The organism is Streptococcus oralis subsp. tigurinus (genome assembly GCF_002096275.1).
In the GTDB taxonomy this organism is placed as follows: Bacteria; Bacillota; Bacilli; order Lactobacillales; family Streptococcaceae; genus Streptococcus; species Streptococcus oralis_CN.
In genome coordinates this window covers 115,343-209,459 of sequence record NZ_NCUG01000016.1, presented here as the reverse complement: position 1 = coordinate 209,459, position 94,117 = coordinate 115,343, and the positions used below count along the sequence as shown (strand labels likewise).

Here is a 94,117-nt window from a genome sequence, read left to right as displayed (position 1 = left end):
AAGGTCGAAACATTGCAGGATACATAGACCATTTTTTCTGGAACATAGGTCAGAATGGTATCCAACAACTTATCATCTAAGCCTGTACGAGGAGGATCGACTATCAAGGCATCTGCTCGGTAACCATCTTGATACCAGCGTGGAATAATCTCTTCTGCTGTTCCCGCTTCGTAATGGGTATTGTCAAATCCCATTTTTTTAGCATTTCGCTTAGCATCTTCAATGGCTTCTGGAATAATATCCATTCCTCTGAGACTCTTGACCTTATTTGCGAAGGCAAATCCAATCGTACCAACACCACAATACGCATCAATCAGATGGTCTTCTTTACTGACATCCAGAGCCTTGACTGCTTCTCCATAGAGAATTTCTGTCTGCTCAGGATTAAGCTGATAAAAAGCTCGAGGGGAGAGTGAAAACTCATAGTCGAGTACTCCTTCCCGAATACTCTCTTGGCCCCAGATAATTTCCGTCTTTTCACCATAGATTTCACTTGTTTTTGCTGTATTTGTATTGACAGCAACCGTGACAACTTCTGGAAAATCATTAACTAGGTCTTTGACTAGTTGATTCAAATTAAGCTGGCGATTCGTGACAATAATAATCTGGACTTGCCCCGTTTTTCTCGCTCTGCGTACCATAATGGTGCGAACACCGAGCGTTTTTCTCTCATCTGTAATTGGAATTTGGTGGTAAGTAAGAAGTTCAGCTAGGCGATTCGCAATTGTCTGGGTTTCCTTATCTTGCACCAAGCAGTCCTTCAACTCTACGAGATAATGAGAGTTTTGCGCATACAAACCTGCTTTGACCTGATTTTTAAATTTCCGAGTCTGGAATTGAAGCTTAGCACGGTAGTACTTTGGTTCCTGCATTCCAATAGTTGGACGAATTTCATAGTTTTCATATCCTGCAGGGGCAAATTTTTTTAGAGCTTGGTAGAGCAGATTCGTTTTGAACTCTAGCTGCTTATCATAGTGGAGGTGCATGATTTGGCAACCACCACATTCATTATAAATCGTACAAGCTGGTACGACTCGAAATTTAGACTTCTTATTAACCTTTAGCAATTTGGCTTCGACAAAGTTACGTTTAATAGAAGTAATCTGACAATAGATGTCTTCTCCTTTGAGGGCGCCTGGCACAAAAACGAGGGTTTTCTGGTAGAAACCGATTCCCTCACCATTGATGCCCATCCGCTTGATTTTTAAAGGTATTTTTTGTTTGACTTTCAGATTCATATCCCTATCTTATCACATTTTGGGGTATAATAGAACTATGAAAATCACAAAACTTGAAAAGAAAAAGCGCCTCTACTTGATGGAGCTAGATCATCAGCAAACCTCTTATATCACGGAAGATACCATTGTCCGTTTTATGCTATCTCGAGATAGGGTCATTAGTAAAGAGGAACTTACCGAGATTCAGGACTTTGCTCAGTTTTCTTATGGTAAGAATCTCGCTCTCTACCATTTATCCTTCAAGGCCCGTACTGAAAAGGAAGTGCGAGAGTATCTGAAAAAGTATGATATTGATGAAAAAATAACTAGTCAAGTTATCGCTAACCTTAAAGAAGACAACTGGATTAATGATTGTCAGTATGCCTACTCTATTATCAATGCCAATCAACTTTCTGGAGATAAGGGACCTTATGTGCTAGCTCAAAAACTATCTCAAAAAGGGATTGCCAAATCAACTATTGAAGAGGTGTTAAAGGATTTTGATTTTTCAGAGGTTGCTCAACGTATTGCTGAGAAACTACTTAAAAAATACATCGGAAAGCTTCCTGCGCGCGCTTTGCAAGAAAAGATTATCCAAAACTTGACCAACAAAGGCTTCTCTTACTCTGATGCTAAAGTTGCCTTTGACGACTTGGATAGTCAAGCTGACCAAGAAACGACTCAAGAACTCATCTTCAAGGAACTTGATAAGCAATATGCTAAGTATGCTCGAAAGTATGAAGGATACGAACTTAAACAACGTTTAACCCAAGTTTTAGCTCGAAAAGGCTATGATTTTTCGGATATAGCCAGCGCTCTCAGAGAATATCTTTAATATTTTCGTGTAAAATTCAAAAAAATTAGACTAATTTATGATATAATAGTAGACGATAAACTTATAAATTGTAGAAAGTTGGTTAGTTATGAAACTTCCAAAAGAAGGCGACTTTATTACAATTCAAAGTTATAAGCATGATGGGAGTCTTCACCGTACTTGGCGGGACACCATGGTACTAAAAACAACAGAGAACGCTATTATCGGCGTCAACGACCACACACTTGTTACCGAAAGTGACGGTCGTCGTTGGGTGACTCGAGAACCGGCTATTGTTTACTTTCACAAAAAATATTGGTTTAATATCATTGCCATGATTCGTGATAATGGGATTTCCTACTATTGCAATATGGCCAGCCCCTACTATCTAGATGAGGAAGCCCTGAAATACATTGATTATGATTTGGATGTCAAGGTCTTCACTGATGGTGAAAAGCGTCTCTTGGACGTTGAAGAGTATGAGCGCCATAAACGCAAAATGAAGTATTCTGATGATTTAGACTATATTTTGAAAGAACATGTTAAAATCCTTGTTGATTGGATTAACAATGGACGCGGTCCTTTCTCAGAGGCTTATGTCAACATTTGGTACAAACGCTACATAGAACTAAAGAATCGGTAAAGTTGTCAAACCGGGGTGATAGCCCTGGTTTTTTTATTTGAAAAACCCAGCTTTTCAGCTGGGTTGATTTCTATATATCTAATTTAGTCACAGTAAACTTGATGTGGGAATAGTCTTTTTCAACATCCTTATCTAACAAGAAAGCCGTGGCATCCTTCTTAACTTGAACAAGATCAATATTCTGAGCTTGAGCTGCATAGACGCATCCACAATAACATTGACGATAGATATCATACTCCTCGCACATCTCCACTGAACGCTTGTAGCCTTGATTTTTCTTGAAATCACTTGGAAGATAGTGGGTGGTATAAATCTTTTGCACATCAATTCCGATGCTGTTGATGGTTTGAGAATTCTTATGGGGACTGATAGTCAAAGCTGAACCAAAGTAATCAAATCCCAAGTCCATAGCTACCTGTGCTGTTTTATCCAAACGGTAGTCAAAACAAACCTTGCAACGGTCACCACCTTCAGGTTCTTCTTCCAGTCCTCTGACTAACTTCCGGTATTCATTTGGTTCATAAGGCGCTTCTATATACTGGACCGTATTTCCTGTTCGCTCATTGAAATCACTGACAAATTTCTTGGTGACGTAAGCTCGCTTGTGGTATTCTGCCTTGGGATGGATATTGGAATTGGCAAAATAGATGGTCACATCAGCGTATTTGGTCAGGTACTCTAAGGTGTAGGTACTACAAGGAGCACAGCAAACATGCATGAGAATAGTCGGACGTTGCTCATTTTTTTCCCAAACCTGAACCATTTTCTGCATGACACGGTCATAATTAATCTTCTGATTGGGATTCATCTTGCTCAGAATTTCTTCTACATCGATCATGTTCTTCTCCTTTTTCTAGTCTTATTTTATCATATAAGTTAGGAGAGCTCAAATCTATTTAGAAGAGAAAACCTTAAAAGGAGGGATGTATGTTCCCTCCTTTTGTGTTTTTTATAAGTTGCTTTTACATCATCCCGCCCATCATGCTTGGATCCATGGCTGGAGCTGGGGCTGCTGGTTCTGGTTTATTAGCTACGACTGCTTCTGTTGTTAAAATCAAGCTAGCTACAGAGGCTGCATTTTGTAGGGCTGAACGGCTCACTTTAACTGGGTCGATGATTCCTTGATCAATCATGTTGACCCACTCGCCAGTTGCTGCGTTGAAGCCTGTACCAACTTCAGCATTCTTCAAGCGGTCAATAACAATAGACCCTTCGAATCCCGCATTGTGGGCGATTTGACGAACAGGTTCTTCCAAGGCACGGAGAACAATATTGCGTCCTGTGGCTTCGTCTCCTGTCAATTCCAAATCAGCTACGGCAGGGATAACATTTACAAGGGCTGTTCCACCACCTGCAACGATTCCTTCTTCAACAGCTGCACGAGTAGCGTTGAGGGCATCTTCAATGCGGAGTTTCATTTCTTTCAACTCAGTTTCAGTTGCAGCTCCGACCTTGATGACTGCAACACCACCTGACAATTTTGCCAAGCGTTCTTGGAGTTTTTCACGGTCGAATTCAGAAGTTGTGGTTTCGATTTGAGACTTGATAACTGCAACACGGTGAGAAATCGCTTCAGGATTTCCAGCACCTTCTACGATAACAGTGCTATCTTTGTCCACAGTCACTCTAGCAGCTTGACCAAGCGCCTCAATCGTCGCATCTTTCAACTCAAGACCAAGGTCTTCTGTGATAACTGTTCCGCCTGTCAAGATGGCAATGTCTTCAAGCATGGCTTTGCGACGGTCACCAAAACCAGGTGCCTTAACTGCTACTACGTTGAAGGTTCCACGAATCTTGTTCAAAACAAGGGTTGGAAGAGCTTCGCCGTCCACATCATCCGCAATAATCAAGAGCGGACGATTGCTTTGGAGAATACTTTCTAGAAGCGGCAAGATTTCTTGGATATTTGAAATTTTCTTGTCAGTAATCAAAATGTATGGATTTTCAAGGTCAGCCACCATTTTTTCGCTATCTGTCACCATATACTGTGATAGATAACCACGGTCAAACTGCATTCCTTCCACGACTTCAAGCTCTGTCTCCATACCACGTGACTCTTCAATGGTGATGACTCCATCTTTGCCAACTTTTTCCATAGCTTCAGAGATGTATTCGCCAACTTTATCAGAACGAGAAGATACGGCAGCAACCTGAGCGATGGCTTCTTTATTGGCAACAGGGATGGCATTGTTTTTCAAGGTTTCTACAGCTGCGGCAACCGCTGCTTCAATCCCCCGACGGATACCGATTGGGTTGGCACCTGCTGTGACGTTCTTGATTCCTTCACGGACGATAGCTTGAGTCAAAACAGTTGCAGTTGTCGTTCCGTCACCTGCGATATCGTTGGTCTTTGAAGCGACTTCTGATACCAATTTAGCACCCATATTTTCAAAATGGTCTTCTAGTTCAATTTCTTTGGCAATAGTAACACCGTCATTGGTAATCAAGGGTGAGCCAAATGATTTTTCCAACACAACATTACGACCTTTTGGTCCTAAGGTTACTTTAACTGTGTCTGCTAGGATATCAACACCACGAACCATAGCTGAACGAGCATCAGATGAAAATTTAATTTCTTTTGACATACTTACTTTCTCCTTCTATTCTTCAATGATTGCCAAGATGTTAGCTTCGCCAACGATGATGTACTTTTCATCGCCATCTTTTACATCAAGACCTGCATGTGCTTCAACTAAGACACGGTCTCCAGGCTTAACGCTTGGAGCTACCAAGTCACCGTTCAAGGTACGAACACCTTGTCCAGTAGCTACAACTTGGGCTGTTTTTGTTTTTTCTTGGGCTGAGCCTGCAAGGACAAAGCCTCCAACAGTTTGTTCTTTTTCTTCGACTTTCAAGACCACACGGTCTCCTAATGGTTTCAACATCTGTTTTCCTCCATGATGAGATACATATTATTAGCACTCTTTGTATATGAGTGCTAATTCATAATTCTATTGTATCACTTGGTCAGAAATAGTCAAGAAAAAAGTCTGACTTTCTCAAGATAAAAAGCCTGAGACCAACTCAGACTTTTTAATGTTTATACTCAATGAAAATCAAAGTGTAAACTAGGAAGCTAGACGCAGGTTGCTCAAAGCACTGCTTTGAGGTTGTAGATAGAACTGACGAAGGCAGCTAAAAATACAGTTTTTAGGTTGTAGATAGGACTGACGAAGTCAGTTACCTATACCTACGGCAAGGTGAAGCTGACGTGGTTTGAAGAGATTTTCGAAGAGTATTAAAATGGCAATTCCTCCTCTTCCAAAACCAAATCTGCCAAATCCTGTCCGGCATTATTTTCACGCATGGCTCGTTGGGCACGACTTTCCAAAAGTTGGAATCCTGTCACAAGAACTTCAGTCACATAGTTCATCTGGCCATTTTTCTCAAAGCGACGGGTACGAAGTTCTCCATCCACAGAGATAAGACTACCTTTAGTTGCGTAGCTTGCCAAGGTTTCAGCCAATTTTCCCCAAAGAACAAGATTGACAAAATCAGCTTCGCGTTCCCCATTCTGGTCTTTGTAACGACGGTTCACAGCGATCGTTGCGCGCGCTACTGATTTGTCATTGTTGGTTTTGTGCAATTCTGGTGTAGACGTTAAACGTCCAATCATGATAACTTTATTATACATATTTTCTTCCTCCTACTTATCTATTCGCAAGGAATCAAAAAAAGTTACAGAAATTTGTAACTTTTCGAAGAAATTTTTTATTTTTTATGCACCATGAAACCTGTCGCCTGTTGATTGGCCATAATGGTCATATCTGTAATCTGCACACGACGGGGTTGACTGGTCACATAGACAACAGTGTCTGCGATGTCTTGTGCCTGCAAGGCTTCGATTCCCTGATAAACCGTCGCAGCCCTCTCTTTGTCACCATGAAAACGTACGGTTGAGAAATCTGTTTCGACAATCCCCGGTTGAATGGTGGTCACCTTGATGTCCGTTGCGATCGTATCAATTCGAAGCCCATCTGAAAAAGTTTTTACTGCAGCCTTGGTGGCTGAATAAACCGCTGCACCAGCATAGGCGTAGATTCCTGCAGTTGACCCCATATTGATGATATGACCTTGATTTGCTGTAACCATGGAAGGCAAGAAAGAGCGAGTGACTGCCATCAAACCTTTGACATTGGTATCTAGCATGGTCAATATATCCAACTCTTCATAGTCTTGATAGGGAGCTAAGCCAAGAGCTAGTCCAGCGTTATTGACCAAGATATCAATCTGATCTATCGTTTCCAAAATATCGGAGCAGACAGTCTTGACCATGGTCATATCCGTTACATCCAGAGGAAAAGTCCAAACTGTTTGATTTGGAAACGTTTCTGCAAACTCTGACTTGAGGGCTTCTAGTCTGTCTGTCCGTCGCCCAGTTAGGACGACATTCTCACCCTGATCCAGATAAGCACGAGCAATCGCTTCACCGATTCCTGAAGTCGCTCCTGTAATCACTACATTTTTTGCCATCTTATTTCCTTATATACTAGCGAGACAGATACTGACAACTTCCTAGGCAGTCCAATGTTTTGCTGGGTCAAATGGAGTTCCAACAACTTGGTCTTCTGATAATTCAATAACCCCACGTTTTTGCGGAGCATTTGGCAGATGCAATTCACGAGGGCTGCACATCATGCCAAAACTCTTTTCGCCACGAAGTTCGCCTGGGAAAATGAGATTTCCTTTTGGCATCATAGCTCCAGGAAGAGCTACAATGGTTTTCAACCCAACACGCGCATTGGGAGCCCCTGCAACGATTTGCACTGTCTTGTCACTTGCGACTGCAACTTGGCAGATGTTGAGGTGGTCACTATCAGGATGGGCTACCATCTCGACAATCTCACCAACAACAAACTTAGCTTCCTTGTCATTGACAATTTCTTCTGTAAAGCCTTCCGTCTGCAATTCTTGGTTTAAACGAGCTACTTGCTCATCTGTCAAAAAGACTTGACCACGCTCTGCAATTTCAAACAAACTTGAAACTTCGAAAATATTCCAAGCTACCGTTTCACCATTTTCTTCGATGAAAACACGGGCTACCTTGCCTTTACGCTCCACGTCCAGTTTGGCAACTCCGCTGTTTTTCACGATGATCATAAGGACATCGCCGACATGCTCTTTATTATATGTAAAAATCATTGTTTCCTTTTTCTCCTATCTCAGTCCTGCTAAAAAGTCGTTAATTTGTTGCTTGCTTTTACGGTCACGATTGACAAATCGGCCGATTTCCTTGTCCTTTTCTAGAACAACAAGGCTAGGAATCCCGTAAACATCCCAGAGTTTGGCCAGATCCAGATACTGGTCCCGGTCCACTCGAATAAAGGTGAACTCTGGATTGGTCTCCTCAATCTCTGGCAAGGCAGGATAGATATAACGACAATCGCCACACCAGTCTGCCACAAAAAGGAAGACTTTCTTGCCATCTTTTTCTACTAAAGATGCCAATTCTTCTAAACTTGCAGGTTGTATCATAAGACTTCCTCCTCATAGACCAGATCTTCATTTTCATAGACAAAGGTGTAATGACGACCATCCTCGAAAATGACTCCTCCGACCAGTCGCTCTAGGCTACTTTCGTAGACTTGAACATAGAGAGTCGCAATCTCACCCATATCTGAGAAAAGTTCGCGCACGATAGCGGTCAACTCTTCCTGAGTCTTCATGAGCTTGTGATTATCTGCTGCTTTTTTAGCCCCCAAAGCAAGGGCACTTAGACCAGCCACAGTCAAGCCAGTCATCCATAATTTCTTAGCTTTCATACCATTCATTGTAACACAAAAAGGGCTTTAGGACAAATAGGGAAGCCGTATAGGAGCAAGGAAAATCTCTTCCCTCAGTGAGTCTAATTCTTATTGCCAAGCGCCTGAGTTAACAAGAATTTCCTGAATGGATTAAAAAAATCTCTGAGATTGCTCTCAGAGATTAGAAGATAACTAGTTACTGTTCTCAACTGCTGCAGTAACAAAGGCAGTGTAGAGTTCTTCTGGACGGTTTGGACGGCTTGAAAGTTCAGGGTGATACTGACACGCTACAAAGAATTTATTTTCAGGAATCTCAACGATTTCTACCAAACGATTGTCTGGAGAAACTCCTGAAAAGACAAAACCTGCTGCCTCAAACTGTTCACGAAAGGCGTTGTTAAACTCATAACGGTGACGGTGACGGCGTTGCACCACTTCTTGATTGTGATAAGCAGCCGCTGCCTTAGAACCTCGTTTCAACTTAGATGGATAAAGTCCCAAACGAAGGGTTCCACCCATATCCTCAACATCAACCTGGTCACGCATGATATCGATGATAGGGTATTTTGTATCTGGTGCAAGTTCTGCAGAATTGGCACCTTCAAGACCTAAAACGTGACGAGCAAACTCGATACAAGTCAACTGCATTCCCAAGCAAACACCCAACATGGGAACATCATTTTCACGCGCATAGCGGATGGCTTGGATTTTTCCTTCAGTACCACGCTGGCCAAAACCACCTGGTACGATGATTCCGTCCGCATCTGATAAGAGTTCTGCTACATTCTCTGCTGTCACATCATTTGCATTGACCCAATTAATCTTCACTTCTGCGTCGTTGGCATAGCCAGAGTGTTTCAAGGCTTCAACCACTGAGATGTAGGCATCTTGCAACTCAACATACTTACCGACGAGAGAAATTTTGACCTGTTTCTTGAGATTCATGACCTTATCCACCATAGCTGACCACTCTGTCATATCCGCTGCTGGTGCGTCTAATTTCAAATGATCACAGACAATTTGGTCCATACCTTGTGCCTGTAAGTTTAATGGAATTTGGTAAAGGTGTTCAACATCCAACGATTCGATAACAGCCTCTGGTGCCACGTCACAGAACTGGGCCAGTTTGTTTTTAATTCCTTGACCAGCTGGTTTTTCTGTACGAATGACCAACATATTTGGCTGGATTCCCAAACCACGCAATTCTTTTACTGAATGCTGAGTCGGCTTGGTCTTCATCTCACCAGCAGCCTTGAGGTATGGAAGCAGGGTTGTATGGATATACATGACATTATCTGCACCCACATCTGCTTTCATCTGACGAAGTGCCTCTAGAAATGGCAAGGATTCAATATCCCCAACGGTTCCACCAACCTCTGTGATAATGACATCAGAGTCTGTCGTTAGAGCGGCACGCTTGATTTTTTCTTTCAAAGCATCTGTGATATGAGGAATGACTTGAACAGTTGCGCCAAGGTACTCGCCACGGCGCTCTTTACGAAGAACTTCACTGTAAATTTTACCAGTTGTCACGTTGGAATATTTGTTAAGATTGATATCGATGAAACGTTCATAGTGGCCCAAGTCCAAATCGGTCTCAGCCCCATCATCTGTCACAAAGACTTCCCCGTGCTGGTAAGGGCTCATGGTTCCCGGATCGATATTGATATAAGGGTCAAACTTCTGAATAGTCACTTTTAGACCACGATTTTTCAAAAGTCGCCCCAGACTTGCTGCGACAATTCCTTTCCCAATAGACGATACCACACCACCAGTTACAAAAATATATTTCGTAGACATAGATTCCTCTTTCTAAAATACTCAAGGTCTTGTTAACTACGAGGGGACATAGAAAACAAGACCCTTATGAATAACGACTTTTCAAGAAAACTTCCTGAAAAACAAAAATAGCTCCCTAGTAACTAGGGAGCCCCGACCTCTAAAAGAGGTGCCCGAACAATATGATACCTTAAAGCAGAACATTTGTCAACCCGAATTGGTAAAACATGAAAAAGAAGATTGCTTTCAGAAAACAAACTAAAGATCCACATCCAAACGGATGACCTGCTCAAGCAACAAAAAAGGAGATCCAGCGATCTCCTTTTAAAGGCATTTTACTCTTCTTCACTCGTTTCAGCGTCATCGTCTGAAAACTCGTCGTCTTCTTCGTTGAGATCCACGTCTTCACCCAAGTCATCAGGGGCGATTTCGTTGATTTCCGCATCATAAGCTTCCACTTCATTTTTCTCATCATCTGGATTTTCATCATCGTATGAAAGAGCTGGATCTGCTTCGTATACATCTTCGTCTTCTGGATCATCTGCATTGTAGTCAATCGCATCTGAATCTCCATCCATGAAGGCATTGACACGCTGCTTCTTAGCTTTTGGTGCCACTTCATCGTCGTCACTTTCTTCAAGAGCGATGATTTCTTCGTCGATTTCGTCCACACCATACCATGAACGAAGACCCCATTTATTGTCTCCAAGAGAGATGAAGCTACCGTCAAAGTTCAACTCTGTGTAGAACAAAGGCAAAGCTTCGCGGATATCGCTGTTTGATGTTCCAAGGTAGTTTTGAATTTCGTTTACAAGATCGCTAAAATGCATCTCATGATCGCGACCACGAAGTTCCAAGATAGCACGTGCCACCTCAATCATAGATAGTTCACTTTTTTCTTGCCCAGCAAATACTTCTAATTCCAAAGCGTTTCTCCTCATTTTTACTACTATCGCCAGAGTTAACAGACTCTGACCTCATTTTATCATGTACTCTTTATTGTACGATAATTTTGCGGAATAGTCAAAGGTTAAATGGGAGAAAGTGACAGGACTTTTTATTTCTTTGCTACGTCGTGAGGTGGGGTTGTACTGGCATGAATTGACTGAGTTTACTGTGTAGTAAGCTGATTTCTAAAATATTTACATAAAGCTTAATATAAAAATACTGTCTAAAAAATTTATTCTAATGATGAAGTAACTATTCAGTATTAGTAATAGAACATATAAGGAATTGAAATATCAGCAAAAAACACATCTATCGACATATAAATATTAGAAAATAATTTAATTATAAAAAATAAGAAATACTTATTGGTAATATAAAATATATTAAATTCCTCATAGGAAAGATCTGTATTTTAATCTATTAAGCAAATATAGGATATCTGTAAGTAAAGAAATATACTAGATAGCATTTATTATCTACAGTTTACTTTTCCAGAGTGCAAGATTATTAAAAATTATTTTTTGATAAATCGAATAAAATGCATTAGACAAAGTTTTACCGTCAACGTAGTTATGGATATATGTTTCAACATCTAAAAGTTCTTGTTCGTTATTCGCGTTATGAAAAAACATATAAATAAAACCATACTCGACTAACCTGTTATCTTCTTGTAAATGTTTTGCATATCTATCAAGTTGTTCAATTCCTAGTAGACATTTATCTTGTAATTTATAATGACTTTTTCCTTCATAAATAGACCTTAAAAATGAAAATTTCACTTCTATAATTGCTTGTTCCTGGCCATCATTTAAATATATATCCACGGATTCCTCATCTCTTATAATCGATGTGCAGTATTCGATAGAAACTTCCCCCTTCATTTTATTTCTTAAAAATTCTAATAAAATATTACGTAATTCCTGCTCTTTTATCTCAGCTTTAATTCTACCTTTGGAATTGAAACATTTGCTATAATAGTACTCTTTATATTGACACTCTACATTAAAGGTTTCAAACACTTCTTTTAATTCTGAAATTGGCCTTAGTAAATTTAATTGATCTTGCATTGTTTTAGTTTTTGCTAAGCATGCCTCTACCTCTGTGTTTATCACACCATTTTGAGCAATTAGTTTTATCCCTTCATTAACAGCATAGACAATGCAATTCTTTTTTCTAGAAATATCTAAAACCATATTAATAAACTCAGAATCAGAAATTTTACGTGAGCTTATTTCCTCAGAAGTGAATTCAGATTCATTTATATCGATACAATGTATCTTAGCAATAGGTAAGACCAGTATTTCTGACAATAACTCATCCAATTTTTCTGTAATACTTAGATTCGATTGTGTACAGATAACGACAACTTTATTATGCTCGGCAAAGATATCTAATAATTTAGTCTCACTAATTACACTTTCTGTCTTTGAAGCTCTTTCTAAAAATTTTTCAGCATCAAGCATTTATCTCTTTTCCTTTCAGATATTCTTCGAAAATATAGTCTAACCAAGCAATAAATACATCGTATTTGTCTAGATCAACATTAGATGATTTTGCTCTATTCTGAAAGTTTTCCAATAATTTATAAAGTTGGTTATTACTCAATGAAATCTTAGTTTTATTTCTACTCAAGGCATCTTCAATATTTGGTTCATTAAAAAAAATAGACAAAACAATCTCATCACTATATGATGAAATCATATTTACAAAGTAAGCAACTGATTTTAAGTCATCCTTAAATTTTTTAGATCTTTCCTGATTTTTACTACACTCTGTTAGCAATTTATCACAAATGTTGATTTTAAAACTATTGAGGGAAATATAGTCTTGAGAGCTTAGAAGTTTCAATGTGGCTTCCATTTGAAATGTATTAACTGTTCCAACTTTAGGATCAATTATCAATTCATCTAGAATTTCACTTTCATCATCATTCAAGAATGAATTTGAAACCATGAATATATAAATATAACGAAAAAGTGAATTTTTTGTTATATTGTTTTTAAGTCTAAGCGAATATAAAAAAAGCAACATATAATAATACAGTTTTTTATTCATACTATCTCCTTAGCAATTTGTAAATATCCAATTCTTCTATCTCTTTATACTGTTTATTTGCATGCCTTGAAATATCTAATAAATTAATAATTTTAATTGAACTATTTTTCTTTATGAGCGAGCTTACCAATGAACTATTACGAGCATTGGCAGAAAGAAATAAAGTATTCCCTGATTCTAAGTAACTATTAAAAGTATCGACCGCATTTTCTTCAAATAAATAATCTAGAGTACTATCAGGTGTTTCACTCATAAAATAAGTATCTTTATGAAAAAACTCTAGTGTAGCTAACCTGAAAGCCATATCAATGAAAATTCTTTGTGACTCTGACAGTGATTCTTCGCTTTCTCGTGCTGAATTATTTAAAAAGAATTTAAAAAGCGTGTTCTCTCCACTACCAACTAATTCTAATCTAATATTTGAATCATTTCCTAAAAAAGAATAGGCGTACTTGTAAAATATTTTACTAAAATTTAAAAATACACTTTTTATGCTTTGATCGATATCATCTGCTAATTGATTTTCTTTTTTCTTAGTTTCCTCTAATTTATTTAAAAATAGCTCTTTTTCACGATTCAATTGGTTATATTTCTCAAGATTATCATTAGGCACACTATCCATTTTTCTTTTAATTTTTAATTTTTCTTTAGTTACTTCAAAAAGTTCACTTTCTCCATCTTTTACTGAGTTGTTAATAACCTCAATTTCTTTGTTCAACTCCTCATACCTTAAATCTAACGTTTTCTTTTTAATTTGTAGATTCTTTTGCTTTATCTCTATTTCTGTTAAATCTACATCTGTATTAATATTTATCCTACTCTTACAAAAAAAACACTCTAAAATATCAATGTGAAAATCAATATGTTCAGTTCCACAGAATGGACATACTCCCGAACTTAAAATTGGAGTAAATTTATCATAAAAGTCTTGATAGTCATTAGGAAAAATATTCCTATACCATTTGTTTTCAAGAACTGCAAGTTCTGCTCTAAGTCTATCTATTTCTGCTCTATTCTGGAGTCTTTCTTGAGTTCTTTTGTTTAAGAGTTCTCTATATTCATGAATTTTTGTATTGATCGTCTTAATTTTAAATTCCACATCTTCCAAATCTTTAAGGGAGTATACGTTGTAGTCAGATTTATTTAAGTCCTCTCCTAAAAATTCTTTTACCATTGACATTTTATATGATCTCAACCTAGCCTGGCTATCATATTTTTTTATCAATTTCTGAGTCTCACTATATTCAAAATACTTCTCTTTTGGCATAAACTTACTCAAAACCAATTTACTAAGATTTTCATCCCAAAACACAAAATTTCTTGATTCCGAGAAAAACATTATCTCAGTTAACATCAAAATAAATGAGTTTATATCTGGAAAACCTGAAGATTTAATTAACTCTTTATGATACTTATTAATTAAAGATTCGCTTAGTTGTTTATCATTGATTGAAGAAAAGTATTTTCTTTCATACTTCTCATAATCCAGTTCTTTCTCTCTTTCTTCCTCTTTTTTTCCATTAACGCTAAAACTAATTAGCCTATGTGAATATAAACTATGCTTGGTTACAAATGTATCATTCGCAATAGAAAATTCAACTTCAACTTCTGCCTCATTTAAAGGAACTTGCATTCGATTTTTAAAATAATCTCTATCAAACATAGGACGTCTGGATTTTTGCTGATCTTTATAATTTCTAACTCTTTCTCTTCCTTTGTAGGGACCTATTACCGAGTATCTTATTATGTTTAGCAACGTTGTTTTTCCCAAACCGTTAGTTCCAAATATAATATTTAATTTATCTGATAAGTCTATTTCAAGAGGACATTTATACAAATCAAAATTATCAATTTTTAGCCGTTTAATCTTTGGTAAGTAGTAGTTAAATTCCATCGTATTATTTCTCCAATACTATTACACCTTCAAGTAATTTGCCAATCTTATCCTTCTGCTGAGGACTTGGATTTAAGTAACGTGCTTTTCTTATTTCAACAACTTCAAATCCTATATTTTCAGCAATTTCAGAGCAAATCTCTAAAGTATTAATTAACACTCCAAAATAAGCAGAATTCGAAACATTAAAATAGACCCGCCGCCCCTTTTTTAGCTTTTGATACATTCCACCAAAAATGGTCTCCATATCTTCAAAATAAGCAATAATCATATTTGGAATTTCCGTATTCCATACTGTTGAATTTCCGCTTAGGGATTCTATTTTAGTTATTGTAGCTTTAAGAATGCTACTTTGTATCCCTTTTAAATTGCGTATTTTTAATTGAACATGTGAACGTATAGTCTGTTCTCGTAAATTTTTTATTTCATTATAGTTTGTTAAAAAATTTAGTGCTTTCAATTCCAGCATATAGGAATCTGTATAATCTCTTGAATTTAGATAAGGAGGGGAAGTAATAATTAAATCTATAGAGTTATCATCCACATTATCAAAAATTAATTTCCTAGCATCACCTAAAAACAATAAATTATGGTTAGAGAAATTGTTTGTTTCAAGCTTCTTAAGATCCTCAATAATTACATTATTAATAAAATTAAAAAAACTAGTTATTACTTGTTCTTGTGAATATAGATTATCTTTCCAACCTTTTTTGTAAGACAAACATTTTCCATTTCGATATAAATTACTATATTCTAACAATATATTTGCTAAACAAACAATGTAAATTTCCTTATATAAAGTTGTCGACAAATTATCAATAGCACTCTTTATTTTTTCAATTGCAATAAAAACTTCACGATCTATATTCCATTTCTTCTTTTCTTTTCCCTCAATTAAAGTAGAAAATCCACTATATAGATTAATCTTATCATCATCTAAATAAACTATGTACTTTTTCATTTTTAAAATATGCGACTTGATAGTACTGTGTTTATATAAAGAAACTTTTAGTTTAGCTTTGGATAAGGTAAACATAAAAGGATTTACCTCAAATGATATACAATTTATTCCTTTTGTAGATAACTCTAAAGCAGTTGTACCACTTCCAGAAAACGGTTCCAAACATAAATCCACCTTCTGGTTTTGCTCGTTTACTATTGACTCAATAAATTCTTTGGAGTACCCCTCAACAAAAGGATACCATCTATGTATACAAAGTTCCTTATTCTTATTGAATTGCATAATCCTTCCATATTCATTAATATAATCCGCATATCTGTACATCCCAGTTCTCACTTTATTCAATTCATTTTCTTTAAATTATACTCATTACCATTATACCAAAAAACACGGCATTCCACCGTGTTTCTGTGTTTATTTCACCAACTTCTTCATCTCATCAATACGTGCTACGGTAGCGTCGTATTTAGCTTGATAGTCGGCTTGTTTGTCGCGTTCTTTTTGGACGACTTCTGGTTTGGCATTGGCTACGAAGCGTTCGTTAGAGAGCTTCTTGCCGGCCATATCCAGTTCTTTTTGCCATTTAGCGAGTTCTTTGTCGAGACGAGCCAATTCTTCTTCGACATTGAGGAGGTCAGCGAGTGGCAAGTAGATTTCTGCTCCTGTGATGACGCTTGACATTGCGAGTTCAGGTGCAGGGATGTTTGATGCGATTTCCAAGTGTTCTGGATTTGTGAAGCGTTTGATGTAGTTGACATTGCTATTAAAGAAGGCTTCCAAGTCGCTATCACTTGTCTTCACAAGGATGGTGATAGGCTTGCTTGGTGCTACGTTTACTTCCGCACGCGCATTCCGAACGGCACGGATCAAGTCTTTGAGGCTTTCAACACCAGTGTGGGCAGCAAGATCTTCAAAGGCTGGGTTGACAGTTGGGTATGCTGCTGTAACGATAGAACCTTCTGAGATTTGCCCAAAGATTTCCTCTGTCACGAATGGCATGATTGGGTGAAGGAGACGAAGGATCTTGTCCAAGGTGTAAAGGAGAACAGAACGTGTGATGACTTTCTCTTCTGCATTTTCGCTATAAAGGACTTCCTTGGTCAACTCAACGTACCAGTCCGCGAACTCATCCCAGATGAAGTTGTAGAGGATGTGTCCAGCTACACCAAACTCAAACTTATCAAAGTTTTCAGTGACTTTGCCGATAGTTTCGTTGAGGTTGTGGAGAATCCAGCGGTCTGTGACATTTCCAGCTTCCTTATTGACAACCTTTGCGACATTGGCAGTTGCTTGGTCAAGAGTCAAGCCTTCATTGTTCATGAGGATGTAGCGAGAGATGTTCCAGATCTTGTTAATGAAGTTCCATGAGGCATCCATTTTCTCGTAAGAGAAGCGGACGTCTTGACCTGGTGCAGAACCGTTTGAAAGGAACCAACGCAGGCTATCTGTTCCGTACTTATCAATAACATCCATCGGATCAATCCCATTGCCCAGTGATTTAGACATCTTACGGCCTTCCTCGTCACGAATCAGACCATGAATCAATGCATTTTTGAATGGCGATTTGCCAGTAAATTCCAAACCTTGGAAAATCATTCGAGATACCCAGAACGGGATAATATCATAACCAGTCACCAAAGTTGATGTTGGATAATAACGTTTGAAGTCTTCTGAGTCGACATCCGGCCAGCCCATGGTAGAGAATGGCCAAAGAGCCGAACTGAACCACGTATCCAAGACATCTTCGTCCTGAGTCCAACCTTCACCTTCTGGAGCTTCTTCGCCGACATATATTTCACCCTCAGCATTGTACCAAGCAGGGATTTGGTGACCCCACCAGAGCTGACGAGAGATTACCCAGTCGTGAACATTTTCCATCCATTGAAGGAAGGTATCGTTGAAACGAGGTGGGTAGAATTCTACCTTGTCCTCTGTATCTTGGTTGGCAATAGCATTCTTAGCCAATTGGTCCATCTTAACGAACCATTGAGTAGACAAGCGTGGTTCAACCACAACACCTGTACGCTCTGAGTGACCAACACTGTGGACACGTTTTTCGATTTTAACGAAGGCACCAATTTCTTCCAACTTGGCAACGACTGCCTTACGAGCTTCAAAACGGTCCATACCTGCAAACTCGAAGGCAAGCTCATTCATAGTTCCGTCGTCGTTCATGACGTTGACTTGCGGCAAGTTGTGACGTTGACCAACCAAGAAGTCGTTTGGATCGTGGGCAGGCGTGATTTTCACGACACCAGTACCAAATTCAGGATCTGCGTGTTCGTCTCCAACGATTGGGATCAATTTATTAGCGATTGGAAGGATGACGTTTTTTCCAATCAAGTCCTTGTAGCGTGGGTCTTCTGGATTGACTGCAACCGCAACATCCCCAAACATAGTCTCAGGACGAGTTGTCGCAACTTCAAGGGCGCGTGAGCCGTCTTCTAGCATGTAATTCATGTGGTAGAATGCACCTTCCACATCCTTGTGAATCACCTCGATATCAGAAAGAGCTGTGCGAGCTGCTGGGTCCCAGTTGATGATAAACTCACCACGGTAGATCCAGCCTTTCTTGTAAAGTTCGACAAAGACCTTGCGAACGGCTTTTGACAGACCTTCATCAAGAGTGAAACGCTCGCGAGAGTAGTCTACAGAGAGCCCCATCTTGCCCCATTGTTCCTTGATAGTAGTGGCATATTCGTCTTTCCATTCCCAGACCTTGTCGAGGAATTTTTCACGACCAAGGTCATAACGGCTAATGCCCTCACCGCGCAAGCGCTCCTCAACCTTAGCCTGAGTGGCAATACCGGCGTGGTCCATCCCTGGAAGCCAAAGTGTATCGAAACCTTGCATGCGTTTTTGACGGATGATGATATCTTGCAAAGTTGTATCCCAAGCGTGACCAAGGTGAAGTTTACCAGTTACGTTTGGTGGTGGAATGACGATTGAATAAGGCTTGGCCTTTTGATCGCCTGAAGGCTTGAAAACATCGGCATCAAGCCATTTTTGGTAACGACCAGCCTCAACCTCGGCTGGATTGTATTTAGGTGAAAGTTCTTTAGACATGTGTGTTCTCCTTAATTGTTTTTATTTACAATATTTACCAAACCAATTTTTGATAATTCAATATAAATCTCATCAATTTCTGCAAATGCTGCAAGTGGTGACAGTGTATAGTTTTCAGGATTATATTTAAGATCGTATTTGCTTATCTTTGAAATATAATATCTTATATGTTTCAATTTTAATGATTCCAACTTTGACTTAATATCGACTAATGTATTATGGTTTAACTTTAAAAATAATTCGTTATAATTACCATAGAGCTCTGTGAGAGAATTAAAGTATTCTTTAACTAGAGTTATAGCATCAATCTTAGATGTTTTTCTGTTTAGTTCTATCAATTCCATTTTCAATTTTTTCCATTTAAAGTTGGAATTTAAAAGATAATCTAAATCAATATAGAAATCGACTAAAATGGTTTCATCATCTGGACTAACAGCTTTTACTTCATTTATTGGTAAGTCAATATGTTGGGAATAGTTCCTCAAAGAATGACAAAATCGATAAGCAAAGTTCGTATCATACTGATAGCTTGCAAACCTATGTATACAATCAAATTCCTCACTATCCTCGGAATATTTCTGTTTGATTTGGTTTTCATTAAAATCAACGAATAATTTTCCACTGGATAATAAATGAATCATGAAACGATTCACGTCTGCCTCTTCAATTTTCAATTCCTTTGACTCAAGTTTATTCTTAATACTTAAAAAATCCGAGACATCTGTAATAAACAATTCGAACATATTCTTGATTTTTTGAAAATCTTTTTGAATCTCAAAAATTTGGTTTGAAACTGACATTATCTCTTTGGTTGGTTTAATATCAGAGATGACAATACGTTTTTCATTGTTGTTAATTTCTAAATAAGCTAATCGCTCGATAATATCACTATCATTTAATTCAGCGTACTCCACATCGATTTGACGTAAGTGTTCCTCAGATAAAGAGCTTACTTCCTTTTTTACATCGCTCATCTTATTCCTCCCACTCACTCTTCAGCAAGCCGTATCTCAAATCATCACAGCGATTGCCTTGAGCATCTTTGCGGTCTCGGATACGAGCTTCAAGGGTAAAGCCAAGTTTCTCCGCAACTCGTTGACTTTGAAGGTTATAACCAAAGCAAGTCAGTTCAATCTTGTGAAGATCAAGTTCTTTAAACGCTAGGTCAATCAAGGCACGTGCCGCCTCTGGAACATAACCTAGACCCCAATAGTCTGGATGTAAGATATAGCCAATTTCCAGCACATCGTCTTCGTGTCGATGATTGAAATCGACAGAACCAATGACCTTATCGGTTCCTTTAACGACAATTCCATAGCCCGCTGGGAGATTGTTCTTTTCATTACGCTCAGGCAGAATATGCTCCAGATAATAAATCTCATCTTCCAAGGTCTTGACGGGCGGAAAGCCTGCTGGATAGGCGACCTCTGGGAGACTAGCATAGGCATGGATATCCACTGCATCATCCACTGTTCGGACTCGTAAAAGAAGACGTTCTGTTTCGATTCGTTCTGGCAACTCTGCTCTTGTCATCCTTCTCCCTCGCTTTCTACAAAAAATCGCCCCTGCCATATTCATGACAGGGACGAATGTGTTTATCCGCGGTACCACCCAATTTCGGGCAAGGCCCGCATCTTTGTTTATTTCATTTTTATCCATCAGCAACCAGTTTTGACACATTTGTGGACTTCTCAGCACCGCCACTTTCTGTAAAATGTGGGATCCAAAACACCTCTAATGGCTTTATTTTAACAAGTTTTTGACGGAAATGCAAGGGGCAAGAAAAATTACTTGAACTTGATGCCGTTTTCTTTTAATTTCTTGATGGTAGCTGGACCGATTCCTTTCAAAGCAAGGAGTTCTTTTTCAGTCCGGTTTTTAAAATCAGCAGCCGACTTAATGCCTTCATCATAGAAAGTCTTAGCACGATCTACTGAGAGGCCACCCAAAGTCGCTGCAAAATCTTCTACTGAATTCGCCACTTTTTGAGCTTGTTCCTTGGTCGCTTCTACTGCTTGTTCCACTTTTTTAGAGACAACTTTTCCCGCTTCACTAGCAGATTTTTCTGCATGCTTCACAACTTTTTTTGTTTCTTCGACAACCTTGGTCACTGTAGTTGAAAATGCACCTGAACGGCGAAGGCTGTTTCTTAATTGTTTTTTACGTTGGAGTTTCTTTGACATGATAAAATCCTTTCAATAAAAAATCCCTGTTTTGACAAGGATTTAATAAAGATATTCTATCAAGATTTTGGAAAAAAATCAAGAAAGGAAACGAGATTGTTCTTAAAAATCTAGCCGTTTTTTCTTTCAATCTAATTCGACAATGATTCAACTTCTCGATAAAATATGCAGTAATGTGCAAGATTAATTCACATAAAAAGCTGATAAGGAGAACAATATGAATAATGAAAGTTACTTTGATGGTGGTCTTTTGAGCTAGGTTAGATATGCTATCCTAGCCATGATTATCATAGGCTTTACTATTGGAATCGCTACGCCTTGGGCAGTTTGTATGATGCAAAACTGGAAAGTTAAGCGCACTGTCATCGATGGACGTCGCCTCTATTTTGACGGAACAGGTTCTCAATTATTCGGGAACTGGATCAAGTGGTTCTTGCTCACCATCATCACTTTGGGCATCTATTCATTCTGATTGCATATCAAAATGGAACAATGGATTACCAAACACACACATCACGTATAAACAGAAAAAGTGCGTTCATACGCACTTTTTGATTTGCAACGATTAATAGTTTCTCTCGCCAAACAAGCCCTCTGGCAAATCATGAAATCCCTTACCTGCCTTGAAATTTTCAAACTTACCAAGCAAGAACTGATAAGCATCCAAGCGGCTTTCGTAGCGAATCATGGCATCTTTGGCACGCTCGTCTTGGTCTTCTTCGTAAACCTTCTGACTTTCCTTGTGCGCCATGTCGTTGATCATGATCTGGGTATTGACCCAAGCTTCAAATTCCTTCATAAATTCCTGTTCGTAACTCATTGATTCTCCTTATTCTAATCCACGGAAGTAGTCCGTATCAATCTCACGATAGGGCTGGATGTCCTGAACATATTCTAGCACGCCTTGGAATTCCCCGTTTTCATTGTGCACTGCGGCATAGGTGATGTGGACAAACTTGTCTCGCGACTCTGACTTGAACCACATTTCATACTTGTCCTTGACCCCTTCACGAAGACCTTTCATAACAGACTTCACCTTGTCTAAGTACTTGGGCGGATGGCAGAGTTCTACATTACGCCCGACTTGGGACGGCGTCCGTTTGAAAATCATCTCATCAGCTGGTGCATTGTCATTGTAATACTGGAAAATGTCGTCTTTATTGACAAAGGTGATCTCCATGGGGAGGTGATTGAGGATGAGGTTGGCCTGCTCAACTGAGAGATAGCCATTGCCAAAAGCCTGTTGACTATGACGATCCAGCACTGCTTCCTTTTCCTTAGGAGTAAAGGTAATGGTAAACTGGCCTTCTGGTGTATCGATAACTTGCTGAACTTGACCTTCTGCCGTGTCTAGTTGTACTGGCTCCTCTGCACTCTTTTCCTCAACAAAGCTCTGTCGTTCTGGCACCCATTTCTCTGACGGACGGATGATGGCATAGCCGTAGGCATCGCTCTCCTCCGCAATCTGAATCCAGTCATCCTGGGTGAAAGACTCAAGGAGAATCATGAGAAGGATGGACTCTTCCTTGAAAATCATACTTTCAAACTCTGTCGCAAAAGCTTCGAAAGTTTCCTTTACAGTGGAAATCGACACTTCTGGTAGTGACTTGGTTGTCGTTAGAGCTGTTTGAAAGAGTTCCCTAATCTGGTCATCCATTCCCCACATAACTTTTGGAGGTGAATCGTGTCCATAGCGCTCCATGATGGGGAAAAAGAGCTCTTCCTTGCGCTGGTAATGGACATCAAATTGTCCCAAAAGCCCCATTTGACGAACCAAACCCTTGCGCATCTTCGCAAGCATTTCCTCGTCTTCCATAGACTCATAGGTATCTAACAATCTCCGAATGCGAATTAAGGCAGCACGGAGAGCCAGATTTTCATCCTTGAAGACGCGAACGGGGTGACCAGGATGCTCGGTATCCTCCACTTCGACGCCCTTAATAGCGTTTTTAAAAAGATTGGCATGGACATCACAGAGCTCCATAACATCTTCAAAGGTGACACCTGAGTCTGAGTTCATCAGCTCGTGTTCCATGAGGGAAATCTCAATAGCTGAGACACCCGTAAAGGTCGCATCAAAACGCTCCTGAACTGACTCAGGAGAGGCACCATTATGCAATTCTAACAAAATATCCCGTAAGATATGAATCCGTTCATCTGCCATTAATCTAATCCAATCACTTCGTAACCATTCGCTTCCAGTGTGCGGACAATCTTGTCCATAGGAGTTCCTTCGAGCTTCGAACCCTGTTTAAGCGATACCTTGCGACCGACGGTATTGCGCATCAAGGGATTGGCAAGTGGTTTAAAACCTAGCTCCACTAGAATTTCCAAGACTTCTGGATGCTTGTCCACTACTTCTGCAACGGGAATTGACACATCGATGATATTATCCATGACGACCTCCATGTATGTTCTAATACTCTTCGAAAATCTCTTCAAACCACATCAGCGTTGCCTTAACGTAGGTATGGTTACTGACTTCGTCAGTTCTATCCACAACTTCAAAACACTGTTTTGAGCAACCTGCGACTAGATTCATAGTTTGCTCTTTGATTTTCATTGAGTATAAAATGATTTTACTGCTTATATTATACCATATGGGAAGAGATTAAAAAACTAGCAGCGGAGTTCCTGCTAGTTTCTTTCATTTCAAGTTATTCCTTATCATCTGGTTTTGCGAGCCACTGGGCTACATCCATCAGCTTGTCAGCAAGCAGTACTTTCCCAAAACCTACTAAAGCATTGTCATCTTTTTTCATGTTTTTCAGAACTTTGACGCTTTGCATCACAAAAAAGTAATTCCCATAAGTCTTGGCTAGCATTTTAATGAATCCCATATTATCTTTCCTTTTCTAACTGCAGTTTCTAGCCGATTGCTATACCAGACTAGCTAGTTATTGATAAAAAATCATTTCATATTACTCTTTCCAATTTCTATACTATCATACAAGCTGAGTTTTATAAAGCTTTTTAACAATTTTTTACTCTAGAGAGATTCTCCAGTATTTTTTATTGCCATTTCTCCACCAAAAAAGAGGGTATCCCCTCTTTCTTAGTTCTTATCCAGATTGCGTAGCATCTCGTCAATTTTGTTTCCATATTCAATGGACTCATCCTTGACGAAGGTTAAATCTGGGATTTTATACAATTTCAAATTGCGACCAAGTTCACGTTTGATAGTACCAGTTGCTTTTTCAAGCCCAATTTGAGCTTTTTGGTTATCCGAAGCAAGGTTACTCAAAATGGTGTAGTAAACCTTGGCAACAGACAAATCACCCAGCATCTGAACATCTGTAATAGTCACACCTTGGACACGCGGATCACGGACTTTCTTTTGCAAAATCTCATTGACTTCACGCTTGATTTCCATGCCCACACGATCCGTACGAAAATGATTTGCCATGATATTCCTTTCTCTACTTTGAACCAAAAGCTAGGCCAGCAGACCTAGCTATTTTTAAATTTCTTGATTTTTAATTCAAATTGAAACGACGTTCAATTTGAAATCACCTGCTTCCTTCACTGTGGTGAAAGTGATGGAACTGATTTATCAGTCCCATCACAGGGGATTTTTGAGACCTTAGGCTCAAAAATAAGCAATGAAACCATCGGTTTGCTTGCGTCCCTCACCACCTAAGAAAGGAGCAAAAATCTTAACGTTTGATTTCTTCCATGACATAGGCCTCAATCACATCATCAGTCTTGATATCATTGTAGCCATCAATCATCAATCCACCTTCACGACCGTTTGTAACTTCTTTAACGTCGTCTTTGTAGTGTTTCAAGCTTGCAAGTTCACCATCATAGATAACGACACCGTCACGGATAACACGGACTTTAGAGTCACGGGTAACTTTACCACTCGTAACCATGAATCCACCGATGGTTCCCACTTTAGATACCTTGAAGGTTTCACGGATGATTGCTTCACCGATAACTTTTTCTTCGAATTCTGGATCAAGCATTCCTTTCATGGCTTCTTCCATCTCTTCGATAACCTTGTAGATAATACTGTGGAGACGGATTTCTACATCATCTTCTTCTGCTTGTTGACGAGCTTGTGGTGTAGGGCGTACGTTGAAACCGATGATAAAGGCATTTGAAGCTTCCGCAAGAGTCACATCAGATTCATTAATGGCACCGACCGCTGAGTGAACGATGGTAACTTTGACACCTTCTACATCGATCTTTTGAAGCGAGGCAGAAAGGGCTTCAACTGAACCTTGTACGTCGGCCTTGATGATGACGTTAACAGACTTGAGCTCGCCTGCTTTAAGCGTATCAAAGAGGTTTTCAAGGCTGACACGTTGAGTTACTTGACGTTGCTTCATAAGAGCACGTTTCGCACGTTCTTCACCTGCTGCACGCGCAGATTTTTCATCTTCGTAAACAGCAAAATGGTCACCCGCCATTGGCGCTTCGTTTAGACCTGTGATAGAAACTGGTGTTGATGGACCTGCAACCTTAACACGGCGACCAAGGTCATTAGTCATGGCACGGACACGACCGAAGGTATTTCCGACAACGATAGGGTCTTGTACATTCAGAGTACCTTGTTGCACAAGAAGGGTTGCGACCGCACCTTTTCCTTTATCCAAGCGAGCTTCGATAACGGTACCGATCGCACGCACTGTTGGGTCGGCCTTGAGTTCTTGGATTTCAGCTACAAGTAGGACCGTTTCCAAGAGTTCATCGATGTTTTGGTTGAATTTAGCTGAGATTTCGACAAACTCAGAATCTCCACCCCAGGCAGTTGACATGACACCGTGTTCAGCCAATTCACCGATAACACGTTCTGGGTTGGCACCTGGTTTATCAATCTTGTTGATGGCTACGATGATTGGAACGTTCGCTGCTTTTGAGTGGTTGATGGCTTCGATAGTTTGAGGCATAACCCCGTCATCTGCCGCTACAACCAAGATGGTAATGTCGGTAACAGAGGCACCACGCGCACGCATAGATGTAAAGGCCGCGTGTCCAGGTGTATCAAGGAAGGTAATCTTCTTGCCATTTTCCACAATTTGGTAGGCACCGATATGCTGAGTGATACCACCCGCTTCACCCGTCGCAACACGAGAATTACGAAGGGTATCCAAAAGGGTTGTCTTACCATGGTCAACGTGTCCCATGATGGTTACAACTGGTGGACGCTCAACCAATTCATCTTCATTGAGGTAACCATCTTCGACAAAGAAACGTTCGATGTCGGCATTATCCACTTCAACCTTTTGTTTTGCTTCGATACCGTAATCCACCATGAGGAGTTCGATGGTTTCCCCATCTAAGGATTGGTTTTGTGTGGCCATCACACCCATCATAAAGAGTTTCTTAACGATTTCAGCTGGTTCACGTTTGATACGTTTTGCGATTTCCGCAACAGTCATACCATCTGTATACTCAAATTCTGTTGGCAATTCGTGGAACTTACGCTCTGTAACAGGTTTTGGAGTTTGGTTACGGTTGTTTTGCTTGTTCCCTTTTTTATTTTTCTTGTTGTTATTCCAGTTACTATTTCTTTGATTTCTCACTTGATTCTGACTACTTCGATTCTTTTGTTGTTTTCTAGGACCATCTTCTTCGTGATCATAATCGTCACGTTCTTTGTCTGGTCGAGCTTGTTTTTTACGACGTGTATCCACTGGCGCTTCTTTAGCTACAGGAGCTACTGCTACGGCTGACTGAGTTTGTTCAGCTAACTTAGCAGCTTCCTCAAAAATTTCTTCAGGCTCCTTGCGTTTATTAGCTTGAGCCAAGGCTTCTTTGACAGCTTGCGATTGCTTGAAGCGCTCCTCGCTTGAGCGTGCGTACTCTGCATTTTGCTCTGCTTTTAGGGCTGCCGCACGGGCTTTAAAGTCAACACGTGGTCCAGCTGGTTTTGGCTGGAAGTCTTGTTGCTGACGGCGATCATTGCCACGATTTCCTTGACCTTGTGGTTTCTTCCCTTGGTCGTTAAAACGGCGATTGTCGCGGTTTCCTTGACCAGGTTTGCCACCATTACGGCCGTCGTTTTTCGGACGGTTGCCGTTTTGTTGTTGGTCACGGTTGTTGCCCTTATTTTGTTTGCGTCGCTCTGCTTGCTCTTTGGCACGTGCCTCACGCTCCGCCTTGAAGTTTCGACTCTGTGGTCTTGCAGCCACCACTTTTTCTTCCTTAGGAGCTACAGGTGTAGCTGGTTTGCTTTCTTCCTTCGTGACAACTGATTTAGCTGACGCTGGTTTTTCCGCTTTCTTTTCTACACTTGCTTTTGCTGCTGCAGGTTTTGCTTCTGCCTTAGGAGCGGATGCAGACTTAAAGCTGGCAGCAATTTGCTCAGCAGCAGCGGTTTCCACGCTCGATGAGTGGCTTTTTACATCCAAGCCCAACTCTTTTGCACGCGCTACAACTTCTTTACTTTCTTTTCCAAGTTCTTTTGCGATTTCGTACAATCTTTTCTTAGACAAATCATGTCCTCCTCTTCTATTCCATAAGAGACCTCATTTTCTTTGTAAATCCAGCATCGGTCACAGCCAAAACCTTTCTCGGTTTCCCGACTGCTATGCTTAATTCCAGTGTTGAAAACACGGTTATAACTTCTACTTGATAATAGTCACTTTTATCTTGAATCTTCTTGGTTAGATTGGGGCCAGCATCATGGGCTAGAAAGACTAGCTTGGCTTTCTGGTCTTGAATGGCCTTGACCACCAATTCCTCACCTGATATGATTCGACCTGCTCGTTGAGCAAGTCCCAAGAGATTGCTTATCTTTTGCTTATTCAAGTCCTAACTCTCTTCTTTTTACTTTGTGATCCACATAGGCGATCAACTCGTCATAAAAGCTTTCTTCCACTTCCATGTTAAAGCTACGGTTAAAGACTTTCTTCTTTTTTGCCTCTAGGGCTTCTGCATTGTCTAGCTTGATATAAGCGCCACGGCCATTGGCCTTGCCTGTCGGATCGATAAAGATCTCTCCTTCTTTGTTCTTGACAATGCGGAGCAAATCACGCTTATCAATCACCTCGTTAGATACAACAGACTTGCGCAAAGGGATTTTTCTTGTTTTCATCTTTCCCTCCTCTAGCAGCTTTTATTCTTCGATCAATTCATCCGCAACTGCGTAATCGACTTGACCTGCTTCTTCCATAGCTTCAAACTCACTTGCAGACTTGATATCGATACGGTAACCCGTCAAGTGAGCTGCCAAGCGAACGTTTTGTCCACGACGACCGATGGCAAGAGAAAGCTTGTTATCAGGCACAACGACTAAGGCACGTTTGCTGTCGTTTTCATCAAAGATAACTTGGTCAACCTCTGCAGGTGCGATGGCATTGTAGATAAACTCAGCTGGATCTGCTACCCACTCAATAACGTCGATGTTTTCTTCGACAGGAATCATGCGGTCACTCTTGGCATCGTAACGAGCTGGGTGGAATTTGCTGGTGATTTTCTTGATGTTAGCACCACCACGTCCAACGATTGTCCCGATAGCGTCCACGTTTGGATTATGGCTGCGAACGGCAACTTTAGTACGGTCACCAGCTTCGCGGGCTACGCTCATGATTTCGACAGTTCCATCGTAGACTTCGGGAATTTCTTGCTCCATCAAGCGTTTGATCATTTCTGGATGGCTACGGCTAACAAAGACGTTGACGCCACGAGGATTGTCTTCGACCTTATAAACATAGACTTCGATACGGTCGTGAGAAGCAAAAACTTCTCCAGGGATTTGGTCTTGTTTTGACAATTGGGCTTCGATGCTACCTAAGTTAACATAGATGAAACGGTTGTCAAAACGTTCTACTGTACCTGACATGATTTCTTGCTCATGTTCTTTGTAAGTATTATATGTGATGGCACGTGTTTGCTTGCGCATTTTTTCCATGATGGTTTGTTTGGCAGATTGGGCTGCTACACGACCAAACTCAGCTGGTGCTTCTTCAAACTTAATCTTGTCACCAAGCTCATAGGCTGAATTAATGGCAAGGGCATCTTTCAAGCTGATTTCCAAACGACTATCAAATACTTCATCAACCACTTCACGGACAGTATAAACTGTAAAGTCACCTGTTTTTTCATTGAAGTCGATGGCTACGCTATCAGATTGACCATAACGTCTGCGATAAGCGGAACGAAGCGACTCTACTACTGCGTCGATGATGTCTTCTTTTTTGATTCCCTTGTCTTCTTCCAAAATGCGGAAGGCCTCTAGCATTTCTTTACTCATGTTTTCTTCACTTTTGAATCTTCAAAAGCTATCCTTTCTTTTCTATAATTTTACTGCTAAACGTGCTTTTGATACTAAACTGTATGGAATTTGGACAGTTTTCTTACGTGTTTTGTCCATATACTCCACAGTCAACTCATCGTCTTCAAAGGCCAACAAGGTTCCCTCAAAGACTTTCTGCTTGTCGATGGCTTGGTAGAGCCCGACATGGATGTATTTTCCAACTGCTCCAGCGACGGCATCCTTAGTTTTCAAAGGACGTTCCAAGCCTGGACTGGTGATTTCTAGGAAATATTGTTCTGGGAAGGGATCAGGCTTGATAGTATCAAGAACAGGACTGATGATTTCTGTCAGGTCTGCCGTGTCGTTCAAGGTAATTCCTTCGGGTTTATCTACAAAAATACTGAGAATCATGTCACTGCCAATCTTTCCATACTCGATATCCACGAGCTCGAAAGGCGCTTGGATGACAGGTTCTACAACTTCTCTGACTAATTCTACGATTGTTGCGATTGCGTCCACCTCCTCATAAGCAAGAGGCGAAGATATTTCCCCGCCTCTCTTTCTCATATTCTTACTATCAGTATAGCACGTTTGTCAATTTATGTAAAGCATAAGCACTCAAACAGCTGGTTTTCAAGCTATTTCTTAAAATTCTGCCTCAACTCGGTAGATCACTTGACCTTTGCTGGAGAATTTTTGCTCATACTCTGTCATGACATTGCCTTCAAAATCACTGGCATGTAAGTCTAGCCAAACCCCATTGAGTTTCATGCCGTACTGAGAAAAACTCACTAGACTGTACTCAAACAAGCCACGGTTATCTGTCTTGAAATGGATTTCCCCATTCTCAGGCAAGATACGCTTAAAGGTATCCAAGAAACTCTTGTAAGTCAAACGACGCTTTTCATGGCGCTTTTTAGGCCAAGGATCTGAAAAGTTTAGGTAGAGACGATCAATCTCACCGTCTTCAAAGTAGTCCGTCAAATCTGAACCATCTACCCACAACAACTTGATATTAGATACTCCAACTTCTAATACCTTATCCAAGGCATAACTTAATACCGACTTTTGGATGTCAATCCCGATATAGTTGATGTTAGGGTTTTGTTTGGCCATTCCAGATACAAAGGCCCCTTTCCCACTCCCAACTTCAACATGAATAGGATGATCATTTCCGAACAAGTCTCGCCATTTCCCTTTTGCTTCCAAGGGATTGAGGACCACATACTGGGGATTAGCCTCTAGTAATTCTGTCGCCCCTTTACGATTTCTAACTCTCATCTCTTCTTTCCATACTTGTCACGGAAGACACGCAAGGCATAAATCTCCCGGTTTACATTGTCTAAATCTTGATTTTCACAGTATTTGGCAATCTGGTTCAAGTAAGAATACTGACCATACCAATACAATTTATCTAACACTGTCTGATTGTACTTATAGCCGTAGTCTCTCAACCATTGGCGCCACTGATGATCCGGAATGTAGTGGCATAGCAAATGCGCCACATCAAACATACGATCCGTCAGACGAACCGAATCCCAATCCACTAGATAAACAAGTCCACTCTCTGTCTCAATCCAATTACTATGGCGAAGATCTCCATGCACAATCGTTGCATGGTCTTCCCTAAAACCCGGAACCGTCTTACCTAGCTCAGCAATCACACTATTCAAGTAGTGATTCTGTTGCAAGATTTCTGGAACTCCTTGTTGCCAAGAACGTAGCAAATCAACTGGTGTTTCCATGGTATATCCCAAACGGCTCAACTGCTTCATCAAGGGACGCGAGCGGTGAAGACGGTTCAAGATATTGATAATCTGCTTGCGATTCATATCGTAAGGGGTCAAGATTTTGCCCGTCAGCCATTCCTGAGCACACATATCACTGCCATCTGGCAAACGACGAGTCCATAGTAATTGAGGAGCGATTTGTTCTCTGGCTAGGCCAGGTAGGATTGGAGAGGTGTTCATTTTTACAAAAATGCGCTTCCCATCAGGGTAGCTTCCCATATAAGCTTTGCCACTCTTCCCAGGGATAGGGGTCAGCGTTAGCTCATTATCACCCAAGTCCATTTCTTTCCTCCGTATAAAGTTTCCTTACTATTCTACTAGTTTTTGGTCTATTCGTCAACCGCTCCACACCTGATTCTCAAAGAAAAGCATCTCAATTGGCTCAATCTATCATTATAGCTTAAAGAAGGCAAGCACCGTCTTCTGCTTACCTTTTCATGATTTTTAGAAATAAGTTAAAAGTGGCAAACTGTTGTAAAACATATGGACTAGAGTAGAAACCCATAAATTTTGGCTCTTTTTATAAGCAAAGCCCAGCAACAAGCCCCCAAGTAGATAATAGAAAAACGAAGGCACATCATAAGGTCCATGCATAAAAGAAAAGAGAGAGGAAGTCAGCACAAGCCCTAGCCAAGAATTTTCAAAAACCGCACCTTGAAGAATTCCTCTAAACATAAATTCCTCCTGGATAGGTGCCAAAACTGTGGCACTGACAATAAAGGAAAGCGAAAGTCCTTTACTCGTTTCCTCAAGGTGTTGAGCCGAGGCACCAGAAGCAACTGAGAAAAAAGCATGATAGCCTATATTTACCAGCATAGTGAGAAAAAAGATTCCAATAAAGAGCAAGAGTTGTTTCTTGCTTAAAATCCCAAAAGAAATCATATCAAACCATTTCGCATAGCCAAAACTAAGGAAAAGCAAGAGATTCTTTACAGCAATGAATGTGTACTGGTGTTGAAAATAATCTCCTTGATTGATGGAATAACCCGCTGCACCAAGGATTGCAAATACTAAAAATCCAAAAACAAGGCGTGGCACTTATTGAAAATGGCCATAAAGCTATCCTCCTCAACAAACAAACTTCCCTACAAGTCATCCTTGAGCTCTAGTCTTTCCAAAACAAACCATTTTAGTAACCAAAATCCGACAACATAGCCAGCCCCCAAAAATATAACTATAAAAGCTAGCATGGGATTTAGGAAATTAAAGACCACCGCAGACACAAAGGTTAGCACAAAAACATTAAAGGCAATGGTGTCAGAAGCCAAGACTAGAATATAGGGTGTCAACCAGTCTAAGGTTTTGGAATCTAGGAAAAATAAGTGTTTATACATGATGACCTCCTCTATAGCTAAAAAGCAAGCCTTTTGGTTTTTTCAACCCAAGACCCTATGTAGAAAAGTGAGCAAAAATGGTAAGGTCGCTACAATATTATTAATCACATGCACCGCATAGGATGGATAAATGCTCTTGGTATAGCGGGTCAAACCGGCAAAAATGATTCCAAATGTTGTAAAAACGAAAATATCTAGCAGACTAGGCAGACTTGAAAAATGAGGAAGAGCAAACAAAATGGAAGGAAGAAGCAAATCAAGGCCAAATCGCGAATGTTTAAAGAAGGCGTGTTGAAGTAATCCTCTATAAATCAATTCTTCCATCAGGGGCACTAGAAAGAACAGGGATATGTAGATACCCAATTCAGCAAAATTGGTTTCACTATAACCAATCAATACGGCCCAACCTTCAGCAGTTGACTGAACATGTTTAGCTGTCTGAACGTTAAAAGAGATCTGGAGCACTACCACTAATACTGTCAAAATCGAATACCAAAGCCATTTTTTTCTCGGAATTCGAAAGAGACAGCCATGGCCTGTCTTAACCAGAATCCAAATCATGACTCCACTAAATAGCAAACTCAAGATATTTTGAATCCAGAAGATATTTCCTACCTGAGAAGAAAATTGCCAATAGTTTTGAATGATAAGGGTTAGCTGAGAAAGTCCAAATACGAAAAATAGGTAAGACAAGACTGCACTTATTTTGAAGAGAAGCTGATACTTTTTCATAGAAATTCTTCCTCATTTCTCATATTTCAGCCTATATTCCACATAAATGAAAACCTGCTCCTATATAACCAAGGTCACGATAACCACGCGGGCAGTACCCACTTACTGGAAAAGGACCTGAATTTTTTAATATAGAAGGGTAAGAACCAAATGGACTTCCCTGATAAGCATACCCTCTATAAATATCAGATACATCTCCACCCTCTATATGATCAAGCATCTCAGTATCCATAATTTCAAATTGTGACAACATTTTTGTATCCATGACAAATACTCCTTTTTTATTTTTAATTTTTGTCTTGTTACAACTTTGACAAGTTTAGTATATCATCGTTTATTAATTTTTTTCATCCAAATCTTGAATTGTCATCGAAACATCTTGAATTACTCAAAGAGCACAATCTTCCCAATCAACTAATAAGAAGAGACTGGGACAAAAAGATTTTGATTTTAGGAATTCTATATTATAAATTTTTAAAATCGATAGATTAGACAAAAAAGCGAACAAGACAGAATTCTGAGTGTTAGATAACTGATTTTGTTCGCTTTTTATATTTAAGATTAGACTTTTGTCCCAGTCTCTTCTTAGAATCGATAATTATTTTTACTCCACTATTTTTAGCTAAATATCCTGTGTAAAAAAGTCAGCAAAAATGGTGATGTCGCGACAATATTATTGATAACATGCACCGCATAAGATGGATAAATGCTCTTGGTATAGCGGGTCAAACCGGCAAGGATGATTCCAAATGTTGCAAAGACGGAAATATCTAACAAACTAGGTAGGCTTGAAAAATGAGGAAGTGCAAATAAAATGGAAGGAAGGAGCAAATCAAGGCCAAATCGCGAATGTTTAAAAAAGGCGTGTTGAAGTAATCCTCTATAGATTAACTCTTCCATCAGTATACCTATTTGTGCTTTAGAGTGTGAAGCCACTTTATCCTCTAAACGTGTCTTACTATAACATTCCTGTTCTTTAAGCCACGATTTCGCTATGCCTTCTTCTCCCCGCTACCTCACGATAGTCAGGCTTGAGAATCGCTATTGAATTCATCGGTAGCGGGTGCACACGGAGGACTTACACATCAAATACACGACATGCCCGTCGTACTCAAAAAAGAAAGGACGAAATTCGTCCTTTCTCGATCTTAGCTTTTCTTCAACTCACTACAGTTGACAATGAGCCAAAGGATAGTTAATAACCTATTGAAGTGTCAAATGTTGCTAACTCCATTTATCTTCAAATTTAAATAGACACATTATCGGAGTTATCAGTAAGAAAAAATCTAACCAATTCAGATAATTCATAATATAGGATATAATACCAGCCATAACGAAAAGGTACAAAGCTGTACGATATCCTCTCTTTGGGTTTTTATCTGCCTTGGTGTTAAAAATAATGTACACACAACAAATTGCAATGAGTATAAGCTGAATCATAGTTTCATTTAACATATCAACACCCATTCCTTTTTTAAACTATTTTGGGGGTCTCAATCCAAAAGCTATAATGCCACCTACTATAGCGCCCCCTGTTGCGCAAATCAAGTAAGCTTGAGGGCCTCCAGCGATACAAGATTGTCCTGCCTGAAATGCACCCTACAAGGCTCCTACAACTACATCTCCTCCCAATCCACCTCCAGAAATATTACTTAATTCTTGATTGTCTACTATTTTGTAATCAAACATAATTTCTACTCCCTTCTATGGCCAAATATTATCAGCAATTGCAGTAAAAGCACCACCAAGTTTAGCTCCAGCCCAAGCACAGCCAGCAGTCATAGCCCATGCGGAACCACTAGTAAGGAGCCCTCCTACCGTACACATAGCAACTCCGATACCTGCTCCATAGACAGTTCCTTTTCCTACTGTTCCTCAATCAGTTCCTCCCTCAATGCTAGCCAGCATATCAGTATCCATAATCTCAAATTGTTCCATCATTTTTGTATCCATAACGAATACTTCCATTTTAATCTTAATTTTAATTTTTGTCCTGTTGCAACTTTGACAAGTTTAGTATATCACTGTATATTATATTTTTTCATCCAAATCTTGAATTGTCATCGAAACGTCTTGAATTGTTAAAAAATTTAAAAAGCAAGCATTAAAAACATACTTGCCCTTTCACTCTTGTCTATAGGCAAATTCTAGCCATATGTTATTACAAACAAATAATATCATTGCACCTGTTTACCATCTATTTTTATTTATGAATCTTTTGTTTCACTTTAATCATTATAGAAGCCATAAAAAACACGACAGCTAGCCGAATCAGTTGGTAACTTTCTTCCTCTCCTGTTTTCGGTAATAATTTTTCATTCGAAGTAATAGATTGGCTTCCCTTAACATCGGTTAAAGGAGTTTTATTTTCTTGAGCAGCATCAAAAATAGGTTTGAGAGTTTCCAATTGATTCTTATTGTCTAACATTGCTAAATCGCCAGATTGAGTAGTTTTAGCTTTGGAAGTTGAGTTTATACTCTCCACTTTCCCACTATTTTCACTATTAGAATTGGGATTATCATTGGATATTTTCATTTCGGTTCTTTTTTCATCACTCATACCTTTGCTTTCACTTACAACTTTATCACTAGTACTCATGCTGTCATTTCTGGTTTTCTCATCATGCACATTTTCAGTTACTGTTTCCTCGGACGATGCTATTGTTTCCGTTTGCTTAGGTGAGTTTCTCGAGTACATATAATCATAAACCTGTTGTGCAGTCGCTCCCCCACCAACCCATCCAGATATCGGACGTCCATTTCTTAAATACAAAATTGTTGGTGTTCCTGGAATACCGACTTTTTTAAATAGAAACTCTCTCGCTTCCCCATCAAAATCCTTACCATCCAAATCATAATACTCTAACTTCTTTTCAATCAAGTTATTAAATTCTTTCAATTCAGGAGAAAATTGACGACAATGAGAGCAAGTTTTTCTACCAAAATAAATAGTATGTTCCAATTGATCCTCTGTAAAAGATTGACGAACGGCTTCAATATCCACCTTTTTAAAGTCTGTAACATTCTTCTCATACTCTTCTGGGGTTACAACAGAAGGTTTATTCTCCACCTTTTCCTTAGTCGGTGGCAAATCTGGTGCCACAAGAGAACTATCATTAGTCTGTATAGAGGAAGAAGTAGTCTGCTCTTCTGCATATACAACACCCGTAGTAATAGATGCAAATACAAGTGGCACAAGTAATAGCGATTTTATATTTTGTTTCTTCATAAGAATACTCCTTTACATTTGTTAGCTTTATCTTACCTTATTTAAGATTACAAATTCATCTAAATCTTAAATGGTCATTGAAACGTCTTGAATTGTACAAACTTCATTAAAAAAGGTAAGTATTTCGAAAACACTTACCCTTTTTAATTGAGTTGTACCAAAGGTCTATTAAAAAGATGAATACTTGAAAACATCTACTATCATTCTGTTTTTTACACATTAAGCAAACCAGTTCTATAGTTTCATAATTTTTTCTTACTATGAACGTTCTTTATTTTTATATGCTTTATAATCTAATCTATGTTTTATTAGACTATAGATTGTAACAGGAGTACTCACCAGTACCACAATATTTTTCCAGAATTCCGTTGAAATCATGAGTACTCTTATACAAAGAAAAAGAGACATCAATGTTACTACAACTCGGGCAAATAAATCTAAATAATCTACATACTTTTTCATATCGATACTTCATCCTTCACTTTTATCTTAATATATGATAAGTAAGCAATTTTTTAATTCTAATACTAACTAACATCCCTCCCACTCTAAACAAGAGTACTGGAGTGTTATCTATTGACCAACCTATATTTAAACTATTCAGCAATATCAATATTACTTAGCATAAACTTCAAAAATTTTAAAAACTTTTATAAAAACTCTAAATTTTACATTAACCTATAAATTATCTGTTGTTTATACTCTTCGAAAAAACCTTCAAACCAGATCGGCACCACCTTTCAGTAGGTATATGTTACTGACTTCGTAAACCTTATCCACAACAAACAGTATTTTGAGCTATCTGTGACCAGCCTTCTAGCTTATTCTTTGTTTTTCATTAAGTATCAACTAACCGGGGTAGCACAAAAAAACATATTAGCCGCCGTGCCTACACCAAGCGCACCCCAAGGACCTGCAAATGCACCTCCAAATATCGCGCCTCCTGCTGTTCCTACTACACAACGCCAGTCTCCACCATTAACAGTTGAGAGTATCTCCACATCAACAACTTCAAATTTCTTGATATTATCCTTATTCATTTTTTTACCTCCAAATTCAGTTTAACATCACTATAAATACTAATATCCAAATAATTATTAACAGTAATAAGCGGCTGCTACCATACCTAAACCTATACCGCCCCAAGGACCTCCAAAAACAGCACCTACACTAATTCCAGCAGAAATTGCAGTTTCACAATCACCAAATTTTTTACCACCTTCAACGCAAGCAAGCATATCAGTATCCATAATCTCAAATTGTTCCATCATTTTTGTATTCATTACAAATACTCCTTTTATATTTTTTATTTTTGTCTTGTTGCAACTTTAACAAGTTTAGTATATCATTGTTTTTTTAAAATTTTTCATCCAAATCTTGAATTGTCATCGAAACATCTTGAATTGCAAAAACTTCATAAAAAAAGGTAAGTATTTCAAAAACACTTATCTTTTAATTTGAGTTTTTTATCTTGTTGCAACCTTGACAAGTTTAGTATAGTACTGTTTTAATTTTTTTCACTCAAATCCAGAGTCACAATAAAAATATTAGGAATACATAAACTATAATTAACATATCACCTATACTGTACCCTAGTATCCATATCTAATATTAGATAATTCTCTTAATTTTTTTATCTGATCAGACTGAATTTCAGATAAATGTAGCGCATTTTCAATTAATACATTTGAAATTTCAATGTTCATTCGACTAAGGGTATAAGGAATCGATATACTTCCTTTCTTTAATTCGCATTCGTAAGAAATCAATATATTTTTCAAAGGGAGAAGTTGAGAATCACATTTTATATTTTGAATAAGTTCTTCTAATATGATGATAGCTTCACGGCGTCTTTCAACCCCACCAGAAAACCACTTTAAACCTCTCATTATAGAGGTCCACCCGAATTCCAACCTGCATTCCCACCTGAAAATCCATTAACAATAGAATTAGTAAGAATTTTATTTATAGCTTCAGGCCAGTTTACCCAGCAACCTTTAGAGTTATCACAATATAAACCATTACCGTAATATATTGTTTTTCCTCCTACTTTACTCGCAAGCATCTCAGTATCCATAATCTCAAATTGTTCCATCATTTTTAGATTCATGACAAATACTCCTTTTCATTTTTAATTTTTGTCTTGTTACAACTTTGACAAGTTTAGTATACCATTGTTTTTTAAAATTTTTCACCCGAATCTTGAATTGTCATCGAAACGTCTTGAATTGCTCAAAGAGCACAATTTCCTTAGTCAACTAATAAGAAGTGAATAAAATTAAATTCTATTATTCAGAAATCTAATCTTATTCACTTCTCATAATCGATAATTATTTTTAATCTACTATTTTTAGCTAAATATCCTGTGTAAAAAAGTCAGCAAAAATGGTAATGTTGCGAAAATATTATTAATCACATGCACCGCATAGGATGGATAAATGCTCTTGGTATAGCGGGTCAAACCAGCAAAGATGATTCCAACTGTTGCAAAGGCGAAGATATCTAACAGACTAGGCAGGCTTGAAAAATGAGGGAGAGCAAATAAAATAGAAGGAAGAAGCAAATCAAGACCAAATCGCGAATCTTTAAAAAAGGCGTGTTGCAGTAATCCTCTATAGATTAACTCTTCCATCAGTGGAACCAGAAAGAACAGGGCTACATAAATACCTAGCTCTGCAAAGTTAGTCCCACTATAACCAATCAATACAGCCCAACCTGCAGCAGTTGACTGGACATGTTTAGCTGTCTGAACGTTAAAAGAGATCTGGAGCACTACCACTAATACTGTCAAAATCGAATACCAAAGCCATTTTTTTTCTTGGAATGCGAAAGAGATAACCATGGCCTGTCTTAACCAGAATCCAAATCATGACTCCGCTAAATAGCAAACTCAAGATATTTTGAATCCAGAAGAAATTGCCAATCTGGGAAGAAAATTGCCAATAATTTTGAACAATAGACGTCAGCTGAGAAAGACCAAATACGAAAAATAGGTAGGATAAAATTGCACTTGTTTTGAATAGAAGCTGATACTTTTTCATGTAATCCCTCCTTTATAAACTCGGAACATCTCTAATATAAACCATATTTCCCTAAATCCTTACTCTAAATCTTAAGTAGTGCTTGAGATTTCCTGAATGGTTAAAATAAGGGAAATTGGAAAACAGGAATATCTATGTCTTTATTTCAAAAAATCACTGCCTCCCCCAGATAAACCTGAGGAAAACAGTGATTCAGTTTTTAGGAATCAGGAATGAATGTAAGGAGATGCATTTGACATTTTTATAATAAAAATCAAAAAACAAGGTATAATCTTTATTGAAAACAGCCATAAAGGTAATCACTTAAACACTAAGTAAGCCTTCCTACAAGCCATTCTTTACCTCCAATCTCTCTAAAACAAACCATTTTAATAACCAAAATCCGACAACATAGCCAGCACCAAAGAATATAGCTATAAAAGCTATCATGGGATTCAAGAAATAGAAGATCACAACGGACACAAAGGTTAGCACAAAAACATTGAAGGCAATGGTGTCGGAAGCCAAGACTAGAATATAGGGTGTCAACCAGTCTAAGGTTTTTGAATATGGGAAAAATAAGTGTTTATACATGATATATTCCTATACAGTATAGAGAGTATAAACTCAAAGAAATACCCAGATTAATAACTCTCTATACTAACTCAATCCTCTAATGTGGCCATAAAACTGAAGCTGCTGCCCCACCAGCTGCGCAAATCAAATAAATCTGAGGAGTTGGGAAAGGGATTGTCTGCATACAAAGCGAAATCCCCTCAACTGCACCACCTACTCCACTTAAAAATGCATCTGCAAGTTGTTTATCACCAGCTGTTATCGTTGTTAGTTTTTCATCGGATAAAATGAAGAAATTATTGACTGATTGTTCCATTCTTTTCACACTTTCTTTATTAAATTAATTTGGCTAGTAGATAAAAGATAGATTAAGGCATTAAAGATAATGAAAATATGTCCGTAAAATAAAATCAACTTCGCATCCAAACCAAGATACAGTTTGACCATCACAAAGATAAGCAAAAGGATTTGAAACCATAACGTTTTTCCAAAAATAAATTTAAAGCGATTTCGAATTTCTACTTCCTTGATTTTTACCGTTACTCCTTTATTAGCAAGAAGGAAAACTCCTACTTCGAACAAGCCACTGTAGAGAACAATCCACCCAATCGATACATTAGAGATTTGCAAAAATGTCCCTAAAAGAATATCCAAAATACTAGTCAAGAAAATAACAACAAATAATCTATATCTCATATAAATCTCCTCCTTACTACTATCTTTAAAAGTTTAACTTGCCCTCAAAGCTCCCCAAACTGCTGTACAGAACTGTGCTCCTAAAATCCCTCCAGCAAGAGTTCCCACAACTGGGATAACACTCCCCAGAGCTGCACCTCCTATTGTACAAACTCCCAATGCTTGAACAACTTCTCCAGCCCCTACTTTATCTCCACCTTCAACGCAAGCGAGCATATCAGTATCCATAATCTCAAATTGTGACATCATTTTTGTATTCATGATAAATACTCCTTTTTTATTTTTAATTTTTAATTTTTAATTTTTGTCCTGTTGCAACCTTGACAAGTTTAGTATATCATTGTTTTTTAAAATTTTTCATCCAAATCTTGAATTGTCATCGAAACGTCTTGAATTGCAAAAACTTCATTATAAAAGGGTGAGTATTTCGAAAATACTCACCCTTTTATACTTCATTAACCTCTACTTTTTATAATACTTCAAACCCCAAATAAGCAAAAGCATGATAAGCAAGCATAGAACCGCGCCAATATAAGCGATTAGTTGTTGGTAAGATTCTCCTGCTGTGATACCTCTATACAAACAGATAATAGACATAAAGCCTGTCAAGCCGATGAACATGAGTTGATTGGTTCTAGGACTAACCAAATCATCATCTTCAAACTCTCTTATCTTCATTTCCCTAGTGAGATAAACAGTAGCCAAAATAGAAGCTAAGTTAATAACCACTAAAAGAAATTGGAAAACCAAGGAAAAATTTAAAAATTGACGAGATAGAAATAGATAAGTAGAGACAAGCAAGGGCAACTGCCCTAGGAACAATCTCGCAAGGAAGATGGTCCGTTTTTTTAAAAATATTTTTTTCATTGCTTTCTCCATTACAATTAAATGACATCTAATCATTTTCTAAAATTTGATAACTTTTGTGAAATGTTTTAGCAGAAACAACTCTATGATTGGTGATATCTATATAATCACCTGGATAACCAAGAACATACATTCCATAACCAGCGAATCCTCCTCCAACTGTTCCAACTAGACCAAACTTGATATTCGTTGCGAGAGAAGTGTTGAGACCTGCCATTAGAATGCGCACATGATTATCCAACCAAACCATATAATTTTTTTGAAAAGCTTCCTCTACCCAACTTGGTTTAGGAGTTGCTTGACCAATTTCCCAAACATCAACAATTTGATTCCCATATTTTGCCTTCATAGCTTCAATCCTTTTTAAATACCATTACATGAGTTTGGAGTTCCCCCTATACCATAAGGACCACATGGTTTTGAAAAATGTATAATAGGCCACTTACCATTTAATTGATCCAAAGTTGGAGAAGGTGCTAGCCCACCCAATAAACCAGCAATCATATCTCCCCAACCTCCTTCAACTTTCGCAAGCATATCAGTATTCATAATCTCAAATTGTTCCATCATTTTTGTATCTATGACAAATACTCTTTTTTAAAAAACTAAAATAAATCAGAATAGAATCCTCATAATTTCACTATAAGTCTTACCAACTTAGTCCCAATTTATCACCAACCATACCTCCTAGGCATGTTAATCCACCCCCAATTGCACCAATGTGTGCTCCAACAAATGCACCAGCAAGCCCACCTACTCCTAAAGTGGCCAAACCTGCTCCAGTTCCACCAGTTATAATTCCCGTAGTGACTCCTGTAATCAGTGCATTTCGACAATCAGTGGAGCTATACCCACCTTCAACTTTCGCAAGCATTTCAGCATCCATAACCTCTAACTGTGACAACATTTTTGTATTCATGATAAATACCTCCTTTTTTATTTTCATTTTTTTACCAAAGTCTTAAATTCAATAAACAAATAGAATTTTTTTATAGTATCTTTTTGATTTTCTTAAAAAAGTATGTACGTATACTATCTTCTTAAAGGTAGCAGTACCTATTTTTTAGTTTAAGATTTCAATAATCTTGAGTATCTAAAATATCTTAATTTTCGTTACTCTCCTTGCAATAAAAAGTTTTACTATACTATTTATTATCTTGCAGAAATTAAAAAATATTAGTAAATTAATAGTTTGTAGTTAAGTTTTTTTATTTCCATCAACCAAGTAAAGCATCAACAATTATATAAACTATTGATAATATAATTAAAATTTTGCTAACTACCTTATTTCCATCATTCTTAGATAGCTGTGATATTTTGTAAGTAAGTAAATAAGATAGTAAATTAATAGCAATAATAATACTATATTTAAAAATCATAATCTTACAAAGAGGACATAATTCCTGAACCTACACAAATAAGTGTTGCTGCTCCCCCAGTTATCGGACCAGCCGCAGCAGCTAATAGCACTGCTCCAATACAACCACCGATTGCAGATCCTAAATTGCCTCCTCCTCCACTAACTATTTCGAGTTCCTCAGCATCCATAATCTCAAATTGTGACATCATTTTTGTATTCATGACAATTACTCCTTTTTTATTTTTAATTTTTGTCCTGTTGCAACCTTGACAAGTTTAGTATATCATTGTTTGTTAAAGTTTTTCATCCAAATCTTGAATTGTCATCGAAACGTCTTGAATTAGCTTTTCATTTGAAACCACCTCTAAATTTTAAAAAAAAGATAATTTCTAATCACTTTTTTACCATTCAGGAAGTTTCAATGACAATTCAAGATTTCATAAAATATGAACTTATTATTATGGCATAATAAACTCATCATATTATATGAAAGGAATTGCCAATGACTTCTTATAAACGTACATTTGTTCCTCAAATAGATGCTAGAGACTGTGGTGTCGCTGCCTTAGCCTCGATTGCCAAATTCTATGGTTCAGATTTTTCTCTAGCTCACTTGAGAGAACTTGCAAAGACCGATAAAGAAGGAACGACTGCTCTTGGCATTGTAAAAGCCGCAAATGAAATGGGTTTTGAAACAAGACCTGTTCAAGCAGATAAAACTCTCTTTGACATGAGTGATGTCCCCTATCCATTTATTGTTCACGTTAACAAAGAAGGAAAACTCCAACATTACTATGTTGTCTATCAAACAAAGAAAGACTATCTGATTATTGGTGATCCTGATCCTTCTGTAAAAATCACCAAAATGTCAAAAGAACGCTTTTTCTCTGAATGGACTGGAGTAGCTATTTTTCTAGCTCCCAAACCCAGCTATCAACCCCATAAAGATAAAAAGAATGGTCTACTGAGCTTCCTCCCTCTGATTTTCAAACAAAAAACTCTCATTGCTTACATTGTTCTCTCAAGCTTATTAGTCACTATTATCAATATCGGTGGTTCTTATTATCTCCAAGGAATCTTGGATGAGTACATTCCAAATCAGATGAAATCAACTTTAGGAATTATCTCAATTGGTCTAATTATCACCTATATCCTCCAACAAGCCATGAGCTTCTCCAGAGATTATCTCCTAACTGTTCTGAGTCAGAGACTAAGTATTGATGTGATTTTGGCCTATATTCGCCATATCTTTGAACTTCCTATGTCTTTCTTTACGACACGTCGTACAGGGGAAATCATTTCACGGTTCACAGATGCTAACTCTATTATAGATGCCTTGGCTTCTACCATTCTCTCTCTTTTTCTTGATGTTTCCATTCTGATTCTTGTAGGAGGTGTCTTACTGGCACAAAACCCTAATCTCTTCCTTCTTTCTCTTATTTCCGTTCCTATATACATGTTCATCATCTTTTCTTTTATGAAGCCTTTTGAAAAAATGAACCATGATGTCATGCAAAGTAATTCTATGGTTAGTTCTGCCATTATCGAAGATATCAACGGGATTGAAACTATAAAGTCGCTCACGAGTGAAGAAAATCGCTATCAAAATATAGACAGTGAATTTGTAGATTATTTGGAAAAATCCTTTAAACTTACTAAATATTCTATTTTACAAACTAATTTAAAACAAGGAACAAAGTTAGTTCTTAATATACTCATCCTATGGTTTGGGGCTCAATTAGTTATGTCTAGTAAAATTTCTATCGGTCAGCTGATTACCTTTAACACACTTCTTTCTTACTTTACAACTCCTATGGAAAATATTATCAACCTCCAAACCAAACTCCAATCTGCGAAGGTCGCTAATAACCGTTTGAACGAAGTCTATCTAGTTGAATCTGAGTTTCAAGTTCAAGAAAACTCTGTTCATTCACATTTTTTGATGGGCGATATTGAATTTGATGATCTTTCTTATAAGTATGGTTTTGGGCGAGATACCTTAACGGATATTAATCTCACGATTAAACAAGGAGATAAGGTTAGCCTAGTTGGAGTTAGTGGTTCTGGTAAAACAACTTTAGCCAAAATGATTGTCAATTTCTTTGAACCTTACAAAGGACATATTTCCATCAATCATCAGGATATTAAAAACATTGATAAAAAAATCTTGCGACGTCATATTAATTACCTGCCCCAACAAGCCTATATCTTTAATGGATCTATCTTGGAAAACTTAACATTGGGCGGTAATAATATGATTAGCCAAGAAGATATTCTAAAAGCTTGTGAATTAGCTGAAATCCGTCAAGACATTGAAAGAATGCCTATGGGCTATCAAACTCAGCTCTCTGATGGAGCTGGTTTATCAGGAGGACAAAAGCAACGAATCGCTCTCGCTCGTGCTCTCCTAACTAAAGCTCCTGTTTTAATACTAGATGAAGCTACTAGCGGTCTTGATGTCTTGACCGAGAAAAAGGTTATAGATAATCTTATGTCCCTAACTGATAAAACCATTCTTTTTGTAGCCCATCGTCTCAGTATAGCCGAACGAACCAACCGTGTCATTGTTCTTGACCAGGGTAAAATCATTGAAGTTGGGAGTCATAAAGAGTTAATACAGGCGCAAGGCTTCTACCATCATCTGTTCAATAAATAAGGAGAATGTTATGAATCCTAATCTTTTTAGAAGCGTCGAGTTTTATCAGAGACGTTACCATAACTATGCGACAGTATTAATCATACCACTTTCATTACTGTTTACTTTCATCTTGATTTTCTCCCTTGTTGCCACAAAAGAAATTACTGTTACTTCCCAAGGAGAAATCACCCCTACAAGTGTCATTGCATCCATTCAGTCAACAAGTGACAATCCTATCCTTGCTAATCATTTAGTGGCAAATCAAGTAGTTGAAAAAGGAGACTTACTCATCAAATACTCTGAAACAATGGAAGAAAGTCAGAAAACTGCCTTAGAAACTCAATTACAAAGACTTGAGAAGCAAAAAGAAGGACTTGGAATTTTGAAACAAAGCTTAGAAAAAGCGACTGATCTTTTTTCTGGCGAGGATGAGTTTGGCTACCATAATACCTTTATGAATTTTACTAAACAATCCCATGATATTGAACTGGGTATCACAAAGACTAACACTGAGGTTTCAAATCAAGCTAATCTTGCCAATAGCAGTTCATCAGCCATCGAACAAGAAATTACAAAAGTGCAACAACAAATTGGAGAATATCAGGAGCTGAGAGATGCTATCATAAATAAAAGGGCACGCTTACCAACCAGCAATCCACACCAGTCAATTTTGAATCGTTATCTTGTAGCCTCACAAGGACAAACACAGGGAACTGCAGAGGAGCCATTTTTATCTCAAATCAATCAAAGTATTGCAAATCTTGAATCATCTATCGCAAGCCTCAAAATTCAGCAAGCTGGTATCGGAAGTGTAGCAACTTATGATAATAGTTTAGAAACCAAAATTGAAGTACTCCGCACTCAGTTTTTACAAACAGCTTCTCAGCAACAACTAACCGTGGAGAATCAATTAACAGAATTAAAAGTACAACTAGATCAAGCGACACAGCGTTTGGAAAACAATACCTTAACCGCTCCAAGTAAAGGTATCATTCATCTGAACAGCGAATTTGAAGGTAAAAATAGAATTCCAACTGGTACAGAAATTGCTCAAATATTCCCTATTATAACAGATACAAGAGAAGTACTAATCACTTACTACGTATCATCTGACCATCTCCCCTTACTAGATAAAGGACAAACTGTAAGATTAAAACTTGAGAAGATTGGAAATCACGGCATTACCATCATCGGTCAACTTCAGAGCATTGATCAAACTCCCACCAGAACAGAGCAAGGCAATCTCTTTAAATTAACCGCTCTTGCAAAACTATCTAATGAGGATAGTAAACTCATCCAATATGGCCTACAAGGTCGCGTCACTAGTGTAACTGCAAAGAAAACATATTTTGATTATTTCAAAGATAAAATTTTAACACATTCTGATTAATTTTCAGATAACACTCTAGAACTATTTATTATCTTATCAAAAAGGAGAATCGTAACATGGATAAGAATCAAAACCTAACTTCATTTCAAGAACTAACAACTACTGAACTCAACCAGATTACAGGTGGAGGATGGTGGGAAAATTTCTTATATAGCGTTAATAGATATTCTCATAACATCACACAAGGACTTCATCAGCCAATACAACTATAAAAAAATAAGATCGAGATACAAGAACTCTCGGTCTTATTTTCATCATTCTGTATGCATCATAGTAAGTATCTGACGAAAGACTTGATTTTGACAGATAGTATTGAGACTAGCATTGGGATAACTTTCCACTATCTTCATAACGGTATAAAGACCAACTCCTCTCTCCTCCCCTTTAGAACTAACTCCAAAAGAGAAGATTTCAGAAACATCTATGTCCTCTTCTTTGATGGAGTTTTCAATGATAAAGGTCTCCTGTGCCCCATTTTTAAAAAGGGCGATTGAAACATGAGGTTGACTGGCCTCTTCACTAGCTTCAATAGCATTGTCACAAAGGATAGACACAATGGTTAGAAAATCAAGTAGACTCATCCCCTCAACTTGAATCTCCTCAGGAACTTCGACATTAAAGACAATATCCTTTTCTCTGGCTTTTATAAATTTTCCTGCGAGGAGACTTTTGAGGGCACGATCCCGAATATTCACCAATCTACCAAGGTCATATTTGTTGTCCTGCAATTTTTCACTAGAATCCTTCAAGACGGAGTCGTAGATCTCTTTTATCTGCTCCATATTCTCCTCTTCAATGCCTAGGCTTAAGCTGGTCAAGAGGTTGGCATAATCATGACGAAAGCTCCGAACTTCCTTATAAAGCTCCTCTATATGCCGACTATACCGTTCCATATCTCTATAGCGCAGGGCCTGTTCTTGGTTCAGTTTCTCCTGAAGTTTTTCCTTCAAATAGGTATCCAGCTTCTTGATAACCCCCATAAAAAAGAGCATGTAAAACACTAGGATCAGATGGCGAACAGTCTTTGATTGAATGCTTTGTTCATATTCAAAGAAAGACAGAGTTTCCATAACTAGATAGTAGGTTCCCATTATCCAGTTAATTTTAGTCAGGGACTTTTGAAAACCTTTATCTAGAATCTCCCTTCTCAAACTAGTAAAATCATAGTCCAACCATTTCAAAAAGACTAGAGAAATGAAGAAATTGAAAATCATTATACATAACCAAATAAATGAATAACTGTCATATACTTGCCCTTGTCCCAAAAATGGAAGAACAAAATAAGAAACACCTCTATAAAAGAGATTCACCAATATCATTGGAAAGAGACCATAAAAGAAAAGGAGTTTTTTAGGAAGCCCTCTTAACAATAAGAAAGATAACCCTATGCCAAACAAAGGTTCTATAAAATATGACAAATATTCACTCACAGCTAAAAATTGAAAAGTCGCAAAAATGGCCCCTAGGAGAAATTTCAGAAGAAAGGCCTTAAAAATCCTCTCGAAAGTAAGATCAATTCCATCTACCTTAAAGAAAATGACAATTTCTAGCCCATTAGTAATAAGTGTATACAATAATATCCAAGCAATATTCATAAATTCTCCTAGCTCAATGCAAATTATTGATAGCCTCAGAAACTTCCCTAACCTTATAACGCGCGATTAGACAACTTCCACCATTGGGAAAGAAAAGCAGTTTTTCTCTCTTATCCAAATGCACCACATTTGCAGGATTGATGAGAAAAGAACGATGACACTGCAAGAGACGAGGCTCCTGCTTGAGAACCTCCTCTAGGCTCGCCGTAAATTCCAGTCTATCCGTCTTGGTATAGAGAATAACACGATGGGCTCTAGGAGACGTTTCGAGATAGTAAACCTCTTTAAAAGGATACTGGAATTGAGCAAATTTTGATTTAAAGTAAAAGCAATCTTCCGCCAGGCTTTTGCTGTCTTGACTATCGGCATAGAGAAGAGCTGTCTCGATACGAGACTCAAACTCCTCTGCCGACAAGGACTTATCAATGTAGTCCAAAGCAGACACTTGGTAGCGAAAGGACAGGGGCATAAACTCCGAGTGAGTCGTCACAAAGACGATCAGGGCATAAGGATCTCGATCCCGAATCTTTCTTGCCACTTCTAGGCCTTTCATCTCCTCATTTCGAATCTCAATGTCCAAAAAGAATAGCTGATGTGCTCCCTTCTCATGCATCTCTGCCAGAAGTTGGTCTGGCTTGCCAAAGACTTCAAAAGAGCTGGGAATGATATGATGTTCTTTCAAGAGTTTCTCAATCGTCGTTTCAATCCTAGCTTGTTGGGAGAAATCATCTTCTAAAACAAATATTCTCATCTTCTTACTCTCCTTGTTTCAACCATCTTTGGCGAATATCTCTATAGCGACGTCTGGCATACTGAACAGCATATCGACCTTCTTCTCCAAGAAAAAGAGTCTTTCTTTGGATATCCATGGATTTTAGCCGTTCAAGGTTAACCAGACAATTTCGATGACATCTCGTCAAGGTTTCTCCATATTGTTTCTCAAGATTGCTTAAATTTTGAAATAGATCAAAGCTAGCGTTTTCTGTAATAATCTGCACGGTATGGGCTTTGCTTGGATGCGTTTGGATATAGTAGATATCCTCCATGTTTAATTTGAAAATTTCTTTCTCTTTTTGGATGATAATGTAGTTCATGGATAAAACCTCCTAAAAAGAGGATAGCATAAATCTAGAAACTATTTTTCACCAAATCCTAAACGGTTCTCAAAAATTCCTAAAGTGTCGAATCATTCGCAAAATGGCTATGATAATCTTACAATTATTTTATCATAAAATCCTGCAATAACCATTCAGGAAATTTCAATGACAATTAAAGATTTGAAGATAAAAAAAGAATTAAAAGTGATAAGCTATGATTATAGAAAGACAATCACTTGAAACAGCTTTAGAACCATCACAAAGGAGGCATTCTCATGACAGATACAGACCCTATTAAAAGAGCTCATACTTTGATTACTGACTTAAACAAAGCCTACCAAGTCTGCAAACAGGCAACAGCTGACGATGTCCGCTTTCAGGAGCAGCTGAACAATATCCTTGACTTTCTCTCTAAAACTGAGACAGTGGATAATCGATTCTTGATTGAGCTGGAAAAATTTTACCAGACTTCCAGTCTTCTCCTGGGTCTCAGCGTTCTCAATCCAGATGCTCCTACTCGCGCCGCTTGGCGGGCCTATGACCGTTTCCACTTTGACCAAGTCAAAACCAAGCTAAGTCTCTACGGACCAACTATTATCTTGTAGAAAATAAAAGAAGCTGAGACAGACTGAACTCAACTTCTTTTTGTATTGTTTAAGCAATGTTAGTCTTGCATCTGGCGTTTCACCTGATAAGGTAGATACAAGATTTGTAAGACCAGTCCAGCTCCAAGCAGGGCTAAAAGAGCTAGTTTTTCTTGGAGGGTAATCAAACCAACTATCAGCTGAACCAATAAAACAAAACCTGTCAATCCTCGGATAACTTCCTGTAGTCCCTTCTCTTTCTCCCCTTTTTCTAATGGAAAGAGCTGGGTCAAGTATTGGTAATCAAAGGCATGATAGAGGGCGAGTAACTGAAAGAGCAAGAGGTAATTAAATAGAACCACCACTGCTGTCGCAATCCAAGCTTGCTCGATAAAGACTAGAGCTAACAAGGATAGGAAGAGGAGGCGGAGACTGAGGGCAAAGAGGTCTCCATTTCGCAAGTAAGAACGAAGATAGAGATTTTGCCAAATTTTCCCAGGTACCTTCTGAACAGTCTTTAGGATAAAATCCAGATAAGCGCGACGTTTGACACTATTTGAAACGCCCTTGACCTGAGTAAAGAGAGCAAAGAAACGAAGCAAAACTTGCTTGCGCTTGCTTTCTTGGGCGATCACATAGTCCCAGTCAATTCCGTTCTCAGTAAAAAATTTACTGGCTTTTTGACGAAAGAGGAGATATTTCCCAGCTCCTAATAAAAGCACATAGGAAAGAAAGATAGGCAAGCCATAGCCCATGGCTAAAAATAAGGGCGCAAATAAAAGCAAGAAAAGGGTTTGGACAAAGAGCCAAAAGACCAGTGAGCGCACTGTCTGCCCTTTGAGGTGGGACTTAACCTCCTCTTCACTGACTAAGAGAAAGAGCTTGTCAGGCCCTTCCATGTAGGTTGCGATTCCTCCCCAAGCTAAAAGCAAGGCAGATACAATCCCTAAAAACAAGAGGATAGGCCAATGATTTTCAGGAAAATGTTGCAGGAGTTGGCTGTACTGGTAAGCTAGAAAACCGATAAGAACTAGCAGGAACAAGACAAAGTGGTCATTGAGAACATAGCGCAGATAACCGACACACTCCTTACGAAAAGCCTGCTTTCGCTTTAAAAACAAGTCTTTCATAGCTCCTCCTCTTTGGTCAGAGCCAAGTAAATATCATTCAAACTCGCTTCAGGCATGTCAAAGGCTTCGCGGAGTTGCTGGAGGTTCCCCTGAGCTCGCACCTCCCCCTTGTGGAGGATGACAAAGGCATCACACATCTTCTCCGCTGAATCCAGCACGTGGGTACTCATGAGAATGGACTTGCCTTTTTGCTTTTCTACTTCCAAAAGCTGAATCAAGTCGGCAATCGCCAGCGGATCGAGCCCAAGAAAAGGCTCATCAACGATGAAAAGACTCGGATCTACCACAAATGCACAGATAATCATGACCTTCTGCTTCATCCCTTTGGAAAAATGCACTGGGAACCAGTCCAATTTTTGGTCCAGACGGAACATTTTTAACAAAGATTCTACTCGCTCAAAAGCCACTTTTTGCTCAATACCATAGGCCATGGCAACCGTCTCGATATGCTCTCTGAGGGTCAGTTCTTCATACAAGCTAGGCGTTTCTGGGATATAGCCAATCTGTTTGCGGTAGTTGGTCGCATCCTCTCGCAGGGTCAAACCATTAATCTTAATTTCCCCACTATAAGGCGTCAAAAGACCGATAATCTCATTGATAGTCGTTGATTTTCCAGCACCGTTAAGACCAATCAAACCAACCAACTGCCCACTTTCAACTGTAAAGGACACATCTTTCAAGACAGGAACGTGAACATAGCCTCCTGTCAGGTTTTTAATTTCTAACATATTTTCTCCGAATCTGGTATAATGTAGCTATATTATATCAAAATTCAATACAGTAGAGGTGGATTTTATGTCAGATTGCATTTTTTGTAAGATCATCGCAGGGGAGATTCCTGCTTCAAAAGTATACGAGGATGAGCAGATTCTTGCCTTTCTTGATATCTCTCAAGTAACGCCTGGACACACCCTCATTGTACCAAAAGAGCACTATCGCAATCTTTTGGAGATGGATGCAGCAAGTGCCAGCCAACTCTTTGCCCAAGTGCCACTAGTAGCTCAAAAAGTTATGAAAGCTACCAAAGCTGCTGGTATGAATATCATCGCCAACTGCGAGGAAGTCGCGGGTCAAACGGTCTTTCATACACACGTGCACCTCGTACCTCGCTACAGTGCAGAAGATGACCTTAAGATTGACTTTATCGCCCACGAACCAGACTTTGACAAACTCGCCCAAGTCGCTGAAACCATTAGAAATGCCTAAGGAGTTGCCATGAAACTATCCAATCTATTGCTATTTGCAGGAGCTGCAGCTGGAAGTTATTTTGTCGTGAAAAATCGCCAAGCCATTCAGGATGAAGTGCTAGATGCAACTGACCGCGTCGAAGCTATCAAAGATGATTTGGATATCATCCAAAACAGCCTACAAATCATCGACCAACAAAAATCCCTTATCAAGGAATACCAAAAAGATTTAACCTATAAATTCAAAGTCTTGGAAAAGGATTTCCAAACTAGAATGGCGGTCCTCCAAGAAGAAAAACAAGAATAAGAGAGCCTCCAAGTTTCCTTAAATCCTTTTTGGGTTACTAGATTCGAACAGAAAAGGGAGGGAATGAAAGTGAAACAGTTTTTAAAAGTTCTAGCGAAGGTCATCGCGATCCCTTGTGGCTGTCTCTGCCTTCTGACGGCTCTAGCATTTCTACTACTGATGAATCTTTTCAAGGCCTCACCGAGTGACATCCAAAAAGGAAATGAATCCTTAAAACAAATATTTATCTCTCTTGACATGCCTCCTGAGAAAGTAGAATCAGATGGACACTATCAATACGAGGGAGGGGGCTTAAATTTTTATGTTACTTTCCCAGATGAGGTTGTCAATAGCCACCCTGTCCTAAAAGAAAGTCCAAAACTCACCAAAAACCGACTGGAAGTCTATGTCCTACAGGCAGGGGATATTTCATACTATAAGGTAGGAGACAACTTGTTCAATCACGGTTTAATACAATTTTTAGAAAAGGAAAGTGAGAAGTATTTCCAAGAAAAAGGAAAGAAATCAAAATTTTCTTACACAATTCTAAATTAGGATGATCAGGAAAGTCTTAAAAAGGGAATTGCATTCTATGAAAAAGCTTTGACCTTAGTGGATATTCAAGATAACTCGGCAATCAAACACATTGATACTATTACCATTACGCCTGGCAAGGAAGCGGAAATCAAGCAACTCATTCAGGAGATGGATGCAGCTGGCTTGCTCACTCAAAAGTATAAATAGTAGACTAACTGGAGAATGATTTCTCGATACTAAATTTCCCAAGATTATACAAAAAAAGAGCCCGCTGGCTCTTTTTACTTTATTCTCCTTCAAAGGCATCTTTTATGTGGTCAAAGAAGCCTTTTTTCTTTGGATTGACTTTCAAGTCACCTGCAGCTGCGAATTCTTTAAGCGCAGCTTTTTGGCGGTCGTTCAAACCTGTCGGAGTCACGACATTAACTGTAACATATTGGTCACCAACGGCACCGCCACGAAGGCTTGGCGCTCCCTTGCCACGTAGACGGAATTTCTTGCCGGTCTGAGTTCCTTCTGGGATAACCAATTCAACATCTCCATGCACGGTTGGAATTTCCACAGTATCACCAAGAGCTGCTTGGACAAAGTTGAGGTTCAGATTGTAGAAAATAGTCGTTCCTTCACGTTCAAACTTATCACTAGCTTCCACAGAAACCACTACATACAAGTCTCCGTAAGGTCCACCGTTAAAGCCAGCTTCACCTTGACCAGCTAGGCGGATTTGTTGGCCTGTTTCCACACCAGCAGGGATTTTCACATGTACACTATGAGCTTGTTTTTCATGACCTGTACCGTGACAAGTTGTACATGGGTCTTTGATTTCTTTTCCACGACCATGACAGACATCACAGGTTACTTGGCGACGCATCATACCAAGAGGAGTCTGCGTATCGACGTTAATAACACCAGCGCCATGACAGCGTCCACAAGTTACTGGACTTGTCCCTGGCTTAGCACCAGATCCATTACATGTACGACAACTTGCTTCACGGTTGTACTTGACTTCTTTTTCCGTTCCGAAGATGGCTTCTTCAAAAGTCAAATTCACACGATACTGGAGGTCATCCCCTTGACGAGGAGCGTTTGGATTGCGCGAAGCTCCGCCTCCTCCGAAAAAACTTGAGAAGATATCTTCAAAACCACCGAAGCCACCTGCTCCGTCAAATCCGCCAAAACCACCAGCACCACCAAAGCCACCGTTGGCACCTGCAGCACCATATTGGTCGTAGGCTGCACGTTTTTGGTCGTCACTCAAAGTCTCATAGGCTTCTTGAACTTCCTTATATTTTTCCTCAGCACCAGGCTCCTTGTTGATATCTGGGTGGTATTTCTTCGAAAGCTTACGATAAGCCTTTTTGATCTCGTCTGCCGAAGCGTTTTTTGACACCCCCAGACGATCATAAAATTCAGTATTGTTCATACAAGATACTAAGAGCGAACAGAAAGCGACTGAAATTTAGGAAACCGATAAGAAATCCTGATTTCTTAGGAGGTTTATCTAATTTCCAAGCTTTCCGCTCGAGTTCAATTACGAACACCCTTATTCCTTTCTATTAGTCTTACGGAACGAAACCTCAATCTAGGTCGGGTTCAATTCCTTTCTTTTATATCAATGAGAAAAACTCAAATAAATTAGGTTCAACCCCTTTTTATCGAAAAACAGAGGCTGGGTTGCAACCTCTGGATTTCTTCTTATACTTACTAGTTCGAGTTTTAAAAATCAAACTAGTAATGGCTCAACTGAGTTTTGGCTAAAAACTTCGGAAAAAAGATAAGCCATCTTTTGTGCATCGCACAAGGCGATGGCTTCCTATTTTTCTTTCGTTTTCTTAACGCCTCAACATCTTACCGAATCGAGCACGCCCTAACCTCTTGGTGAAAAAGATAAATCTTTCTAGAAACTAAAGTTTCTGCGTCAGATTTCCTATTTTCACTGTGAGGTTTTAACGGGCTTTGCATCTTATTTTTCCGTAAACTCTCCGTCCACAACGTCGTCGCCTGCATTTCCTGTTGCTTGTGCGCCTTCTGCTCCTGCTTGAGCTTGTTGGGCTGCTGCGGCTTGTTCGTAGAGTTTCACAGCAAGTCCTTGAGCTTTTTCGTTCAATGCTTCGAGTTTTGCTTTCATTTCGTCCAAGTTGTTATCTTCTTGGGCTTTCTTAAGTTCATCAAGGGCAGCTTGGGCAGCATCACGTTCTGCATCAAAGCCTTTTCCCTCAGTTTCCTTGATTGTTTTTTCAGTCGCGAAGATTGCTTGGTCTACTTCATTACGAAGGTCTACTTCTTCTTTACGTTTCTTATCTGCTTCAGCATTTGCTTCTGCATCTTTCATCATGCGGTCGATTTCTTCATCAGTCAAACCAGAGTTTGATTGGATAACAATTGTTTGTTCTTTTTGAGTTCCAAGATCTTTAGCCTTAACAGATACGATACCGTTCTTGTCGATGTCGAAAGTTACTTCGATTTGTGGGATTCCACGAGGTGCAGCTGGGATATCTGTCAATTGGAAGCGTCCAAGAGTCTTGTTATCTGCTGCCATTGGGCGTTCACCTTGAAGAACGTGGATATCAACGGCTGGTTGGTTGTCTGCTGCTGTTGAGAAGACTTGTGATTTAGATGTTGGAATCGTTGTATTGCGGTCGATAAGTTTTGTGAAGACACCACCCATTGTTTCGATACCAAGTGATAATGGCGTTACGTCAAGAAGGACAACGTCTTTGACATCGCCAGTAATCACACCACCTTGGATAGCCGCACCCATAGCAACAACTTCATCAGGGTTCACTGATTTGTTTGGTTCTTTACCAGTTTCAGCTTTCACAGCTTCTACAACGGCTGGGATACGAGTTGAACCACCGACAAGGATAACTTCGTCGATTTCTGACAAGCTCAAACCTGCATCTGAAAGGGCTTGACGAACTGGAACTTTTGTACGTTCAACAAGATCACGAGTCAAATCGTCAAATTTCGCACGAGTCAAGGTCATTTCTAAGTGAAGAGGTCCAGATTCACCAGCAGTGATGAATGGCAAGCTGATTTGAGTTGAAGTTACACCAGAAAGGTCTTTCTTCGCTTTTTCAGCCGCATCTTTCAAACGTTGAAGAGCCATCTTGTCAGTAGACAAGTCAATACCATTTTCTTTCTTGAATTCTGCAATCATGTGATTGATGATTTTTTGGTCAAAGTCGTCACCACCGAGTTTGTTATCCCCTGCAGTCGCCAATACATCGAAGACACCGTCACCCAATTCAAGGATAGATACGTCGAATGTACCACCACCAAGGTCAAATACCAAGATTTTTTCTTCTTTGTCAGTCTTGTCCAAACCATAAGCAAGAGCTGCTGCAGTTGGTTCGTTGACAATACGTTCTACTTCAAGACCAGCGATTTTACCAGCGTCTTTTGTAGCTTGACGTTGTGCATCATTGAAGTAAGCAGGTACTGTGATAACAGCTTTAGTTACTTTTTCACCAAGGTAATCTTCAGCGTAACCTTTCAAGTATTGAAGGATCATAGCTGAGATTTCTTGTGGAGTGTATTCTTTTCCGTTAGCAGAAACTTTTTCAGAAGTTCCCATCTTAGATTTGATAGAGATAACTGTATCTGGGTTTGTAACTGCTTGACGTTTTGCGGCATCACCAACGATGATTTCACCGTTTTTGAATGAAACTACAGATGGAGTTGTGCGGTTTCCTTCTGGATTTGCGATGATTTTGCTTTCAGTTCCTTCAAGAACTGCTACTGCTGAGTTTGTTGTACCTAAGTCAATACCGATAATTTTAGACATGTGTTTTTCTCCTTAAATTTTATATTCTATTTTTCTTTTTGATACTCTTCTTAGATGGCGGCGCTGTCAGAGCTTGACTTCGTCAATCTCTTTGACTAAACTTTGAGCCTAAGGTCTTAAAGTTTGCGTAAATAACGCCACGGCGAAGAGTATCGCCTTTGGTTCGCTTCGCTCACTATTGCAAAGCTGAACTACTTTTTTATCTTTCTTTCATAGTTTATTGTCATTTCGGACAAAATTTTTAAACTCTATTGCCTAGTTATAGACTACCACCATGGCTGGGCGTAGAATGCGGTCATGGAGTTTGTAGCCTTTTTGAAAGACTTGGGCGATGGTATCTGCTGGATGTTCATCGTCTGCTGGGAGAGTTTGGATGGCCATGTGATAGTTATGGTCAAATTCGCCGTCAGCTGCGATTTCTTCGATTCCTTCTTCTTTCAAAGCGTGAATCAAGCTCTCTTGCACCATCTCCAATCCTTTTTTCACATCATCTGTCAAACCTTCAACTGCTAGTGCACGTTCTAAGTTGTCGAGCGATGGTAAGATTGCTTTTGCTAGGTCCTGGCTACGGTAACGTTGCAAGTTTTGACGTTCTTCATTGGCACGGCGCTGGATATTTTGCATTTCCGCATGAGCACGAAGGTATTTGTTTTCGAACTCATCCGCACGTTCATTTGCCAAGTCCAACTCAGACTTCTCAGGAGTTGTTTCTTCAGTTGTTTCCACAACTTCCTCTTCTTTCATTTCTTCGTTTTTTTTATCTTGGGCCATTTTCGCCTCCTTTAATGATTTCAAAATTAATTTACTTCGTAATGATTACTGCTGAGGTAGCGATAAAAATCTGTCAACTTCATGGTCAAAACACGATTGACCACATTGACTTGGTTGACCAATCGCTGGTAATCCAGATTGACCGGACCGATAATCGCTAGAATTCCAAAACCTCGATAAGGAATGAGGAACTTGCTACTAATAACCGCTAGGTCTGCTAGACAGGACTCTTGACTGTCCGCAACACGGACATTTTGCATTTGATCTCCATGCAGACCCTCACGAATCTCCAGAGCCACTTTCTGTGGTTGGTCAAAGAACTGATAGGCTGCCAGATTGGCAAAATTCAAGAGATTGACCTTGCCCGCCACCACAATGTTTTCGTTGAACATTTCCTTAAAGATGTGTTCAAAGAGATCGATGACATTGTCCGTCGTTGTGAAGTAGCGCTGGATAATCTGCGGAATCTCCGTTCGAATCTTGTAGTGAATATCTAGAACTGTGTGACCGAGGAAACGTTCCTGAATGATGCTCTTCAGTTTCAGCAAATCTTCCTGCAAGAAGTTCCTTGGAATCAGAAACTGACTGGTAACCGTTCGGGATTCGTCTAGGGTGAATACTGCCAAGGCTGTATGTTGCCCTAAAACAACGATATCAAAGGCTGTCAACCGTTGCCTGCTCGGCTCAACATCTAGCGCTACAACTGTGCAGCCACTCAAGTCTGTCAAGACATTAGCAGCCTCTTGTAGAATATCCTCCAGTTTGAAGAACTCCTGATCAAAGGCTTTGACAATCTCATAGACCTCATTTTCAGCCAATCGGTCAAAATCCAGTGAGTGTTTCACATAGTACTGAAAACCAGCAACACTTGGCATCCGACCGCTTGAAGTATGCGCCTTCTCAAGCAAACCTTGCTTTTCTAGAGCCGCCATGTCATTACGAATGGTAGCACTACTAGAATTGATAGACTCTTGTAGCGCCTTGGATCCGACAGGTTCGTGCGTTTTGGTAAAGATGTCAATAATCAGATTTAAAATATCCTGCTGACGCTCTGTAACCATCTCATCACTCCTCTCTGTCCGATCGATTAGCACTCTATGTGCCCAAGTGCTAATTCATGATTCTATTATACACCCTTAGAAGAGAATGTCAAGACAAAAACTCAAAAAATTAGCACTCTTTTGTTAAGAGTGCTAAAAATCAGTCTGAAGACCTAGAAACTTACTTCTCATCTACTTGGTATTTCCTTTTAAGTCTGAAAAAGCCGTAGATTAGATAAGAAATTAAACAAGTGTATAAAACGAAAATAATAAAGAAAGACTGAGACAAGTTTTCTCGATACAAACTCATGCAAACAACAAGACCACCTGAAAAAGTGGCTATACAGGAACGAAGTCTAGACCGCATAACTTCCCATCTGAGACCCTTACTCATATAGACTTTCTCCTCTGAAAGTATATCAGAAGTTGGTTTACGAAGAATTGAACAAAAACCTGTTTCTATCAATTCCCAACCGCTATTTCTAAAATCTTGCAGTTCATGCTTATACTTCTTAAGAAATCTAGAATCATAGATACGGTAAATGACATCGTCCGGTTGACATTGGTCAAAATAGAAAAAACCAAAACGACTCGTTCTATACCTCCAACCTTTCAGATGCATCTCATGTAAATATTCTTCTTCCTTGTCAAAGTCTAAAATGGTAAACATTCGAAATTTTACTTTGCTATTCATTGTCTTACCTCCAAATTCGAAAACAGGCATTGTTTTATTTATCAGATAATTCTTTCCACTTTTGAAACAATCTCCAAAAAACATAAGAAATCTGAATCACAAAAACGATCAATAAAACACAATCTATTATGACAATCAAACACACTTCCCAACTGAAATAACCTTTTCCAGTGAGTAACTTTGAGAAAACCAATAGCAGAGCTGAAAATAGAAGAAAAATAGGGAACACTCGCATTATTAAAATCCGCTTGACCATAGCTAACTTCCCGGTCGAGTCATTATAAATTTCAAACTCTGCATCCGACTCAATTCCAGCAAGAAACTTTCTAAAGTAGGAAAAACCATTAAAATCTGTAATATGCTCCCATCCACAATCTTTAAACAGTTGTAAATAGGAAGCTCTCTCTGACTTTTTCATAGGATAAAAATCCAACTGATAAGAGACTTGCTCCGGTTGACATTTTTCAAAACTATACTTAACTGCAACTAATAAGTAAGAATAACTCACTTTACTAAGCTTCCAACCCTCCGCATGCATTCTCCCTAGGAAAATCGCCTCCCTCTCATAATCCGCAATGGTAACAAGTCGATAAACACTTTTCTTTTCCATCAACCTTCCTCCCGACTGTTTCTGTAGAGCCGCTCAATACGTTTCAATTCAATCTCCAAAACCTTTCGTCCCAAATCTGTTATCTGATAGATTTTCCGTTTTTCCTCTTCGCGGACAAAGGAAATCAAACCATCCTTTTCCATCTTTGACAAGGTACCATACATAGTTCCAGGACTAATCGAAACTTGCGAATCTGTCATCTCCTTGACCTTTTGCGTAATACTATACCCATGGTTCTCCTTCTGTAGACAAAACAAGATATAAAAGCCAGTTTCCGTCATCGGAAGATAAACTCGACGAACCTTATCCATTAATTCCATTTATAGGCACCTCCTATTCAGTTCGATATATCGCACTTCGTTATATAGAATATATCACAGCTCGATATAAAACACAAGAAAAAAGATCTGGGACAAAAGTCTCTTTGCCACAAAAAAGCAACGGCACAAAACCGTTGCTTTTTTTGGAGATAAGGGACTATTGTCCCAGCCTCCTCAATTGTTTTTGGATCGTCGAGCAAGACGCAGTGGTTGAGTGGGCTCTACTACGCTGATTTCATCAGCTTTTACAGCCCTACTCAACTGTGCGGAGGTGGGACGACGCAAATCTCCTGTTAGCAAAGATATTTCTTTAACTTTCCGTATCTATCCTCCAGCTGGTAGCTGTTTTTCTTTCTTGGATAAACTTACTATAGATACCTTGTTTGGCTAGTAAGTCTTGATGTTTTCCTTGCTCGACAATGCGGCCTTGATCCAGCACTAGAATCTGGTCTGCATGCTCAACCGTCTTGAGTCGGTGGGCAATCATGATAATGGTCTTATCTCGAGTCAGAGCCCGAATAGCCTGCATGAGGGCTTCTTCGTTTTCTGGGTCAACATTGGCTGTTGCTTCATCCAGAATGATAATAGGCGCATCCTTGATAATAGCCCGTGCGATGGAAATGCGCTGACGCTCACCTCCAGAAAGACTAGCACCTCCTTCACCGATCTTGGTATCATAGCCATCAGGCAGTGAGAGGATAAAGTCATGACAGGCAGCTTTCTTAGCAGCCTCTATCACTTCTTCCTGACTGGCCTCTGGCTTCCCAAAACGAATGTTATTGGCAATGGTATCCTCAAAGAGATAGACGCTTTGGAAGACAAAGCTGAAATTACGAATCAGGCTGTCATAGCTGTAATCTCTAACATCATGTCCGTCCAGACTGATACTGCCTTGATCCACATCCCAGAAGCGGGCGATGAGGTAGCAGAGCGTTGTTTTGCCAGAGCCAGAAGGTCCGACCAAGGCAGTTGTTGTTTTTTCGGGAATGGTGAGGGAAACCTGGTCAATAATTTTCTTATTTCCATAAGAGAAGCCAACATCTCTCAGCTCAATCTGGCTGCTCTTAGGTTCAATGTCCTGACCACTGATGTCCATCGGCTGGATAGCCAAGACTTGATTGACCATATCAACCGACAGATCAACAATGCGCAGGAGAGAAGAGAAAGAGCCAACGCCGTCTAGATTTTCATAAATCATAAAACCACTGACAATCATCATAATGGTTACCAGCAGTTCCATACTGCCATTGAGATAAAAATAGATAGAGAAAAGCCCCATAAAGAGACCGGTCAGCTTGGTCACTATGCCCTGGAGGGCAATGTAAGGTGAGGTCACGAGTGTCATTTTGGTATCTAGCTGACTCTTGCCTTCAATAGCCTTGGACAGCTTCTTAGCAGAACGGTTGACCAGATTGTAGTTCTTAACTTCAGCAATCCCTTGGCTATACTCCAAAACAACAGCTACTAGGTCCGTATCTGCCTGATACTTGTCATCAGAAACCTTACCAACTTGCCAACGCATGAGGGTATTAGGCAGGAGAAAGAGAATGAGACCCACCAAGAGAACCAGACCAACCCGCCAATCATATAGAAAGACCAAAATAGTGATGAGACCAGTCGTCAGAAAGCCCTGCACAGTCATCATAACCACTCTGGTAGCTACATCAGACAGTCCTTCCAGCGTATTAGTTGTAACACTGGTAATCTTGCCCAAGCTATTTTGATTAAAGTAACCCATGGGTAGATAGCGCATGTGCTCGGCAATTTCAATCCGCTTCTGAGCACAAGTGTGATAGCCCGCTTCCGTCTGCAGCATGGTGATTTTCAGGGTAATCCAAACGTTTAGCACAGTGGATACCAGCATGATTCCTAGAGCCAGCCAGAAGGTCTGCATAGAGAGATTCTTCTCAATCAGTCCCATAAGAACTAGGCCGATTGCTGGGATACGCAGAGCGATGATAAAGGACTTGATGATGCCCAGATAAATGGACTGATAAAATTTCTTACGGTCCTCTGCCGTACAAAAATCAAAGAATTTCTTCAGTATATTAAGCATGGGTCAGCCCTCCTTCCATCTCACCACTATCCCTGGTAGCAATATGGGTCCGCCACATGGAAGCATAAAGCGGACTAGCTGCCAGCAACTCTTCATGCCGACCCCTAGCTTCAATCCGACCATCATTGACCAGGACTATCTGGTCTGCACTCATAATCGTAGACAGCCTGTGGGCAATGACAATCAAGGTCCGTCCCTCAATCAGACGAGCTAGACTGGACTGAATCCGTGCTTCATTTTCCGGATCTGTATAAGCAGTCGCTTCATCCAAGATAAGAATCGGCGCATCCTTAAGCATGGCACGGGCGATGGCAATCCGCTGACGCTCCCCACCAGATAGATGACCACCGCCAGAGCCTACCTGAGTCTCAAAGCCATTTTCCAAGTTCATGATAAAGTCATAACAGCCACAGCGACGGGCAATCTCGATGACATCTTCATCAGAAGCTGCTGGATTTCCCATCCGGATATTTTCCATAATAGTCTCATCAAAGAGGTAATTATCCTGGGTCACGTAAGCAATCTGCCGGCTGTAATAGTCTAGCGGAAGCTGGCGAATGTCCAAGCCACCATAAGTAATCTGGCCAGAAGTGACATCCCAGAAAGAAGCTAGAAGCTTGGCAATTGTAGACTTACCTGAGCCAGATGGCCCAACTAAAGCATTGATGCTACCAGTCTTAATATCTAACGAAATTCCATGTAGCACCTCCTCTTCATTTGTATAACCAAAGCTGACATTCGTCATGACCAGATCCCTTCCTTTTGGAAGTTCTCGCAAATCCTGAGGTCTTTTCAAATCAGGCTTTTCCAAAATATCAATGACTTGGCCAAAAATAGTCCCGATTTTCCGTAAATCGTCCATGTAACTAGCCACTAAAATCAGAGGAGTCAGAAGACTGAGCGAAAGAATAATCATCAGAATGAAATTGCTGGCAGTCAAGCTACCTTGCAGATAGAAATAACAGCCAGCCGGCAGCAGAAAGAGCAAGCCTGATGGCAGAAATGCAGTCACAATGCCCATCTCCAGATTGAACTTGTGCATCCACTCAATAAAGCAATCTGCTCCTTCTCTAGCAGCCGTCACAAACTTATCGTAAGAAAATTTTTCCTTGCCAAAAACCTTGATAACCTCAATCCCATTGATGTATTCCACCGCTGTATCATTGAGTTTTTTGGTCTTGACCAGAGTATTTTGATAGTCAGTTTCGCTATTAGCAACCATTCGCATATATGCCAGCGCCACGACGGGAATAGTCAGGAGAGACAGCAAGGTCAGTCGCCAATCGATAACCAGCATGGCAATGAGAACAATAATCGGACCAAAAATCCCAGCAGTAAACTCTGGAATTAGGTGAGCCAAGGTCGTTTCGGTCGCATCCACCCTCTCAACGATAATGTTTTTATAGCTGCCTGATGACTGACTAAGCACTATACCTAAAGGCAACCTTGCTAGCTTATCTGTTAAGCGGTGCCGCATTTCTGCTAGAATCTTAAAAGTTGCCGTATGTGACAGCATGGTGGAAATACCGTGAAATCCCCAGTAGCCAATCCAAGCCAGAGCCACCCAAGCCGACTCTTGCAGGTAGAAATCCCAGTTTTTATTGCCAGCCAAGAGCTGATTAATCATTCCGCCAATAAAGAAATAAGGCAGAAATCCTGAAATCACAGAGGCAAAGGCAAAGATTAGACTGAGCACAAAATATATCTTATGAAGGGAAACAAAGTCCCAGATCCAAGCAAGAACAGATTTTTTCTTCATAGAATTTCCTTCTTTCTATCAAAAACCAAGCAAACCTCCCCAGTCAAACAAGTCCATGATGGAATGGCAAAATTCCAGCGCCTGCTCTTGGGGCCAGTCTTGAGCCAAGGGCTCAAATACAGCTGTGTAATAAGCTGTCATGCACGATCGCAGAAACTCGTGTTTGACCAAATGATTGATTTTCCCCTCTTTGTAAGCCAGCTCCAAATAGCGATAAGTCTCGTTAGCAGCCAAATGAGGCAGACGCATCCTGAAGTCCGCTTGCGAAGAACCCTGAGATTTAAAGAGCAAGAGCTGCATAATATCCTTATACTTATAGAGAATCCGCATCAGGGACTGGAGATCCTCTAAGCGATGTGCCCACATGTCAGACAGGTGTCCCTCTTCTAGAAAAGCATAGTCACGTCGCTTCTGATCTTGTCCATACTGGTCTAAGGCTGTCAGAGTAGGCTCAAGCAGAGCAGTAAAGAGACTGTCCTTACTCTCATAGCGCTTATAAAGAGCCCCAGTCGTCAAGCCAGCAGCGCGACAAATTCTCCGCAGTGAAGCATCCTGATAGCCATAAACCAAGAACTCACTCCTTGCGCTTTCCAAGATTTTTTCGTTTAACTCATCTGTTTCTTTTTTCATGATTTTAATTCGATAACACCGTTATCGCCTTTCTTCTTTTATTATAAATTCTGACAATTTAACTGTCAAGGAAAAACAAAAAAAGGCCGAAAAATATTTTCATCGGTCTAGTTCTATACCTTATCCTCTTGTAAACATGACAAAAGAGAGTGGGACAGAAATCGGTAATTCGTTAGAATTCGATTTCGTCGTCCCGCCTCCGCACAGTTGAGTAGGGCTGTAAAAGCTGATGAAATCAGCGTAGTAGAGCCCACTCAACCACTGCGTCTTGCTCGACGATCCAAAAACAATTGAGGAGGCTGGGACAAAAGTCTCTTTGCCACAAAAAAGCAACGGATTTGCCGTTGCTTTTTGCATGATTGCGATAGTCTTGCTAAAATAGAATTGCTCAATAAACCATTTAGAAAGGCTATCCCATGCACATTCACTATAACACAAATCAAACAACTTTACCACTAGAAATCAGTTCTTTCTTGCCACAAGACCATCTTCTCTTTACCATTGAAAAAGTGGTGAATACCTTGGAGGATTGTCACTTCCACGCCTTTTATCATGCCTTTGGTCGCCCGTCTTATCACCCTAAAATGCTTGTATCTACTCTTCTATTTGCCTATTCACAAGGGATTTTCTCTGGTCGAAAAAATGATGATTGAAAATCTGGCTATGCAGTATTTAACAGGAAAGTTGGTTGTCAGCTATCGCACCATCAATCGATTTCGAGTCGCTGAAGGGATGGAAGACCTCATTCGTGATCTGTTCATCGACCTCAATCTTCGTTTAAAAATGGAAGAGTTAGTGACCTTAGATTGTCTGTTTATTGACGGGACTAAGATTGAAGCCAACGCCAACAAGTATAGTTTTGTTTGGAAGAAAGCGACAGACAAGTTTTCCGCCAAAACTTCAAGAACAGATACAGGTCTATTTCCAAGAAGAAATCACTCCCCTTATCCATCAAGCTATTAGGATGGATGAAGAAGAGCCGATTTCTTCAGAGCAGTTGCTTGCATTCGCTCAAGTCCTTGAAGAAGAATTGGCAAAACTGAACCAAGACATTGAGGAGACACCCCTTAAAGGAGAGGACGAACGTAAAATCCAACGTCGTAAACTCAAGAAAGTCCTGCGTAAAGTCAAGGATGATTTTTCAGTACGCGCTAAAAAATATGAGAGCTATCAAGAGACATTTGACGGGCGTAACAGCTTTTCTAAAACAGATACAGATGCCACTTTTATGCGCATGAAAGAAGACCATATGAAAAACGGCCAACTCAAGGCTGCTTATAATCTTCAAATCGCTACTGAAAACCAATTTGTGCTTCACTATGATGTCTTCTCAAATCCGACAGACACAAAGACTCTCCTGCCCTTACTTGAAACTTATCCACATGACCTAAAGACAGTTGTCGCAGATGCTGGATATGGAAGTGAAGAGAACCTTCTTCGTTTAGATGAAAAGGAGGTGAAGCATCTGATTAAATATGCCATGTTTGATCAGGAACAGAAGAAAGGGTATAAACAGTCGGCTAGAAACTTAGCGAATTGGCACTATGATAACAAGGAGGATAGCTATATACATCCTGATGGCTGATGCTATCGTTTTCACCATATCAAACATCAGAAAACACAGACGGACTTTCAACAGGAAATCAAGGTTTATTCCGCTGATGAACCTGAAATAGCCCCTCCAAAGGGACTATATATCAACGAACGTTATCAACACTTGAAAGCTAAAGAATGTCAGGCGTTTTTATCTCCCCAAGGTAGACAGACAGATTTTCGCTCAACGCAAGATTGATGTGGAACCTGTCTTTGGGCAGATAAAGGCTTGTTTGGGTTACAAGAGATGTAATCTAAGAGGCAAACGTCAAGTAAGAATTGACATGGGATTGGTACTTATGGCCAATAACCTCCTAAAAAACCCAACTAATCGCTTGATTAGTTGGGTTTTCATTTATGAAATTGAATTCCTCTGTTTAATCTTTAATGATTAAAACATTAGTCTTCTTTTTTCTTGCGTGCCACAAGACCAAATCCGCTCAATACTCCAAGAAGTCCAAGAGCTGCTAGGCTAGAGTGATCTTCTGTACCAGTATTAGGCAATTCCTTAGCTGGTTTTGATGGTTTCACAGAAGGAATAATTTTTTCATAAACATGAACTGTGTCGCCATTTGGAAGTTTCTTAGTCTCTACGAAGCGGTAACCTGGAATATCTTTCTTAGGTTGTTCGCCATCTTCGCTTGGATTACCTGGAATCTCGTTTCCTTCTTTATCCTTGAATGATGTCTTAACTTTTTCGTAGACGTGCTCTGTATCTCCATTTGGAAGTTTCTTAGTCTCTACGAAGCGGTAACCTGGAATATCTTTCTTAGGTTGTTCGCCATCTTCACTTGGATATCCTGGAATGTCGTTGCCTTCTTTATCCTTGTGACTGGTCTTCACTTTTTCGTAGACATGTTCAGTGTCGCCGTTTGGAAGTTTCTTAGTCTCTACGAAGCGGTAACCTGGAATATCTTTCTTAGGTTGTTCGCCGTCTTCGCTTGGATATCCTGGAATCTCATTTCCTTCTTTATCCTTGTGACTAGTTTTCACTTTTTCGTAGACGTGCTCTGTATCTCCATTTGGAAGTTTCTTAGTCTCTACGAAGCGGTAACCTGGGATGTCTTTCTTAGGTTGTTCCCCATCTTCACTTGGAATTAATGTATTCCCCTTAGTATCTACAAAAGAAGTAATTGGACGTACAGTTGGAGCTGGGGTAAATTCCCAAGTTCCTGTAAATTTAACGTCCGCTCCATTGATGGTTTCTGATGCCTTGTCATAGGACTTGAAGCTCCAAGTACCTTCTGCTGTCTTCACTTCTGTTTGACTTGGTTGTGTTGGAGTCACTTTGCTGCCATCTTTCAAGTCTGTTTGGTCTGCTGGAAGTAGAGTTTTCACTTCTTGTGGAAGTTCTTTTCCTGGAGTTCCGCTGACAAACTCGTGAACTGCTTTATGAGTCACTGTTGGTGCTGGGCTCGCTGTAAATTCCCATGTCCCTACAAACTTAACATCTGAACCGTTGACAGTCTCTGAAGTCTTGTCGTATGACTTGAAGCTCCATGTGCCTTCTGCTGTCTTCACTTCTGTTTGACTTGGTTGTGTTGGAGTCACTTTGCTGCCATCTTTCAAGTCTGTTTGGTCTGCTGGAAGTAGAGTTTTCACTTCTTGTGGAAGTTCTTTTCCTGGAGTTCCGCTGACAAACTCGTGAACTGCTTTATGAGTCACTGTTGGTGCTGGGCTCGCTGTAAATTCCCATGTTCCTACAAACTTAACATCTGAACCGTTGACAGTCTCTGAAGTCTTGTCGTATGACTTGAAGCTCCATGTGCCTTCTGCTGTCTTCACTTCTGTTTGACTTGGTTGTGTTGGAGTCACTTTGCTGCCATCTTTCAAGTCTGTTTGGTCTGCTGGAAGTAGAGTTTTCACTTCTTGTGGAAGTTCTTTTCCTGGAGTTCCGCTTACAAATTCATGTGTTGCCTTGTAAGTTGGTGCTGGGGTAAATTCCCAAGTACCGACGAAGTGGGCATCCGCTCCATTGATGGTTTCTGATGCCTTGTCATAGGACTTGAAGCTCCAAGTGCCTTCTGCTGTCTTCACTTCCGTTTTACTTGGTTGTGTTGGAGTCGCTTGACTACCGTCTTTCAAATCTGTTTGGTCTACTGGAAGCAAGTCTTTTACTTCTTGTGGAAGCTCTTTGCCTGGAGTTCCGCTTACAAATTCATGTGTTGCCTTGTAAGTTGGTGCTGGGGTAAATTCCCAAGTACCGACGAAGTGGGCATCCGCTCCATTGATGGTTTCTGATGCCTTGTCATAGGACTTGAAGCTCCAAGTGCCTTCTGCTGTCTTCACTTCCGTTTTACTTGGTTGTGTTGGAGTCGCTTGACTACCGTCTTTCAAATCTGTTTGGTCTACTGGAAGCAAGTCTTTTACTTCTTGTGGAAGCTCTTTGCCTGGAGTTCCGCTGACAAATTCATGTGTTGCCTTGTAAGTTGGTGCTGGGGTAAATTCCCATGTACCGATGAAGTGGGCATCCGCTCCATTGATGGTTTCTGATGCCTTGTCATAGGACTTGAAGCTCCAAGTGCCTTCTGTAGTCTTCACTTCCGTTTTACTTGGTTGAGTTGGAGTCGCTTGACTACCGTCTTTCAAGTCTGTTTGGTCTGCTGGAAGCAAGGATTTCACTTCTTGTGGAAGGTCTTTTCCTGGCGTTCCGCTTACAAATTCATGTGTTGCCTTGTAAGTTGGTGCTGGGGTAAATTCCCATGTACCGACGAAGTGGGCATCCGCTCCATTGATGGTTTCTGATGCCTTGTCATAGGACTTAAAGCTCCATGTACCTTCTGCTGTCTTCACTTCTGTTTGACTTGGTTGAGTCGGAGTCGCTTGACTACCATCTTTCAAGTCTGTTTGGTCTGCTGGAAGCAAGGATTTCACTTCTTGCGGAAGTTCTTTTCCTGGCGTTCCGCTTACAAATTCATGTGTTGCCTTGTAAGTTGGCGCTGGAGTGAATTCCCATTTACCGATGAATTTCACATCTCCATTTTCAACAACTTCTGAATCCTTGTCGTAACCTTTGAATACCCAGTTTCCTTCTGGAACAGATACTTTAGTAGTTGTTGGTTGAGTAGGATTTACAGTCGTTCCATTTGCAAGACCTGATACTTTAGCTGGTAACAAGTTTGTAACTTCTTGTGGAAGGGTCTTACCAGGTGTACCGCTCTCAAATTCATGAATCTTGTTGTAAAGTAAGGTCGTTGTTACCTTGTTTGATGCGAAATAAAGGTTATCTGGTTGCATAGCTACAATGTTTTCGATAGGTCCTGAAGCTTTGTCACCAACCTTATTATTTGTTACTGTATTATAAGTAATACGAATAGGTGTTCCGGCCTTATCTTTGTTCAAGTAGGCAGCAGCCATCTTGACAGTTACTTTTTGACCTGACTTCTCAACAGTATAGTCTGTATCCTTTGCCAACACAACACCATCTGCATCAACTGTAAGATCTTTGAAATCTAAACGATCATCAAAGGTATCAACGAAATCAAGGCTTGATAAAGCTGCAATGATTTCTTTACCTGGTTTTGGAATCTTGAAAAGAGTTTTATAAGTAACTGCCTCTCCTGCTTGTGCTGGGATTTGAGCTGGATCTACCTCCTTTTCTGGGGCAAACTGTACTTGTTCCATGTAAAGAGAGAAAGTTGCAGAGGCATAGTTCGCTGAACGGTAACCAAAGTTCATGGTGTTGTTAACTGAGCGTAGGGCTAAACCGGAAATATTATTTTCGGCCTCCGCACCACTTGTACCACCACCTGGGCCTGCATTCCAAACAGTTTTATCACCTTCTTGAACCGCTTCCAAATTATTGCGGTTGTTCATCACTCGCTTGTCAACGCTAGTGTTGTAATTGGTAACATAGAAAGCTTCCTTGGTATTCCATAGACCATTTGCATCAATATCAGTTGGTTTCATCACCAATTTCATGTCAGGTTCTGAACCATCTGAATACTTAAGTTCTGCTGTTATATCTGCATCAACCGTAAAGGTATTTTTCATGACATCGTCATGTGCCTCATCAACATATGCGATATTCCCAATTTCAAATTGGTTTGCTCCCCATAAATTAGAAACGTTGAAAAAGTTAACTGTTTTCTTATTAACATCAGCCATTTGAGCCGGAGCTTCTGAGTTGTTGATATAATGAAGAGTAACTTTATTAATCGTTAAATAAGCATCTACTTGCTTACCATTGACTGTTCCAGCATTGGTAAATTTCAAAGACAAAGGTTTATCAAAGGTTTGATCTTCCTTTTTGGTTTTATCTACCTTGAGGGTGAAATTTTCCATTGGATAACCAGGATATTTATGTTGTAGATCTCCAAAACCTGGAGCATCCATATGGTATTGCTGCACGGCAGATGACTTAGATACAACACTCATGTTATCCGTAGTTAACTGAAACTGGTAAAGACTTAGTGCAGAAAGATCTGTGTCATCCTTTATTTCTTGCGGTGCCGCAAAAAGGCCTTGAAACGGCAGTAAGAAAAACGCTAAAACAAAGGTTATCATTCCAACGATTGTCTTTTTAAGCCTGTTTTTCGACTTTATCATTCTTTTTCTCCTTATTAAATTTCTTTTTACTTTTTATGATTACACATAAAAAGAAATTTATTGCCATTCTCCATATGGTAAGAACTCCGTTATTAGTACCCAAATTAGTAGTTTTCCCAGCTAACCTACCAATTCTTATCAAAAGAGCTTGTCAATAAATGCTTTTTAGTTTAGCACTCAAAGTAAAAGTTAAAGACAAGAGTTATAGCTCTCAGAGAGACTAGTAACCCACACTCAATTATATCATTAATCAAGCATTTTGGGCAAGCACTTCATTAAATTTTTCTTAAACAAAAAAAGGTCAATTAAAAGCAGATATAAAAAATATTTACTTTTTTTGTAGTGTTACAATAGATGTGAGACAAAGTAGAAAATCGCCATTAAATAGCATCGTTATAAAGAAAATCTAAACATAAACTTGATATCGCTTTCTGATATTTGTCAGAATATTCCCATTCTGATGCATAATTGTAAGCTAGATAAAAAATATGAATTACCTATATTTTCTATACTAAAATCTGTATCAAAATACATTTATAACTTTGCAAACGAAAAAAGATTGCCCATTCGGACAACCTCTTTTCTACTATTTAATACAAATCTAGATAATTATCAACTTCCCATTGCGACACAAAGGTTGCATAGCTAGCCCACTCGATACGTTTGGCTTCAAGGAAGCTCGTATAGATGTGCTCACCTAGGGCAGCCTTGACTACTTCGTCCTCAGTCAAAGCTTTCAAAGCGTTATGAAGCGTTGATGGAAGGTCTGTGATTCCAGCTTCCTTACGTTCATCAGCTGTCATGATGTAGATGTTTTCTTCGATCGGAGCTGGTGCTTCGATTTTGTTTTCAATACCGTGCAAACCAACTTCCAGAAGAACTGCCATCGCGATGTATGGGTTTGCCATTGGGTCTACCGAGCGCAATTCAAGGCGAGTTCCCATACCACGTGAAGCAGGTACGCGCACAAGCGGTGAACGATTACGTCCAGCCCATGCAATATAAACTGGCGCTTCATAACCAGGAACCAAACGTTTGTAGGAGTTAACAGTTGGGTTCATGATGGCAGTATAGTTGTAAGCGTGCTTGATCAAACCACCAAGGAAATAGTAGGCCGTTTCTGACAACTGCATGCCTCTCGGATCTTTTGGATCAAAGAAGGCATTGTTGCCATCTGCATCAAACAAGGACATATTACAGTGCATACCTGATCCAGCAATACCAAATTTTGGTTTCGCCATAAAGGTTGCATAAAGTCCATGTTTGCGAGCAATTGTTTTAACAACGAGTTTAAAGATTTGAATCTTATCACAAGCGCGGAGCACTTCATCATACTTGAAGTCAATTTCATGTTGACCAACCGCAACCTCGTGGTGACTAGCTTCTACTTCAAATCCCATTTTAGTCAAGACATTAACGATTTCACGACGCGTATTGTCCGCAAGGTCAGTAGGCGCCAAATCAAAGTAGCCACCTTTGTCATTTACTTCAAGTGTTGGGTCGCCATTTTCATCCAACTTAAATAGGAAGAATTCTGGCTCTGGTCCAAGGTTGAAGGATTTGAATCCTACTTCCTCCATGTGACCAAGAGCACGTTTGAGGTTGCCACGAGGGTCACCTGCAAATGGTTTACCTTCTGTTGTATAGACATCACAGATCAAACCTGCAACACTTCCGTTTTCATCTCCCCAAGGGAAGACTGTCCATGTATCCAAGTCTGGGTACAAGTACATATCTGACTCATTGATACGTACAAAACCTTCGATAGAAGATCCATCAAACATAGCCTTGTTTGACAAGACTTTATCTAACTGTTCATCTGTAGCAGGAATTTCGACGTTTTTCATCGTTCCCAAAATATCTGAGAACATGAGACGAATAAAGGTAACATTTTTTTCCTTGACTTCACGACGAATATCTGCAGCTGTGATTGGCATGGTTTTTCTCCTTAATATATGACTACTTGCGGTTGCCTAACCGCGACCAAAAGGTGACCGTACTGAAGCAAAGCGACCTTGTTGGAGGAGTTCATTATGAAGTGCGCGACGCACCTCCGTCTGACTCACCACTTTCTTGGACTTCGCCTCACGTTCAGCATATTTTTTCTTAATGGCAGCGATATTGTAGCCTTCAGAGATATAATCTTTGATCTCAAGCAAACGATCCATGTCATTCAACGAATACATGCGACGGTTTCCTTCGTTTCGATCAGGTTTAATCAACTCTTGATCTTCATAATAACGAATCTGACGCGCTGATAGATCGGTCAACTTCATCACACTACCGATAGGAAAAACAGCCATATTTCGGCGAAATTCTCTTTCCTTCATTTACAATTTCCTTCTTTCTGTCTATTATAGTCTAAAAAAATACATACGTCAATCGATAATGTTATAAAATGTAACATTATTTTTCTTTTTTCTCTAAAAAGAGATGAATACGATCAATATCATAATTTACGAGAATTGCGACAAAAACTCCCATGAAAGTTTCCGATACACGCGCAAACACGTACAAAATTGTTTCACCGCTCGGTATTGAGAGGGTAATGATTAACATAGCTGCTACACCACCAATAACCCCCGATTTATTATTCATGGCCACATTTGTCATAATGGTTAACATAGTGCAGATTGGAACAACCACCAAGGTCACCCAAAAGGCTCCTTGAAATAAGGTATTTAAGAGAAAAAAGATAAGGGCGTAGAAACCACCGATACTATTTCCTAGAATACGTGAAGTCCCAAAATGGACACTCTTATCAAAACTCTCCCTCAGACTAAAAACCGCTGTCAGAGCACCGATTTGAAGACCTTTCCAGCCAAAAAAGCCAAAAATCAAAAGAACTAGAAAAACGGCAATTCCCGTTTTAAAAGTCCGCATACCAAGTTTGAACTGTGACTTGTCAAATTTATATTTTTTAAAATAACCCATAATCTCAACTTTCTACTTCCATTTTATCATAAATTAGTTGATTTTATGAGCCAAAATCAATAGGAAACGCTTTTAATTTAGGCTATAAAAAAGAGGAAACAGAGTTCCTCTTTTCTATTTAACTTCCAGAAATTAGTTGCTTTCGTCTTCTTTTCGTTTCAACTGACCAAGTCCTAAAACTCCTACTAAAGCTGCCAGACCAAGATATGGCATGTAGCTTGAATCATTTGTCCCTGTGTGAGGTAGAGTAGGGTTTCCTTTTGGATTTGGATTAGAATTAGAATTAGGGGTTGTTGGCTCCTCTGGTTTCTTAGGTTCTGGTGTTGTCGTGCGAACTGTATTTGAAGCGTAAGCAACTTTATTCACAGTATTTACATAAGTATTTTCAAAGGTTCCGATAGCAATTCGTTTCATTTGAATATAAGTCTCAGCTTGGAATGGAGAATCCAACTGAATCTTTTGAAGGAATTCTTCCTTGAAGCGAATTGTAATCATTCCCTTATCTTGATCATGTTCAACCTGTGTTTCAGCTGTTAAGTCTGTTCCTGCCTTGATAACACGACCGTCTTTCAATCGGATATCAACCTTGGCAAGAACTTTATAGTTTCCAGTGTATTGATCACCTTTTTGGTCATAATCATCTACAAAACTATAGTCATTCAAGTCCTCAGAATGATTTTGTGGAATCAAACCACCGATTAAACGATAATTGAAGTACTGGTTCAATGGAATTGTTTGGCCATCGATATTGTCACTACTTGGATCCATACTGATTGTCACATCTTTTTTTGGTGTGATTTTCGGAACGTTGTTGACAACTACTTCTGTAGCATAGCCATTTCCAAAATCAATTTGGTAGGCTTTGTTTTCATACTTACCACCAGTTTGACCAAATTCAGGTTTAACTGTCATCGGATCTGTGATTAGCAATGATTTTCCTGCTGCTACATAGTTCTTGTAGAATTCAGCTGGATTATCAGCTGAGAAGAGTTGGAAAGCACCTTTAACAGTGATCTTGGCTTTCTTCAGCAGCTCTTGAACCTTCTTAGGCGCAGCTTCTAAACTATCAAATTGTTGAACACTGATACCTGATACAAGGTTGCCCTCTAGATCACGAATCTTAACCAATTCTGGTTGAAGGGTTAAAGCTTCTTCTGGATAATCATCCACGTAGTAGAAACCGTTTTGAATCGCTTCTTTAGAAGATTTATCTCCCTTGTATTGGTCTAAATCCCATGTGAGTTCATAGTAGTTCGTTGAACCAGCTAGAACTTCTTTACCATCAATATTCACACCTTGTTTGTTCTTGTTAACTTTCAAAGGTTTAATGTAGTTGTTATTTGGATTATCGGGATCGTTTGGTTTACCTGGAGTCGTTACACGAACAATGTTTGATTTAACACCATAGGCATCATTGACTGTCAATGTAAAGTTATTTGTATAAGTCGCCCCATCATTCAAAACACGACCAACAACCGTTGGATATAGAGTCTCAAAGGATTTTGTCAAATCTGCATTGAAAGCAGCTAAGGTCTCCTCAGTAGCCTTAAAGGTTACAGTGTGACTAACTTGGTCATAGCTTGTTTCAAAACCTTTGCTCGCATTCTTGGTAGCTTCCAAATCAAACTGATAACCAGTTGGAAGTGGATCTACCAATACAAACGAAGTTGTTTTTGGACGACCTGCGGTTAAAGCCTCTGTTTTCAGTTCAAACTTCACTACAGACTGCTTAGCTACTAGAGTACGATCAATATCTACTCCATCCTCATTCTTAATTTCTTTATTAATTTGAGGTTGCGCCAACAAGCTATTATAATGGAAGTGTACTGTCGGCACCGCTGGAGGAGTCGGCAGCTGTTTAGGAGTTGGTGCTAGCGGCGGAGTTGGCAATGGATCATAGTTTGGCGCTTCTGGTTTTGATGGCTCCGGTTGATCTGGAGTCTTAACCGGTGGAGTTGGCTCATTTTCGTAGCTTGGCTCTACTGGAGCTGGTTCCAATGGTTTTTCTGTCTCATAGTTTGGCGCTTCCGGTTTTGATGGCTCCGGTTGATCTGGGGTCTTAACTGGCGGAGTTGGCTCATTCTCATAGCTTGGCGCTACTGGAGCTGGTTCCAATGGTTTTTCTGCCTCATAGTTTGGCGCTTCCGGTTTTGATGGCTTCGGTTGATCTGGAGTCTTAACTGGTGGAGTTGGCTCATTCTCATAGCTTGGTGCTACTGGGGCTGGCTCCAATGGTTTTTCCACATCATAAGTAGGAGCTTGTGGTTCAGTTGGCGTTACTGGTGGAGTTGGTTTTTCCTTAGTAATTTTCGGAACGTGAACGGCACGAATCTTCCCATTGAGTGAATACCAGATGTTTGGTTTCTTGCCATTTTCTACAGCCATAACAGGATCAGAAGAAACTACTAAAGTAGCAGAAATGGCACCGACAGTCACACGGTTAGTAGAACCTGACATGCTGATTGCTCCCGCACCATACCAAGAGTTTGGTGCATCAGACGAATCCCAACCGGAATCAGGTTGACTATTTTTATACATGGTCCAACGAGATCCACCTTGGCCTTGTTTAAAGTTCAAGGTTTCTGTAGCATAAATTTTCCCGCCTTTTTCTCCAACAGATGAACCTGAAATTTTAATAAAGGTACCAGTGTAATCCTTGGCCATCTCAATAGAATTATTTTCTCTATTTAGAGAAGCAACTGAAAGGAGGGCATTGTCAAAATTAATTGGTTGGTCATTTTCATCATAGAAGGTAAATTCATTTTTGATGAAGATAGATGTATTCTTTTCATCTTTACCAGTATAGGCTGAAGCAAAGACGCCCAACGTTGGGTCTGTAAAGATTCCCAACCAAACTTTTCCACTAGGATTTTGAAATTTTGAAGACGGATCTACAGTATATTTGTAAACAATCTTCGAAATCTTTTTACCATTGTAGTAGGAATTTTGAAGGTTGGTATAAGTCGCTGTTACGCTTTGACCACGCTCTAGAAGAACAGAGCCCCATTTAACTTCAGTTTTATTCCCTACATTGGTGGTCCAGTCAGATTTGTCGTTGATGTTACCATACAATTCCACCGAAGAAGTGGTAGCACCATTTTCCAAATTCTTGACATTTAGATTGTCTAACTGAAGATTCTTTTTACCATATTGGTCTGTATCTTTCTTGAAGGCTTCATCAACTGCTGTTGCTGTAAGAAGTTTTCCTTCTGTTTTAAGATCAAGTTGAGCATTTGGTTCTAAGTCATAAACCAAGCTACGAGCAGATGGTTTAGACAAGTACCCATCCTTGTCTTTATTCTTTTCAAGTTCTACAAGTGCAGCCTTAATAGATGCCTGCTCATCTTGATAAGCCTTCAACTTAGCCGGATACTCAGCCAAATCTTTCTTATATTTGGCAATGTCTGCTTCATATTTTGCAACTTTAGCTTCATAGTCTGCTTTAGCTTTAGCATTTTGCTGCTTAATTTCTTCATTCTTAGTTTGAATTGTCGCATTTTTGGCCTTGTTGTCTTCAACAGCCTTCTCATAAGCTGCTTTAGCATCAGCATTTGCTTTTTGAACGCGAGCTAGTTCTGTCTGATAAGCTACTAGCTTAGTTTGGTAGTCTGTTTCGTTAGCTGCATTCGCTTGTTTGACTGCTGCCAAGTCTTTTTCGTATTGTGCTTTTTTAATCTCATAAGTTGCCTTGGCTGATTCATTTCGTTGTTTAATCGCTTCATTTTCAGCTTGGATAGCATTGTTCTTAGCAGTGTTTTCTTCAACAGCCTTTTCATAGGCTACTTTTGCATCAGAATTAGCCTTTTGAACACGTGCCAATTCTGTCTGGTAAGTTGCTAATTTAGCTTGATAATCAGCATCATTATCTTCTTTAGCTTTCTTAATAGCTGCAAGATCCGCTTCATACTGCTTCATCGCTGCTTCATAATTCGCTTTTGCAGTTTCATTACGCTGTTTAATGGCTTCATTTTCAGCTTTAAGCGTTTCGTTTTTCGCAGTATTTTCTTTTACCGCCTTATCATAGACTTCTTTAGCTTCAGCATTAGCCTTTTGTACTCGAGCTAATTCTGTCTGATAAGCTGAAAGTTTATTTTGATAATCCTCTTGACTATCTTTGTTTGCTTTTTTGACAGTCGCTAAATCTTTTTGATATTGCGCTAACTTAGCCTCATATTCTGCTTTAGCTGTTGCATTGGCAGTATTGATTTTTTCAACTTCTTCTTGATGACTTTTTAGATCTTGTTGATACTTGTCATCCGCTGCTTTGTTTTCAGCATTGATTTTATCTGTTTCAGCCTGATGAGTTGCTGCTGCTTTTTTATATGCTTCAGTAGATGTCTTTATTTCTTCAGCCTGTTTAGCATAATCACTTTTGATTTCATCTTGTTTTTGTGCATTTTCTGTAGTAGTTGTGGCTGTTCCTTTGTCTTTTGTTTCATCTTGAACTACCTTAACTCCTGCAGATTTTGCATCAGCAACGGCTTTATCCAAATCAGCTGATGATACTTCTACTGGCAAAGCTGAGTCTTTAGAACCAGCCTTGGCTTGGCTTTCTTTGGCGGCTTGGCTCATATCTCCTTGAGCTTCAGCTAGATTTGTGGCTGGGTTTCCGGTACTTGTAACTTCAACCGCACTTGTGCTTGTTGTCTCTTTTACTTCATCAGCAAAAACTGCCTGATCTGCAAAAGCAATCAAAGCAGTCCCTAAAACAGCACCACACAAAGTTTTTGCAACCTTGCTTTTACGAAATCCATAGACTTCTTTTCTATTTTTCATTGTAATCTCTTTCTGTATCTCATTTTTGTCGTTTACTATCCATAGTATCACTTTAAAACCCAAGATGCAAATATTTAATCCTTTTCTTTTCATATATGCAATAATATACATTGAAAAAGGTACAAAAAAGAAGATGGCGAAACCATCTTCTTAATTATACTCTTATTTTTCTGTAAGTGCAGCCAATCCTGGCAATACTTTACCTTCAAGGAGTTCCATTGATGCTCCACCACCAGTAGAGATCCATGAGAACTTGTCTGCACGACCAAGGTTGATCGCTGCGGCAGCTGAGTCACCACCACCGATGATTGATTTCACGCCTGGTTGTTTCACGATAGCATCCATTACACCGATTGTACCAGCTTGGAAGTCAGGGTTTTCAAATACACCCATAGGTCCGTTCCATACAACTGTCTTCGCACCAGTCAATTCTTGATCGAATTTAGCGATAGATTTTGGACCGATATCCAAACCAAGGAAACCTGGGTCTACTGCTTCACCTTCAGTGTCTTTCACTTCAGTGTAGTCAGCAAATGCGTTTGCTTCTTTTGAGTCAACTGGCAAGATCAATTTGCCGTTTGCTTTTTCAAGAAGAGATTTTGCAACATCCAATTTGTCTTCTTCTACAAGTGAGTTACCGATTTCGATACCTTGAGCTTTGTAGAATGTGTAAGTCATCCCACCACCGATAAGAACTTTATCAGCTTTTTCAAGCAAGTTTTCGATAACACCGATCTTGTCTGAAACTTTTGAACCACCAAGGATAGCCACGAATGGACGTTCTGGAGCTTCAACTGCTTCTTGAATGTAGGCAATTTCGTTTTCAAGAAGGAATCCAGCAACTGCTTTTTCAACGTTTGCTGAGATACCAACGTTAGATGCGTGTGCACGGTGAGCTGTACCGAATGCATCGTTTACGAAGATACCATCTCCAAGTGATGCCCAGTATTTACCAAGTTCAGGATCATTTTTAGATTCTTTCTTGCCGTCAACATCTTCGAAACGAGTGTTTTCAACCAAGAGAACTTGTCCATCTTCAAGAGCGTTAACAGCGGCTTCCAATTCAGCACCACGTGTAACACCTGGGATAAATTTAACTTCTTGTCCCAATTTAGCAGCCAAGTCAGCAGCTACAGGAGCAAGTGATTTACCTTCTTTGTCTGCTTCTTCTTTTACACGTCCAAGGTGAGAGAAGAGGATTGCACGTCCACCTTGTTCAAGGATATACTTGATAGTTGGAAGAGCTGCAGTGATACGGTTGTCATTGGTAATCACGCCATCTTTAACAGGTACGTTGAAGTCAACACGAACGAGAACTTTTTTCCCTTTCAAGTCAACGTCTTTAACAGTCAATTTTGCCATTAGATATGACTCCTTCTTTTTTTATACGTGTTAATTATATCACAAAATCAACAAAAGAGATAGAAAAACCCTAAACTTTTCTTGTTCTTTCTTATAATTAAAACTAGCATTTTTTAAAATCAAATCTAGAAAAACCTTATCAAATAAGTAATCAATGCGAGATAAAATAATCAAAACAAGGTTTGACTGCAGCCAAACCTTGTTTTTAGTTTTTATGAGGAAATCCAAGAATTCTAAATCGATTAGTCTTCTTTTTTCTTCCTAGCAAGCAAGCCATAGCCACTCATTGCTCCGAGAAGTCCCAGAGCTACTAGACCGGCATCTATTTCTGCCCCAGTATTTGGCAGTTGTTTGCTTGCATCTTCAACTTTTGCTGGTGCAGCTAAAGGAACTTGAACTGTTGTTTGTAAGACTTGTTCTTCTTTCGTTCCAACTTCTGTGATTTCTGGAATTGCTTCCTTAAGAACTTCAGTCAAACGAAGGGTACGATTGCCTTGGGTATCCACTTCTACAAAGCGACGAACTTGGCCTTCAACTCCTGCTTGCACAACGCGGCGTTGGCCTTTGAGAAGGTCGGCATTTGGTCGTTCTTGGCGTTCGAAGGCAAGTGGTTTTTCTTCAATTTCAAGAGTTGGTTTCTCGTGAACTAAATCTTTTACACCTTCAGCCGGTTGGTTACTTGACAGAACTTTTGTACCAACTTCTGTGATTTCTGGGATAGCTTCCTTGAGAACTTCAGTCGAATGAAGGGTGCGTTTGCCCTGACCATCGACTTCTACAAAGCGACGGACTTGACCTTCAACTCCAACTTGCACAACACGGCGTTGTCCTTTGAGAAGTTCGGAGTTTGGTCGCTCCTGACGTTCAAAGGCTGTTGTTTCAGTTTCAACAACTAGTTCAGGGAGAGCTTCAACCGTTGGAGCCACTTCATTTGGATCCATACTTCCAACATGGTGACTTTCTTCTGTAGGAGCTAGTTTCTTATTCAACTTTTCTTTCATTTCCGCAAAAGCTTGAGGAGTTGGCGTTTGTAAAGATAATAAAGCTTCTGCTTGGGCAATCAACTCAGCTTGAGAATCTTTTTCACGAACTTTTGTCAACAAGCCTTCCAATTCTTCTCTAGCAGTTTGATAACGTTGATTTCCATCCAAGTCTGTCCCGGCTTGTTTCAACTCATTCAAAGCCCGGTTGACTTCTTCTTGACTAGCATTGTGGTTTTCTGCTACAGCTTTCGCTGCATTGAGCTTCTCTACTAGTGCTGCTTGTTTGTCCTCGCTTGAGAAGGTGTAGGCAAGAGTTGACTGACGGCCTTGGGCAGCAGTGATTTCTTGTTTAAGGTACTCATCATTGACTGCAGCCTTTGGAGAAACCAAGACATCAAACTCAGCTGTATGACCTTTGTAATGTAAGGTCAAGGTCTGGCGTCCAGTCTTTTGAGAATCGTAGCCCGTGATTTCAACACCTTCATCAGTAAAGCCGTGAGTCTCTTCTGTCTCGTCATCATAGAGAACTCCGAAGCGACCTTCTGCAAGATCCAGTTGATCCCCTACTAGATAGTCTGTTTTTGGTTTCTTAGTAATGTACAAACCTGCTACTTCTTTTGCTTTTCCTTCATCTTGACCAGTCACTTGTACCTTTAAATCACCAGTAACTGGAAGTCCAAGGTAGCTGACTGTGAGCTTCTGTTCCCCTTTTTGATGAGCGTCGTACCCAGATACCGTCACACCTGAGTGAGTAAGGTTAATCAGCTCGTCGGCTTGTCCCCCTTCGTATTGAACACGGAGTGTTCCGCCTCTGAGGTCCAGTTTTTCTCCCTCTTTATAAACCGTCTTCTTAGGTCCTTTTTCGAGACTAACTGCAGCAATTTTTCTTTCATCCTGTGGAATCGCTACAGCCAAGGTGTTACTGATTTCTTTGCCAGGTAGTTGGGTACGGTAGTAGAGGAGATTTGGTTGTTTGTCAAAGGCTAATGGTGCTGTTGCCAGATCGCCACCAGTTTCAGACTTCAATGTCGCAATTGGTGTTTGCGAATCCGCCTTGTCGTAAACGGTGATGGTTGCGCCTGCCGGAACATCAGAGAAGCCTAGTTGAACTTGATGGTTTCCAAGTGAACGAGCAGCTACCTTAGCCATTGGAATATTTTGACTTTCTGTGTCCAAGGTTTCGTACATCTTCCAGTTGTAGATACGAATGGCCTTCCAAGGTGTTCCGTTATCAGATGTGATAACTTTTAGACGCCAGTCTTGGGCAGTGATTGGTTTGTCAAGAGTGATATCTGTAACGTGCGCTTTATTGCCACGGACTTCCTTGGCTAGTTTCCACTCGCCATCTGTATCCTTGTAATAAAGATCAAAGTCCTTGGTGTTCATCAGACCATCGTTAACAGACTCACCACCAGCTCCCGCATGATCCATTACCCATCTGACAACACGACGTGGTTGAGTCAAACGAATATCGACACTACCGCTCAATTGTGCTGAAGACCACTTGTCTGACAGACTTGTAATCGTACCGTTCAACATGCCTTCGATGCCTTCCCCACCTTCAGTATTGGGGAAAGTGCTACCAATAACCGTTGCCCCTGGAACAATATTTTCAGCCAAAGGTCTTGGGAGAGTCGTATCCTGAACTGTCATCCCCCAGTTAAAGGACGTCGTCGCCGCTTCAGAACGAAGTCCATTTTTACCTACTGCAACGACTTTCAGTTCCTGAGTCCTACCAGTCGCATTAGCAGAACGGCTAACTTTTGGCAAGTAGATAGTGGAAGCAGATGATCCTGTCAACAAACGCCAGTTATCTCCATCTTTTTCGTAGACTTCATAGAAATCTGCATCTTGGTTACCAGCAAATTGGACCACTGCTTCAGCTTCTTGGGCATTCTTAAGAGATTGTTTCACCACAGAAAGTCCCGTCGGCGCTTGTGGTGCTTGGTGGTTATCTGAAATTGTTAATTGACCTAAGTTGAACTGATAATCTTTTACAGCACCTTCATGTTCGAAGAAGAGTTTAACTGCATAGATAGTCTTTCCTGCTAGTGAGCCAAGGTCAAATTCTTCATTTGTCCAGTTATCAGAGAGAGTCAGTTCTTTCCATGCAGCTGCATCCTCAAATTTGTAGTCTGGAGTCGTAGAGAAGGCCATATAAACTTTCGAGCCTTTTCCTCCCTTGTGGGCAACCCGAAGTTTGGTTTTCTCCGTTACTTCTAGTTTAGTAGAATACAAATTCACATCTTGGTCCGTCTTACCAGCTACATCACCTGAGAATTTAAGGGAGTTCCCACCATTATAGGCATCTGTAAAGTCATATTCTGCATGGAGTTTTCCCCCCGTCGAAGTCTGCCACCAACGCCATGTTGGTAAGACACCTGAAACCGAACGGTAGTTCCACTCAGAATCCTTAGAAACTTTACCGTCTACAAACCACTTTCTACCATGTCCTGTATTAAAAGAGGTAGTGAAGGTTCGGCCTACTGCTGGAGTGCGGTCCGCAACTAAATTAGCAATTCCATACCACTCTTTATCAGCAGGTTTTTGAGCTGTTGGATCTCCTTGGTAACCTGTAAAGAATATGTCCTCGTTCTTGTGGTAGTCTTCACCTGTTTTTCCTAGACTGGTAATCGTATCTGGTGCAAAGAGTCCAAGTGACAAACGCAACTTGCCTTTTTCATCTAAAAGAGCATCCCATTTGACTTTGGTCTTATAAGAGCCACCTTGTTGCAATTCTAAGCCTGCAAAGACATCATACTGGCTACGTTCCAGCCATTTTGCCATCTCTACAGAGTGGTCATTCTTTTCCTTGTTCCAGTTGAAATTGGCAAAAAATTGATCCGCGGGGACCTTGTCACCTTCTTTTTGCATAAACTGGTAGTTGTAGTCTCCCAAGCCATCTTCGTGGTAACGACCGTATTTGTAGGTCATGGCATCGTACCAAGCATACTTGATTGGGTGGTTGACTTTGGCTGCATATTCTTTTGTATAGAGCATGAATTGGCGCATTTTTTCACCAAGAGGTGCTACCAATTCCCCCGTTGTTTCCTGATTAATGAAATAGCCATCAAAGCCATAGTACTTAGCAAGATCGACAAGTTTCCGTGCGATAGGGAAGGTGCCATCTGCGTCTTGTTTCAAGGCAGCTGCAAATTTCTCTTGGTCAGCAATGCTGTTTGACCAGTTGAAAAAGAGGGTTCCATAAACGGGAACTCCGTTGCGGTGACCGGCATCAATGACATCTGGAGTAGGGACTAGGCCTTCCCAGAAGACCATTGAATCCAAGTATTGCCAGTAGTCAAAAGCATAGGCCTTGAATTCTTCTCCACCAACAGAAGCGTGGTCTTTAGCTTTCGAGTTGGTATTTGCCAGCGCTTGAACCTTGGCTCTTCTGCTTGCTTTTTCATTGACCAACTGACCTCTATGGCGCTTGGCGAGTTCAACTGAGGAACGATTGATGGGATCATCCTCACGCGCACCCGGTTCCCATTTCAACAAATCATCCCAAGTATCAAATTTGATTTCTTTTGGTCGGAGACTCTTCTCTTCATTTTTAGGAACGTCTGCTAGAGTTGGTTTATCCGTTTTCTTCTCAGCGACTTGAGGAGCTTCCTCTGGTTTGACTTCTTCTTTTTCAGTTGGTTGAGCAGGTTTTTCAGCTTTATCCGTCGGAGTTGGCTTCGCTTCTTCTTTTTCATTGACCAAATCAGCTATTGCTGGAGTGTTTTCTGAAATGGGTTGCTCAGCTACTTTGTTTTCAGTTTCCTCTAATTGTTTTTCGATGGCTGCAGTGTCTGGATTAGCAGTTTCACTCACATTTGCCGCTTGAGCGCTCGTATTAGTGGCTGTTTCAGGGGCAGCGACCTGTTCGGCAAGAGCTGGGCTCGCAAATAGAGCTGAACCAATCATCAAGGAACAAGCCCCGATTGACAGCTTTCGAATACTGTAACGGCAACGTTTTTCAAAAAATAGATCTTTCATCTTATCCTCCCAATATAATAAAAAGTAACTGTTCTCAGTGCACACCACCAGAACAGGATCATCTTCATTTTATCCTATATGAAAGCGTTGTCAATCTGTTTAACATAAAAACTATAACTAGGATAATAATCAGTAAAATTTGGACACAATCCTATAAATCATCTATCTTAAAGGGAAACTATCTCTCATTTTAAAAGAAAGTTCTTGTTTCTTATGGAAATTTCAGCTAAACACTTGTGAGATTTACTTTTATCCTTTAAAATAGAATAGGAGAAATTCCGTTATTATTTTTCGGAGGAAAAAGAAATGTCCATTAATTGGCAGGAAATTTTATTTCACTTTTTAGGTGGTCTGGGACTATTTTTATATAGTATCAAGACCATGGGAGACGGTTTGCAACAAGCTGCTGGAGATCGCCTTCGTTTTTACATTGACAAATATACCAGCAATCCCTTCTTCGGTGTGCTGGTTGGTATCGGTATGACGGCGCTGATCCAATCAAGTTCTGGTGTTACAGTCATTACAGTGGGACTTGTCAGTGCAGGACTTTTGACCTTGCGTCAGGCTATCGGTATTGTCATGGGTGCCAATATTGGAACCACCGTTACATCCTTTATCATCGGTTTTAAGCTAGGAGATTACGCCTTACCTATGCTCTTTATCGGAGCAGTTTGTCTCTTCTTCACCAAGAATCGCTCCATCAATAACATTGGACGGATTATCTTTGGTGTAGGAGGTATCTTCTTCGCTCTCAATCTTATGAGCGGTGCAATGGAACCCCTAAAAGACCTGCAAGTCTTTAGAGACTACATGGTTGAACTAAGTAAGAGTCCTATTCTAGGTGTCTTTGTCGGAACTGGACTGACCCTACTCATTCAGGCTTCATCCGCAACTATCGGTATCTTACAGAACCTGTACGCAAGTGGTTTGATTGACCTACAAGGTGCCCTACCGGTCTTGTTTGGTGATAATATCGGAACGACCATTACAGCCATCATTGCTTCTCTTGGAGCCAATATCGCTGCCAAACGTGTTGCCGGTGCCCACGTTGCCTTTAATGTGATTGGTACGGTTATCTGTATTGTCTTCCTTGTACCTTTCACTGGCTTGATTCAATGGTTTGAATCTGCACTCAATCTAGCTCCAGAAATGACCATTGCCTTTGCCCACGGAACCTTTAATATTACAAATACCATTATCCAGTTCCCATTCATCGGCGCCTTGGCTTACATTGTTACCAAGCTCATTCCTGGTGAAGATGAAGTTGTTAAATACGAGGCTCTCTACTTGGATGAACAACTCATCAAACAGGCGCCTTCTATCGCTCTAGGAAATGCCAAAAAAGAACTTCTTCACTTGGGGAACTATGCTGCAAAAGCTTTTGACCTTTCCTACGACTACATCGTCAATCTAGATGAAAAACTAGCTGAGAAAGGCCATAAGACTGAAGAAGCAATTAACACAATTGACGAAAAACTCACTCGTTACCTGATTAGCCTTTCAAGCGAATCCTTGAGCCAAAAGGAAAGCGAAGTGTTGACTAACATTCTGGATTCATCTCGTGATTTGGAACGGATTGGAGACCACGCAGAAGGGTTAATCAACCTAACAGACTATCTCCAACGCAAGAATGTTCAGTTCTCTGAGGCCGCTTTGGAAGAGCTAGCTGAGATTTATCACGCTACCACTGAGTTCATCAAAGATGCTCTTGATAGTGTGGAAAACAATGATATTGAAAAAGCTCAAAGGCTGATTGAACGTCATAAAGAAATCAACAATATGGAACGCGTTCTCAGAAAGACCCACATCAAACGCCTTAACAAGGGTGAGTGTTCTACACAAGCTGGAGTCAACTTCATCGACATTATTTCCCACTATACTCGTGTATCTGACCACGCTATGAATCTAGCTGAAAAGGTTATCGCTGAACAAATCTAATAAACAAGAAGCTATCCTGAATGGGATGGCTTTTTTCGTCTCCTCATTAAGAATTTCTTTTGGAGCATATAAAAAATACTTTGATTCACAATGGAATCAAAGCATCTTAAAGAGTTCTCCAAACATGATAGCAGAAACTGCAGTGCCTCTGTACTTGGCCTCTTCTCTTTTGATAAAGCGCGCCAAGTTGAGCAACTCAGGTGCTGGGTGTTTGGGATTGGTGAGCAATTCACGGGTGACCAGTCCTGAGAGTCGGACTGCTAGTAATTGCTCATTTGTAGTAGGTAGTTTTTTAGCAGTCTCTAGGAGAGCAGCAACTAAATCTTCACTCAAGCCCTGACGGGCATGGTTATAGAGATCTTTTATAAGACTTTCTAGGTTTGGTTCTACCATCCCGACACTCCCTTATGCTTAATAATTTTTAATCAAATCAACAGTTGAGCGATCCAATTTTTTCACCAAGGCTTGCAAGAAAGCTTGGGCTTCTAGGAAGTCATCCATAGCGTAGAGGGTTTGGTGAGAGTGGATATAACGAGCACAGACACCGATAGTTGTAGATGGGACACCACCATTTTTCAGATGAGCTGCTCCAGCGTCTGTACCGCCTTTTCCACAGTAGTATTGGTACTTGATGCCAGCTTCTTCAGCCGTTGTCAAAAGGAAATCCTTCATACCCGGGAGAAGCAAATGACCTGGATCGTAGAAACGAATCAAGGTTCCATCCCCAATCTTGCCTTGACCACCATAAACATCACCAGCAGGTGAACAGTCAACTGCCAGAAAGACTTCTGGGTCAAACTTAGTTGTGGAAGTATGAGCACCACGAAGACCAACTTCTTCTTGGACGTTAGAACCCAGATAGAGTTCATTGCCAAGTTTTCGACCTGACAAGGCTTCGGCTAACTCGCTCACCATGAGAACACCGTAGCGGTTGTCCCAAGCTTTTGAGATGATATTTTTTTCATTGGCTGTCAAGATCGCTGAGCTATCTGGTACGATGGTATCACCAGGACGGATTCCAAAACTTTCTGCTTCAGCCTTGTCTGCAAAACCACCATCAAAGACAATATCCGAGATAGCAGGCATGGTTGGTCCGCCCTTTCCACGAGTCAAATGTGGAGGAACAGAGCCTGAAATCACAGGAATTTCACGACCATCACGCGTAAAAAGTTTAAAGCGTTGGCTGCTAACGACCATAGGGTTCCAGCCACCGATTTCAACGACACGGAAGGTACCATCTGGCTTGATTTCGCTGACCATAAAACCAACTTCGTCCATATGGGAAGCGACCAAGACACGGGGCGCATCGGTAGCTTCTGAATGTTTGATACCAAAAATACCACCCAAACCATCTGTCACCACTTCATCCACATGCGGTGTCAACTTTTCACGGAGATAGGCACGGACAGGTGCCTCATGACCTGAGATAGCAGCAAGTTCTGTCACTTCTTTTATTTTTGAAAATAATGTTGTCATATCAGTTCCTTCTTTCTGTCCTCCATTTTACCACTTTTTATAGGAGAAGGATAGTGGGAAGGTGGATTGGTTTTTACAAGTTTACCCTATAAAAGAGGGAACTAGCACTTGTTTCAGGAAGTTTTCTCATTTTTTACATTAAATTGTCAGAAAATTTATTGACAGATTAAAGGAATCGTGTTACAGTAATATCCGCAGGTATCTTTTGATACCAAATTTACATGAAAGGTCGGGGCATGAAACTCTCTCATTATTTAACTGGCTTACTTCTACTTCTGGTCTTTCTCTCCATTACCATTGGAACCAGTGATTTTTCTTGGGAAAAATTCTTTGCTTTTGACCAGCAGACCTGGCTTCTCTTTCAAGAGTCGCGTCTTCCAAGAACCATCAGCATTCTCCTGACTGCCTCCAGTATGAGTATGGCAGGACTCCTCATGCAGACCATCACTCAAAATCAGTTTGCTGCACCGAGTACGGTTGGAACGACGGAAGCCGCCAAACTGGGAATGGTGCTGAGCCTCTTTGTCTTTCCATCTGCGAGTCTGACCCAAAAGATGCTCTTTGCTTTTGGCTCATCCATCTTATTTACTCTCTTCTTCCTGGCCTTTATGACTATTTTTTCTGTAAAGGAAAGGTGGATGTTGCCTCTGATTGGGATCATCTATAGTGGGATTATTGGTTCTGTCACAGAAGTTATCGCCTATCGTTTCAATCTGGTTCAGAGTATGACCGCTTGGACCCAGGGCTCCTTCTCCATGATCCAGACCCATCAGTATGAGTGGCTCTTCTTAGGCCTCATTATCCTGATAGCCGTTTGGAAATTATCCCAAACCTTTACCATCATGAATCTGGGCAAGGAAACCAGTGAAAGTTTGGGGATTTCCTACTCCCTGCTTGAAAAACTGGCCCTTTTTCTGGTGGCGCTAACGACTAGTGTCACCATGATTACTGTAGGTGCCTTGCCTTTTCTCGGAGTCATCGTTCCCAATCTTATCCGCAAGCGCTACGGAGATAATTTGAGTCAAACCAAACTCATGGTCGCTCTGGTCGGTGCCAATCTGGTTCTGGCCTGCGATATCCTCTCTCGAGTCTTGATTCGGCCCTATGAGCTGTCTGTCAGTCTCCTACTAGGAATCATCGGTAGCCTCGTCTTTATCCTACTTCTATGGAGAGGAGGACGAAAAAATGCAGTCTAAAAGCAAACACACCAAGCTCTTCTACCTTCTCATTATTCTGGCCATCGGAGCTTGTCTCCTCTACTTTTGGCCCATCACCCAGCTGTCTGCCTTTGCCTGGAAGCTACGTTCCCAAAAAATCATCGTTTATCTCTTGGTAGCCATCGCGACAGGGATTTCGACTATTAGTTTTCAAACTCTGACGGAAAATCGCTTTCTAACGCCAAGTATTTTAGGAATCGAATCCTTCTATGTCTTGCTACAAACCCTGCTACTGATATTTGAAAGCAAATTTCTACAGCTTGGAAAGTCTCCTATCTTAGAATTTATAGTCTTACTGCTTGTCCAATCCCTCTTCTTTCTCGCCTTACAAGGCTACTTGAAGACACTGATGAAACAGGACTTGGTCTTCATTCTGCTAATCTGTCTAGCACTCGGAAGTCTCTTTCGAAATATTAGTACCTTCCTACAAGTCCTGATGGATCCAAACGAATACGATAAACTGCAGAACGGTCTTTTTGCCTCCTTTCAACATCTCAACACTTCCATTCTAGCCATCGGTTCTCTGATCATCCTCGCTTTGACAATCTTTTTCTTTCGAAAAGCAGTCATTCTGGATGTCTTGCACCTGCAAAGAGAAACGGCTCAGATTTTGGGACTCGATGTCGAAAAAGAACAGAAAGAGCTCCTCTGGGGCATCGTACTTTTGGCCTCAACGGCAACTGCCTTGGTAGGGCCTATGGCCTTCTTCGGTTTTATGTTGGCTAACCTCACCTACCTAATCGTCAAAGACTATCGGCACAAATTGCTCTTTATCGTGGCCATTCTGGTCGGATTTATCAGTTTGACCTTGGGGCAGGCCCTCATCGAACGAGTCTTTGCGCTGGAAATTCGCATCAGTATGATCATTGAGAGTGTGGGTGGCTTCTTATTCTTTATCTTACTATACAGGAGGGCGCGTCAGTGAAACTGGAAAACATTGACAAATCCATTCAAAAACAGGATATTTTGCAAGACATTTTGCTTGAAGTCAGTCCTCAGAAACTGACTGCCTTTATTGGTCCAAATGGTGCTGGAAAGTCAACTCTCCTCTCCATTATGAGCAGACTGACCAAGAAAGATCAGGGAGTTCTCAGTATCAAGGGGCGTGAAATTGAGAGCTGGAATTCGCAAGAACTGGCTCAGGAGCTGACCATCCTAAAGCAGAAAATCAATTACCAAGCCAAATTGACTGTTGAAGAACTGGTCAGTTTTGGACGTTTTCCTTACAGCCGGGGTCGGCTGAGGGCGGAAGACTGGGAAAAAATCCGAGAAACTCTAGACTATCTAGATCTGACAAACCTAAAAGACCGCTACATCGATAGCCTGTCTGGAGGACAGTTGCAACGTGTCTTTATCGCCATGGTACTGGCCCAGGATACGGACTTTATCTTACTAGACGAGCCGCTCAATAATCTCGATATCAAGCAAAGCGTCAGCATGATGCAGATTCTCAAGCGACTGGTGGAAGAGCTCGGTAAGACCATTATTATCGTCCTCCACGATATCAACATAGCCAGTCAATATGCGGATGAAATTGTCGCCTTCAAAGACGGCCAAGTCTTTAGCAAGGGAACGACTGCTCAAATCATGCAGGCTGACCTGCTCAGTCAACTCTATGAGATTCCCATCACGCTGGCTGATATCAATGGAAAAAAGATTTGTATCTATAGCTAGTAACATAGAAGCTCAAGTTAGAGAACCCTCAGTCTCTTAGTCAATAAAACCTAGAGACTCCTTAAATTGTTATCACATTTTAAAAAGGAGAAATCATGAAAACATCCCTTAAACTTTATCTCACTGCCCTAGTGGCCAGCTTCTTGCTCCTACTTGGCGCATGTAGTACCAACACAAACTCAAGCACTAGTCAGACAGAGACAAGTAGCTCTGCTCCAACAGAGGTAACCATTAAAAGTTCACTAGATGAAGTCAAACTGTCAAAGGTTCCTGAAAAGATTGTGACCTTTGACCTCGGTGCTGCGGATACTATTCGCGCTTTAGGTTTTGAAAAAAATATCGTCGGAATGCCTACAAAAACTGTTCCGGCTTACCTAAAAGATCTTGCAGGAAATGTCAAAAATGTTGGTTCTATGGTCGAGCCAGACCTAGAAGCCATCGCTGCTCTTGAACCGGATTTAATCATTGCTTCACCTCGTACCCAAAAATTCGTAGACAAGTTCAAAGAAATTGCTCCAACTGTTCTCTTCCAAGCAAGTAAGGACGACTACTGGACTTCAACTAAAACCAACATTGAATCCTTAGCAAGCGCCTTTGGTGAAACTGGTACACAGAAAGCCAAGGAAGAATTGGCTAACCTAGATAAGAGCATCCAAGAAGTCGCTACTAAAAACGAAAGTTCTGACAAAAAAGCCCTTGCTATCCTCCTCAATGAAGGAAAAATGGCTGCCTTTGGTGCCCAATCTCGTTTCTCTTTCTTGTACCAAACCTTGAAATTCAAACCAACTGATACTCAATTTGAAGACTCTCGTCATGGCCAGGAAGTCAGCTTTGAAAGTGTCAAAGAAATCAATCCTGACATCCTCTTTGTCATCAACCGTACCCTTGCCATCGGTGGGGACAACTCAAGCAACGATGGCGTCCTAGAAAATGCCCTCATCGCCGAGACTCCTGCTGCTAAAAACGGTAAAATCATACAACTAACACCAGACCTCTGGTATCTAAGTGGTGGCGGTCTTGAATCAACCAAACTCATGATTGAAGACGCTCAAAAAGCTTTGAAATAAACAAGAAAACCCAACATCAAATGATGTTGGGTTTATTTTTCTTCTTGATTTCGTTTGAGTGAAAAGTGGTCTGGTACGGGATCCTTGCCTGTTTTCGACCAGGGATGGCAACGTAAAATCCGAGCCAAACCCATCAAGACACCCTTGAAGCCATGTTTTTCAATAGCCTGGATCATGTAGTTGGAACAAGTAGGCTCAAAACGACAAGAGGGGGGAAAGACTGGTGAGATAAAACGTTGGTAAAAGCGTACTGGCGCTATTAAGATTCGTTTCATTATTTTTTAGTTACCGCCATGGTGTGTAGTTGGCTGATTTCTTTTTTGTTAAGGCGACGAGATTCTCCCGGACGAAGGCCTGTCAAATCTAAGTGTCCAAAACGTGTCCGAGACAACTTATCCACTTGAAGACCGACAGCTTCAAACATCTTTTTAACTTGGTGGTTACGTCCTTCGTGAATGGTCAACTGTACCACAGAGCGATTTTTAACTGGATCCACTTTGAGAATTTCATAAACAGCTGGCTTGGTTTTCTTGCCATCAATCTCAAGTCCGCGGGTCAAGGGACGGAGATTGTCCTTATTGGCCACACCTTTAACACGCGCGACATAGACCTTGTCAATCTCATTACGAGGGTGAATCATCTCATCCGTAAAATCCCCATCATTGGTCAAAATCAAAACACCTGATGTATCCCAGTCCAAACGTCCAACTGGGTAAATACGCTCTTTTACATTTGGCAAGAGATCCACAACAGTCTTGCGACCCTTGTCATCTGTCACACTGGAAATCACACCGCGTGGTTTGTTAAGCAGATAGTAGACTTTTTCTTCGTTGTAGATGGGCTGACCCTCAACTTCGACCTTATCTCCAGTCTTAATAGTCGTTGCGAGTTCACGTACCACTTGGCCATTAACCGTCACTAAGCCTTGCTTGATCAACTCTTCTGCTTTTCTCCTACTGGCCACACCTGCGTGGGCAATATATTTATTGATTCTCATCTTCTTCTATCCTTTCACCAAATAATTGGCTTTCTTGAGCCTGAATCTCAAGCTCATCAATCACTGGCAGTTCTTCCAAATGGTTAATTCCCATGTAATCTAGGAAATAATCCGTAGTCACATAGAGGTTGGGGCGGCCCAACACTTCTTTTTTCCCGTCTTCCTTTATCAAGTCAAAAGCCTGCAACTTTGCCAAAGCCCCACTCGAATTGACCCCACGGATAGCATCAATTTCTATCCGCGTGATGGGTTGCTTGTAGGCAATGATGGACAAGGTCTCAAGGGCTGCCCGAGACAGACTCTGGTTGATGGGAGCTTTGGAGTATTCCTTTAAAATCGCTGC

General features: G+C 40.1%; 92 protein-coding genes and 6 pseudogenes (1 of these 98 only partly in view). 16 read left to right on the top strand and 82 right to left on the bottom strand.

Annotated features, from left to right (window positions below; genetic code table 11):
* Positions 1-1,238, bottom strand: a 1,238-nt coding sequence (gene rlmD, locus B7725_RS03865) for a 23S rRNA (uracil(1939)-C(5))-methyltransferase RlmD (protein WP_084874655.1), incomplete at its 3' end; no start/stop codon positions are given.
* 37 nt (positions 1,239-1,275) lie between these two features.
* On the opposite strand from rlmD, the gene recX reads away from it, so the two are divergent.
* Both recX and ntdP read left to right on the top strand, forming a co-directional pair.
* On the top strand, positions 1,276-2,052 hold the full coding sequence (recX, locus tag B7725_RS03860; protein WP_084874653.1) for a recombination regulator RecX: 777 nt from the start codon (positions 1,276-1,278) through the stop codon (positions 2,050-2,052).
* An 88-nt stretch (positions 2,053-2,140) separates the two neighbouring features.
* A complete protein-coding gene (ntdP, locus tag B7725_RS03855) occupies positions 2,141-2,674 on the top strand; it encodes a nucleoside tri-diphosphate phosphatase (protein WP_000775318.1) in 534 nt (177 codons plus the stop codon).
* Positions 2,675-2,744: 70 nt separating this feature from the next.
* Here the strand turns inward: ntdP and B7725_RS03850 are convergent, their stop codons facing one another.
* The 18 genes from B7725_RS03850 to B7725_RS03765 all read right to left on the bottom strand — a co-directional run bounded on the left by B7725_RS03850 (position 2,745) and on the right by B7725_RS03765 (position 21,304).
* Positions 2,745-3,512, bottom strand: a complete 768-nt coding sequence (locus B7725_RS03850) for an epoxyqueuosine reductase QueH (protein ID WP_084874652.1) — start codon at positions 3,510-3,512, stop codon at positions 2,745-2,747.
* 124 nt (positions 3,513-3,636) lie between these two features.
* Positions 3,637-5,259 carry a chaperonin GroEL gene (gene groL, locus B7725_RS03845; protein WP_084874650.1) on the bottom strand — a complete coding sequence of 541 codons (1,623 nt, stop codon included), beginning with the start codon at positions 5,257-5,259 and terminating at the stop codon, positions 3,637-3,639.
* Between the two features lie 15 nt (positions 5,260-5,274).
* Positions 5,275-5,559, bottom strand: a complete 285-nt coding sequence (gene groES / locus B7725_RS03840) for a co-chaperone GroES (protein WP_049489733.1) — start codon at positions 5,557-5,559, stop codon at positions 5,275-5,277.
* Between the two features lie 353 nt (positions 5,560-5,912).
* Positions 5,913-6,308, bottom strand: coding sequence for a single-stranded DNA-binding protein (locus B7725_RS03835; protein ID WP_000282461.1), 396 nt, complete (start codon positions 6,306-6,308; stop codon positions 5,913-5,915).
* A 77-nt stretch (positions 6,309-6,385) separates the two neighbouring features.
* Complete coding sequence (locus tag B7725_RS03830) at positions 6,386-7,147, bottom strand: SDR family NAD(P)-dependent oxidoreductase (protein WP_084874648.1); 762 nt, start codon at positions 7,145-7,147, stop codon at positions 6,386-6,388.
* A 42-nt stretch (positions 7,148-7,189) separates the two neighbouring features.
* On the bottom strand, positions 7,190-7,816 hold the full coding sequence (gene ytpR / locus B7725_RS03825; RefSeq protein WP_084874646.1) for a YtpR family tRNA-binding protein: 627 nt from the start codon (positions 7,814-7,816) through the stop codon (positions 7,190-7,192).
* Positions 7,817-7,831: 15 nt separating this feature from the next.
* Positions 7,832-8,149 (bottom strand): thioredoxin family protein, encoded by a 318-nt coding sequence (locus B7725_RS03820; RefSeq protein WP_084874645.1) that lies wholly within the window; start codon positions 8,147-8,149, stop codon positions 7,832-7,834.
* Positions 8,146-8,445, bottom strand: a complete 300-nt coding sequence (locus B7725_RS03815) for a DUF4651 domain-containing protein (protein WP_002875970.1) — start codon at positions 8,443-8,445, stop codon at positions 8,146-8,148. Before B7725_RS03815 ends, B7725_RS03820 begins: the two co-directional genes overlap by 4 nt.
* A gap of 165 nt (positions 8,446-8,610) precedes the next feature.
* Positions 8,611-10,218, bottom strand: coding sequence for a CTP synthase (locus tag B7725_RS03810; protein ID WP_084874643.1), 1,608 nt, complete (start codon positions 10,216-10,218; stop codon positions 8,611-8,613).
* 314 nt (positions 10,219-10,532) lie between these two features.
* Positions 10,533-11,123: a DNA-directed RNA polymerase subunit delta gene (gene rpoE / locus B7725_RS03805; protein ID WP_162279003.1), complete on the bottom strand. Its 591-nt coding sequence runs from the start codon at positions 11,121-11,123 to the stop codon at positions 10,533-10,535.
* A 498-nt stretch (positions 11,124-11,621) separates the two neighbouring features.
* Positions 11,622-12,608, bottom strand: coding sequence for a hypothetical protein (locus B7725_RS03800; protein ID WP_084874640.1), 987 nt, complete (start codon positions 12,606-12,608; stop codon positions 11,622-11,624).
* Entirely contained in the window at positions 12,601-13,200 is a 600-nt protein-coding gene (locus B7725_RS03795; RefSeq protein ID WP_084874639.1) for a hypothetical protein, read from the bottom strand. Before B7725_RS03795 ends, B7725_RS03800 begins: the two co-directional genes overlap by 8 nt.
* A gap of 1 nt (position 13,201) precedes the next feature.
* Positions 13,202-15,094 (bottom strand): AAA family ATPase, encoded by a 1,893-nt coding sequence (locus B7725_RS03790; protein ID WP_084874638.1) that lies wholly within the window; start codon positions 15,092-15,094, stop codon positions 13,202-13,204.
* 4 nt (positions 15,095-15,098) lie between these two features.
* Positions 15,099-16,337 carry a hypothetical protein gene (locus tag B7725_RS03785; RefSeq protein ID WP_239823769.1) on the bottom strand — a complete coding sequence of 413 codons (1,239 nt, stop codon included), beginning with the start codon at positions 16,335-16,337 and terminating at the stop codon, positions 15,099-15,101.
* 132 nt (positions 16,338-16,469) lie between these two features.
* Entirely contained in the window at positions 16,470-19,121 is a 2,652-nt protein-coding gene (locus B7725_RS03780) for a valine--tRNA ligase (protein WP_084874634.1), read from the bottom strand.
* Between the two features lie 11 nt (positions 19,122-19,132).
* Positions 19,133-20,095 (bottom strand): ribosome-binding factor A, encoded by a 963-nt coding sequence (locus tag B7725_RS03775; protein WP_084874633.1) that lies wholly within the window; start codon positions 20,093-20,095, stop codon positions 19,133-19,135.
* 1 nt (position 20,096) lies between these two features.
* Positions 20,097-20,654: a GNAT family N-acetyltransferase gene (locus B7725_RS03770; RefSeq protein ID WP_084874631.1), complete on the bottom strand. Its 558-nt coding sequence runs from the start codon at positions 20,652-20,654 to the stop codon at positions 20,097-20,099.
* A 254-nt stretch (positions 20,655-20,908) separates the two neighbouring features.
* Positions 20,909-21,304: a helix-hairpin-helix domain-containing protein gene (locus B7725_RS03765; RefSeq protein WP_084874630.1), complete on the bottom strand. Its 396-nt coding sequence runs from the start codon at positions 21,302-21,304 to the stop codon at positions 20,909-20,911.
* Positions 21,305-21,584: 280 nt separating this feature from the next.
* Here B7725_RS03765 and B7725_RS03760 point away from each other — a divergent pair, with 280 nt between their 5' ends.
* Positions 21,585-21,776 carry a DUF898 domain-containing protein gene (locus B7725_RS03760; protein ID WP_229035173.1) on the top strand — a complete coding sequence of 64 codons (192 nt, stop codon included), beginning with the start codon at positions 21,585-21,587 and terminating at the stop codon, positions 21,774-21,776.
* A 93-nt stretch (positions 21,777-21,869) separates the two neighbouring features.
* Here the strand turns inward: B7725_RS03760 and B7725_RS03755 are convergent, their stop codons facing one another.
* From B7725_RS03755 to B7725_RS03570, 36 genes and pseudogenes are all read right to left on the bottom strand, one after another.
* Positions 21,870-22,124, bottom strand: a complete 255-nt coding sequence (locus B7725_RS03755; RefSeq protein WP_000119707.1) for a DUF1912 family protein — start codon at positions 22,122-22,124, stop codon at positions 21,870-21,872.
* A 9-nt stretch (positions 22,125-22,133) separates the two neighbouring features.
* Positions 22,134-23,468, bottom strand: a complete 1,335-nt coding sequence (locus B7725_RS03750; protein ID WP_084874627.1) for a DUF438 domain-containing protein — start codon at positions 23,466-23,468, stop codon at positions 22,134-22,136.
* Entirely contained in the window at positions 23,468-23,701 is a 234-nt protein-coding gene (locus B7725_RS03745) for a DUF1858 domain-containing protein (RefSeq protein ID WP_000368739.1), read from the bottom strand. The genes B7725_RS03750 and B7725_RS03745 overlap by 1 nt, the downstream gene beginning before the upstream one ends.
* Before the next feature lie 19 nt (positions 23,702-23,720).
* Positions 23,721-23,846, bottom strand: coding sequence for a hypothetical protein (locus B7725_RS10195; RefSeq protein WP_275080624.1), 126 nt, complete (start codon positions 23,844-23,846; stop codon positions 23,721-23,723).
* Positions 23,847-23,961: 115 nt separating this feature from the next.
* Positions 23,962-24,144, bottom strand: a complete 183-nt coding sequence (locus B7725_RS03735; protein WP_084874624.1) for a hypothetical protein — start codon at positions 24,142-24,144, stop codon at positions 23,962-23,964.
* A 215-nt stretch (positions 24,145-24,359) separates the two neighbouring features.
* Positions 24,360-24,710 (bottom strand): 30S ribosome-binding factor RbfA, encoded by a 351-nt coding sequence (gene rbfA / locus B7725_RS03730; protein ID WP_001273601.1) that lies wholly within the window; start codon positions 24,708-24,710, stop codon positions 24,360-24,362.
* A 250-nt stretch (positions 24,711-24,960) separates the two neighbouring features.
* On the bottom strand, positions 24,961-27,747 hold the full coding sequence (infB, locus tag B7725_RS03725; protein WP_084874622.1) for a translation initiation factor IF-2: 2,787 nt from the start codon (positions 27,745-27,747) through the stop codon (positions 24,961-24,963).
* A 16-nt stretch (positions 27,748-27,763) separates the two neighbouring features.
* The gene (locus tag B7725_RS03720; RefSeq protein ID WP_001041395.1) at positions 27,764-28,063 is read right to left on the bottom strand and encodes a YlxQ-related RNA-binding protein; all 300 of its coding nucleotides are present in this window, start codon (positions 28,061-28,063) and stop codon (positions 27,764-27,766) included.
* Positions 28,056-28,349, bottom strand: coding sequence for an RNase P modulator RnpM (gene rnpM / locus B7725_RS03715; protein ID WP_000857555.1), 294 nt, complete (start codon positions 28,347-28,349; stop codon positions 28,056-28,058). The genes B7725_RS03720 and rnpM overlap by 8 nt, the downstream gene beginning before the upstream one ends.
* Positions 28,350-28,370: 21 nt before the next feature.
* The gene (gene nusA, locus B7725_RS03710; protein ID WP_000032280.1) at positions 28,371-29,507 is read right to left on the bottom strand and encodes a transcription termination factor NusA; all 1,137 of its coding nucleotides are present in this window, start codon (positions 29,505-29,507) and stop codon (positions 28,371-28,373) included.
* A 42-nt stretch (positions 29,508-29,549) separates the two neighbouring features.
* The gene (gene rimP / locus B7725_RS03705; RefSeq protein WP_000338690.1) at positions 29,550-30,029 is read right to left on the bottom strand and encodes a ribosome maturation factor RimP; all 480 of its coding nucleotides are present in this window, start codon (positions 30,027-30,029) and stop codon (positions 29,550-29,552) included.
* Positions 30,030-30,155: 126 nt separating this feature from the next.
* Positions 30,156-30,791: a tRNA (guanosine(46)-N7)-methyltransferase TrmB gene (gene trmB / locus B7725_RS03700; RefSeq protein ID WP_084874621.1), complete on the bottom strand. Its 636-nt coding sequence runs from the start codon at positions 30,789-30,791 to the stop codon at positions 30,156-30,158.
* On the bottom strand, positions 30,788-31,582 hold the full coding sequence (gene ccrZ / locus B7725_RS03695; RefSeq protein WP_084874619.1) for a cell cycle regulator CcrZ: 795 nt from the start codon (positions 31,580-31,582) through the stop codon (positions 30,788-30,790). Before ccrZ ends, trmB begins: the two co-directional genes overlap by 4 nt.
* Positions 31,583-31,744: 162 nt before the next feature.
* Positions 31,745-32,355, bottom strand: a pseudogene (locus B7725_RS03690) (lysostaphin resistance A-like protein).
* Positions 32,356-32,385: 30 nt separating this feature from the next.
* The gene (blpZ, locus tag B7725_RS03685) at positions 32,386-32,634 is read right to left on the bottom strand and encodes an immunity protein BlpZ (RefSeq protein ID WP_000276510.1); all 249 of its coding nucleotides are present in this window, start codon (positions 32,632-32,634) and stop codon (positions 32,386-32,388) included.
* A gap of 42 nt (positions 32,635-32,676) precedes the next feature.
* Positions 32,677-33,366 (bottom strand): CPBP family intramembrane glutamic endopeptidase, encoded by a 690-nt coding sequence (locus tag B7725_RS03680; protein WP_000760539.1) that lies wholly within the window; start codon positions 33,364-33,366, stop codon positions 32,677-32,679.
* 31 nt (positions 33,367-33,397) lie between these two features.
* Positions 33,398-33,631 carry a ComC/BlpC family leader-containing pheromone/bacteriocin gene (locus B7725_RS03675; protein WP_000379953.1) on the bottom strand — a complete coding sequence of 78 codons (234 nt, stop codon included), beginning with the start codon at positions 33,629-33,631 and terminating at the stop codon, positions 33,398-33,400.
* A 353-nt stretch (positions 33,632-33,984) separates the two neighbouring features.
* Positions 33,985-34,269 (bottom strand): annotated as a pseudogene (locus tag B7725_RS03665) (lysostaphin resistance A-like protein); the annotation flags it as partial.
* Positions 34,270-34,965: 696 nt separating this feature from the next.
* Positions 34,966-35,055, bottom strand: a complete 90-nt coding sequence (locus B7725_RS10100; protein ID WP_239823768.1) for a bacteriocin — start codon at positions 35,053-35,055, stop codon at positions 34,966-34,968.
* A 15-nt stretch (positions 35,056-35,070) separates the two neighbouring features.
* Positions 35,071-35,319, bottom strand: a pseudogene (locus tag B7725_RS03650) (Blp family class II bacteriocin).
* Positions 35,320-35,569: 250 nt separating this feature from the next.
* The gene (locus B7725_RS03645) at positions 35,570-36,595 is read right to left on the bottom strand and encodes a thioredoxin domain-containing protein (protein ID WP_084874616.1); all 1,026 of its coding nucleotides are present in this window, start codon (positions 36,593-36,595) and stop codon (positions 35,570-35,572) included.
* An 845-nt stretch (positions 36,596-37,440) separates the two neighbouring features.
* Complete coding sequence (locus tag B7725_RS03640) at positions 37,441-37,635, bottom strand: Blp family class II bacteriocin (RefSeq protein WP_084874614.1); 195 nt, start codon at positions 37,633-37,635, stop codon at positions 37,441-37,443.
* 57 nt (positions 37,636-37,692) lie between these two features.
* Complete coding sequence (locus tag B7725_RS03635) at positions 37,693-37,878, bottom strand: bacteriocin class II family protein (protein ID WP_084874612.1); 186 nt, start codon at positions 37,876-37,878, stop codon at positions 37,693-37,695.
* 309 nt (positions 37,879-38,187) lie between these two features.
* Entirely contained in the window at positions 38,188-38,484 is a 297-nt protein-coding gene (locus B7725_RS03630; RefSeq protein ID WP_084874610.1) for a bacteriocin immunity family protein, read from the bottom strand.
* On the bottom strand, positions 38,484-38,705 hold the full coding sequence (locus B7725_RS03625; protein ID WP_001049877.1) for a leucocin A/sakacin P family class II bacteriocin: 222 nt from the start codon (positions 38,703-38,705) through the stop codon (positions 38,484-38,486). Before B7725_RS03625 ends, B7725_RS03630 begins: the two co-directional genes overlap by 1 nt.
* Before the next feature lie 240 nt (positions 38,706-38,945).
* A pseudogene (locus tag B7725_RS03620) lies at positions 38,946-39,636 on the bottom strand (lysostaphin resistance A-like protein).
* 324 nt (positions 39,637-39,960) lie between these two features.
* Entirely contained in the window at positions 39,961-40,209 is a 249-nt protein-coding gene (gene blpZ / locus B7725_RS03615; protein WP_000276518.1) for an immunity protein BlpZ, read from the bottom strand.
* A 79-nt stretch (positions 40,210-40,288) separates the two neighbouring features.
* Positions 40,289-40,507: a hypothetical protein gene (locus B7725_RS03610; protein ID WP_000438252.1), complete on the bottom strand. Its 219-nt coding sequence runs from the start codon at positions 40,505-40,507 to the stop codon at positions 40,289-40,291.
* A 5-nt stretch (positions 40,508-40,512) separates the two neighbouring features.
* Positions 40,513-40,887, bottom strand: a complete 375-nt coding sequence (locus B7725_RS03605; RefSeq protein ID WP_001270580.1) for a hypothetical protein — start codon at positions 40,885-40,887, stop codon at positions 40,513-40,515.
* A gap of 33 nt (positions 40,888-40,920) precedes the next feature.
* Entirely contained in the window at positions 40,921-41,148 is a 228-nt protein-coding gene (locus B7725_RS03600; RefSeq protein ID WP_001093264.1) for a Blp family class II bacteriocin, read from the bottom strand.
* A gap of 201 nt (positions 41,149-41,349) precedes the next feature.
* The gene (locus tag B7725_RS03595; protein ID WP_038804506.1) at positions 41,350-41,754 is read right to left on the bottom strand and encodes a hypothetical protein; all 405 of its coding nucleotides are present in this window, start codon (positions 41,752-41,754) and stop codon (positions 41,350-41,352) included.
* A gap of 28 nt (positions 41,755-41,782) precedes the next feature.
* Entirely contained in the window at positions 41,783-42,103 is a 321-nt protein-coding gene (locus B7725_RS03590) for a hypothetical protein (RefSeq protein WP_000645118.1), read from the bottom strand.
* Between the two features lie 14 nt (positions 42,104-42,117).
* Complete coding sequence (locus B7725_RS03585) at positions 42,118-42,336, bottom strand: bacteriocin class II family protein (protein ID WP_084874608.1); 219 nt, start codon at positions 42,334-42,336, stop codon at positions 42,118-42,120.
* A gap of 67 nt (positions 42,337-42,403) precedes the next feature.
* On the bottom strand, positions 42,404-42,673 hold the full coding sequence (blpJ, locus tag B7725_RS03580) for a bacteriocin-like peptide BlpJ (RefSeq protein WP_084874606.1): 270 nt from the start codon (positions 42,671-42,673) through the stop codon (positions 42,404-42,406).
* Between the two features lie 298 nt (positions 42,674-42,971).
* A complete protein-coding gene (locus tag B7725_RS10290) occupies positions 42,972-43,133 on the bottom strand; it encodes a Gip family bacteriocin immunity protein (protein WP_080566851.1) in 162 nt (53 codons plus the stop codon).
* 4 nt (positions 43,134-43,137) lie between these two features.
* On the bottom strand, positions 43,138-43,335 hold the full coding sequence (locus B7725_RS03570; RefSeq protein ID WP_084874605.1) for a class IIb bacteriocin, lactobin A/cerein 7B family: 198 nt from the start codon (positions 43,333-43,335) through the stop codon (positions 43,138-43,140).
* 281 nt (positions 43,336-43,616) lie between these two features.
* On the opposite strand from B7725_RS03570, the gene blpA reads away from it, so the two are divergent.
* From blpA to blpC, 3 genes are read left to right on the top strand one after another with little or no spacing between them, the layout of a single operon-like run.
* Positions 43,617-45,770 (top strand): peptide cleavage/export ABC transporter BlpA, encoded by a 2,154-nt coding sequence (gene blpA, locus B7725_RS03565; RefSeq protein WP_084874603.1) that lies wholly within the window; start codon positions 43,617-43,619, stop codon positions 45,768-45,770.
* A gap of 10 nt (positions 45,771-45,780) precedes the next feature.
* Positions 45,781-47,142 (top strand): peptide export ABC transport accessory protein BlpB, encoded by a 1,362-nt coding sequence (gene blpB, locus B7725_RS03560; RefSeq protein ID WP_001069096.1) that lies wholly within the window; start codon positions 45,781-45,783, stop codon positions 47,140-47,142.
* A gap of 56 nt (positions 47,143-47,198) precedes the next feature.
* Positions 47,199-47,354, top strand: coding sequence for a quorum-sensing system pheromone BlpC (blpC, locus tag B7725_RS03555; protein WP_000360258.1), 156 nt, complete (start codon positions 47,199-47,201; stop codon positions 47,352-47,354).
* A gap of 42 nt (positions 47,355-47,396) precedes the next feature.
* On the opposite strand, the gene B7725_RS03550 is transcribed toward blpC, so the two are convergent.
* From B7725_RS03550 to B7725_RS03540, 3 genes are read right to left on the bottom strand one after another with little or no spacing between them, the layout of a single operon-like run.
* Positions 47,397-48,737 (bottom strand): sensor histidine kinase, encoded by a 1,341-nt coding sequence (locus B7725_RS03550; protein ID WP_084874601.1) that lies wholly within the window; start codon positions 48,735-48,737, stop codon positions 47,397-47,399.
* 13 nt (positions 48,738-48,750) lie between these two features.
* Positions 48,751-49,488, bottom strand: a complete 738-nt coding sequence (locus B7725_RS03545; RefSeq protein ID WP_084874599.1) for a response regulator transcription factor — start codon at positions 49,486-49,488, stop codon at positions 48,751-48,753.
* A 4-nt stretch (positions 49,489-49,492) separates the two neighbouring features.
* The gene (locus B7725_RS03540) at positions 49,493-49,831 is read right to left on the bottom strand and encodes a LytTR family DNA-binding domain-containing protein (protein ID WP_084874597.1); all 339 of its coding nucleotides are present in this window, start codon (positions 49,829-49,831) and stop codon (positions 49,493-49,495) included.
* 278 nt (positions 49,832-50,109) lie between these two features.
* On the opposite strand from B7725_RS03540, the gene B7725_RS03535 reads away from it, so the two are divergent.
* Positions 50,110-50,439, top strand: coding sequence for a helicase BlpT (locus tag B7725_RS03535; RefSeq protein WP_084874595.1), 330 nt, complete (start codon positions 50,110-50,112; stop codon positions 50,437-50,439).
* A 59-nt stretch (positions 50,440-50,498) separates the two neighbouring features.
* Here the strand turns inward: B7725_RS03535 and B7725_RS03530 are convergent, their stop codons facing one another.
* The gene (locus B7725_RS03530) at positions 50,499-51,548 is read right to left on the bottom strand and encodes an ABC transporter permease (protein WP_084874593.1); all 1,050 of its coding nucleotides are present in this window, start codon (positions 51,546-51,548) and stop codon (positions 50,499-50,501) included.
* Positions 51,545-52,276 carry an ABC transporter ATP-binding protein gene (locus B7725_RS03525; protein ID WP_084874592.1) on the bottom strand — a complete coding sequence of 244 codons (732 nt, stop codon included), beginning with the start codon at positions 52,274-52,276 and terminating at the stop codon, positions 51,545-51,547. Before B7725_RS03525 ends, B7725_RS03530 begins: the two co-directional genes overlap by 4 nt.
* 67 nt (positions 52,277-52,343) lie before the next feature.
* Here B7725_RS03525 and B7725_RS03520 point away from each other — a divergent pair, with 67 nt between their 5' ends.
* From B7725_RS03520 to B7725_RS03510, 3 genes and pseudogenes are all read left to right on the top strand, one after another.
* Positions 52,344-52,754, top strand: coding sequence for an HIT family protein (locus tag B7725_RS03520; protein ID WP_084874590.1), 411 nt, complete (start codon positions 52,344-52,346; stop codon positions 52,752-52,754).
* Between the two features lie 9 nt (positions 52,755-52,763).
* Positions 52,764-53,042, top strand: coding sequence for a hypothetical protein (locus B7725_RS03515; protein ID WP_084874589.1), 279 nt, complete (start codon positions 52,764-52,766; stop codon positions 53,040-53,042).
* A 63-nt stretch (positions 53,043-53,105) separates the two neighbouring features.
* Positions 53,106-53,765, top strand: a pseudogene (locus tag B7725_RS03510) (hypothetical protein).
* A 79-nt stretch (positions 53,766-53,844) separates the two neighbouring features.
* Here the strand turns inward: B7725_RS03510 and dnaJ are convergent.
* The 10 genes from dnaJ to B7725_RS03460 all read right to left on the bottom strand — a co-directional run bounded on the left by dnaJ (position 53,845) and on the right by B7725_RS03460 (position 65,225).
* The gene (gene dnaJ / locus B7725_RS03505; protein ID WP_001066316.1) at positions 53,845-54,981 is read right to left on the bottom strand and encodes a molecular chaperone DnaJ; all 1,137 of its coding nucleotides are present in this window, start codon (positions 54,979-54,981) and stop codon (positions 53,845-53,847) included.
* A 540-nt stretch (positions 54,982-55,521) separates the two neighbouring features.
* Entirely contained in the window at positions 55,522-57,345 is a 1,824-nt protein-coding gene (gene dnaK, locus B7725_RS03500) for a molecular chaperone DnaK (RefSeq protein WP_084874587.1), read from the bottom strand.
* A gap of 255 nt (positions 57,346-57,600) precedes the next feature.
* A complete protein-coding gene (gene grpE / locus B7725_RS03495; protein WP_000046057.1) occupies positions 57,601-58,116 on the bottom strand; it encodes a nucleotide exchange factor GrpE in 516 nt (171 codons plus the stop codon).
* Positions 58,117-58,142: 26 nt separating this feature from the next.
* Positions 58,143-59,177, bottom strand: a complete 1,035-nt coding sequence (hrcA, locus tag B7725_RS03490; RefSeq protein ID WP_084874585.1) for a heat-inducible transcriptional repressor HrcA — start codon at positions 59,175-59,177, stop codon at positions 58,143-58,145.
* Between the two features lie 160 nt (positions 59,178-59,337).
* Complete coding sequence (locus tag B7725_RS03485) at positions 59,338-59,850, bottom strand: DUF2812 domain-containing protein (RefSeq protein WP_084874584.1); 513 nt, start codon at positions 59,848-59,850, stop codon at positions 59,338-59,340.
* Positions 59,851-59,884: 34 nt separating this feature from the next.
* The gene (locus B7725_RS03480) at positions 59,885-60,460 is read right to left on the bottom strand and encodes a DUF2812 domain-containing protein (protein ID WP_084874582.1); all 576 of its coding nucleotides are present in this window, start codon (positions 60,458-60,460) and stop codon (positions 59,885-59,887) included.
* A complete protein-coding gene (locus B7725_RS03475; RefSeq protein WP_000422299.1) occupies positions 60,460-60,780 on the bottom strand; it encodes a PadR family transcriptional regulator in 321 nt (106 codons plus the stop codon). Before B7725_RS03475 ends, B7725_RS03480 begins: the two co-directional genes overlap by 1 nt.
* A 310-nt stretch (positions 60,781-61,090) precedes the next feature.
* Complete coding sequence (locus B7725_RS03470; RefSeq protein ID WP_000932116.1) at positions 61,091-62,836, bottom strand: ABC transporter ATP-binding protein; 1,746 nt, start codon at positions 62,834-62,836, stop codon at positions 61,091-61,093.
* Entirely contained in the window at positions 62,829-64,595 is a 1,767-nt protein-coding gene (locus tag B7725_RS03465; protein ID WP_084874581.1) for an ABC transporter ATP-binding protein, read from the bottom strand. The genes B7725_RS03470 and B7725_RS03465 overlap by 8 nt, the downstream gene beginning before the upstream one ends.
* 18 nt (positions 64,596-64,613) lie before the next feature.
* Positions 64,614-65,225, bottom strand: coding sequence for a TetR/AcrR family transcriptional regulator (locus B7725_RS03460; RefSeq protein ID WP_000712306.1), 612 nt, complete (start codon positions 65,223-65,225; stop codon positions 64,614-64,616).
* A 416-nt stretch (positions 65,226-65,641) separates the two neighbouring features.
* Between B7725_RS03460 and B7725_RS09985 the strand changes: the two are divergent.
* Positions 65,642-67,213 (top strand): annotated as a pseudogene (locus B7725_RS09985) (IS1182 family transposase).
* 4 nt (positions 67,214-67,217) lie between these two features.
* Here the strand turns inward: B7725_RS09985 and B7725_RS03435 are convergent.
* The 7 genes from B7725_RS03435 to B7725_RS03400 form a co-directional block, all read right to left on the bottom strand.
* Positions 67,218-71,366 (bottom strand): LPXTG-anchored SHIRT domain periscope protein, encoded by a 4,149-nt coding sequence (locus B7725_RS03435; protein ID WP_084874576.1) that lies wholly within the window; start codon positions 71,364-71,366, stop codon positions 67,218-67,220.
* Between the two features lie 590 nt (positions 71,367-71,956).
* Positions 71,957-73,303: a type I glutamate--ammonia ligase gene (gene glnA / locus B7725_RS03430; RefSeq protein WP_001122894.1), complete on the bottom strand. Its 1,347-nt coding sequence runs from the start codon at positions 73,301-73,303 to the stop codon at positions 71,957-71,959.
* A 36-nt stretch (positions 73,304-73,339) separates the two neighbouring features.
* Positions 73,340-73,696 carry a transcriptional repressor GlnR gene (glnR, locus tag B7725_RS03425; RefSeq protein ID WP_000664336.1) on the bottom strand — a complete coding sequence of 119 codons (357 nt, stop codon included), beginning with the start codon at positions 73,694-73,696 and terminating at the stop codon, positions 73,340-73,342.
* 76 nt (positions 73,697-73,772) lie between these two features.
* Positions 73,773-74,300 (bottom strand): FUSC family protein, encoded by a 528-nt coding sequence (locus tag B7725_RS03420; protein WP_084874575.1) that lies wholly within the window; start codon positions 74,298-74,300, stop codon positions 73,773-73,775.
* 132 nt (positions 74,301-74,432) lie between these two features.
* Positions 74,433-79,076: an antigen I/II family LPXTG-anchored adhesin gene (locus tag B7725_RS03415; RefSeq protein WP_084874573.1), complete on the bottom strand. Its 4,644-nt coding sequence runs from the start codon at positions 79,074-79,076 to the stop codon at positions 74,433-74,435.
* A 162-nt stretch (positions 79,077-79,238) separates the two neighbouring features.
* Positions 79,239-80,438, bottom strand: coding sequence for a phosphoglycerate kinase (locus tag B7725_RS03410; protein ID WP_084852223.1), 1,200 nt, complete (start codon positions 80,436-80,438; stop codon positions 79,239-79,241).
* A gap of 242 nt (positions 80,439-80,680) precedes the next feature.
* Entirely contained in the window at positions 80,681-85,405 is a 4,725-nt protein-coding gene (locus B7725_RS03400; protein ID WP_084874571.1) for an endo-beta-N-acetylglucosaminidase, read from the bottom strand.
* 306 nt (positions 85,406-85,711) lie between these two features.
* Between B7725_RS03400 and B7725_RS03395 the strand changes: the two genes are divergently transcribed.
* The gene (locus B7725_RS03395) at positions 85,712-87,343 is read left to right on the top strand and encodes a Na/Pi cotransporter family protein (RefSeq protein WP_084874570.1); all 1,632 of its coding nucleotides are present in this window, start codon (positions 85,712-85,714) and stop codon (positions 87,341-87,343) included.
* A gap of 96 nt (positions 87,344-87,439) precedes the next feature.
* Here the strand turns inward: B7725_RS03395 and B7725_RS03390 are convergent, their stop codons facing one another.
* Together B7725_RS03390 and pepA are read right to left on the bottom strand one after the other, a co-directional pair.
* Positions 87,440-87,736 carry a bacteriocin immunity family protein gene (locus B7725_RS03390; RefSeq protein WP_084874568.1) on the bottom strand — a complete coding sequence of 99 codons (297 nt, stop codon included), beginning with the start codon at positions 87,734-87,736 and terminating at the stop codon, positions 87,440-87,442.
* A gap of 18 nt (positions 87,737-87,754) precedes the next feature.
* Entirely contained in the window at positions 87,755-88,819 is a 1,065-nt protein-coding gene (gene pepA / locus B7725_RS03385; RefSeq protein WP_084874567.1) for a glutamyl aminopeptidase, read from the bottom strand.
* A gap of 236 nt (positions 88,820-89,055) precedes the next feature.
* Between pepA and B7725_RS03380 the strand changes: the two genes are divergently transcribed.
* From B7725_RS03380 to B7725_RS03365, 4 genes are all read left to right on the top strand, one after another.
* The gene (locus B7725_RS03380; protein ID WP_162279005.1) at positions 89,056-90,015 is read left to right on the top strand and encodes an ABC transporter permease; all 960 of its coding nucleotides are present in this window, start codon (positions 89,056-89,058) and stop codon (positions 90,013-90,015) included.
* On the top strand, positions 90,005-90,961 hold the full coding sequence (locus B7725_RS03375) for an iron chelate uptake ABC transporter family permease subunit (RefSeq protein ID WP_084874564.1): 957 nt from the start codon (positions 90,005-90,007) through the stop codon (positions 90,959-90,961). Before B7725_RS03380 ends, B7725_RS03375 begins: the two co-directional genes overlap by 11 nt.
* Positions 90,958-91,710 (top strand): iron ABC transporter ATP-binding protein, encoded by a 753-nt coding sequence (locus B7725_RS03370; RefSeq protein ID WP_084874562.1) that lies wholly within the window; start codon positions 90,958-90,960, stop codon positions 91,708-91,710. The genes B7725_RS03375 and B7725_RS03370 overlap by 4 nt, the downstream gene beginning before the upstream one ends.
* A gap of 95 nt (positions 91,711-91,805) precedes the next feature.
* On the top strand, positions 91,806-92,777 hold the full coding sequence (locus B7725_RS03365; RefSeq protein WP_084874561.1) for a siderophore ABC transporter substrate-binding protein: 972 nt from the start codon (positions 91,806-91,808) through the stop codon (positions 92,775-92,777).
* A 32-nt stretch (positions 92,778-92,809) separates the two neighbouring features.
* On the opposite strand, the gene yidD is transcribed toward B7725_RS03365, so the two are convergent.
* The 3 genes in view from yidD to scpB are tightly spaced (each overlapping or abutting the next) and all read right to left on the bottom strand, a layout consistent with a single transcriptional unit that may run on beyond the window.
* Entirely contained in the window at positions 92,810-93,052 is a 243-nt protein-coding gene (yidD, locus tag B7725_RS03360; RefSeq protein ID WP_002876431.1) for a membrane protein insertion efficiency factor YidD, read from the bottom strand.
* The gene (locus B7725_RS03355; RefSeq protein ID WP_001222234.1) at positions 93,052-93,774 is read right to left on the bottom strand and encodes a pseudouridine synthase; all 723 of its coding nucleotides are present in this window, start codon (positions 93,772-93,774) and stop codon (positions 93,052-93,054) included. The genes yidD and B7725_RS03355 overlap by 1 nt, the downstream gene beginning before the upstream one ends.
* A protein-coding gene (gene scpB / locus B7725_RS03350) for an SMC-Scp complex subunit ScpB (RefSeq protein ID WP_000105287.1) crosses the window boundary here: on the bottom strand, positions 93,761-94,117 show its 3' portion. 213 nt of this gene lie beyond the right edge of the window; the window shows 357 of its 570 coding nt (coding positions 214-570); the start codon falls outside the window, past its right edge; the stop codon is at positions 93,761-93,763. Before scpB ends, B7725_RS03355 begins: the two co-directional genes overlap by 14 nt.

What these genes read in the sequence shown, in the direction of transcription:
- B7725_RS03750 (WP_084874627.1), bottom strand. Translation starts at nt 23,468, where the DNA reads ATGGCAGATGAACGGATTCATATCTTACGGGATATTTTGTTAGAATTG.
- B7725_RS03810 (WP_084874643.1), bottom strand. Translation starts at nt 10,218, where the DNA reads ATGTCTACGAAATATATTTTTGTAACTGGTGGTGTGGTATCGTCTATT.
- B7725_RS10100 (WP_239823768.1), bottom strand. Translation starts at nt 35,055, where the DNA reads ATGTTTGATTACAAAATAGTAGACAATCAAGAATTAAGTAATATTTCT.
- yidD (WP_002876431.1), bottom strand. Translation starts at nt 93,052, where the DNA reads ATGAAACGAATCTTAATAGCGCCAGTACGCTTTTACCAACGTTTTATC.
- B7725_RS03380 (WP_162279005.1), top strand. Translation starts at nt 89,056, where the DNA reads ATGAAACTCTCTCATTATTTAACTGGCTTACTTCTACTTCTGGTCTTT.
- B7725_RS03785 (WP_239823769.1), bottom strand. Translation starts at nt 16,337, where the DNA reads ATGCAATTCAATAAGAATAAGGAACTTTGTATACATAGATGGTATCCT.
- blpA (WP_084874603.1), top strand. Translation starts at nt 43,617, where the DNA reads ATGACTTCTTATAAACGTACATTTGTTCCTCAAATAGATGCTAGAGAC.
- B7725_RS03645 (WP_084874616.1), bottom strand. Translation starts at nt 36,595, where the DNA reads ATGAAGAAACAAAATATAAAATCGCTATTACTTGTGCCACTTGTATTT.
- B7725_RS03745 (WP_000368739.1), bottom strand. Translation starts at nt 23,701, where the DNA reads ATGGATAATATCATCGATGTGTCAATTCCCGTTGCAGAAGTAGTGGAC.
- B7725_RS03470 (WP_000932116.1), bottom strand. Translation starts at nt 62,836, where the DNA reads ATGCTTAATATACTGAAGAAATTCTTTGATTTTTGTACGGCAGAGGAC.
- B7725_RS03435 (WP_084874576.1), bottom strand. Translation starts at nt 71,366, where the DNA reads ATGATAAAGTCGAAAAACAGGCTTAAAAAGACAATCGTTGGAATGATA.
- B7725_RS03790 (WP_084874638.1), bottom strand. Translation starts at nt 15,094, where the DNA reads ATGGAATTTAACTACTACTTACCAAAGATTAAACGGCTAAAAATTGAT.
- B7725_RS03365 (WP_084874561.1), top strand. Translation starts at nt 91,806, where the DNA reads ATGAAAACATCCCTTAAACTTTATCTCACTGCCCTAGTGGCCAGCTTC.
- dnaK (WP_084874587.1), bottom strand. Translation starts at nt 57,345, where the DNA reads ATGTCTAAAATTATCGGTATTGACTTAGGTACAACAAACTCAGCAGTA.
- glnR (WP_000664336.1), bottom strand. Translation starts at nt 73,696, where the DNA reads ATGAAGGAAAGAGAATTTCGCCGAAATATGGCTGTTTTTCCTATCGGT.
- B7725_RS10290 (WP_080566851.1), bottom strand. Translation starts at nt 43,133, where the DNA reads ATGATTTTTAAATATAGTATTATTATTGCTATTAATTTACTATCTTAT.
- B7725_RS03760 (WP_229035173.1), top strand. Translation starts at nt 21,585, where the DNA reads ATGATTATCATAGGCTTTACTATTGGAATCGCTACGCCTTGGGCAGTT.
- nusA (WP_000032280.1), bottom strand. Translation starts at nt 29,507, where the DNA reads ATGAGTAAAGAAATGCTAGAGGCCTTCCGCATTTTGGAAGAAGACAAG.
- B7725_RS03400 (WP_084874571.1), bottom strand. Translation starts at nt 85,405, where the DNA reads ATGAAAGATCTATTTTTTGAAAAACGTTGCCGTTACAGTATTCGAAAG.
- trmB (WP_084874621.1), bottom strand. Translation starts at nt 30,791, where the DNA reads ATGAGAGTTAGAAATCGTAAAGGGGCGACAGAATTACTAGAGGCTAAT.
- hrcA (WP_084874585.1), bottom strand. Translation starts at nt 59,177, where the DNA reads ATGGTTACAGAGCGTCAGCAGGATATTTTAAATCTGATTATTGACATC.
- B7725_RS03515 (WP_084874589.1), top strand. Translation starts at nt 52,764, where the DNA reads ATGAAACTATCCAATCTATTGCTATTTGCAGGAGCTGCAGCTGGAAGT.
- groL (WP_084874650.1), bottom strand. Translation starts at nt 5,259, where the DNA reads ATGTCAAAAGAAATTAAATTTTCATCTGATGCTCGTTCAGCTATGGTT.
- B7725_RS03530 (WP_084874593.1), bottom strand. Translation starts at nt 51,548, where the DNA reads ATGAAAGACTTGTTTTTAAAGCGAAAGCAGGCTTTTCGTAAGGAGTGT.
- B7725_RS03755 (WP_000119707.1), bottom strand. Translation starts at nt 22,124, where the DNA reads ATGAGTTACGAACAGGAATTTATGAAGGAATTTGAAGCTTGGGTCAAT.
- B7725_RS03410 (WP_084852223.1), bottom strand. Translation starts at nt 80,438, where the DNA reads ATGGCAAAATTGACTGTTAAAGACGTTGACTTGAAAGGGAAAAAAGTT.
- blpJ (WP_084874606.1), bottom strand. Translation starts at nt 42,673, where the DNA reads ATGAATACAAAAATGTTGTCACAGTTAGAGGTTATGGATGCTGAAATG.
- B7725_RS03835 (WP_000282461.1), bottom strand. Translation starts at nt 6,308, where the DNA reads ATGTATAATAAAGTTATCATGATTGGACGTTTAACGTCTACACCAGAA.
- blpB (WP_001069096.1), top strand. Translation starts at nt 45,781, where the DNA reads ATGAATCCTAATCTTTTTAGAAGCGTCGAGTTTTATCAGAGACGTTAC.
- rnpM (WP_000857555.1), bottom strand. Translation starts at nt 28,349, where the DNA reads ATGAAAACAAGAAAAATCCCTTTGCGCAAGTCTGTTGTATCTAACGAG.
- B7725_RS03415 (WP_084874573.1), bottom strand. Translation starts at nt 79,076, where the DNA reads ATGAAAAATAGAAAAGAAGTCTATGGATTTCGTAAAAGCAAGGTTGCA.
- B7725_RS03485 (WP_084874584.1), bottom strand. Translation starts at nt 59,850, where the DNA reads ATGAATAGCAAAGTAAAATTTCGAATGTTTACCATTTTAGACTTTGAC.
- B7725_RS03765 (WP_084874630.1), bottom strand. Translation starts at nt 21,304, where the DNA reads ATGTCAAAGAAACTCCAACGTAAAAAACAATTAAGAAACAGCCTTCGC.
- grpE (WP_000046057.1), bottom strand. Translation starts at nt 58,116, where the DNA reads ATGGCCCAAGATAAAAAAAACGAAGAAATGAAAGAAGAGGAAGTTGTG.
- B7725_RS03550 (WP_084874601.1), bottom strand. Translation starts at nt 48,737, where the DNA reads ATGAATATTGCTTGGATATTATTGTATACACTTATTACTAATGGGCTA.
- B7725_RS03375 (WP_084874564.1), top strand. Translation starts at nt 90,005, where the DNA reads ATGCAGTCTAAAAGCAAACACACCAAGCTCTTCTACCTTCTCATTATT.
- pepA (WP_084874567.1), bottom strand. Translation starts at nt 88,819, where the DNA reads ATGACAACATTATTTTCAAAAATAAAAGAAGTGACAGAACTTGCTGCT.
- B7725_RS03590 (WP_000645118.1), bottom strand. Translation starts at nt 42,103, where the DNA reads ATGAAGGCAAAATATGGGAATCAAATTGTTGATGTTTGGGAAATTGGT.
- ntdP (WP_000775318.1), top strand. Translation starts at nt 2,141, where the DNA reads ATGAAACTTCCAAAAGAAGGCGACTTTATTACAATTCAAAGTTATAAG.
- blpZ (WP_000276510.1), bottom strand. Translation starts at nt 32,634, where the DNA reads ATGTATAAACACTTATTTTTCCTAGATTCCAAAACCTTAGACTGGTTG.
- dnaJ (WP_001066316.1), bottom strand. Translation starts at nt 54,981, where the DNA reads ATGAACAATACTGAATTTTATGATCGTCTGGGGGTGTCAAAAAACGCT.
- B7725_RS03640 (WP_084874614.1), bottom strand. Translation starts at nt 37,635, where the DNA reads ATGAATAAGGATAATATCAAGAAATTTGAAGTTGTTGATGTGGAGATA.
- B7725_RS03625 (WP_001049877.1), bottom strand. Translation starts at nt 38,705, where the DNA reads ATGAATCTAAAAATGATGGAACAATTTGAGATTATGGATACTGAGATG.
- B7725_RS03850 (WP_084874652.1), bottom strand. Translation starts at nt 3,512, where the DNA reads ATGATCGATGTAGAAGAAATTCTGAGCAAGATGAATCCCAATCAGAAG.
- recX (WP_084874653.1), top strand. Translation starts at nt 1,276, where the DNA reads ATGAAAATCACAAAACTTGAAAAGAAAAAGCGCCTCTACTTGATGGAG.
- B7725_RS03465 (WP_084874581.1), bottom strand. Translation starts at nt 64,595, where the DNA reads ATGAAGAAAAAATCTGTTCTTGCTTGGATCTGGGACTTTGTTTCCCTT.
- B7725_RS03420 (WP_084874575.1), bottom strand. Translation starts at nt 74,300, where the DNA reads ATGGGTTATTTTAAAAAATATAAATTTGACAAGTCACAGTTCAAACTT.
- B7725_RS03605 (WP_001270580.1), bottom strand. Translation starts at nt 40,887, where the DNA reads ATGAGATATAGATTATTTGTTGTTATTTTCTTGACTAGTATTTTGGAT.
- rbfA (WP_001273601.1), bottom strand. Translation starts at nt 24,710, where the DNA reads ATGGCAAATCATTTTCGTACGGATCGTGTGGGCATGGAAATCAAGCGT.
- ccrZ (WP_084874619.1), bottom strand. Translation starts at nt 31,582, where the DNA reads ATGGACTTGGGTGATAATGAGCTAACGCTGACCCCTATCCCTGGGAAG.
- blpZ (WP_000276518.1), bottom strand. Translation starts at nt 40,209, where the DNA reads ATGTATAAACACTTATTTTTCCCATATTCAAAAACCTTAGACTGGTTG.
- B7725_RS03815 (WP_002875970.1), bottom strand. Translation starts at nt 8,445, where the DNA reads ATGAATGGTATGAAAGCTAAGAAATTATGGATGACTGGCTTGACTGTG.
- B7725_RS03520 (WP_084874590.1), top strand. Translation starts at nt 52,344, where the DNA reads ATGTCAGATTGCATTTTTTGTAAGATCATCGCAGGGGAGATTCCTGCT.
- B7725_RS03630 (WP_084874610.1), bottom strand. Translation starts at nt 38,484, where the DNA reads ATGAGAGGTTTAAAGTGGTTTTCTGGTGGGGTTGAAAGACGCCGTGAA.
- B7725_RS03675 (WP_000379953.1), bottom strand. Translation starts at nt 33,631, where the DNA reads ATGGATACAAAAATGTTGTCACAATTTGAAATTATGGATACTGAGATG.
- B7725_RS03595 (WP_038804506.1), bottom strand. Translation starts at nt 41,754, where the DNA reads ATGAAAAAAATATTTTTAAAAAAACGGACCATCTTCCTTGCGAGATTG.
- B7725_RS03475 (WP_000422299.1), bottom strand. Translation starts at nt 60,780, where the DNA reads ATGGAATTAATGGATAAGGTTCGTCGAGTTTATCTTCCGATGACGGAA.
- B7725_RS03570 (WP_084874605.1), bottom strand. Translation starts at nt 43,335, where the DNA reads ATGAATACAAAAATGATGTCACAATTTGAGATTATGGATGCTGAGGAA.
- ytpR (WP_084874646.1), bottom strand. Translation starts at nt 7,816, where the DNA reads ATGATTTTTACATATAATAAAGAGCATGTCGGCGATGTCCTTATGATC.
- B7725_RS03525 (WP_084874592.1), bottom strand. Translation starts at nt 52,276, where the DNA reads ATGTTAGAAATTAAAAACCTGACAGGAGGCTATGTTCACGTTCCTGTC.
- blpC (WP_000360258.1), top strand. Translation starts at nt 47,199, where the DNA reads ATGGATAAGAATCAAAACCTAACTTCATTTCAAGAACTAACAACTACT.
- B7725_RS03680 (WP_000760539.1), bottom strand. Translation starts at nt 33,366, where the DNA reads ATGAAAAAGTATCAGCTTCTCTTCAAAATAAGTGCAGTCTTGTCTTAC.
- B7725_RS03780 (WP_084874634.1), bottom strand. Translation starts at nt 19,121, where the DNA reads ATGTCTAAAGAACTTTCACCTAAATACAATCCAGCCGAGGTTGAGGCT.
- B7725_RS03355 (WP_001222234.1), bottom strand. Translation starts at nt 93,774, where the DNA reads ATGAGAATCAATAAATATATTGCCCACGCAGGTGTGGCCAGTAGGAGA.
- B7725_RS03830 (WP_084874648.1), bottom strand. Translation starts at nt 7,147, where the DNA reads ATGGCAAAAAATGTAGTGATTACAGGAGCGACTTCAGGAATCGGTGAA.
- B7725_RS03480 (WP_084874582.1), bottom strand. Translation starts at nt 60,460, where the DNA reads ATGGAAAAGAAAAGTGTTTATCGACTTGTTACCATTGCGGATTATGAG.
- B7725_RS10195 (WP_275080624.1), bottom strand. Translation starts at nt 23,846, where the DNA reads ATGAATCTAGTCGCAGGTTGCTCAAAACAGTGTTTTGAAGTTGTGGAT.
- groES (WP_049489733.1), bottom strand. Translation starts at nt 5,559, where the DNA reads ATGTTGAAACCATTAGGAGACCGTGTGGTCTTGAAAGTCGAAGAAAAA.
- B7725_RS03635 (WP_084874612.1), bottom strand. Translation starts at nt 37,878, where the DNA reads ATGAATACAAAAATGATGGAACAATTTGAGATTATGGATACTGATATG.
- glnA (WP_001122894.1), bottom strand. Translation starts at nt 73,303, where the DNA reads ATGCCAATCACAGCTGCAGATATTCGTCGTGAAGTCAAGGAAAAAAAT.
- B7725_RS03395 (WP_084874570.1), top strand. Translation starts at nt 85,712, where the DNA reads ATGTCCATTAATTGGCAGGAAATTTTATTTCACTTTTTAGGTGGTCTG.
- B7725_RS03735 (WP_084874624.1), bottom strand. Translation starts at nt 24,144, where the DNA reads ATGGGATTCATTAAAATGCTAGCCAAGACTTATGGGAATTACTTTTTT.
- B7725_RS03775 (WP_084874633.1), bottom strand. Translation starts at nt 20,095, where the DNA reads ATGAGCGATGTAAAAAAGGAAGTAAGCTCTTTATCTGAGGAACACTTA.
- B7725_RS03460 (WP_000712306.1), bottom strand. Translation starts at nt 65,225, where the DNA reads ATGAAAAAAGAAACAGATGAGTTAAACGAAAAAATCTTGGAAAGCGCA.
- B7725_RS03770 (WP_084874631.1), bottom strand. Translation starts at nt 20,654, where the DNA reads ATGACAAGAGCAGAGTTGCCAGAACGAATCGAAACAGAACGTCTTCTT.
- B7725_RS03540 (WP_084874597.1), bottom strand. Translation starts at nt 49,831, where the DNA reads ATGAACTACATTATCATCCAAAAAGAGAAAGAAATTTTCAAATTAAAC.
- B7725_RS03610 (WP_000438252.1), bottom strand. Translation starts at nt 40,507, where the DNA reads ATGGAACAATCAGTCAATAATTTCTTCATTTTATCCGATGAAAAACTA.
- B7725_RS03600 (WP_001093264.1), bottom strand. Translation starts at nt 41,148, where the DNA reads ATGAATACAAAAATGATGTCACAATTTGAGATTATGGATACTGATATG.
- B7725_RS03390 (WP_084874568.1), bottom strand. Translation starts at nt 87,736, where the DNA reads ATGGTAGAACCAAACCTAGAAAGTCTTATAAAAGATCTCTATAACCAT.
- B7725_RS03545 (WP_084874599.1), bottom strand. Translation starts at nt 49,488, where the DNA reads ATGAGAATATTTGTTTTAGAAGATGATTTCTCCCAACAAGCTAGGATT.
- B7725_RS03535 (WP_084874595.1), top strand. Translation starts at nt 50,110, where the DNA reads ATGACAGATACAGACCCTATTAAAAGAGCTCATACTTTGATTACTGAC.
- B7725_RS03800 (WP_084874640.1), bottom strand. Translation starts at nt 12,608, where the DNA reads ATGCTTGATGCTGAAAAATTTTTAGAAAGAGCTTCAAAGACAGAAAGT.
- B7725_RS03820 (WP_084874645.1), bottom strand. Translation starts at nt 8,149, where the DNA reads ATGATACAACCTGCAAGTTTAGAAGAATTGGCATCTTTAGTAGAAAAA.
- B7725_RS03795 (WP_084874639.1), bottom strand. Translation starts at nt 13,200, where the DNA reads ATGAATAAAAAACTGTATTATTATATGTTGCTTTTTTTATATTCGCTT.